The 89,999-nt window shown below is 35.6% G+C and carries 87 protein-coding genes and 3 pseudogenes; 22 read left to right on the forward strand and 68 right to left on the reverse strand.

The genetic code is table 11. The features are described 5' to 3' along the window. Nucleotides 1-150 precede the first annotated feature (150 nt). Nucleotides 151-1,179: a lactonase family protein gene (locus tag HNQ37_RS02045; protein WP_183538845.1), complete on the reverse strand. Its 1,029-nt coding sequence runs from the start codon at nt 1,177-1,179 to the stop codon at nt 151-153. Between the two features lie 143 nt (nt 1,180-1,322). Between HNQ37_RS02045 and tpiA the strand changes: the two genes are divergently transcribed. Next, nucleotides 1,323-2,075, forward strand: coding sequence for a triose-phosphate isomerase (gene tpiA, locus HNQ37_RS02050; RefSeq protein WP_183538847.1), 753 nt, complete (start codon nt 1,323-1,325; stop codon nt 2,073-2,075). A 393-nt stretch (nt 2,076-2,468) separates the two neighbouring features. Here the strand turns inward: tpiA and HNQ37_RS02055 are convergent, their stop codons facing one another. The 3 genes from HNQ37_RS02055 to HNQ37_RS02065 all read right to left on the reverse strand — a co-directional run bounded on the left by HNQ37_RS02055 (nt 2,469) and on the right by HNQ37_RS02065 (nt 6,351). Further along, entirely contained in the window at nt 2,469-3,752 is a 1,284-nt protein-coding gene (locus HNQ37_RS02055) for an Nramp family divalent metal transporter (protein WP_183538850.1), read from the reverse strand. A gap of 217 nt (nt 3,753-3,969) precedes the next feature. Beyond that, nucleotides 3,970-4,254: a hypothetical protein gene (locus tag HNQ37_RS02060; RefSeq protein ID WP_183538852.1), complete on the reverse strand. Its 285-nt coding sequence runs from the start codon at nt 4,252-4,254 to the stop codon at nt 3,970-3,972. 507 nt (nt 4,255-4,761) lie between these two features. Continuing rightward, nucleotides 4,762-6,351, reverse strand: coding sequence for a bifunctional aspartate transaminase/aspartate 4-decarboxylase (locus HNQ37_RS02065; RefSeq protein WP_183538854.1), 1,590 nt, complete (start codon nt 6,349-6,351; stop codon nt 4,762-4,764). A gap of 102 nt (nt 6,352-6,453) precedes the next feature. On the opposite strand from HNQ37_RS02065, the gene HNQ37_RS02070 reads away from it, so the two are divergent. From HNQ37_RS02070 to HNQ37_RS02140, 15 genes are all read left to right on the forward strand, one after another. After that, nucleotides 6,454-7,020 (forward strand): hypothetical protein, encoded by a 567-nt coding sequence (locus HNQ37_RS02070; RefSeq protein WP_183538856.1) that lies wholly within the window; start codon nt 6,454-6,456, stop codon nt 7,018-7,020. 22 nt (nt 7,021-7,042) lie between these two features. Beyond that, the gene (gene hemW, locus HNQ37_RS02075) at nt 7,043-8,170 is read left to right on the forward strand and encodes a radical SAM family heme chaperone HemW (protein WP_183538858.1); all 1,128 of its coding nucleotides are present in this window, start codon (nt 7,043-7,045) and stop codon (nt 8,168-8,170) included. A 17-nt stretch (nt 8,171-8,187) separates the two neighbouring features. Further along, entirely contained in the window at nt 8,188-8,991 is an 804-nt protein-coding gene (locus tag HNQ37_RS02080) for a GH25 family lysozyme (protein ID WP_183538860.1), read from the forward strand. Nucleotides 8,992-9,059: 68 nt separating this feature from the next. Then, nucleotides 9,060-9,779 (forward strand): acyl-ACP thioesterase domain-containing protein, encoded by a 720-nt coding sequence (locus tag HNQ37_RS02085; protein ID WP_183538863.1) that lies wholly within the window; start codon nt 9,060-9,062, stop codon nt 9,777-9,779. Further along, a complete protein-coding gene (locus HNQ37_RS02090) occupies nt 9,779-10,552 on the forward strand; it encodes a TIGR01457 family HAD-type hydrolase (RefSeq protein ID WP_183539007.1) in 774 nt (257 codons plus the stop codon). The genes HNQ37_RS02085 and HNQ37_RS02090 overlap by 1 nt, the downstream gene beginning before the upstream one ends. Nucleotides 10,553-10,555: 3 nt before the next feature. Further along, nucleotides 10,556-11,158 carry a TIGR01906 family membrane protein gene (locus HNQ37_RS02095; RefSeq protein WP_183538865.1) on the forward strand — a complete coding sequence of 201 codons (603 nt, stop codon included), beginning with the start codon at nt 10,556-10,558 and terminating at the stop codon, nt 11,156-11,158. 33 nt (nt 11,159-11,191) lie between these two features. Beyond that, nucleotides 11,192-12,298, forward strand: coding sequence for a polysaccharide deacetylase family protein (locus tag HNQ37_RS08600; RefSeq protein WP_183538867.1), 1,107 nt, complete (start codon nt 11,192-11,194; stop codon nt 12,296-12,298). 255 nt (nt 12,299-12,553) lie between these two features. Continuing rightward, entirely contained in the window at nt 12,554-13,072 is a 519-nt protein-coding gene (locus HNQ37_RS02105) for a tRNA (cytidine(34)-2'-O)-methyltransferase (protein WP_183538869.1), read from the forward strand. Next, the gene (locus HNQ37_RS02110; RefSeq protein WP_183538871.1) at nt 13,069-13,626 is read left to right on the forward strand and encodes a YiiX/YebB-like N1pC/P60 family cysteine hydrolase; all 558 of its coding nucleotides are present in this window, start codon (nt 13,069-13,071) and stop codon (nt 13,624-13,626) included. The genes HNQ37_RS02105 and HNQ37_RS02110 overlap by 4 nt, the downstream gene beginning before the upstream one ends. Nucleotides 13,627-13,630: 4 nt before the next feature. Next, nucleotides 13,631-16,090 carry an SF1B family DNA helicase RecD2 gene (gene recD2, locus HNQ37_RS02115; protein WP_183538873.1) on the forward strand — a complete coding sequence of 820 codons (2,460 nt, stop codon included), beginning with the start codon at nt 13,631-13,633 and terminating at the stop codon, nt 16,088-16,090. Nucleotides 16,091-16,186: 96 nt separating this feature from the next. After that, nucleotides 16,187-17,251: a PhnD/SsuA/transferrin family substrate-binding protein gene (locus HNQ37_RS02120; protein ID WP_183538876.1), complete on the forward strand. Its 1,065-nt coding sequence runs from the start codon at nt 16,187-16,189 to the stop codon at nt 17,249-17,251. Between the two features lie 193 nt (nt 17,252-17,444). Further along, nucleotides 17,445-18,215, forward strand: coding sequence for a phosphonate ABC transporter ATP-binding protein (gene phnC / locus HNQ37_RS02125; RefSeq protein ID WP_183538878.1), 771 nt, complete (start codon nt 17,445-17,447; stop codon nt 18,213-18,215). Continuing rightward, nucleotides 18,215-19,015, forward strand: coding sequence for a phosphonate ABC transporter, permease protein PhnE (phnE, locus tag HNQ37_RS02130; protein WP_183538880.1), 801 nt, complete (start codon nt 18,215-18,217; stop codon nt 19,013-19,015). The genes phnC and phnE (HNQ37_RS02130) overlap by 1 nt, the downstream gene beginning before the upstream one ends. A gap of 34 nt (nt 19,016-19,049) precedes the next feature. Continuing rightward, nucleotides 19,050-19,859, forward strand: coding sequence for a phosphonate ABC transporter, permease protein PhnE (gene phnE / locus HNQ37_RS02135; RefSeq protein WP_414672546.1), 810 nt, complete (start codon nt 19,050-19,052; stop codon nt 19,857-19,859). Between the two features lie 718 nt (nt 19,860-20,577). Next, nucleotides 20,578-22,137: a bifunctional metallophosphatase/5'-nucleotidase gene (locus tag HNQ37_RS02140; RefSeq protein WP_183538882.1), complete on the forward strand. Its 1,560-nt coding sequence runs from the start codon at nt 20,578-20,580 to the stop codon at nt 22,135-22,137. Between the two features lie 542 nt (nt 22,138-22,679). Here HNQ37_RS02140 and HNQ37_RS02145 read toward each other — a convergent pair. Then, entirely contained in the window at nt 22,680-23,615 is a 936-nt protein-coding gene (locus HNQ37_RS02145; protein ID WP_183538884.1) for an IS30 family transposase, read from the reverse strand. Between the two features lie 197 nt (nt 23,616-23,812). On the opposite strand from HNQ37_RS02145, the gene recQ reads away from it, so the two are divergent. Then, on the forward strand, nt 23,813-25,606 hold the full coding sequence (gene recQ, locus HNQ37_RS02150; RefSeq protein WP_183538886.1) for a DNA helicase RecQ: 1,794 nt from the start codon (nt 23,813-23,815) through the stop codon (nt 25,604-25,606). A gap of 487 nt (nt 25,607-26,093) precedes the next feature. On the opposite strand, the gene HNQ37_RS02155 is transcribed toward recQ, so the two are convergent. From HNQ37_RS02155 to HNQ37_RS02195, 9 genes are all read right to left on the reverse strand, one after another. Next, entirely contained in the window at nt 26,094-26,807 is a 714-nt protein-coding gene (locus HNQ37_RS02155; RefSeq protein WP_183538888.1) for a class I SAM-dependent methyltransferase, read from the reverse strand. Nucleotides 26,808-27,064: 257 nt separating this feature from the next. Next, nucleotides 27,065-28,120 carry a tyrosine recombinase XerS gene (xerS, locus tag HNQ37_RS02160; RefSeq protein WP_183538890.1) on the reverse strand — a complete coding sequence of 352 codons (1,056 nt, stop codon included), beginning with the start codon at nt 28,118-28,120 and terminating at the stop codon, nt 27,065-27,067. Between the two features lie 397 nt (nt 28,121-28,517). After that, nucleotides 28,518-28,883, reverse strand: coding sequence for a hypothetical protein (locus HNQ37_RS02165; RefSeq protein WP_246415564.1), 366 nt, complete (start codon nt 28,881-28,883; stop codon nt 28,518-28,520). Nucleotides 28,884-28,938: 55 nt separating this feature from the next. Next, nucleotides 28,939-29,997 (reverse strand): tyrosine recombinase XerS, encoded by a 1,059-nt coding sequence (xerS, locus tag HNQ37_RS02170; protein ID WP_183538892.1) that lies wholly within the window; start codon nt 29,995-29,997, stop codon nt 28,939-28,941. A 400-nt stretch (nt 29,998-30,397) separates the two neighbouring features. Further along, nucleotides 30,398-30,736, reverse strand: coding sequence for a hypothetical protein (locus HNQ37_RS02175; protein ID WP_183538894.1), 339 nt, complete (start codon nt 30,734-30,736; stop codon nt 30,398-30,400). A 491-nt stretch (nt 30,737-31,227) separates the two neighbouring features. Then, a complete protein-coding gene (arsB, locus tag HNQ37_RS02180) occupies nt 31,228-32,307 on the reverse strand; it encodes an ACR3 family arsenite efflux transporter (RefSeq protein WP_183538896.1) in 1,080 nt (359 codons plus the stop codon). Further along, a complete protein-coding gene (locus HNQ37_RS02185; protein WP_183538898.1) occupies nt 32,300-33,655 on the reverse strand; it encodes an FAD-dependent oxidoreductase in 1,356 nt (451 codons plus the stop codon). Before HNQ37_RS02185 ends, arsB begins: the two co-directional genes overlap by 8 nt. 196 nt (nt 33,656-33,851) lie before the next feature. Beyond that, a complete protein-coding gene (locus HNQ37_RS02190; protein ID WP_183538900.1) occupies nt 33,852-34,157 on the reverse strand; it encodes an ArsR/SmtB family transcription factor in 306 nt (101 codons plus the stop codon). 401 nt (nt 34,158-34,558) lie between these two features. Continuing rightward, a complete protein-coding gene (locus HNQ37_RS02195; RefSeq protein WP_183538902.1) occupies nt 34,559-34,780 on the reverse strand; it encodes a hypothetical protein in 222 nt (73 codons plus the stop codon). 3 nt (nt 34,781-34,783) lie between these two features. Between HNQ37_RS02195 and HNQ37_RS08475 the strand changes: the two are divergent. Then, nucleotides 34,784-35,029, forward strand: a pseudogene (locus HNQ37_RS08475) (recombinase family protein); the annotation flags it as partial. Between the two features lie 30 nt (nt 35,030-35,059). Here the strand turns inward: HNQ37_RS08475 and HNQ37_RS02200 are convergent. Further along, entirely contained in the window at nt 35,060-35,653 is a 594-nt protein-coding gene (locus HNQ37_RS02200) for a UPF0236 family transposase-like protein (protein ID WP_183538904.1), read from the reverse strand. Nucleotides 35,654-36,017: 364 nt separating this feature from the next. Here HNQ37_RS02200 and HNQ37_RS02205 point away from each other — a divergent pair. Beyond that, nucleotides 36,018-36,309: pseudogene (locus HNQ37_RS02205) on the forward strand (IS30 family transposase); the annotation flags it as partial. A gap of 1 nt (nt 36,310) precedes the next feature. On the opposite strand, the gene HNQ37_RS02210 reads toward HNQ37_RS02205, so the two are convergent. The 41 genes from HNQ37_RS02210 to HNQ37_RS02410 form a co-directional block, all read right to left on the reverse strand. Then, nucleotides 36,311-37,438 (reverse strand): DUF4238 domain-containing protein, encoded by a 1,128-nt coding sequence (locus HNQ37_RS02210; RefSeq protein WP_183538909.1) that lies wholly within the window; start codon nt 37,436-37,438, stop codon nt 36,311-36,313. A gap of 295 nt (nt 37,439-37,733) precedes the next feature. Further along, on the reverse strand, nt 37,734-38,942 hold the full coding sequence (locus tag HNQ37_RS02215) for a hypothetical protein (protein WP_183538911.1): 1,209 nt from the start codon (nt 38,940-38,942) through the stop codon (nt 37,734-37,736). 63 nt (nt 38,943-39,005) lie between these two features. Further along, the gene (locus HNQ37_RS02220; protein ID WP_183538914.1) at nt 39,006-39,251 is read right to left on the reverse strand and encodes a hypothetical protein; all 246 of its coding nucleotides are present in this window, start codon (nt 39,249-39,251) and stop codon (nt 39,006-39,008) included. Between the two features lie 267 nt (nt 39,252-39,518). Then, nucleotides 39,519-41,249: a relaxase/mobilization nuclease domain-containing protein gene (locus HNQ37_RS02225; RefSeq protein ID WP_183538915.1), complete on the reverse strand. Its 1,731-nt coding sequence runs from the start codon at nt 41,247-41,249 to the stop codon at nt 39,519-39,521. Beyond that, nucleotides 41,250-41,591 (reverse strand): plasmid mobilization protein, encoded by a 342-nt coding sequence (locus HNQ37_RS02230; protein ID WP_183538917.1) that lies wholly within the window; start codon nt 41,589-41,591, stop codon nt 41,250-41,252. It lies immediately after the preceding gene. 298 nt (nt 41,592-41,889) lie between these two features. Beyond that, on the reverse strand, nt 41,890-43,158 hold the full coding sequence (locus tag HNQ37_RS02235) for a hypothetical protein (RefSeq protein ID WP_183538919.1): 1,269 nt from the start codon (nt 43,156-43,158) through the stop codon (nt 41,890-41,892). Nucleotides 43,159-43,187: 29 nt separating this feature from the next. Next, nucleotides 43,188-43,460, reverse strand: a complete 273-nt coding sequence (locus tag HNQ37_RS02240) for a hypothetical protein (protein WP_183538921.1) — start codon at nt 43,458-43,460, stop codon at nt 43,188-43,190. 64 nt (nt 43,461-43,524) lie between these two features. Continuing rightward, complete coding sequence (locus HNQ37_RS02245; protein ID WP_183538923.1) at nt 43,525-45,708, reverse strand: ArdC-like ssDNA-binding domain-containing protein; 2,184 nt, start codon at nt 45,706-45,708, stop codon at nt 43,525-43,527. Nucleotides 45,709-45,813: 105 nt separating this feature from the next. Then, nucleotides 45,814-47,025 carry a DUF3991 domain-containing protein gene (locus tag HNQ37_RS02250; RefSeq protein WP_183538925.1) on the reverse strand — a complete coding sequence of 404 codons (1,212 nt, stop codon included), beginning with the start codon at nt 47,023-47,025 and terminating at the stop codon, nt 45,814-45,816. A gap of 65 nt (nt 47,026-47,090) precedes the next feature. Then, on the reverse strand, nt 47,091-48,905 hold the full coding sequence (locus HNQ37_RS02255; RefSeq protein WP_183538927.1) for a VirD4-like conjugal transfer protein, CD1115 family: 1,815 nt from the start codon (nt 48,903-48,905) through the stop codon (nt 47,091-47,093). 3 nt (nt 48,906-48,908) lie between these two features. After that, nucleotides 48,909-49,412 carry a DUF3801 domain-containing protein gene (locus HNQ37_RS02260; protein ID WP_183538929.1) on the reverse strand — a complete coding sequence of 168 codons (504 nt, stop codon included), beginning with the start codon at nt 49,410-49,412 and terminating at the stop codon, nt 48,909-48,911. 18 nt (nt 49,413-49,430) lie between these two features. Continuing rightward, nucleotides 49,431-50,708: a zinc ribbon domain-containing protein gene (locus HNQ37_RS02265; protein ID WP_183538931.1), complete on the reverse strand. Its 1,278-nt coding sequence runs from the start codon at nt 50,706-50,708 to the stop codon at nt 49,431-49,433. Further along, a complete protein-coding gene (locus HNQ37_RS02270; protein WP_183538933.1) occupies nt 50,692-50,952 on the reverse strand; it encodes a hypothetical protein in 261 nt (86 codons plus the stop codon). Before HNQ37_RS02270 ends, HNQ37_RS02265 begins: the two co-directional genes overlap by 17 nt. Before the next feature lie 44 nt (nt 50,953-50,996). Next, nucleotides 50,997-51,590, reverse strand: coding sequence for a hypothetical protein (locus HNQ37_RS02275; protein WP_183538935.1), 594 nt, complete (start codon nt 51,588-51,590; stop codon nt 50,997-50,999). Between the two features lie 55 nt (nt 51,591-51,645). Then, a complete protein-coding gene (locus HNQ37_RS02280; RefSeq protein ID WP_183538936.1) occupies nt 51,646-54,105 on the reverse strand; it encodes a phage tail tip lysozyme in 2,460 nt (819 codons plus the stop codon). Further along, the gene (locus tag HNQ37_RS02285) at nt 54,102-56,492 is read right to left on the reverse strand and encodes a VirB4-like conjugal transfer ATPase, CD1110 family (protein ID WP_425486319.1); all 2,391 of its coding nucleotides are present in this window, start codon (nt 56,490-56,492) and stop codon (nt 54,102-54,104) included. Before HNQ37_RS02285 ends, HNQ37_RS02280 begins: the two co-directional genes overlap by 4 nt. After that, the gene (locus tag HNQ37_RS02290; RefSeq protein ID WP_246415565.1) at nt 56,434-56,712 is read right to left on the reverse strand and encodes a PrgI family protein; all 279 of its coding nucleotides are present in this window, start codon (nt 56,710-56,712) and stop codon (nt 56,434-56,436) included. The genes HNQ37_RS02285 and HNQ37_RS02290 overlap by 59 nt, the downstream gene beginning before the upstream one ends. A 77-nt stretch (nt 56,713-56,789) precedes the next feature. Beyond that, nucleotides 56,790-57,575 carry a hypothetical protein gene (locus tag HNQ37_RS02295; protein ID WP_183538942.1) on the reverse strand — a complete coding sequence of 262 codons (786 nt, stop codon included), beginning with the start codon at nt 57,573-57,575 and terminating at the stop codon, nt 56,790-56,792. A 12-nt stretch (nt 57,576-57,587) separates the two neighbouring features. Next, nucleotides 57,588-57,815: a hypothetical protein gene (locus tag HNQ37_RS02300; protein WP_183538944.1), complete on the reverse strand. Its 228-nt coding sequence runs from the start codon at nt 57,813-57,815 to the stop codon at nt 57,588-57,590. A gap of 30 nt (nt 57,816-57,845) precedes the next feature. Then, nucleotides 57,846-58,277 (reverse strand): type III secretion system protein PrgE, encoded by a 432-nt coding sequence (locus HNQ37_RS02305; RefSeq protein ID WP_183538946.1) that lies wholly within the window; start codon nt 58,275-58,277, stop codon nt 57,846-57,848. A gap of 75 nt (nt 58,278-58,352) precedes the next feature. Further along, complete coding sequence (locus HNQ37_RS02310) at nt 58,353-58,505, reverse strand: hypothetical protein (protein WP_183538948.1); 153 nt, start codon at nt 58,503-58,505, stop codon at nt 58,353-58,355. Between the two features lie 2 nt (nt 58,506-58,507). After that, nucleotides 58,508-59,275 carry a hypothetical protein gene (locus tag HNQ37_RS02315; protein ID WP_183538950.1) on the reverse strand — a complete coding sequence of 256 codons (768 nt, stop codon included), beginning with the start codon at nt 59,273-59,275 and terminating at the stop codon, nt 58,508-58,510. Between the two features lie 22 nt (nt 59,276-59,297). Beyond that, nucleotides 59,298-64,166 carry a beta strand repeat-containing protein gene (locus tag HNQ37_RS02320; protein WP_183538952.1) on the reverse strand — a complete coding sequence of 1,623 codons (4,869 nt, stop codon included), beginning with the start codon at nt 64,164-64,166 and terminating at the stop codon, nt 59,298-59,300. A gap of 96 nt (nt 64,167-64,262) precedes the next feature. After that, entirely contained in the window at nt 64,263-64,850 is a 588-nt protein-coding gene (locus HNQ37_RS02325; protein WP_183538954.1) for a hypothetical protein, read from the reverse strand. Next, a complete protein-coding gene (locus tag HNQ37_RS02330; protein ID WP_246415575.1) occupies nt 64,847-65,479 on the reverse strand; it encodes a J domain-containing protein in 633 nt (210 codons plus the stop codon). The genes HNQ37_RS02325 and HNQ37_RS02330 overlap by 4 nt, the downstream gene beginning before the upstream one ends. Nucleotides 65,480-65,547: 68 nt before the next feature. After that, nucleotides 65,548-65,721, reverse strand: a complete 174-nt coding sequence (locus tag HNQ37_RS02335; protein WP_183538959.1) for a type II toxin-antitoxin system RelB/DinJ family antitoxin — start codon at nt 65,719-65,721, stop codon at nt 65,548-65,550. Nucleotides 65,722-65,861: 140 nt separating this feature from the next. After that, nucleotides 65,862-66,596, reverse strand: a complete 735-nt coding sequence (locus HNQ37_RS02340; RefSeq protein WP_183538961.1) for a hypothetical protein — start codon at nt 66,594-66,596, stop codon at nt 65,862-65,864. Nucleotides 66,597-66,609: 13 nt separating this feature from the next. Next, nucleotides 66,610-67,797, reverse strand: coding sequence for a DUF5011/hyalin repeat domain-containing protein (locus HNQ37_RS02345; protein WP_183538963.1), 1,188 nt, complete (start codon nt 67,795-67,797; stop codon nt 66,610-66,612). Between the two features lie 54 nt (nt 67,798-67,851). Then, entirely contained in the window at nt 67,852-69,282 is a 1,431-nt protein-coding gene (locus HNQ37_RS02350; RefSeq protein WP_183538965.1) for a BspA family leucine-rich repeat surface protein, read from the reverse strand. Between the two features lie 12 nt (nt 69,283-69,294). Further along, nucleotides 69,295-70,251, reverse strand: coding sequence for a hypothetical protein (locus HNQ37_RS02355; RefSeq protein WP_183538966.1), 957 nt, complete (start codon nt 70,249-70,251; stop codon nt 69,295-69,297). A gap of 11 nt (nt 70,252-70,262) precedes the next feature. Continuing rightward, a complete protein-coding gene (locus tag HNQ37_RS02360) occupies nt 70,263-71,102 on the reverse strand; it encodes a hypothetical protein (protein WP_183538967.1) in 840 nt (279 codons plus the stop codon). 44 nt (nt 71,103-71,146) lie between these two features. After that, nucleotides 71,147-72,673, reverse strand: a complete 1,527-nt coding sequence (locus HNQ37_RS02365; RefSeq protein WP_183538968.1) for an ATPase, T2SS/T4P/T4SS family — start codon at nt 72,671-72,673, stop codon at nt 71,147-71,149. Nucleotides 72,674-72,802: 129 nt separating this feature from the next. After that, nucleotides 72,803-73,165, reverse strand: a complete 363-nt coding sequence (locus tag HNQ37_RS02370; RefSeq protein ID WP_183538969.1) for a hypothetical protein — start codon at nt 73,163-73,165, stop codon at nt 72,803-72,805. 92 nt (nt 73,166-73,257) lie between these two features. Further along, nucleotides 73,258-73,398, reverse strand: coding sequence for a hypothetical protein (locus tag HNQ37_RS02375; protein ID WP_183538970.1), 141 nt, complete (start codon nt 73,396-73,398; stop codon nt 73,258-73,260). A gap of 61 nt (nt 73,399-73,459) precedes the next feature. Next, complete coding sequence (locus HNQ37_RS02380) at nt 73,460-73,603, reverse strand: hypothetical protein (protein ID WP_183538971.1); 144 nt, start codon at nt 73,601-73,603, stop codon at nt 73,460-73,462. Continuing rightward, on the reverse strand, nt 73,600-74,268 hold the full coding sequence (locus HNQ37_RS02385; protein WP_183538973.1) for a hypothetical protein: 669 nt from the start codon (nt 74,266-74,268) through the stop codon (nt 73,600-73,602). The genes HNQ37_RS02380 and HNQ37_RS02385 overlap by 4 nt, the downstream gene beginning before the upstream one ends. Before the next feature lie 70 nt (nt 74,269-74,338). After that, on the reverse strand, nt 74,339-74,677 hold the full coding sequence (locus tag HNQ37_RS02390) for a hypothetical protein (protein ID WP_183538975.1): 339 nt from the start codon (nt 74,675-74,677) through the stop codon (nt 74,339-74,341). 692 nt (nt 74,678-75,369) lie between these two features. Beyond that, nucleotides 75,370-75,723, reverse strand: coding sequence for a hypothetical protein (locus HNQ37_RS02395; protein WP_183538977.1), 354 nt, complete (start codon nt 75,721-75,723; stop codon nt 75,370-75,372). Continuing rightward, entirely contained in the window at nt 75,713-76,474 is a 762-nt protein-coding gene (locus tag HNQ37_RS02400) for a ParA family protein (protein WP_183538979.1), read from the reverse strand. The genes HNQ37_RS02395 and HNQ37_RS02400 overlap by 11 nt, the downstream gene beginning before the upstream one ends. 3 nt (nt 76,475-76,477) lie before the next feature. Next, nucleotides 76,478-76,777, reverse strand: coding sequence for a hypothetical protein (locus tag HNQ37_RS02405; RefSeq protein WP_183538981.1), 300 nt, complete (start codon nt 76,775-76,777; stop codon nt 76,478-76,480). 475 nt (nt 76,778-77,252) lie between these two features. Then, nucleotides 77,253-77,438 (reverse strand): helix-turn-helix transcriptional regulator, encoded by a 186-nt coding sequence (locus tag HNQ37_RS02410; RefSeq protein WP_221289015.1) that lies wholly within the window; start codon nt 77,436-77,438, stop codon nt 77,253-77,255. 93 nt (nt 77,439-77,531) lie between these two features. Here HNQ37_RS02410 and HNQ37_RS02415 point away from each other — a divergent pair, with 93 nt between their 5' ends. Next, nucleotides 77,532-77,741, forward strand: coding sequence for a helix-turn-helix domain-containing protein (locus HNQ37_RS02415; protein WP_183538983.1), 210 nt, complete (start codon nt 77,532-77,534; stop codon nt 77,739-77,741). Nucleotide 77,742: 1 nt separating this feature from the next. On the opposite strand, the gene HNQ37_RS02420 is transcribed toward HNQ37_RS02415, so the two are convergent. Continuing rightward, complete coding sequence (locus HNQ37_RS02420; protein WP_183538985.1) at nt 77,743-78,765, reverse strand: replication initiator protein A; 1,023 nt, start codon at nt 78,763-78,765, stop codon at nt 77,743-77,745. A gap of 418 nt (nt 78,766-79,183) precedes the next feature. Continuing rightward, complete coding sequence (locus tag HNQ37_RS02425) at nt 79,184-79,495, reverse strand: hypothetical protein (RefSeq protein WP_183538987.1); 312 nt, start codon at nt 79,493-79,495, stop codon at nt 79,184-79,186. A gap of 349 nt (nt 79,496-79,844) precedes the next feature. Here HNQ37_RS02425 and HNQ37_RS02430 point away from each other — a divergent pair, with 349 nt between their 5' ends. Then, entirely contained in the window at nt 79,845-80,222 is a 378-nt protein-coding gene (locus HNQ37_RS02430) for a hypothetical protein (RefSeq protein ID WP_183538990.1), read from the forward strand. Between the two features lie 150 nt (nt 80,223-80,372). Here the strand turns inward: HNQ37_RS02430 and HNQ37_RS02435 are convergent, their stop codons facing one another. From HNQ37_RS02435 to HNQ37_RS02455, 6 genes are all read right to left on the reverse strand, one after another. Continuing rightward, nucleotides 80,373-81,374, reverse strand: coding sequence for a hypothetical protein (locus HNQ37_RS02435; protein WP_183538992.1), 1,002 nt, complete (start codon nt 81,372-81,374; stop codon nt 80,373-80,375). An 87-nt stretch (nt 81,375-81,461) separates the two neighbouring features. Next, nucleotides 81,462-82,034: a hypothetical protein gene (locus HNQ37_RS02440; protein ID WP_183538994.1), complete on the reverse strand. Its 573-nt coding sequence runs from the start codon at nt 82,032-82,034 to the stop codon at nt 81,462-81,464. A 60-nt stretch (nt 82,035-82,094) separates the two neighbouring features. Beyond that, nucleotides 82,095-82,484 (reverse strand): type ISP restriction/modification enzyme, encoded by a 390-nt coding sequence (locus HNQ37_RS08480; protein WP_246415566.1) that lies wholly within the window; start codon nt 82,482-82,484, stop codon nt 82,095-82,097. Between the two features lie 86 nt (nt 82,485-82,570). After that, nucleotides 82,571-82,921, reverse strand: a complete 351-nt coding sequence (locus HNQ37_RS08485; protein ID WP_343066564.1) for a type ISP restriction/modification enzyme — start codon at nt 82,919-82,921, stop codon at nt 82,571-82,573. Between the two features lie 494 nt (nt 82,922-83,415). Further along, nucleotides 83,416-83,562, reverse strand: a complete 147-nt coding sequence (locus tag HNQ37_RS02450; protein WP_183538996.1) for a hypothetical protein — start codon at nt 83,560-83,562, stop codon at nt 83,416-83,418. Nucleotides 83,563-83,879: 317 nt separating this feature from the next. Continuing rightward, complete coding sequence (locus tag HNQ37_RS02455; protein ID WP_183538998.1) at nt 83,880-84,719, reverse strand: HipA domain-containing protein; 840 nt, start codon at nt 84,717-84,719, stop codon at nt 83,880-83,882. A gap of 502 nt (nt 84,720-85,221) precedes the next feature. Here HNQ37_RS02455 and HNQ37_RS08660 point away from each other — a divergent pair. Continuing rightward, nucleotides 85,222-85,284 (forward strand): annotated as a pseudogene (locus tag HNQ37_RS08660) (hypothetical protein); the annotation flags it as partial. Nucleotides 85,285-86,110: 826 nt separating this feature from the next. On the opposite strand, the gene HNQ37_RS02460 reads toward HNQ37_RS08660, so the two are convergent. The 4 genes from HNQ37_RS02460 to HNQ37_RS02475 form a co-directional block, all read right to left on the reverse strand. Then, nucleotides 86,111-86,902 (reverse strand): SDR family NAD(P)-dependent oxidoreductase, encoded by a 792-nt coding sequence (locus HNQ37_RS02460; RefSeq protein WP_183539000.1) that lies wholly within the window; start codon nt 86,900-86,902, stop codon nt 86,111-86,113. A 1-nt stretch (nt 86,903) separates the two neighbouring features. After that, nucleotides 86,904-87,833 (reverse strand): UDP-N-acetylmuramate dehydrogenase, encoded by a 930-nt coding sequence (gene murB, locus HNQ37_RS02465; RefSeq protein ID WP_183539002.1) that lies wholly within the window; start codon nt 87,831-87,833, stop codon nt 86,904-86,906. A gap of 413 nt (nt 87,834-88,246) precedes the next feature. Then, nucleotides 88,247-89,164 (reverse strand): TMEM175 family protein, encoded by a 918-nt coding sequence (locus HNQ37_RS02470; protein ID WP_183539004.1) that lies wholly within the window; start codon nt 89,162-89,164, stop codon nt 88,247-88,249. A gap of 366 nt (nt 89,165-89,530) precedes the next feature. Further along, nucleotides 89,531-89,689: a hypothetical protein gene (locus HNQ37_RS02475; RefSeq protein ID WP_183539005.1), complete on the reverse strand. Its 159-nt coding sequence runs from the start codon at nt 89,687-89,689 to the stop codon at nt 89,531-89,533. Nucleotides 89,690-89,999: the final 310 nt, after the last annotated feature.

Raw genomic sequence — 89,999 nt, forward strand, 5'->3', positions numbered from 1 at the left:
GAAGGTTGGATTAATTCTTACCCAAGAAAAATGTTCAATTATAAAAATTCAAAACAGATGCTAAAACTGGCTAACTTATAATTGCAATTTTCCAATGACTTTAAAACAAAAGGAGTTCACATTTATTATTTGTGAACTTCTTTTATAATCTTATTTAATTGGTAGGACACAGGTTATTTCGGGAGCGTAGAAGTTTTTTTGTAATAATTTCAATTTTCCAGTTTCAAAGTCACGTTTAAACAGAGTCAAATTATCAGAATCTTGATGGCCTACTAAGATAAAATTTTCATCTCCTACGAGATTAAAATCACGTGGGATTTGTCCTTCCGTTTTAATAATATCTAGTAAGTTAAGCTTTTTCCCCTCTTCAGTAATTGAATAGATAGCAATAGAATCGTGTCCACGGTTTGAGACATACAAGAACTTATTGTCTGAAGTTAAACGAATAGCAGCTACACCGTTATAACTTGTGAATTCTTCGGGGATTGTTGATATCTTTTGAACAAGTTCAAATTGGCCATCATAATAATTCAAAACTTCAACGCTTGAGTCAAGTTCACAAGCTAGGTAAGCTGTCTTGCCATCTGAAGAAAATTCTAAATGACGATTGCCTGAGCCAGGAGCTGATTTGTATTGAGCAACGAAAGTTAATTTTCCTTTTTCAGAAACTTTATAAGTAAAGACTGAATCATTACCAAGGTCACATACAGCTAAGTAATCATCTGGTGTAATTAGAGCGTAATGACAAAGAGGCCCTTTTTGCTCTGGTTTTGGTCCGTGATGATTCTCATGTTTAACAGTATCAGCTAACTCAAGTGATCCATCCGCTAATTGTTTGTAGACTCGAACTTCACCTTCGTGATAATTGGCACTGTAGACGAGTCCGCGCTTAGAATCAAACGAGACATAACAATTTGAGGCGCCAGGTGCAAAGACATTATTTAATAAAGTTGCTTTTGAACCATCAAAAGTAAAAGCTGAAGTACCACCATTACCTTGACCATCTGCTGAGACTGTGTAAAGATGTCCGTTTCCATCCACGGTGAGATACGTTGGGCCGTTCACAAAAGCAACTTCCTCTAAGTTTGAAATCATTTCTTTATCAGTGTCAAGAACGACACTATATACACCCTTCGATGCACGTTTAGTATAACCCGAAAGTAAGATTTTTTCTATCATTTTTTCCTCATTTTCTATCTTGTTACAATGCTTAAATGTAAGCGCTATGCCTACTGACACAACAATTTTACCATAAAAAATGATAAAATAAATGCGTCACAAACTATTGATCGTCAGATTCGATCGTTTAATAAGGAGAAAAAATGTCACGTAAACCATTTATCGCCGGTAACTGGAAAATGAATCATAACCTCAAAGATACTTTTGCCTTCATCGCTGGAATCGACGGCAAATTGCCAGATCCTGAAAAAATTGAAGTTGCAATTGCAGCACCTGCTTTGTACCTAGTACCATTGGTACATCATCGTGGAAAGAACACTTATAAAGTTTCTGCTGAAAATGTCTATTTTGAAAAATCAGGCGCTTTTACTGGTGAAATTTCACCAGAAATGTTAGCTGCTGAAGGAATCGAATACTCAATTATCGGTCACTCAGAGCGTCGTGAGTACTTCCATGAAACCGATGAAGATATCAATAAAAAAGCTCATGCTTTGTTTGCTGCTGGTGTGACACCAATTCTTTGTTGTGGTGAAACTTTAGAAACATTTGAAAGTGGTAAAACTGCTGAATGGGTTACTTCTCAAATTGAAGCTGGGCTTAAAGATTTGACTGCTGAGCAAGTTTCTAAGCTTGTTATTGCTTATGAACCAATTTGGGCAATCGGGACTGGTAAGACAGCAACTCCTGAAATAGCTGATGAAACTTGTGGTGTTGTTCGCTCAATTGTTGAAAAACTATACGGAAAAGAAGTATCAGAAGCAGTTCGTATTCAATACGGCGGATCAGTTAAACCTGATACAATTGCTGAACTTATGGCTAAACCAAACATTGATGGTGCCTTAGTCGGTGGCGCTTCACTTCAACCCGATAGTTTCCTTGGCTTGCTGAGTTTTTAATCAATAAGAATTTACTAAAAGTCACTAAAATAAACGGAAAAGTAATCTGACTATTTTGATGTTAGCTTTTACTATATAAAAATCAGAGTATCAGAGTAATACTGATTGCCAGTTATTGCTTTTCTCAGGTAGTTAAACTAGTTTTATAAATTTCCAAAATTATCTTTAATATGACTTCAATATAAAAGCATGCAGTGTATAAATGTTACATTGCATGCTTTTATATTTTAATTGTACATGATTATTAATTAAATGTAGATTATCTGTTGAGCAAGCTTAATAGCATTTTTATCTTCCAAAAAATGTATCTTACTTTAATTATATGATTAACAGTACTGAATAAATTATTTTTATAAACATTAGTTAAAAATAACTATAAGGGATATAGAAGTTTTAAAAGAAGAGGCTTAGTAATAGTCCAATAGAAGCAATTGCCATAATACCTGTTATTATCCATCCCATAATGTTAGAAAAAGTATTATTTGAGTACTTACCCATAATTTTTTTGTTGTTTGATATTAACATAATTAAAACCATTAGCGGTGGCGCAGCAATGCCATTAATAATTGCAGTATAATACAACATCCTAAAGGGTTTGATTGGAAGAAAGTTTAGGACAACCCCAATTATTACAGCTACTATAATTACCCCGTAAAACTCAGGTGCTCTTTTAATCTTTTTATTTAGGCCCTCTTTCCAATAAAAAACTTCGGATATAGCATATGCCGCAGAACCAGCCAAAACAGGTACTGCAAGTAATCCAGTCCCTAAGATACCCATAGCAAATAACAAAGATGCAAAACTTCCAGCAAATGGTTTTAATGCTTGAGCTGCTTGGGTGGCAGTATCTATATGGGTTATTCCGTGTGTTTTCAAAGTAGATGCAGTAGTTACAATAATAAAGAACATAATAATATTAGAAAATAGCATACCTACGTTTGTGTCAATTTTCATATCCCGTACATCCACATTTTTTATATCTGGTATATCTTTTGCAGTGCCTACAGCTTTTAATCCTAATTTATTTTTTTTATGTCCCTCTTCAACCTCCTGATTAGTCTGCCAAAAGAATAAATAGGGCGATATAGTTGTTCCGAGTATAGCCACAATATTTAGAAGATAGTCTTTACTTGTAGAAAAACTCGGTAAAAGTGTTGAATAAAGAACTTTCGGCCAATTTACTTTGATGATGAGAGCAGTTATAATATAAGCAAATAATGTTAATGACATATATTTTAAAAATTTGGCATATATTTTATATGTAACAGTTATTTCTAGTATAACTATTAATATGGCTATACCTACCAGCCAAAATATAAATGGAATTCCAATAAGAAGTTGACCAGTGGAAGCCATAGCTCCTAAATCAGCTCCAATATTAATTACATTAGCAATTGTTAGTAATGTCACAGCAAAGTATAATATCTTTTTTGAGTAATGTTGTTTTATTACACCGGATAGTCCTTCCGCGCTTATCATACCAATTCGACCGCACATCTCCTGAATAACCACCATGAAGGGAAATGAAAACAGAGCAACCCATAATTGGACGAAACCAAACTGTGCTCCAGTCTGAGAGTATGTTGCAATACCAGAAGGGTCGTCATCTGATGCTCCTGATATAAAACCTGGGCCTAAAATTCTAAGCAGCTTCTTTAACTTTTCTTTTATTTTCATTTTATACGACCTTTACGTTATTATATACACATTTAATGTTTTTAAAATGTTACACCAAACTAAACGATATACTCAATCCTAATTGAATATGTGTATAAATGAATTATTTTTAATCTTACTACCTAATTCTAAGTTTTTTTTGTATTACAAGTATAGCAATTATGCCACCAATTTTTTTTCAAATTCAGTTGATATCTGTTAATTTTGACTTGTGTGGTCATTTTGTATTGTAGTAAGCCCTTGTCAATTTAAAAAAATTTGTCTGGCTTTTTGAAAGGTCTGATAGAAGCTTTCCATCCCTGGCATTGCCATAAGTTTTTTCCTTATGGCTCATGCTTGAGTGAAAATCAGATTTTCTGAGGGAGAGTTTGGTCGCTTGAGCCAGTGTATTGGCTCCTTGATCTGTATGAATGACAAATTCTTTTGCATGGTGTTCTTTATTGATGACTTGATTAAAGCAATCAATCACAGTGTTTCTTTCATCCGAGTTGACATTGACCACACCACAATTTTATAGGTATAAACATCGAAATTATCTACTAAATAAAGCATGCTATTCTCAATAGAAGTGCAAGTCATATCTGCGAGTTAATCTTATTTAACTCATTGGATTGGCGAGGTAACTTTACTTAAAAAAATTAGGACAAAACAGAGACACTATTTTTTCGGTTATAGCAATTGCGCTGATAAGTACTTCCTTTCGCATATAATACCACTAAATACATCAATTTCCCAACACGATTCTATTTCAAATATTTTTTTGAATCGAATGCCTCGGCAATTATTGATGAGCTATAAAGGGTTTTATGTTCTCCAAAGATTTGTTTGATCTTTTCTGAGAGGATGTCGCGTTCTCGCTGAGAAATGACAATGTCGGGAGTTGTAGAAGCCTGAATATGAAACGTTAAGTATTTTACAACGTGACGATCACTAGGACTTATTTATGTTTCATGAGAAACTTGAACCTTATTTCTTTTTTAGCCATTCTTACTAATATTAAAAAATGACGTCATTTAGACGCCATTTTTTCTTGATATTCTTCATAGTAATCCTTCATCAGACCAATAATCTGTTTACCAATTAAATAATAATCCTCAGTTGGAAGATTGGCTTGTGAGATTCTGAGGTTTCCTTCGCGAGACCCAAATCCTGAACCATCCATCAAGACAACTCCGTTTTTTTCGGCTAGATTTTTTAAAAAGTCATTATGAGGAAAACTTGTAGAAAAGTACCTGCGAAAATCTTTGCCAAATTTTTTTTCAGCTAATTCATAGATGTTAATTAGTGAATAGTACTTTGCGTTCTCTCTTGAGTCATCACCAGGAAATTTTAAAGCCTTGTGCAGATCTTGATAACGTTGATCAATTAATTCAACAGTCGCCAAAAAATATGGGTCAATGTCATAACGATGAACTAAGTGTGACAGAGAAAAGAGGGCCTCCATGATTTGTTGAGGAGTTGAAAGACCAGCTGTATGATAGAGACCAACTGAACGTGAGTCTGCCACTAATCGCTCAATGAATGGAAGGTCACTTGGATCACCTGTTACGATCTTATAGCGATTACGCAATCGTTGAAGCATATCTTGAGGTAGTTCGGAAATACGTTTATCAAATACGTTGATATCGTTGACAGCAATCAAACCAAGGCGCCAACCTGTTGCGCCAAATAGCTTAGAATAAGAGTATACCAATAGGGTGTTATAAGGCAAAACTGCATAAATAGACCTAAAGTCCTCCACGAAGGTGCCATAGACATCATCTGTGATAATCATTAAATCAGGATTGGATTCGACGGCTTTTTTTACCGCAGCCAAGGCCTCATCACTGAAGGCTGTTGATGCAGGATTTGAAGGATTAACTATAAAGAAGGCTTTAATATCAGGATCTGCTAGTTTATCTAATTGATCTACACGAATATTCCATTTATCACTTGGATCAGAATCAATATAAACTTCAACTAAATCAAACTCACTTAATTCAGGAATTTGAAGATAGGGAGTAAAAATTGGTGTGTTAATAGCGATCTTATCTCCAGGTTGGATAAGATGGTTCCTTTTTAATGAATTAAAGATATATACAATAGCAGCGGTTCCTCCTTCAGTTGGGAAGACCTTAGTTTTTTCTGATAGCTTTTCACCATCATAAAGTGTTGATTCTAGGTATTTATTTATTATTAGTTCGGTATATGGAAGAACTCGGCTAGGCTCTGGATAGTTATTGCCAATTGCACCATCAACCAACTCTTTAATAACGTCATCGGCGGCATACTCAAGGTCAAACCGAAGATAGTCCAACATAAGCATCAGAAAATTATCTGTTTCATCTTCGTCGGGCTCTAAAAATGCTTCGAAACGTTGAGCAATTCCTTTTTTGGTCGTATAACCTGCCATTTCTGCCATATCAATGGTACGTTTTGAATCCTTGATACCGAACTCAATCAATCGGTTAAAGGCGAGACGTGCCTGAGTGTTTATCCAGTTTGGGTTCCCCCGACCAGCATTTAAGAAGATATTTTCTTTCTCATTGTTTTCTGCTAGTTTTATCATTGAAAAGCTTGTTTCAAATGCACCGAGTCCGTTAAAAAATGTTTTATCCATATGTTTTTCTTAAATAACCTTAGTTTCTAATTACTTATAAGATTATAGCATAGCAAAGCAATGACTGTCTCCTTTAAATATATTTTAGTGTACAATTGTTCTATGTATCATATGGTTTTTCTAGGCGCACTGATTTCAATTTTCTTTAATGTTCCCTATGCAATTGGAACTTTAAAGGGGAAAGTGCATCCAAATAGGGTTTCTTGGTTCTTATGGACTGTTGTACCTTTGATTGCCTTTTCGGCTTCGATTTCTCAGACAGGCTGGAATTGGGGAGAATTCCCTGTACTAACTACATTAATACTAACGGGATTAATTTTTTTAAGTTCCATTATTTCGAAGAAGTCATATTGGTCGGTTTCAAGAATTGATATTTATTGTGGTTTTTTTTCAGTTCTTGCAATAGTGTTATGGATTTTTACTCACGATGCAAATCTTGCTTTGATATTGAGTCTTTTAGCCGATTTCTTTGCATTTATTCCAACTATTATCAAAGCTTGGAATCATCCTGAAACTGAAGGTCTTGGTCCATATTTAGGTGGCGTGCTAAATGCATTAACTTCTTTTTTTGCGTTTAGCGTTTGGAATTTTGCGAGCCTTGCTTTTCCTATTTATTTACTGGTTGTAAATTCTATCTTGACTGTGGTAATCTTAAAAAAACTAAATTGAAAGCAAATAAAGGAGTTATCAAATGAAAAGTATTTCATCAGCTTATATTCATGTCCCATTTTGTTCACAAATTTGTTATTATTGTGATTTTGCCAAAGTTCTAATTGAAGGACAGCCCGTTGATGATTATGTTGATGAATTGATTAAAGAATTTAATTTTTACAATATTAAAAACTTAAGAACGATCTATATTGGCGGAGGAACACCGACTACCCTTTCTCCTGAACAAATGTTCCGTCTTATATCAGGTATAAGTGAAAACCTTGATTTGTCTGTTTTAGAAGAGTTTACAGTTGAAGCAAACCCCGGTGATCTTTCAGATGAGATGATAAGTGTTTTAGCATCTTCACCAGTAAATCGTATTTCACTTGGTGTCCAGAGCTTTGATGATCATTTGCTCAAAAAGATTGGAAGAAAACACAGAGCAATTGATGTTTATAAGTCACTTGAAAAGCTTCATAGAGCCGGATTTGTTAATGTAACAATTGATTTAATTTATGGACTTCCAAATCAAACTATGGAGATGGTTAAGGCAGATGTTGCGAAATTTTTAGAGCTAGATCTGCCTCATATTGCACTCTATAGTCTTATCCTAGAAGACCATACAAGATTCATGAACATGCAAAGAAGTGGGCTTTTACATCTTCCTTCAGATGATAAAAATGCCGATATGTATGAGTATATCATGCAAACACTTTCGGAAAAAGGCTATGTACACTATGAGATATCAAATTTTTCAAGGCCAGGGTATGAAAGCAAACATAATCTTACTTATTGGGATAATTCTGAATATTTTGGATTTGGTGCAGGAGCTAGTGGTTATATAAATGGTGTGCGTTATAAAAATCATGGCCCTGTCCACCATTATTTGGAAGCAGCAATAGATAAAAAAGCTATATATGAAGAAGTTTTGGGAAAAAAAGAAAAAATGGAAGAGGAGATGTTCCTTGGTCTAAGAAAAGCAGAAGGTGTTTTGCTTAAAAATTTTTCTAAAAAATTTGCTATAGACTTCAATGAAATTTACGGAGAAGTCTTAGAAAAACTGCTAAAAACTGATCTAGTAATTTTTGATGGTGAACGGCTCTCACTTAGCGAACGAGGGTTTGAACTTGGTAATGAAGTTTTTGAAATGTTCTTGCTTGATCGGTAAATGTGGTAAAATTAATCATGCAAAAAAAATTGAATCTAAAAACTTTAGTTATTCTATTTGTATCGTTGATTGTGGTTTTTCTCTTTTTGGCTTGGGTTAGAATAACAACCATTCATAAGCTTGGACAAGCATATTCAAACCTTCCTGCTCTTCAAAGTGATTTAAAAAATACATCTGTTAATTTTGAAAAAAAGCCTGCAATTGATTTGTCTGCATATCAACCTTATAAAAGTGTTAACTATGCCAAATTGGCTAAAAATATTTCTGCAGCCATCGTTCGTGTGCAGGATGGAATTAAAGCAACACCTTCAATCTATATTAATAAAGATGGTTCGGATCCTGCTTTTAAGTACCATATTACTGGTTTGCAAGAACAAGGTGTTCCAGTTGCTGTTTATGCATATGCAAATGCTACGACTAAAAACCAAATGGTAGAAGAAGCCAAGAGTTTTTATGAGCGAGCCAAAGCTTACCAGCCTACTTCTTGGTGGGTAGATGTTGAGTCACCAACAATGAAAGACCTTAATGGTGGCGTTGAAGCCTTTCGTTCTGAACTTGAAAAGCTTGGTGCCAAGAATATAGGTATTTATTCAAGGGATGATTTTTTAACTGAAAATAATATTGATACATCAAAATTTGATGGAACCTGGCTTGCATATTATGGTCAATTAAACGATGGCTCGTTTACAGCACTTAATATAAAGCGTAGTTACCAGATTCAGCAATACACTGATCAATTAAAAATTGATGGCTATGCAGGCCCTATTGACCATGATCGAATCTTATCAACCGCTGCATATAAAAAATTTTTTTTAATATGAAAATTAATTAGGTCTTAATCAGTATAAACATAAATTAATTTATGTAAATTAGAAAAGTTGTAATACACATGGGAAATATCTACTCAACAAATTATTTTGTACCTTTTTATCATTCTGATTTAAAAGGAGATATGGCAGCATCAGCCATTTTGAATGTTGCTTTACAGGTTTCTGGAGAACAATCAGCACATTTAGGTAGGTCAGAAGAATGGGTAATGGAAAATTACCACTATTCTTGGATCGTTACAGAGTATGAGATTGATATCAAACGCCTCCCAAAATTTTTGGAAGAAATTGTCATTGAAACCGAAGCTATAAACTATAATAAATTTTTTTGTTATAGAGACTTTAGATATAAAAGTAAGGAAGGAGAACTTCTAGTCAATATTCACTCAACTTGGGTCTTAATGGATTCTGTAAGTCGAAAGGCAGGACGAGTTGAAGAAGAAATTGTTAAGCCTTACGAATCAGAAAAAATCAATAAGATCAAGCGTGGCCATGTATTTAGCAAGCTTGAAAATGCTAAAGTAAAAAAATATCAAATTCGCTATTCAGATATTGACTTAAATATGCATGTTAATAATAGTAAATACTATGAATGGGCAATTAATCCTCTTGGTTTTGATTTTCTTACGCATCATCGGCCCAAAAAAATTTATATTAAATACAATCATGAAATTTTGCCAGGAGAGCAAATATCCAGTTCAGTAATGTTAAGAGATAAGATAAGTCATCATTTAATTAATGATAATGATGCACAAATTGAAATAGAATGGGAAAAAATTTAATGGAGCATAAAGACTACAAAGCATATGTTATTGATCTTGACGGAACAATTTATCTTGGAGAAGGCAGAATTCCAGAAGCTGAAGATTTTATTCATCGTCTTCAAGAGAAAAAAATTCCATACTTATTTGTTACAAATAACACAACACGTCGTCCCGAAGTTGTCCAGAAGCGTCTTAGTATGAAATTCAATATTGAGACCCCACTTGAAACAGTTTATACAGTTTCCCATGCTACCGCTGATTATATGAAGGCTGATGGTAAGGGAAATAGGGTTTATATTGTTGGTGAAGAAGGACTTAAATCTGAACTACATGAGGCTGGTTTTATTGATGATGAAATCGATCCTGACTATGTGGTCGTAGCAGTTGATTTTTCATTTAATTATGACAAATTAAAGGTAGCAACATTTGCCATTCAAAAGGGCGCAACCTTTATTGGAACCAATCCTGATTTGAATTTACCTACTTCAGAAGGTTTACTGCCAGGCTCTGGGACAATTGTACGGTCGGTACAGGCGGCAACTCAGGTAGAACCGATTATCATTGGTAAACCTACTGCAATTATTGCTGATATTATTTTGAAAAAACTTGGTTTACCAAAAGAAGATTTAATTATGGTGGGTGATAACTATTTGACTGATATATGCACAGGAATTGATAATGGGATTGATTCACTTCTTGTCACGACTGGCTTTACCAAACCTGAGGAAGTTCCTAACCTACCTACTGCACCAACTTATGTAGTTTCTAGCCTTGCTGAATGGAAAATTTAAACCATGCGTGATAAGCTGTACTTTACATTAACTTTATTTTGGATTGTCGCATTTTCAGTATTTGTGACTATTTTATTATCGATTCCACTATTTTCCTTAGATATTATTTGGGAAAACCTTAGCAAGATTTCTGGTTTCTCATTTAACATTTTGATGAAGAACTATGGATATTTGATGCGATATCTTCTCAATCCCTTTGCTGGAAAATTAAAAATGCCAAATTTTCCAGATTCGTATTCTGCATTGATCCATTTTTCCGAAGTAAAAAATCTTTTTTTATTGGTTTTGACAATATGTATCGTATTTGCGTATTTTTATTGGAAATTTCAAAAGGATAGAATTTCCTTTCTCTTCAAAAATGGGATTAAATTTGCTATGTTTCTTCCCGTACTTCTTACTCTAGTGGTACTATTAATAGGTTTTGATAATTTTTTTATTGCTTTTCACAGAATACTTTTTAGAGATAACACATGGCTGTTTAATCCAGAAACGGATCCTATAATAAATGTTTTAACTGATAATTTTTTCATGTATTGTTTTATTATATTTGGTATTATATATGAAGTACTGCTAGGAACTTTGTACTTTAGAAAAAGTAAAAAATAAAAATTTGTATATTGACACGGGCCGAGGGAAGACGTGAAAAGAAAGAACAAAAAGAGTCAAAGTAAATTTTATCATAAGAAATTTCATAAGTCCTCTACTACTTTGCATGGGGGATCTGAACATTCTTTGAATGCTATGGATGAAAAAGAAAGCAAAATGTATCTTGTGTCCAGTGGTCCTGAAAGGAATAGGAAAACCTTGATTGGATGCATTCTTTTTATTTTAATTCTATTGATTATTGCGAGTTCAATAGGTTTTGTTATATTCTCTAAATTTCTTGATCAAAGAGTGATAACTCTAAAAAGTTCAAAGTCAACCTCCAGTAGCCATTCTAATTCAGTTGGCTCAAGCATCACAAATTTGACAATATCCTCATCAACTGCTGAGTCCCCTTGGTTGATAACAAAGGCTGAAAATTACCTTCCAATACTGATGTATCATAATGTACAACCTAATACACCTGATGGGAATTTTGTTTCTCCCGAAAATTTTGAATCTGTTCTACAGGCTCTTCAATCAAGTGAAATTTATACTGTTTCAAGTGATGAAGCTTCAAAAGTTCTATCAACAAATACAAAACCAGCTCAAAAATTAATATGGTTAACTTTTGACGACGGAACTCAAAATTTTTATGACTATGTTTTTCCTTTGCTTAAAAAGTATAATATGCATGCAACCAGCTTTATTATTACAAATAATGTTGTTAATAATGTGCCTGGTTTTATGACCGCTGCTGAAATTAAAGAAATTGCTTCAACGGGGCTCGTTGACTTTCAAAGTCACACAGTTAATCATGCAGACTTAAGCGTGGCAAGCGATAACCGTCAAACTGCTGAACTTCGGGATTCGAAAGCATATCTTGACAGTCTACTTAATCAGAAAACCCATGTGATATGCTACCCTTCTGGGAGCCACAACCCGAATACTTCAGTAATTGCAAGTGGGTTAGGTTACGATTTAGGTTTGCTAGATCCGGGGAGAACTTATGATGGTTTAACTGCTAAAAATGTGGCAGCTAAAACTTCAGATGGTCTCTTCACCCTTAACCGTTATCGTACATTCACCAATACCACAGGAAAGGTTGTTATAGATATGATTTCAGCTGATGAAGCGTATAATGTATTGAATACGCTTAACTAAAATTTTTTTCTTAAAATAACTTTAAAATAAATTAGACATTTTCCCTGGAAATGTTAAAATATTGGCTGAAATTGGCTTTCTGCTTGACAAGTTTGTGGCATTGTTGTAGTATAGCTTTATAGTTAATTGGTTTTATTCAATCCTGTTCTGAATAAAGCAAATTAAGTCCCAACTGGATGCTTCGCTGAGCTTGACTCCGAGGTTTCCAGTTTTTTTATTTTTTCAATGTTATAAAATTGTATTATAATATAGTTTATGACTAATCATATTGTACTTTTTGAACCACGCATTCATTTTAATACTGGAAACATCGCTAGGACGGCTGCGGCAACCAATTCAGTTTTACATTTAATTAAGCCACTTGGATTTGAAGTGGATGATAAACACTTAAAACGAGCTGGGCTTGATTATTGGGAAAAGGTTGATATTCGTTATCATGAAAGTTTAACTGATTTTATGGCAGCTTTAGAAAAAAATAAGCTTTATTTGATTACTAAGTTTGCGGAATATGTTTATAGCGAAGTAGATTATGCGCAACCCTTATTAGATGGGATTGACCAGTACTTTTTATTTGGTCGAGAAGACACAGGACTTCCCGAAGAATTTATGCGTAAAAATGCTGAGAAATGTATTCGGATTCCTATGAATGATGAGCATGTTCGTTCGCTCAACCTTTCTAACTGCGCAGCACTTGTTATTTATGAAGCGTTACGGCAACAATCTTTCATAGGTTTAGAGAGTGTTCACAAATATGAAAAGGATAAATTGAAATGAAAACTGATCAACTACTCACTGGCGACTTAATAGGCGTGGCTGGTGTTGAATCAGACTGGGGCACAGCCATTATGGTAAGCTCCAAACGTCAAGTTTATACCATTTATGATCATGTTGGTATGCTTGAAAATCGAAAAGGCGAAGTTTTCGTTTGGAATTCTAATCCTCATGATGGTGTTATCGCTGAGCCACTTCAAGTATTCATCAACCGAGAAGAAGTTCAAATTGAAAAAAATTTTGATCTTTTTCGATTAAATGTTCCGATTAATTTTAATGGAGTGTTAGAAAAAATGACCAAATTACAGGGTCTTCCTTACAACTTTTCATTTTTACAATCTGATAAGAAGTACTATTGCTCAGATTTCGTTTCTAGGACCTTTCCTGAAGGAATTTTTCCTTTGGAAGGAATGCATTTTGCAGGAGATTTTTGGGAAGAATACTATGCTAAGCAAGGTATTGAAAAAATTCCTGAAGGTCAGCCAGGTATAAACCCAAATGACATGTTTGCACAGTCAAATGTGGATTTTATTAATGATTTAAGAAGTATAATTTGATTTAATGGAAGAGAAACTATTCTTTACAGGAAAAATAGAATCTATTTTTTTTAATAACCCTTCAAACCTTTATAAGGTTTTATTAGTTGAAATAGATGATACCAATTCGGAAAGTTTTGATGATAGTGAAATCGTGGTGACAGGAACAATAGGAGATGTTGTTGAGTCTGAGACGTATACATTTTACGGTCACATTACGAATCACCCACGCTATGGTGAGCAACTTCAAGTTGATACATATGAAAAGCTGGCCCCTACAACTGTTAATGGTTTAGTCAAGTACCTTTCCTCTGATACTTTTCCAGGTATTGGTAAGGAGACTGCTAAGAAAATTGTCAAACTCTATCCTAAAAATACAGTGGACGATATTTTAGAAAATCCTGAAAAGTTAACGAGAATTTTAAAGGAGAATAAAAAAGCAGCCTTTATTAAAAACTTATCAACTAATCATGGGATGGAAAATATTTTATCCAAGCTTTATGGCTATGGTTTGACAGGTCGACTGGCAGCTCAGATCTATAAAACTTATCAGGCAGAAAGTCTTAATATTATAAAACACAATCCTTATCAATTAGTGGAAGATATTGAGGGGGTTGGATTTTTAACTACGGATAAAATTGCTTCAGAGCTTGGGATAGAACCAAGCTCACCACATCGGTTGAAGGCCGCACTATTTCATATTGTGAAAGATCAGCCTAATAGTACAGGTGATACCTATATAGAGGAGACGCGACTACTTTTTTTAGCCAAAGAGATGCTTGAAGCTGCTCGTCACGTATTGATTCCTTTAGATGACTTAAAGGCACAACTAGAAGACTTGATCCAGGAGGAGAGACTTCTCAAAAGTGAGGATAAAATTTTTGATAAGCTGTTGGCTCAAGCAGAAGAAAGAATTGCGTCAAATATTACTCGACTTTTAAGACACACGGATAACATTTTAGTTGAGGATGATTTTGATTCAGCAATTAGTGAAGTTGAAAAAAAACTGGGGATCATTTATGATGACCTACAAAAGCAAGCCATTCATGATGCTTTAAAATATCCAATCTTTATTTTGACTGGTGGACCCGGTACAGGAAAGACTACTATTATTAATGGTTTTCTCCAAGTGTATGCTCAGCTTAATAACTTGTCCTTGCGACAAGAAGACTACTCAACCGACCTTTTTCCATTTATCTTAGCTGCTCCAACGGGACGTGCCAGTCGTCGTTTAAGTGACCTTAGTGGTCTTCCCGCATCAACTTTGCATCGTACTTTAGGAATTAACAGTGATGATGAAAATGAGGATTTGGCAAATGACCTCTCAGGAGAAGTATTGATTGTGGATGAGTTTTCTATGGTTGATACTTGGCTCGCAAATAAGCTCTTTAGTGCTATTCCGGGTCGAATGAAAGTGATGATTGTAGGAGATTCAGATCAATTAGCCTCGGTAGGTCCAGGACAAGTGTTGGGAGACTTGCTTGCTTTTCATGAGATTCCCTCTCTGAAGCTCAACCACATATATCGTCAGTCTGAGGATTCAACTATAACAGATTTAGCACATTCAATTAAAGAAGGAAAAATTCCTTCAGATTTTACAGAGAGAAAAGCTGATAGAAACTTTTTCCAAGCGAACTCCTTTCAACTTCCTTCACTCATTGGGCAAATTGCAACTTCATGGAAGAGAAAAGGGAATAGTGCATTTGACTTTCAGGTTCTTATTCCAATGTATAAGGGACCCGCTGGTATTACAGCTATTAATAAAGAACTTCAGGATATATTTAATCCAAAGGGAGAAGGACTGGAATTTAATTTTATGGAAGGCCTTTTTCGTAAAGAAGATAAAGTGTTGCAACTTGTTAATGATGCAGAAAACAATGTTTTTAATGGGGATATTGGAAAAATCATCGAGTTGATTCCAGCTAAGTACAGTGAAAGTAAACAAGATGAGTTGAACATTGATTTTGATGGACAAAAATTAAATTACATTCGTTCTGATTGGGTAAATATTCGTCTGGCTTATGCCATATCAATTCATAAATCACAGGGATCTGAATTTGAAATGGTGATTGTTCCAATGGTTTCAGGATACGCTCGAATGTTACAAAGAAATCTGGTTTATACTGCCATCACTCGTGCGAGGAAATCACTTATTATGTTGGGAGAAATTGGAGCTTTTCTGACTGCTGTTAGGAAAGAGGGAAAAAATCGAAGAACTTCATTGTTTGATCGACTTGTCCAATTGAGTGAAAAAACTTTTTCTCCTAAAACGCACCTAACAAGCACAACTTTGGATGAAAGTACTATAGTAAATGATTATGAGCTCTCAAATAATGTTGAAAATAAATTGAATGACATAACATCTAATAGCAAAATTTTAATTCAAGAAATGATTAATTTTGAATGTATAGATCCTCTCATAGGATTGAAGGACTTAGACTTTGAGCCATTTAGAAAAGGTGAACGTTTCTTAAATTTACATTAAATTTACATCAATTTTAGTGAAAGTCTATATCTATTTTGATACACTTATCATGCAAGAGGAGTTTTTGCGAAAAAATAGGGGAGCTCATTTACTAAAATGAAAAAAAGTCTCAAAAGCATCATTGGTCTCACGGCTGTAGCTACAGTTGGAGCAGTTGTTTTGTCAGCTAACACGTCAGTTTCAGCAGCCAAAACTACCAACATCAAAGAACTAAAGATCTCATTTATTCCATCAAAGAATCCAAGTGATATCACAACCGCTACACAGGGTCTTGACACATTGCTTAAAAGTGAATTAAAAAAACAAGGATTCAAAGTTGGCAAGATCACAATGACAACAGGTACTGATTACAACGCCGTAGGTAAAGCACTTACATCCGGTACGGCTGATGTCGGCTATGGTGTATCTGGTGGTACATATGCAGCTTACGCTTCAGGTACGAAAGTTATTTTAACAGCAACTCGTAAAGGTTTAAGTAATGATGATTTGAAGAACACTAAGAATGCGACCAACCCACAATATTGGAATAACCACAAACCAACAACAAATACAACTACCGACGTTAAATCTTACCGTGGTTTGATCATTGCAGGCAACACTGAACTCGGCAAAGAGATGGCAGCTGATGTTAAATCTGGTAAAAAGATTCCTGTTGATCTGCTTAAAAAAGCTAAGTGGGGACTTTCTTCAACAACTTCAGCATCTGGCTATCTTTATCCATCAAAATGGTTGACGGATAACTATAAGATCTCTGTACATGATCTTCCAAATGTAGTTTCTAATCTTGACTACGGCACAGCTACAGCTGACTTAGCTTCAGGGCAAGTAGATATTATCGCTGGTTATGCAGATCTTCGTATGGACTTCGCAACAGCATGGACTACAATCGATAAAGCAACTGATACTATCTGGAACCAAACTAACGTTATCGGCGTTACAGGTGAAATCTTCAACGACGGTATCCTTGTTTCTACTAAATCAGATACTATGAAGAAAAATCCTAAACTTGCGTCAGCTCTTCAAAAAGCTATTATCGCTATGTCTAAGACTGACCAAGGTGCTAAGATTATCAAAGTATACTCACATGATGGCTATCAAGTTTCATCAGCGAAAGATTATAAACCATTCTTCAAGATCTTGAAGGACGTTGCTGGTAACTAGTATTTATAAAATATAATAGCCAAGATTGTTTTCAATTTCGGCTTTTTTACTACATTCGCTTTCGTCGGCGAATGCAGTTTTACAAAATTTAATCCTATGGAACTTTTCATTTTCTATTTAAATTACACTTACATTTTGATAAAGTGTAATTTTTGAAAAACCAATGAAAAAATCTTCTATACGTGGAGGTCAAATGATAAGATTTGAAGGGGTAGGTAAGATCTATCCAAATGGCTATCAAGGATTGATAGATATTAATCTCGAAATTCAAGATGGTGAATTTGTTGGAATCATCGGTACTTCAGGTGCTGGTAAGTCAACACTGGTGCGGACAATCAATGGACTGAATGACGTGACAAGCGGAAATTTAGTCGTGAATGGTACTGATGTTGCTAAATTAAAAGGTAAGGAATTACGTAAATTTCGTCGTAAAGTTGGAATGATTTTCCAATCTTATAATCTTGTTCCACGTATTACAGTTTTGAAAAATGTTTTGACGGCAGTTGTTCCAGAGATGTCTTTCTTTAAAGTTTTATTTGGTATTTTCTCAAAAGAGGATAAAATTAAGGCGCTTGAAGCACTTGATCGTATGGGGATCTTAGATAAGGCTTACGTTCGTGCCGACCAACTTTCTGGCGGTCAACAGCAACGTGTGTCTTTGGCGCGCACTCTTGCTCAAGATTCAGACATTATTCTGGCTGATGAGCCCGTTTCTGCGCTGGATCCTGTAACCGCAAAAGAAGTTATGGATGATTTAAAGCGAATTAATGAAGAGCTTGGCAGGACAATTTTAATTAACATTCACCATGTGGAGTTAGCGTTGGCCTACGCAAGTCGGATTATTGCTATTAAAAAGGGCAAAATTGTCTATGACGGACCTTCAAGCGAAGTAACTCAAAAAGTCCTTGATGAAGTATATCGCAAGGAAGAAGACTCAGATCCGAGTACAAGTGAGGAAAATTAATGGAAGTCAAAACTTTTACTCTGTCAAATGGTAAAAAGGTGGAAGAGAAGCGCTCAAAAGTTTGGCTTTATTGGATCATTGTGCTTATTTTGATTGGTTCCTCAATCTACATAACACAATTTGACTTTAAAGGACTATTCACCCATGGATTCAGCCTTTTCTTTATGATCGCCGATATGTTTCCACCTCATTGGTCTTACTTTTCAAAAGTTATGACCCCATTGCTTGATACAATTAAAATGAGTTTTTTAGGTTCAATAGCAGGTTCAATCCTAGCTATTCCTTTTGCAGTTTTAGCTGCAAATAATATTGTGAGAAACCGCTTCGTGAATCAACTTGTACGTTTTATATTGACGGTTACTCGCACCTTCCCAACTCTAGTTGTAGCTTTGGTTGCAACTCATGTCTTCGGATTGGGTACTTTTGCTGGTTTTATCGCCATCTTTATCTTTACTTTCTCATTTGTGGGTAAGCAAATGTTTGAAAATATCGAAACGGTGGACATGGGAGCTTTCGAAGCGACAGAAGCACTTGGTGTTGGACGCTTTAAATCGTTCATAGTCTCTGTTATTCCTCAAGTTGCACCCTCTTACCTTTCTACCTCTCTCTATGCCTTTGAAGGTAACGTACGTTACTCAACCATTCTCGGTTATGTTGGTGCGGGTGGTATCGGTACGATTTTGAATGACCGCATGGGATTTTTATTGTATCAAGACGTTGGTACAATTTTGTTAGCCATATTTGTGACAGTTATTATTATTGAATTGACCTCAACTTTGATTCGTATGAAGTTAGCATAATAAGTAAGGTGAAAATATGAATACAAATATGAGTATAAATAAAAAGATTCTTGACTACTATGAGAATCGTCCTCGTCGTTGGCAATATATTACAATTATCCTTATTTTGGTACTCGGAATTTCTTGGTGGTCAAGCTCATCGCTTAATAGTTTGACTATGACTAAGCAAGGTTCGGCTATAGCTTTAGAGATGCTTAAGGGAATTGTAAATCCTGATACTAAGATTTTGTTTGCTTTGGGAACCTCCGGTGTACTTTACTTATTGTTGCAGACTATTGCGATTGCGATTTTAGGTACAATTGTTGGTGCTATTATTGCAGTTCCCCTATCATTTTTGTCTGCGACTAATATGATGCCAAAACCGATTGCTTATGTTGTTCGCCTTCTAATTATGGCAATTCGTACAGTTCCTTCTTTTGTTTATGCGCTATTCTTTGTCGGCATCGTTGGCATGTCCCCTTCTGCAGGGGTTATGGCTTTAGGCCTTGAGTCAGTTGGCATGATTGCCAAGCTTTTTATTGAATCAATTGAAGACCTTGACACAGGAATTATTGAATCGATGGATGCAGCTGGAGCCAGCTGGTTCCAAAAGATTCGTTTTGGTGTATTACCACAACTTTTGCCAGAATTGTTATCTAATCTGCTATACCGTTTAGACATGAATCTTCGCGACGCTTCTATCCTTGGTTTGGTTGGAGCCGGAGGTATAGGTGCCCCTTTAATCTTTGCCATGAATGGACAAATGTGGTCTAAAGCTGGATCAATTTTGATCGCTTTGTTCATCTTGATTGTCATTGTTGAATTGATTTCATCGCAAATTCGTAAAGTTTTAATGAAAGGTTAATACTCCCTTTTTTAAAAAAGTAAATTACAAATTTAATTTAGCCACCTAAAGAAAGCAAAAGCGGTTCTACAATAAATTGTTTTGGTTTTAAAATCATTACAAATATCGAGTTTTCTAATGATGGTGCTTCTTATTACATTACCTCAATTGTGTCAAAGAAGGCTACTTACGTATCACTTGATTATGATAAATATAAATTGGACCTTTCGCCAATCAAAAGTTGTCTTCTATATTAACTCAAATTCTGGAAGAATCTTCATTTTTTTAAATTCAAAATTTGACTATGAAGCGCCACCCTCTTCAACTTTTGTTTTATCACAAGAAACAACAGCCACATGTTATCAATCTCAACTTAAAATCAAAAACTTCAACTTACCTTTTATGATAAGCTGAACAAGTTGAATAGGAAAATGAAATGAGCTTGTTTACTCACCAGTAATAACAGCTGGTACTAAGAACAAAACTTATACTTTATAACAATTTCAAAAACGAGAGCTATTGTTGCCAAAACAACTAAGTACCTCTTTAGTGTTGCAGTATTGACAGACTCTGATGTAGTATGCACTTATTTAAATACGATAGTAACTAAAATCTTGGAAAATTCAAGTGGAAATGTTTAATACTTGGTAAAATGATGTTAAAATTTGAGACAACAATAGACTGTCCATTTTTATTCAGTTTATTTTTCAATTAATAGAAAAGTAAGGTAAGTTTTTTAATGAAAATTAGAATTTTTGAGACATCAGACATGCATGGTTTTATTTTACCCACGAACTACACAGAGAGTGTGATGAATCTTCCCTTTGGTATGGCCAAGGCACGTACAATGATGGATTATTTATCAGCTGAAGCAGAAGTGGCTGGAGAGGTTGTTCTGAAGATCGAGAATGGCGATATTCTCCAGGGGTCTGCCCTTGCCTATTATTTGGCAAAGCAGGTCAAAAATGGTCTTTCTCACTTGACAGAAGTGACAAATTCCTTTGGCTATGATCTTGGTTTACTTGGTAACCATGAATTTAACTATGGCCGTTCGTATATTAATTCTTATGTCTCTCAGACTAATTATCCCATCCTTTGTGCTAATGTTCTAAATGAGGAAGGTCAACCAGCTTTTGGGGACGCCTATAAGATCTTCGAAAAAAAAGGAATAAAGATTGCAGTTCTTGGACTTTTAACTCAATATGTCCCTCATTGGGAGCACCCTACAACAATTAAAGGATTGACTTTTAAGTCGATTGTTGAGACAGCCAAAGAATATTTACCGAAGCTCCATGAATTAGCAGACATTGTAGTTGTAGCTTATCATGGTGGTTTTGAGAGTTCACTTGAAACAGGGAAACCAGAAGAAGCTTTAACAGGTGAGAATGAAGGTTATCAACTGTTAACTGAGTGTTCAAGTCTAATTGATGCATTTGTGACCGGACATCAACACCGCGAGCTCGCCCAATCTGTGCTTGGTGTTCCAATCGTTCAGCCAGGCTATCGTGGAGCCAACGTGTCTGATATTTGCTTAGAATTGGACGAAAATTTAAAAGTCATTTCCAGCACTGCTGAAATACACTCAGTTGCAGATGTGAAAGCCTCAGAAGAAGTGGTTTCAATCATTAGTCCAATCAATAATGAAGCTGAAGCCTGGCTTGATACACCAATGGGTAAAGTGACTGGTGACATGACAATCAAAGATCCAGATTTGGCTCGTTTGATTGAACATCCTTATATTGAATTTATCAACAAGGTTCAGATTGAAGCCTCAGGTGCTAAGGTATCAGGTACTGCTTTATTCAACAATGAATCTCTTGGTTTTGGTGAAACCATAACTATGCGTGACATTTTGACCAACTATATATATCCTAATACATTAGCCGTATTACGCATCACTGGTGCTGATATGAAGGGAGCACTTGAGATCACTGCGAACCACTTGTCCCTTGATGCTCAAGGTAAAATCATCTTTAATCCAGACTTTGTCAACCCAAAGCCTCAGTTCTATAACTACGATATGTATGAAGGGATTGATTACACGTTTGATCTAACGAAGAAATTTGGGTATAAGGTTACAAGGCTCGAGTTTGAAGGAAAAGAAGTTCTTCCAGATGATAGCCTTGATATTGTTGTCAATCAATACCGTGCTGTCGGCGGTGGAAATTATCCGATGTTTAAAGCTTCAAAGATCATTTCTGAAATCACTGTTGACATGACAGAGCTAATAGGCAATTATCTAAAGAAGCATCCAGTCATTGAAGCTACAAGCAATCATAACTTCCATATTGTAAAATAATTTTTCTGATTTAATGAATATGTCTCTTCTTGAAGGACTTTTATAATTGTCTGAATTACATTCAAACTAAATTTATGCTCTTAGTGAAAGCTCCCAACTTTCGGAGGTTGATATTTATAGGAGTTGGAATAGGCTTATTAAATATTATTCAGATCCTTCCCTATATTTTTATGCTATAAATATTGCTGTAAAAGAAAGAGATACGGATGATAAGAGGCAAATTGCAATTATAAGTTAGCCAGTTTTAACACATGGTTTAGTTATTGGAACATAGCGGTAAGGAAAATTGCCTTTTTAATCAGAAAATTGCTGAGGAAATACTTTCCTTCGCTAGCTGCAAGCTATATATAATCATAATAATACTATAAGTTCTGACTTATTTACTTGCAGTTACCTCATTGATTACCGATGAAGAGCAAATTTTCTTAGCTCTCCTTCTTGATTTCATTACTATTTTCTCTCCTTTGTCTTCCAGATATCAAAAGTCTTTAAAGTATAATAAGAATTTATAAATAATAATTTTGGCAAATTGCAAATTTAATTTAGCCACCCCGATACATCTGAAATGGTGTCTGATACTTGAACATTTTTCTTGGATAATGAGCCATCCAAGTCTCAATTTTAGCAACAGCCTGAACTGTTGTTTGTTTTGTTCCTTTGGGTAAGAAGCGTCGGATCATGCGGTTATGATTCTCATTGCTTCCACGCTCAAAGCTGGCATAGGCATGACAGTAGTACACCGGACAAGTCACCGCCTCATGTAAACGGGCGAATTCACGGCCATTATCCGACGTGAGGGATTTGAACTGAGTTTCCTTTTGAAGTGCTAAAAGCGCCGTATTGACAGATTGGGCAGACTTATTTGGAATCAGACGAATGATTTCAAAGCGTGTTTGGCGCTCTGTGAGTGTCAAAAGGCAGTCATTTTTTTCTTTGGTCAACAGCACCGTATCGATTTCCCAATGGCCGAATGCTTCACGATGGTTAATTTCCTCTGGACGTTGGTCAATGGACAAGCCATACGGACGCTTGGGGTGAGTTTTTCGGAGCTTCTTAGCCTTCTTATAATGCGGATAAAGCAAGTGATGGGTTTTTACATCAAGCCAGCCTTTGTCCACCCAGTGGTAGAGGGTGCGAAGACAAACCCCTGTCAGCTCTTGGAGAATGACTTCTAATGATTTCTTATCTCTGACACCCGCACTTATGGTTTCATTGAGGTCCGATGTGAGCTTCGAAGGACGGCCACAGTGACTCTTATTGACGCTGTGGTGTTCTTGTGCATGAAGTGCAGAATACTTTGTCTTTATTTTTAAGTGCACTTCCCCTTGACGAAGTTCATTGTTTATTGTTTGGGGCGCTTTATTCAAGAGCTGAGCGATCCGACGGTTACTTAGCTTCTCCTTGTTGTGCCAACGTTCAATCAACTGACGTTCTGTATAAGTAATTTCTTTGCCTTTTGTGTTAGAATAACCTTGCATCTGAATTCCTTTTCTACTTTTTGTTCTTGCAAACTCAAGTATAAGAGATTCAGGTGTTTTTTTCTTGCTTCAGGTGGCTAAACTAATTTTACAATTTGCCAAATAATAATTTTGAATATAAAGTCAATTTTTATAGTTGGCTGTCTTTTTATAATTGAATCGAAACATTTTCCTTATTTTCACGTATAATGATAAGGATGGAAAATTTAAGTTTAGTAAATCTTGAACAAACACTAAAAGAAAACTTTGGTTTTGATCATTTTCGGGCAGGCCAAAGGCAGATCATTGAGCAAGTCCTTGAAGGAAAAGATACATTAGGGATTCTTCCAACTGGTGCAGGAAAATCTATTTGTTATCAACTTCCAGCCTTATTGTTTGATGGAATTACTTTAGTAGTTTCTCCATTAATATCATTAATGAAAGATCAGGTTGATCAGCTTGAAGCTGCAGGTATTCCTGCGACATTTCTAAATAGTACAGTTGATGAGGCCGAGTCACATTTTAGGATGTCACAGATTGAAGAAGGACTAATAAAAATTCTATTTGTCGCACCTGAACGTTTTGGGCTTGAATCATTTAATTATTTTATCTCACGTTTATTAGTCAATCTTGTTGCAATTGACGAAGCACATTGTATCTCCCAATGGGGACACGATTTTCGCCCAAGTTATTTAGCCTTTGCAAAACGAATTGAAAATTTAAATCCTAAACCAACAGTTTTGGCTTTGACAGCAACTGCAACTGAGCGTGTTACAGCAGATATTCAGCACCTACTAAATATTAGCACTTCAACTACTATCAAAACTGGATTTCTAAGAGAAAATCTTCGTTTTGAAGTTGTTAAAAATGTTGAAAAAAGGGCATGGCTACGTAAATATTTAGATAGTCGTGATAAGTTGGATACTGGCATAATTTATTGTTCAACTCGAAAAGATGTAGAAGAGGTGTCTGATTGGCTCAAACATCATGGCTATAATGCGAGGCGATATCATGCGGGATTAACTGAATCAGAGCGTGCTACGAATCAAGAAGATTTTCTCTATGATAACTGTCAAATCATAGTAGCCACAAATGCTTTTGGAATGGGAATTAATAAGTCGAATGTGCGTTATGTGATTCATTATTCAACCCCGTCAAATATTGAATCATATTATCAAGAAGCAGGACGCGCTGGTCGAGATGGTCTTGAGTCAGATGCTATTTTACTCTGGGCTTTAAATGATCTTAGAATCCGTAATTTTTTAATTGAGCAAGGAGAAGGTGATGAAGCTCACAAAGAATTAGAATATGATAAACTACGTCAAATGCAGGCATACGCAAACACAGAGTCTTGCTTACAACGTTTTATCTTACGTTACTTTGGGGATGAAGGTGAAGATTGTGGAAAATGTAGTAATTGCCTTGACCAACGTGTGTTGGCTGACATTACAATAGATTCACAGAAGGTTATGTCCTGTGTTATCCGAATGGGGGAGCATTTTGGTAAAGCAGCTGTTGCAAGTGTTCTTGCGGGCTCAAAAAACAAGAAACTTATTCAATGGAATTTTGAAAAGCTTTCAACTTATGGAATAATGAAGGGAGTAAATCAAAAGGCAATTTCTAACCTTATTGACTTTCTCACAAGTGAAGGTTATCTTGAGGTTAGCTCAGGAAAATTCCCTTTACTTTCTGTATCAACAGCTGGAAGAATGGTTCTGAAGGGAAAAATAAAAATAGAACGTCGTGAAGCAATGGTCATTTCTAAGCCAAAACTTAACGTATCTGACAATTTCAATATTGAACTTTTTGACGCTTTAAAATCTTTACGTTTAGAAATTGCAAGATTGTTAAAGCTCCCACCCTTTATGATCTTTTCGGATGCGTCTCTCCAAGATATGACTTATCTGAAGCCACAAACGGATGAGGAATTTCTCAAGGTTTCAGGGGTTGGGCCACAAAAATTGGAAAAGTATGGCTCAAATTTCCTAAAGCTAATCAGAGAATCTAAGTGATTATATTGAATTCTATGAGACTGTTAATCTTACAGTAGTGAGCTAAATATTTTATAATAAATATAATTGGTAAATTGAAAATTAAAATTAAATTTTGGCATCTAAGCATCTGAATCTATTGTTTCCATGGTATAAGAGATATTTATTATCTTGATAATTTGGTAATGGAAAGCCTCTTTTAGTTACTAAAAGCAGTTTGTTTATTGAGAATTGACACAGATAGATTCAGTATTACAATACAATACCAAATGGATTAAAAAGAAATTAGATTGGCTTTTACCAAAAGAATTTCGATTAGAAATCGTAGACTAACAAACAAGCTCAGGCAAAAATTTTGCTTGAGCTTGTTTGTTAAGTCTTATGAGTGAACTACATAAAAGTTTATATTTTAGGATTCATATCAATTATTACTTGAGCTATTATCCAATTTAGTTGCTACACAATATTTTTATCCTTATTTTTGTTGAAATATCTAAACGAGTTTTTATTATAGTTTTTCTAATAAAATATGATTGAAGAAAGAAATACTTTTGAAGTCCTCTTTATCACTAACATTCCACTCGAGGACAAACATTTTATCAGCCCATCTTTTCTCTACTTTATACTCATTTGGTTGTAAGGCCCAAAACGTTCTCAATCCTAAAGTCTTAGTAATCTCAATTGAAAGATCTTTAATTAACTCTGGCAAATTATAATAATTTATTTTTCCAAAGGCTTCATTAATTTTGTTATTATTAATCAACATATCCAATGCCTGCTCCAAATTGTTCTCAAACACAACTTTTTGCATAATTGCTCCCGCATGATTATGCTTCACAATTGAAATTAGCCCTTCATTCTTTAACAAGCGATCGAATTCCTGTAAAATATCGAGGCGCTCTTCCGGACAATACTCAAAAACATTGTGGCAAAGAATGATATCAAAACTTTTGTCTTCAAACAATTTGAGACTTTTGAGATTACCGTTAATTTGATTGTAAATATTACTCACTTGACGGTGCTTAATCATGTCAGTATTTGGCTCAATTGCAAAAACATCATTATATTTAGCAAAATGGTTGGCATTCCATCCAAAACCAGAACCAAAATCTAAGATTTTCCTGCCTCTTAAATCTCCTAATTGTGCCCAAACCATACGATAGTAAAGTTTCAACCATGGTGTGTCCCACTGGTCATAATATTTTTGCAATCCTTGTTCCATATATTCTCCTTATTATGGGGTACCTTAATTTTAGTTTATCACTTTAGGTGTTAAAGATAAATATAAAATAACTCTCAAGCGCTGATGAGTTAAGGTTCCATATTCAAACTATTTAATTACAAGCTAGATGTAGTAGCAGTATTATAAATAAAATAAGTAAAATTGAATTTTTTTATTTTACACATAACCTTATTGTAAACAAGGTTTAAATTATTGGAGAAATATTTCAAAATAAACTTTATCTGGGAATAACGCATTTATAAATTATCCAATGCGTTTTTTTGTTCTTCATTAACAATATGCGTGTAAAGATCCGTTACCTGGGTACTAGAATGTCCCAACTGATGTGATACAAGCACTTCGGAGTTAGTTTGTGCATACAAACGAGTTCCCAAAGTGTGACGTAGACTATGTGGAGTAACTCTTACTTTAAATTTTTGTGAATATTTAGCCACTATTTTTTCAACAGAAGAGTTATCAATACGAGAAGCAGTACCTCGATAAATTGTTAGGAAAAGTGATGTTTCTTTCTTTTCAGGCCTGTATCGTCTTTCTCGAATAGCCAGATAGTCTTCTAAATAAGGTTTAGCAAATTTGGCAAATGGTACGGCATCACGTTTTCCACCTTTCCGAGTTACTTCAATCACCATTGTATTAAGATTAAGATCCCTTATATTAACTCCAACCACTTCGGATAAACGGACTCCTGAGGCTAACATCAAAGCTATCAGAGCTAAATCCCGCTCTTTATTTTTTTCAAAACTTGATTTTGCACGATTTGATAAATCTTTCACATATTCATTAGAGATATAATCTAAGAAGCCTTGAGTTTCATCACCTAAAAAGAGTTTATTTTTAATATTCTCAGCTCTTGCAGCTAAAGTTTCATGTTTTTTTGAAGTTTTTATTTTTTTCATTACATTGCGATAAAAATACGGTTCTCCGTTCAAGCCTTCAGCCTCCTCGGTAAGATACTTATAAAGGCTTGAAAGAGCGGAAATTGTCCGATTGATCGTAGTTTGTGAGACACCAAAACTGTTAGAATCTGTATTAAGTAGAGGTCTTTCACGCAAGTAGATAATAAATGCCTCTATATTTTTTAAAGAAAGTTTTTCCAAAACTTTGAGATTTATTTCATTTGCGACACCAGAAACTATGATCCAAGAAAAAAAGCGATCATATTCCTTCAAATATTCGTATAAAGTATTAAGTGAGTAGGGAATGGATAGCTTGGATTGGTAATATTCCAAAACAAAGTCAGGCATTTTATCCTTGAGCATCTCAATTTTTGATATTAATAGTTCACGTTTCATATAAAAGAAGTCTACCATTTGTATAGACTTCTGTCAAGAAAATCTTAGTTTTTCGGAGAGATATGAGTCATTTATCTCAAAAACATCGATTTTAAGTTTAAATTATTAAATTTTCAAAGTCTGTAAACATTGCTGTAATGCGGCTTGTAGAGTTTTTTTACTTTAAAGACAGCTTACCACAAAAGTTAAATAAAAAGCTCCATTTTTTTAGGAACCTACTTGATTGACTTTTGTGGATTTTATTGTATAATTATTCCAACAATGAGTCTCAGAAAGAAGGTTTCTGAACCGAACGTCATTAGTTTTCTCAAAAAAACTAATGGCCTTTTTATTTGCTTTTAGTGTATCATTTTGAGATAACGATTGCAAGAAGTAATTTGCAATTTTCTAAAAATAATTACACGTCTTTCGCTTTTTCTTCTGCTTCCTGCTTTTGAAGTGCTTTTCGGGCTTCAATTCTTGCTTTAAGCACTTCATCGACAGTCATTTTAGGCTTCCCTGTTTTTTTATCAAAGAACATGATGACCTCTTGCGTAACTGTCAGACGTCCCTTGCGCCCTTTGTGCTTATTGTTCCATACAAACCATCCTTCATCTGAAATAATCGTTCCGCCAACGATTTTTACCCTCATCGGGCCGTTTTGGGTTTCAACTGCTGCCTGGTCTCCGTTTGAAATACGCACAAATTCCAAGTGAGGGGGGACTTTCCAGTAACGTTTCTTCTTGTCATTGCCGTTTAAATGGACGGCTTTTATAATTTTCATTTTAAAATTCCTCGTTCACCACATAATATTACCATTTGAATTTTTTCTCAATCCATTATAACCTATCTAAAGCGTTGTGAAGCTCAGATTGAGCAATATGTGTGTACAATTGCGTGGCAGACGTGGAAGAATGCCCGAGTTGTGTGGCGACCAGGACCTGATCATGGGTGTTCATGTATAAGCGTGTCGCTAAGGTATGCCTTAACATGTGAGGGGTTACCCTTACTTTGTAAGCTTGAGAGTATTTTTCTACAAGTTTATTGATTGCAGCACTTGAAATACGGCTGGGTTGCCCGTTATGAAGGGTTAAAAAAAGAGCTTCTGTGTTTTCATCTGCAAAATATTTTAAAGTTCTCACATCAAGGTAATTTTTTAAAAATTTTGAAGCAAAAGGTGCAAAAGGGACTGTATCTCTATTTCCTTCTTTTCGCATCACGGACACTAATCTTTTACTCAGTTCAAAGTCCTTAAAATCTGTATTCACAAGTTCCGCATTTCTTATTCCTGAGGCAAGAAAGAGGCTTAAAATAGCAAGGTCACGTTCTTTGTTTTTTTTAAAACTTGTTAATGCTCGAGGACTTATTAAGTTTTCATAATCATGTTCCACAAAATTTAAGAAACTATTAGTCTCAAGTCCTAAAAATAATTTTCCATCTAGTTTTGAGGCACGATAATTTAAAGTATCTGACTCTTTTTTGATGCTCACCCGTAACATGATATTTTTAAGAATATAAGGATCTCCAAGCTCATTCTCAGCCTCGAAGGATAAGTAATTGTAAAGTGTTTTTAAAGAGGCTAACAGTCGATGCAATGCTTTTAAATGGTTTCCTTCTCGAATATTTTCTAATCTCGTTCGTTCATCAATAATAAATCTTTCAATGTCATTACGGTGTAAGTCTTCAAGCTGTTTTAAAGTAATCTCTTTTATAGACGAAACATTTAAAATTTTTTTCTTAATCAGCCAATGAAAAAATTTTTTATACTCAAGCATGTAATCATACAAGGTCGCATAACTATAATTATTTGAAACCTTTGAAAAATAAAAGTCCTTTACAAATTCAGGGTAGGATTCTAACATTTTTTGAATTCCAATCACATAGCCGTCTTTATTCATAAAATTTATTGTAATCTTAAATTTATGAAAATACTAGCGATGATATTGGCTTTGTTAACCTTACTATTAATATGTATTAAGGCTGCTTTTCATATTGCTATAATATTCTCCCTTTAGAATTTTGTTCATTAAATTTCCTCATCCTCCAAATGAAGCTCTTTGTTGATCGTCTATTGTGAAAGAATAATCTTGCATCTGAATCCTTTTTTACTATTTCACCGAGATAGAACAAGCTCGTAAGACAAGGGGAACTTCATTGATGAACAGTTGATAAAGCAAAAACCCCATAGGGATAAAAAGGTAAATGATATGTAAAAAATAGAAACAAATATTACTGATAGAGAAAGCTGTTTTAAATAATAATTCCAGTTATTATTTTAATAATAGTAAGTGGTCAAATTTATTTAATGTAATTAAAAATAAGACTTGTTATTATCGCCACAGCAGTTGGAATTATTATAGACCAAACGATTTTTTCTTTGAGAACTTCTTTTTGATCTTTTAAATATAAAGATCCTTTAGGAGTAATTCTGTAATGGTTCGAATTCTTTCGGAATTCATCTTTTACTATTAAACCTAATTGCAGTAAACTTTCTACAATTTCTATTGCCTCAGATAAATCTATTTTATTATTTGCGGCAATTAATTCTGGCGAATAATTCACTTTTGGAAGATCAATATGAGGATATAAGAAATTTTTCAATGCTTTATATTCAGTCTTTGTTAATTCATTTTTCATAAAACCTTCACTTTATTTTAGTCTATCCGTTTTAATTATAGAACGGAGTTATGGTAAGTTATTGTAAAACTTGGTTTATTTGTAAGATGGTAAAGAGATCCAGTTTATTAACTTCCCTAGCCGTTGATTGAAAGTAATTTCACATACCTCAAATTATTGGCTGGATTCTTTCACTGAGTTACCTTCTTCTATGATAAATATGACGGGTATCAGTCTTAAAATATCTCTAGCACTTAAATAAACCTTTTCTTTTTTTAATATTAATATACAGTACAGTTTATCCTAACATCTCCATATGAAATGAATGGTTTTAAAAATTTTTTAGTTAGTTTTTTGTAGGTTCAACTTCTCTTTCGTTTAGTTATGCACAATTAAAACTTTTTGAAAATAAAACATTTTTCAAGCCGCACATTCATGTAATTGGACTTAAGTCACAGTTTTATCTTGAGATTACACAACTTCTGCTTATAATTTTCTAAACTTTATTTGCTTTATTTATTAGGTAACTTAAAATATTTTTTTCTCAATTTCAATGCAATATTTACCAGTCCAATCATCACAGGCACTTCAACAAGTGGTCCAATGACTGCGGCGAATGCCTCCCCTGAGTTTATTCCAAATACTGCTACCGCTACGGCAATTGCTAGTTCAAAATTATTGCTTGCTGCTGTGAAGGACAAGCTGACAGCTATCGGATAGGATGTTCCTGCCCGATATGAAATCCAGAAACTGACAAAAAACATGATTACAAAATATAGCAACAGTGGAATGGCAATACGTAACACATCAAGTGGTAATGCAACAACTTTCTCACCTTTCACCGAAAACATAACTACAATAGTGAATAATAGCGCAATCAAAGTAATACGATTGATTTTTGGCACAAATTGTTGCTCAAACCAATCTTTTCCCTTAATTTTAATCAGTCCAAAGTGAGAACTCACCCCCGCAATAAAAGGAATACCTAAATAGATAAAGACAGTAGCTGCAAGTTGTCCAATAGTGATATGTACAGCAAAATTTCCCAGCCCCAGCAACTTAGGAAGTAGTGTCACAAATGCATACGCCCAAACAGAGTAGAAAAGCACTTGAAAAAGAGAGTTGAAAGCAACCAGTCCCGCTGTATATTCGCTATCACCCTGCGCTAGTTCATTCCAGACGATAACCATAGCAATGCAGCGTGCTATGCCAATCATAATCAAGCCAATCATATAACTGGGCATATCATGAAGAAATGAGACTGCCAACACAAACATTACGATTGGTCCAACAATCCAATTTTGCACCAAAGACAAGGCCAGAACTTTCCAATCACTGAAAACCTTTCCCATGTCTTCGTACTTGACCTTGGTCAGCGGTGGGTACATCATCAATATCAAACCAATCGCAATTGGAAAAGAAGTTGTTCCGACTGACATCTGATTAATTAGATTATCAACTTTAGGAAAAAAGTAACCCAGAGCGATTCCAGCTGCCATTGCGAGAAAAATCCAGAGGGTCAGAAAACGGTCAAGGAAAGATAGCTTTTTTGATTTGATTTTGCCAACTTTGTCAGTTAATATTTTAGTCATTATTGCTATAAATCCCTTTTTCACTTCTAATTAATAGTTTTTCTTCCAGCACTTGTGCAGCTTGCTGCACGGCATCCCACGGTGCACCAACGACTGGCGAATAAGCAAGATCCAAATTGCTGAATTGCTCTACTGTCATATGGTTATAAATCGCTGAAGCGTAGATATCTACACGTTTAGCAACTTCTGTACCGTATGCACCTATGATTTGAGCGCCTAAAATTTGGTGACTTTTTTCATCCGCGGTCAATCGGATAGTCATCTTTTTTGAATTTGGCATGTAGGCTTTGTGGTCGTCAACTTCAATCGTGATGCTGACTGGTTTGAAATCCGTATGTGCTAATTCTGCTTTGTTCAGACCAGTGCGTGCGATAATCTTATCAAATGCACGTAACACTTGTGTCCCTATAATACCTTCAAATTTGACAGTCTGCTCTAGCATGTTAGCACCTGCTACTCTTCCCTGCTTATGTGAAGTCGTTCCTAATGGCTGATAAACTTTCCCTAGAAGACGATGGTCGGTCTCCACCAAATCGCCTGCTGCATAAACATCGGTCAAAGTTGTCTGCATCTGGTCATTTACTTTAACAGTATATCCTAAACCAGCTTCAGCACCTGCCCTAAGCAAGAGTTCTGAATTTGGAATGACACCGATGGCAACTAATACAAAGTCAAACGTTTCTGCTAAGTCCTTTGCAAAAAATTCTTCACCCAAATGTACTTGCACACCGTTCGATTCGTAGATTTTTTGAATTGGCTCTGCTAAATCGGCATCTATGGTCTTTAAAATGCATTCACCGCGTTGATAAATATGCGTTGTAATCTTCCTTTTGGAAAGTGCTTCTGCTACCTCGAGTCCAACATATCCAGCTCCAACAACAGCTATTTTTTTAAGTTTTCCTTGAATAATTTGTTGTTCTAAAGAAAAATAATCTGCCATAGTGTGAAGGTAATGAAGATTCTTAAAGCCTTCATCGGATGGTAACTTTTTCGGGCGAGCACCTGTGCCAACCATCAATTTCTGGTAGTGAAAATGATAAGTTAGCCCATCTTTTTTGACTATAAGTTCATGTGCATCTGGCTTTATTTCTGTAGCTAAAGTGTTCATCCAAAAATCAATGTCATAAGCTTCAAGGTCTGCCATCGTCCGATGTGACAAATTATGCCAATCCGGAACTTCACCACTTAAAGCGTATGGGAGTCCGCAAATAGAAAAATTAGGGTAAGCGTCCGCCAAAATCATCGTAATTTTGATATTTTTATTCAACTCACGTGCACGCAGAGCAGCAGAAATTCCTGCATCGCTCCCACCAATAATTAAAAGTTCTGTATTAATTGCCTGTAACATTTTTTCCTCTTAAATTTATATAATTGTTTATTGCAGCAGCTTTTAACGTGGATCACACCTTGCACGTCTCATAATTTATAAAATTTTTAAAAAAAGTCATTATCTAATTTTAATTTCATATATTTTAAACGTTAGTTTATGATTTACTTTAAATTAACAAACTTATTTCTTCAAAATATTATTCTACTGTAAAATTTTAATTTTTAGTGTTACAAGTACAGGTTGATTTGTCTGATGAAAAAAGCTCTTTGCAAACGGTTTGAAAATTGATAATAAAAGTTTTGTTGAGTTTATAATGATTCCAAGTTCCTTTTTTCTCAACAATAACGATATCTGCTTCTTCCAAAACTTTCATATGATGCGAAAGCGCAGGTTGTGTGAAATCAAAATGTGACAGAATATCGCAGGCACATAATGTACCACAGGATAGGAGGTTAACAATTTTTAGGCGATTAGGCTCTGCTAAGGCTTTAAGTACTGTTGATGTTTTATTGTAATTCAATTTTCTTCTTTCTTGTTATATAAATGATGGTTTATATATAAATATAAACCATCATTTATATAATGTCAAGAAAATATGAAATATAAAAAGGCTTGTTATAAAATTCAAGAAATAATCCTTTTAAAATTCTCTTGATATACCGCTGTATCTCTCAACTTTATATTTTGATATTAAAAATAGAAATTTTGACCTCGAATACACCAATTTTGAAACAAAGTTAAATACCAATTAATTTATGTTTTAACCTATTTGACAAAATGAAATTTAATTTATTTTAAGCTATCTCAGTAGAGTCCTTTTATTGATATTCAACTGAAGCCAGTTCATGATGAATGGCAAGTTTGATATTTTCAAAACTTATTATTAATAAGTTAAATTAGTCAAAACTTTTGAAACCCCTTTTATTTTGTTATTGAGTTGGTTTTCGGTTGACGTTCTGAAACATAACGAATTCCATAGAACTTGTTCAAATCATCAACGGTTGAATTGAATTTATCACGCAAAAGCTGACGTGAAGCTCTGGATGATGCCAATTCTTGCTGAAGCTCCACGAAGGACATTGTGGCGTATTGAGACTTGGTTTCGTTCTTCTCTTTTTCCTCTTCAGCTTTTTCAAATATCAAATCCTCGCCGTCATCATCTTCTCAGCCTTTGTCCAATTTGAACATGACATGATACTGACCGGAACCCCGGAGGGAAAGAACTTTGCACGAAAAAACGACCCTCACTTTAAGGAGGGACGTCCATTAAAATATACGAAAGAATAAATTGAATTTGCGAAAGAGCTACGTCAGCAAGGGAGGACTTATAGAATGATTGAGCGTAAGACAGGGATTAGTGGTGCAGCGTTAAAGAGAAGGTTTAAAGAGTAAACTCCTTCGGTAACACTAAAAAAGATTATATCAAATAAAATAAATATGAATTACAAAATGAGCTAAATCTGTTCTCTTATTATCTCCAATAGTCGTTTTCACCATAACACCATCTCCTTCAATATATAAGAATGGGGCTTTAATTTTTTTTTGTTCCGCATGGTCTTGATAATAACGGTATTCGTCAAATTCTACTTGAAGCTTATGAGCTTGTTGCACAGCTTTTCTCACTGTTTCGTGGTTAATAACAAGATTATACATCATTTGTACAATCTCAACTACTTGACAGTAAGTAACAATCGTTGAAAGTTTTGCAATTTGAAACATTAATCCTTTTGAGTGCCTCTCATAATGGCTGAGTCCCAATTTATTATCTACAGGATAACACCAGACGCCATCTTTCTTATACCCCCGTCTGCTGAATGAAGTATCTCCAAAAGTGAACATAACAGTTCTTACGCCAAAAAGGATGGGTTTCCACCCATTAGCTTTCATGATTGGATATATATATTCGTCGTATTGCTGTACAATTTTATAAAAACCTTGTAAATTATCATCCTTAAATTGTGAAGCCAAGTTACTTTCATTTATTACCTTTTGGTCCATCATTTTTCTGATATTCATTATAATAATAAAATTAGTTTAACAATTTAAAATAATGATTTCAAACTTTTAAAGCAAATTACTCTGTAATTAGTGTTTTAAGGATGTTTTTTCCGAAAAACCTTGATTTTTCCGAAAATTCAACAATTTAAGAACCCCTTGGTTGAGGCTTTTGGCAATCAACACTCAAAGTTTTATGCATAAATCTGGTAATATTAGAAGTTTTTATCAAAAATGAGAATATTATTAAAACAATTTTAGAAAAAATTATTGATCAACTTAGTGTAATAAATGCAACTTCTTTGTTTAATGGCAAATTGTAAAATTAGTTTAGCCACCTGAAGAAAGAAAAAAACACCTGAATCTCTTATGCTTGAGTTTGAAAGAACAAAAAGTAGAAAAGGTTCAGTTCAAATCACTCACTTCGGATAATGGTCGTGAATTTTCCAGTTTACATGAAGCGGTGTCTTGTCCGGTTTACTATTGTCCTACTTATTTACGCAAGCTTTGAGCGTGGAAGTAATGAGAATCATAACCGCATGATTCGACGCTTCTTACCCAAAGGAACAAAGCAAACAACAGCTGAAGCTGTTTTGAAAATTGAGACCTGGATGAATCGTTATCCAAGAAAAATGTTCAAGTATCAGACACCATTTCAGATGTTTAAGGGTGGCTAAATTAAATTTGCAATTTGCCAAACTGATTTGAAAATAACCTCACGAGTTTTATATCATCTCTTTCATAAAACCCAGCAGTAGTATTTGGCGGAACATGTAAAGCATACTTTGTTAATTTAATAAATGGTAAATTGAGTTTTTCTTTTAATATATCAAATTGGAATTCATATAACGAATCTTCTCCTTTAGAATTTACAAACTGCTTAAATGAATTGTCTAACAGTTCTCTTTTACTAATTTTATTACGCCTAACAACATTTTTTCTCAAATAGCTTTCAGTAACTTTTTTACTGAAATAAATATTTGAACTCGAATTTAGATAAAAATATTTATTCATTTTATCTATGATCTTATCATTTTTAATATAATATTCTTTGTTCTTACTGCCTATATCGTACACTCTTGAATCATATAAAAATAAACATAACCTTGGAGAAAGAGGGAAATATATTTCTAATCCTAAACAACCAAATCCGAGTCCACTAGACTTTCCATTTAGTCCTTTAGCTAATATATTATCTTTAATAATAGGACTATCTGTTGTAATAAACTCTCTATTCCTTGAATTATTATTAATAAGACAAAGTTCTAAATCAAATAGGCATTTTTGAAGGGTTGAAGCTGTTGATAGAAGAATAAGACTATTTTCTTTTTCATCATAGTCTATAATCTTTTTGACTTCATCAGAAATTTTAGTTAAATCCCCCTTAACCCCATCTATTACTGCATTTTTAAAGCGTCTTTGTTGTTCAGTTGCTATCTCATTCATTTTTAACGTTCTTAAATCACTAATAACGATAAAATAAATTAACTGAAGATACTCCTTACTCCCTTTTAACGGAAGTTTCTTTGAACGGATTATTTCTTTTATTATCTCACCTGATTTTGTCTCAATTTTTCCAAGCTCTTCTTCCACTTCATTAGTTTTTCCATATAGATTTTGTGCTTGACCCATTGTCCGTATTGAAGCATCTTCAATATATACATCTTCTTCAACAGCGAAAGTACCAATACTTTTACTACTGCTTGAAAAGTTTCTTAAATAGAATTTAGGAACATAATGATGTCTATTTCTTTTTATCTCACTCATTTTCCATCCACAATCCGAATTTATTCTTCCGTCAGTCATACAACTCATAAAATAGTGCATCTATCTGCTTGTCAGTTGCATTTTTTACTAATCAAAGTAGGACTCCCATTCATCTTGCTGTTTGAGCACAACAAGTCTAATTCCGTTATTTTCTTGTCCACTACTATCCTTGCAGTTGAGCCATTCTTAATTTTTTGAGATTGATAAGTATGGATGAAAATCGATAGTTTTGAATCAAGTTTACACTAGATAACATAGTAGAAAATGAATACACTGAATCATCATGAATTTGCTATTTTTTCTTTGGGGCTGTTACAACAGTAAAACGCTTTTCTTATTCCAAATCATCAATATCTTCATCATCTGAGTAATCAAAATTATTTGTCCCAATTTGGGAAATCTTATTTAAGCTCTCTAAAAATACTGGATTGAACATTCCAGTTAGAGTATTAGCACGTGAGATCACTATATTTCCTACATTTGCTGAGACAATACTCAATGCATTTTGTACAGCTTGAGCATAAGTTTGAGCAAAAGCTTGAGCAAAAGTTTGCAGTAATGCAAATGAGTTTCCGAATGATGGTAATTCCGTCTTATGAATCATCGAAGTGCTTAAGCTTTTAATTTCTTCCGTAAAATGTACTAAAAACGTCTTGATAAATTGAAAGTCTTCATTTCTAACCTTTTTATTATGAGCTACTTTGTTACGTATTTTTTTTACTTTTTTATATTTTTCGATAAACACTTTTCCTTGAAATTCAGATTTCATATATTTTGAAAAGTATTCATCCCAAGCAGAAAACCTCCGCACCCTCCCGTCAAAATCTGTAAAGAAATCTAATAAATCGTTTAAAGCATCTGGAGTATCATCCACTCTGATCAATTTTGTTTGAAGCCCATCACCTTCGCCTTTTTGCGCAAATATTTTTTTAAATAAAAGTGTTTCTAGTCCAGTCAGGTTAAGTTCTTCAAGTATTGGTTTTCGGTTTGTCTCCCTTAGTTGTTTTGGTAAAAAAGCGCGTTCTTCCCATTCTCTTCCTAACTCTTTAAAAAAAACTACTTGAATTAATCGTCTCAATTCATTTTCGAAATCATTGAATAAAGGATACATTTTTTCGGAATAGTATTTTGAAAGTTTTCTATCCAAGAAAAGGCACTTTCCTCGATTTTTTTGGACTATTATCTCAAATTCTTTAATGAAATCATCATAAAAACTCATGTTTTTCCAATGAATGTCTTCTTGAATAGAAAATTCAAATATATGAGCCACATCAAAATCTATAGATTTAAAATCTGTTAATCGTAGGCTAAATTCAATATTTTTATTTTCACGTGCCTTATAAAAAACTGTTTGAACCTGTCGACTATTATTGATAGGTTGAATTTTAGAATTTTGAAACCAAAGTGCTACACTACTCCGAGAGTTCCTAGTTGGAGAAGGATCTTCCTCAGCCGTATTATTTTTTGTAGGTGGAATAACCATAATTTCAAAAGAAAGTCTATTCATTTTTCTCTCCATAATCCGAATCTCATCTTCCGTCAATCCATAAATCTCATAAACCAACTGGTCAATCTGCTTATCAGTAGCTATGAGTTTACTGCATCTTTAAATGGTTTTCAATTGAGATGACAAAATTCCTGAAATACAGTCTATCATCTGCTGAAACCAGAGAATAATTGCAAATCCAGACAATCCATTTATCTGAAATCCTTTTGCCTTAAAATCAAGTAATAACGGTCGTAAAAACTGTGAGAGAACGCCTACTAAAATTGCAAGTTTTACAACACCTAGCAAACCTAAAGCAATCCGTTTTTTTATTGACTTATTATCAATCTTAACGTAGTATTCCATTATTGGTACTCCTAAAGAGAAAATTGTGTAAAAAACACCCACCCAGATAAACCCAGAATTACTCACACCTATACCTCATTCTTAAAAAATCAGTTAAATCTTTTGAGTTTTCTCTTGGTTACTTTATTTTATCCTCAAAAAATTTTTCCAAATTAATTATACACCTAACCACATTTTTTATCTTTTCTCATTTGACTACAAAAAAACCCTAACTTTCGCTAGGGCTAATAATAGAAAACGAGAGTTTCATCTTCTTTTTTTTATATTTTAAAGTCCCTGTGCAACGTTTTTCTGTTTTGTTTCAGAAGCAGACTTAATTTCATAAAACTTGTTCAACTCGTCAACGGTTGAATTGAATTTGTCACGCAAAAGCTGACGTGAAGCTCTGGCTGATACCAGCTCTTGCTGAAGTTCCACGAAGGACATTGTGGCGTATTGAGACTTGGTTTCGTTTTTCTCTTTTTCCTCTTCAGCTTTTTCAAGTATCAAATCCTCGCCATCATCTTCTTGATAATCTTCTGTCACAAAATGCTTTGCGGCTTCATTGAGTTCAATAATTTTTTCGTCCAATTCGCTTAATTTATCACGAGCTGCCTCAAGTGCAGCATTCAATTGTTGCTCCAGGTTCACCATCTGATTTCCTGTGGTTACATCATGTTCGGCCAAGAAATTAATGGCATCTACCAGTTGATTAATTGTTGAAATAATAGGTTCTTTCTTAATAGGAATCGTTCCATAATACTTATTCAACTGCTTGATAAGCGTTTCACCTGTGAGATAACGACCCTGGTTCTTTTCATTCTTACTAATGAAGTAAAAGTACTCCTTCTTTTTGAGATATAAAGTGTAGTTTCCATTCTCTAACTTATCAACTTTATAGCTGCCAACAAAAACCTGACCTCGATTTTCTACCCCAAAATCAAGATTGATATAGTAGCCTTTTTCATTAACTTGATTAATTTGCCAGGGCTCTAAAGTAATTTGATAATCAAAATCGTTTCGAACAAAATCTTCAGTCTCTTCATACTGTTTGACAACATCTTCAACAGAAAATTGGCCCACATTTTCTTCAAACTGTTTTAGAAGACTTTTTAAATTATAAGCTTCAGGATCTTTCTTATTTAGAACACGGCCTCTTGTATTTCTCAATTGAGGTTCATCAAGCAGCTTGAAGGTTGACCACTTACCTGAAAAATCAACTTCCAAGTTTAAAGCACTGGCTTTTAATGTAAAATCTTCTAAATTAGAAGAATGAGTCATCAGAAAATCCAACCGTTGCTTTATTTTGTTTTTGTAAATCTGATCTGCCTGCCATTGAGTGTATCTAAGATGTGAATTTTTAGGAGATTTTTCAATTATCTTTGCGCCTGCTTCAGATGCAATTTTATCTGATATTTTCTCAAAAAGTTCTTTTGATTGATCTTTACTCTTTCCAGATTTTGATTTTGTAATCTTCCACGGCATTGACTTTCCCGTCACAAGATTCGTAGTGTTAATAATGATGTGATTGTGTATGTGATGTTTATCAGTGTGAGTCGCAATGATAAATTCATACTCACCACCTGTGAATTCTAAAACAGTTTTACGACCAAGTTCGTGAATTTCTTCAGGAGTTAAATGATCTTCTGGGGAGAAAGATTGGATTAAGTGACGGGCTAAGACGGCATTGTTTCTTTCCAAGCTGCTCATTTTAAACTCAAGCTTTTTGGTTTTTGGGTTAAAATCTAAATCCGTTCCTTTTGAAATGGCTGCGAGACGTTTAGTTGCCAAAAATTCAGTAGCGGCATCGTACACGTCTTCGATGTGATAACCTGAAACGAGTTGTTTGCTCATGGTTTTATCATCATTCGTTACATAAGGAAATAGATTTTCGAAATGGCTCTTCTCCTCTCCTTTTTTCTTTTTTGAAACGGTCACCTTATCCGCATTCTCAACATAATTTTTTGCTTGGATTAATTTGTTAACATTATGAATCTGAAATTGTTTTGTATAAACCATTTACTCTGCTTCCTCCTTTAATTTTTCCGTGACCAGGTTTTTAACTTCCTCTAAAAGATGGATAACTTCCTCTATGTCATCGTCACTGATTTCGTCAAATTGATGTGCAAGCTTTACAATCTGGTTGATGTTATTTCCTATTCTTTTTACCTGACCATTCAACCTTTCAAGCTCCGTAAAATCTTTGACAGTGACCTCTCTTTGTATTAAAAGATTCCGTGCAAAATTTTGAAAATTAGCAAAAGGGCTCTCATCAACTTTACTTTTAATATATTCACTTTCTTCAGCACTCAACCTTATTTTTTTTTGAATTGGACGTTTTCGATTTTCGTTATTCGCCATAGAACAAACCTTCCTATTTCTCCGAAAAAGGAAGGCAGGGACAACTCGTTGTTTTCCCTGCACCCTTTCAAGATATGTGCCCAAGTCCACCAAATTCTAAATTGAATTTTTCCTACCTGCAAGCATAGTCACTGGGTACCCAGTGACGTTTTTTATAAAATGGCCTCCGTATAAACGGAAGCCATTATCTAAATTTTTGGGGGTTCCCCAATCCCCTTTTCACTTCGTTTAACCTTTCTTGATTTTTTAATTTTGATGCTCAAAATTTTTAAAAATAAAGAAGGAAAAAGATTCATTCTTACACATGGAAACCAGTTTTTAAAGAGAAATTTTGCTTTGAATTCTCTTTACTTTTTGAATTTTCTGCTTGTGCAAGTCGTTCTTCAAACTTATTCAAAGGTTGAATTTTTGGGGGAGCAACATTGTTGATAAAAACATTATTTTCTTGCAATAATCTTTCAAGATTCTCGTCAAGGACTTTATAGTTATTTACCTCTGTGAGAATATCTTTAGCGTAATCACTAATTTGTTCAATGCTTCCGTTCGCTTCAGTTGCCTCATAAATTGCTTGTTGCAATCCTTCTTGAGAGCCTAATATTTGTTTCCTCGTTTCTTCTTTTAGAGATTCATACTGACTGGCTGAAAAAATATCTGGCCATTCTTTAAATTCATGCAAAAATTGTGTATTCAAATCTTGATAGAAAGCTGTTTCTTCAAGAAGGGCATCAAAATGTTTTTCATCTAGGCCAACACTTTTCAAATCATAATTACTAGAAACTTCTTGTGCCAAATTACCTCGGCCTAATGTTTCAAGTTCCCCAGGAGAGAGCAGTACTTGTTTAGCTCTTTCAATGTTATCAATTTCTTTCTGGTCTAAACCAAGCTGGATTAATGAGTTGTAACCTTTAATATTCTCAAAAGTAAATCCATCTAAATCATTCTCTACTAGGTCTTTTAAACTCCCCAACTTAGGAATGTACTCCATGAATCCAGAAGACAAGCCAGCGTCACTACAGTAATCAAGCAAAGCTTGGGAAAGAATGCTATAAGTGCCAGGAGTGCCGTCTGCATAGGAAAAAAATAATTCTCCAGGCTCAATATTCTCAAAACCATGCCACTCTTCAGTGTTTTCTTTTTGACGCTGAGTAAGCTCTTCAAAACTCTTAATTCTTATACCAGCATCTTCAATAATTTGTGAGAGGTTGGGGTATTGTGCATCCAGGGCTTTTGGATTATCTTTCAAAAGCCCAGCAAGATCATCAACATTAACATCAATTTTTCTTTCAGGGATTATCTCTTCGAGACCAAACTCTAATCTCTTTTCGTTTAGCATTTGAGTAAATTCCTTTTGAAGTTTATTAATGTCAAAGCCTTCTCCATAAATTGCTTCAAGGGTGTCGTATTCATAATTTACAGTACCTCCCCCATTTATAAGATAAGAAAGGTCATACTTTCCAGTTCCAATATTACTCCAAAATTCTTGGTCTTGATCTGTGTCAAGATACTCATGGAAAAATTCACTGTAAACTTCCATACCAACTTGAGATTCAATTAATATTTTATCCATTTCTATTCTCCTGGTGTATTTAAAGTCTGTTATTCATAAGCTGTCACAATGTCATGTAACAAACTTTCATAATCTGTGGGGTCCTTGATTCCTCTTAAATATTTTATGGTTTCAAGATAAGGGGTAAGGTCAATGTCCACTTCTGTATCTTTATATAGATTAATCAAAGCATTGATTCTTGTGATAATCTGGGTTTTGGTGAAATGCTTCCTCTTTTCATGAACGTGTGGCTTTTCACTGGTAGGGTCTGCAAGTAAAATCTGTGCGACAACAAATTGAAGTTCCTCTTGTTTTAATTCCATTATTCTTCATCCTTTTCTTCTTGTTTTGTATTAAATGTTCGGTCTACCCTCCCCATTCGTCGGCTTAATGACTCAGAAGGGGAGGGGTCATTTTTGACCTGGACGGTTGGGGTTGTGTCTTTTTTACATTAGGTTTTGACGTTTCTAGAGACTTTTTATTTGCTTCTACAAGTCGCTCTTCAAATTTGTTTTTTGGATTTTCAAGACCGTAAACTTTATTCAAAGAAGCCTCTAATTTATCAATCGTTATCTGAGCTTGTGTTGTAATAGTTTCCAGTGACTTCTCAAAATTATCAAGTGACTGGCCATCTAAAACTGTCCAAGAAGAAAGATATGCAAAGGAATAAGAGCTGGTATCAATGCCTAAGTAGTTACTGACCACATAAGCAACCGACTCCGCTTCAAATTCTTGGCGTGCATAAATAGCATCTCCAAACGTTGCATCTGACCCTTCATGAATAGAGGCATGAGTGATCTCATGAATCAAGGTCTTTAACGTCATTTCCTCACCCATGCCTTGCTGAAGAACAATTCGCTTGTCTTTCAAGTCATAATAGCCGTTGGCCCCACCTGGAAAATCTTCGAGAGATACTTTAACGGGTGATACCTCACAAAGCCCCTTGTAGAGTTTTAGAAACCTTTGAGGGTCTTCTAAATTTTTTGTAAGTTCATAAATCTGTTTTGGAAGTTCTTCACCGTTCGTCTGACTTACATCAAAGACGGGAGTTAAAAAGAAGTAAGTTTCTTTTTTGGGTTTTCCTTCAGCATCGAGGACAGGCTTCCCGTCCTTATCTTTTTTGATCACTTGAGTTGGGGCATAGACATAAAGTGCTTTTGAGCCTTTGTTTACCTTACGGCCTAAGCCATTCCATTTTTTCATCCCAGCCACATGACTGACTTCAGGATTTTGTATCAAAAGAAGGCGATTATTCTTTGAAGAATACTTATGAAATTTTGAAATAAACTTCAAATAGTCCTTAAAGTTATCACTCTTCAGATAATCTTGAATACCTGTCTTCAGGTGTTGAGACAAGCCTTTGTAATCCTTGTTTTTAATGAGTTCATTGACAGAAATATTAAGATTTTCCATGTTTACTGCACCTTTACTAATGGCCCAGTCTTTAAATTCTCCTACAAAACCTGTATCCTTTTGATAAGCTTCATAAACAAATTGATCCAGGGACTTTCCTTGACGTGTTGTTTCGTCTAGTGCTTCCCATTCATCAATGAGTTGGTCATATTCACTTCTTTGTGCCATTGTATTTCCTTTCGTTAGTGGCTTTAAAAATTCAGGGATAGAAATATCACTCTGGTGCATCGTTTCTATTTCCTTTTGTTCAAATTCTTCAGAACGCCACATCTTATTAATGTTTTCAGGATTATGCCAATCTCGAAATTTAAACTTGTAATTTGCATTTATCCCTAAGTCTAAGGTTGCTTCTAAGGAAGGGCTTAAGCCTTTGTGGGTTTCCGCAGTGAGTAAAACAATATCTTGAGCCTCTAAAATTTTCTTAGCTTCTACGGACCGTATTTCGGCTGAATAAACGAAGTTCCCATACTCCATAGCAATTAGAGGAGATTGAGTCCAATACATGCCTTTTCCGAAAGCCGTCGCCTGTATTGTCTTTATTGACTTAATCCACTTGTCAGCCGTTTTTTGATCATCGGCTATCACCCCTCGATAAATTTTCATCGTATCTTTGTTTACCTCTTGTCTTTCGTTGTGATTTAAAAAGCCAACATTTTCCTGTAGAATGTTGGCTCTGTTATCTAATATTGGGTGTTGTTCGTTCGATTTTCCCTTAATTTTCTGTATCCCTTCAGGGAATAAGGGAACTGTTGACCAAAGAAAGTCTTTTGAATCATTGGGAAATTGTTCTACCCTTAAGACGTAATTTTCAAACTCCTTTTTAATTTGATTTTGCATTGAAAAAATTAGATTAGACTGTTTCTTTGGCAAAGTATTGTTTATTTCAATGACTGAGGCTACAGGAACATAGATTGCTTTCTGAAAATCTAGCCCAGGGTGTTTAAAATGTGGATTCTTTGTTTCAAAGGGCGTATCAAAATAGGCACCTCGTGGTTTTTTCCTTAAATTGGCACGTAAAGGAATGTACCAATTTTCGTCTGCATCGTAGAGTCCAACATAGCCTCTTGTTGCTTTTTCCATTAATTCGTCACTTCCAGTGCGTGCGACAGTTTCAGCTATAAATTTTTGGTCTATTGTGACTAGCTTGTAATTTGACAACGACATCTCCTTGAGCTATAATTTATTTAAGAGAGAAGTACACGCAAGCTAGGCGGTTAACGTAGCTCATTAGGGAAGGCTTCTTTCTTTTTTTTGTACAAAAAATCAACCAAGTTTGATGTTTGATTTATTTTTGAGGGTCTGATTCACGTTTTGAGACGCTTTTAATGAAGAGGTAGGTAATTTATCCAATCTCTTCTCAAAAGCGTTTTTTGGTGCTTTTTTTGGCGACTTTACCACCTTTAATGTTTCATTCCAATCTGCTTTGACTTGACCCTCCAAAAGTTTTGGAATATGCGAAACCACGGGGATTTTTGTAATATTAAAGTCATCCACAAAATCCTTACCAGCTTGTGTGATCACTCCTGTTTTAGCATCTGTCTTTATTTCGTCATTGTCGACGGCCAGAATGATTTTTATGGATTGAGTCGGCTGAATAGATTCTTCAATCGTATCCAGGACTTTATCTTTCATATTTTCAGGAGACTTTGTCTGAAGCTCATTTGCTAAGAGCGTTGAAATGTTACCTTTTCTTAAGCCATTCATCGAAGTCAAAACAGCATCACCTATCTTTTCTTTAAACAGCTCATAATAGCTCATGAGGTCAATAGGAGATTCTGCTCCAGCAATGACTAAAGGCCTTTCAGAGGATATTTCAGAAGGCTTAGGAGGATTTCCTACTCTCACTGTCATACCATAGAAGCCATTTCCAAGCGTCCGCTTCAGATGTTCTCGTTTGCCATGAGTTTCATTTCGCCAGATTCCTTGTACTGTAATTCCCTGAAGCTTTCCTTTGTTATCAAAAGCTTTAAACACAACCACAGGCTCCGTCTTTCCTGTAGCTGTATCTTTAAAGCTTGATTGTGTTATCAAACCCTGAGAGTGGAAAAAGTCAATCGTTTCATCAGAAAGCCCTCGTTCCTGCTTCAGATAATTCCTGGCCAGATCAAAAGTTTTATGGTCCGTCAAGAAATAATGGAAGTCTTTTCTTTCAGTCTGTGAGCGCCCAGTATAGCGGCTCACATCAATACCTGTCAGAAATTTAAGAGCTTCTTTGCGCTCACACTCTTTGATGAGTTCAACAAGCTGAATTGGTCCGCCACCAATTCTTCGAGAGTTCCAATAAAAATAATTTTTCTCAACATTGAACTTTAAACTGTCGTGTTCTGACCAATAATAAGTTCCTGATTTATGAACAACATCCATTCCGAGCTTTTCAGCAACCTCAAGAATGTTTTTACTTATTGCTTCATCAAGCAGCTTTTGGCGATCCGCATGAGACCTCAACGAGCGTTGAGGAGGACGTGTATATTGCATATTCCTTTCCTTTCAATTAAAAAAGTAGAAAAGTGGTAATTTCTACTTTTCTACTTTTTTTATATTTACGCTACCTCTTGCGAAATAGCTCCGTGGTCAATCAAATTTTCAGGCTTGACCTTACTCAATATCTCTTCTTCTTCGGTCATAAAGTATCTGTACTGGTACCATTTAGGGTCTGATACATCACTGGCTAATAAGGCACCATTGGGATGTTCAAAGACATTGTATTTTTTATCCCTGAAGACATTCTCGCCGGCAATAAATAAAAGGGCATCTCCACCCCCTAGACGGCCAATTTCATCTTGAGTAAACAAATCACGAGGTTGTTTTTGCCTGCTTTCAGAGCTTCCGCCACGTCCACCTTTAGTCAGACTTTGATTCTTTATCGAAATTGTTTGTTTACCTGCACGTTGTGAGAGCCACTTCGTGGTTTCCTGTTCATCTCCACCTAAGAAGAGAACCGTATCACAACTATTGGCTAACGTCGCCCAGCCATGCGGATACATGGTTTTTAATTGATCCAGGGCTTGTAACAAGATGACAATTGACATATCACGGCTTCGGAAGACAGCTAACATTTTATCGATGTTTGGCAACTTTCCAATGTTCGCAAATTCATCAAGCAAGAAACGAACGTGAAGTAATTTTTTACCTTCAGGAAGCTTAATTTCCCCAGACTTGATCTTATCTGCTTTGTTTTTTAGCACTTCTGTAATTGTGGAGACAAAGATTGCTGCTATGAAGTTATAGTCATCTGAGGTATCAGGTATCTCTATAAACACGGCCGTCTTATCTTCGTTCCAGGTCTCAATATTCATGTTATCTTCACGAATCATATTTACGACTTGTTCATGGTCAAAGACAGAGAAACGAGCCGCCACAATAGCCAATACACTCATTCTGGTTTCAGCTTCAAAAAGGCTATTAAAGAGTGACCATTGTCGGTAAGCATAGTTATTAGGAAGGATAAGATTTTGTTCTTCAAACCATTCTTCTACTGGCGATGCCGACTTTGGATTGTCTCGCTTGATGTGACGTAACATATCACCAATCATGCCAATATGAGGAAGATAATTATTTTGTTTACCGTCAAACCAAAGATAAGCAATTAGGGCACGACTTAAGAGTGCTTCTGCCATTGCCCAAAAATCTTCTCCTTTTTGGCCGCCTTTTTTTGTGGATTCGGTGATAGCAGAAAGCACTCGATCAAGGTCCAATTCTGTATAAATGTACTTGAAAACGTTAAACTGGTTGCTATTCCACAAGTTCACCAGGTCAAATACTTTAAGTTGGAACCCGTCATCTTCAAGCATCTTTCCAAGTTCGTGTACCAACAATGACTTGGATTCTGTCACCACATAAGTCGCATTTCTCTGCATGATATTAGGCTTTACAAAAGTGTGCGTCTTCCCAGAACCTGGCCCGCCTATGACCAAGGTATTTTTATTTTTCACATAATCATTAAGAATGGCTTTACATTTAAATAATCCCATCCTTGAATGCTGCGTAAACAAGATGTTATTCAAAAAATCTGGATCTGCATAACGTTCTATTTCTTTTTCTGTAGCTAACCTTGCCGAGCCATGTTCCTCATCATTCCGATAAATTCCATGATCATTGTTATAGAAGTAGGCCAGAAAGCCACAGGCACCAGCCACAAGAGCAAGCATCAAAGCAATAAAATTAGGAAGAATGAAAAATTTAATAACATTCTGGCTAAAATAAAAAGAGACATCTCCACTGATTAGAAAGGTCTCCTTACTTGCAATATTGTATCCTGGTAAATTTGTTAGAAAATTACCTAACCAATAACTCAAAACAAATAAAATAGCGGCCAAAATGAAATAGGGCCGCATTTTCTTTTTTTTAACTTGCATAACTTAAGCCCTTTCTTTTTTGGACTTCGTCTGCATCTGTCTGTTCAAGTTCCCTTTATATTTCATTTTTTGTGCCTCTTCAAGGCGTTCTTCAAAGGTCACTTTTCCAGACTTTCTAAGAATCCGACGAGCAAATTGATTAGGATTCGTCGCAACATTTATGAAAAATTTATCAAGAGCCTCATTTGCGGACTTTTGCTCATTAAATCGGTAATAAAAATTATAACCGCCTTCAACCTTTGTAAAGGAAAAAGTAATACCACTTTCTTTCAGGTAATCTTTCATAAGTCCTAGGTCCACCTTTTGATTCAACCACGTTTTTGTCACATCATCGTGTCGGCCGAGCAATCGGAAAACGTGAACTTCGCCTTTTAAAGGGGACACTTTGTCAAAAAGGGGATTGAGTTTATCAAGCGACAACTGAGACAGAGAGTATAAGACCTGGCTCAGTTTTGGTATGCCGTAGATAAAGAATTTATCAATGATTGCTTTATCATCTAGTTCCATCAAATATCTCCTCTATTTCTATTGAATTTTCATATCCATCAGAGCCTTTTCACGGTAAGACTTCAGTTCTTGATCAAGCTGCTCCACCTGGTATTGTACCCTAGCCGCAACTTCATTTTGAATTTTTTGAGTATATTTTTTAACGATTTCTAATCTTTTATCTAAAGAAATGGCTTCAAATTTCTCATTTGTTTCAGCCTGCTTGCGTTTAAAGTCTTCACTTAAAGTGTTAAGTTCCTTCTGTTTATTTTGGGAAAGAAGCATTTCAACTTCCCCAAGTTCCCGCCTTTTTAAACTCTCAAGTTCTTCAGACACCTGAAGTTCAATATCACTTTTTGTCATGAAATTCTGGGATGTAGGTCCTTGACTTACAACAAGGCTTGTTTCTACTTTAGTTTCCTCAATCACCTGTTTTTCTTTGATCACGGGGCTTTCCTGAAGAGGCTGGGTCTTTTGATTGTTAACGAGACTCACTAAATTTCTCACGTCTCTTACGAGGCTATCAACTTCCGCAAACTTTTCAGGCATGGGTAAAGAAGAAATTTCTTGACTTACTGGCAGAGCTTCAGCTGATTTCACTTCATAAATAGGAGTTTCAACGGCCGTAGCTACTTCCTTATTCTTAATTACAAGTGACTCTTCAGGTGTGGGCTCAGGAACTTCAGTTGGCTCTTGAGGGGCTTCTTGCAGCTTCCCACAATGATTACAAAAGCGAGATTTGGGTTCAATCTGCTCACCGCAGAACAGACAGAAAGCTTGAGAAACGGAAGGAATAACTGGTGCTTCTTCTTTTTCAGGTGTCCATCTTCCAATGTTCGCAAATTCATCAAGCAAGAAACGAGCGTGTTCCTTCTCTTCAATCTTCTCTTCATCCTTCTCCCAAAAATTAGGAGCTGGTGGAAAATCATCATTGTATGTTGTTTTATGAGTCTGAACAGGTTCAACTGGGTCACTGTATGTTTCCAAAACTTCGTGTCTTGGAAACTGTTCCGTTTGGATTTCTTCAAGCAGTGACGGGTCAAAAGGAACCGCTGCCTTCGTGTAAAAATTTACAAGTAAATTTTCAAAATAGGCTTCATTCTGAAGAATTGGTAGCTTTATATTTTGAGCATAAATGGCTTTATCATTTAGATATTTTACCAGGGTTGCTGAGCCTTCTTCATGTTGCGCCTGAAGTCCTTTATTTTCACCAATAATAAAATTAATTAGGTCATCCGCATTTTTAATGGCATCCACGTTCATATTCTGAACGTTGAGCATTTCATAGCGATATCTTTTTTTACTTAACAGGCTCATTTGCTACTCCTTCAGCTTCCGTGTTTATAGGCACAGAAAACACATTGCCTAATAGCTTCTCTAGGTCTGTAATCGTCATTCCCTTATCGACGAGCATGGCCGTAATAATTTCTGAGTTAACGGCCTGAAGTGCTTGTTGCTTCTTTTTAAGCAAAAGCTGTGAATTTTGAATGGCCGCTTCAGTTTTCTCAATCTCTTGATTGAGCCGATCTCGACGTTTCGTTAAATCATCAAATTTTGTCATTGTTATTCTCCTGAAAATTGTGCCTGGCACAATTTTACTGTATTTTAATTGCTGGAAGAGCTAGGATAGCTATTCTGACTGGTTGAGTTTGGAAGTGTCAACGTCACGTTTTCTAGGTTATTCACCAGGTACTTATTCCCTTCCTTCTGGAAAGTTAGACGAATCGTTTGGCTACTGGTCTGGTCATATCCCGTGCTCAAATCACCTTTATTAACTAATTGCGTGTTTTTATAATTTACCACGCAAATGGCCGTCAAGTCTTTCGCATCAATGTAGTTAACCGAGCTATTAAAGACCTGGTTAACAATGTAGCCCTTGTAAGCCTGATTAACAGGCTGGTTTTCGGATTTCGTAGCTTGTGTAAACATAGTATCTGTCATGAGGGGTTTATAACGGTTGCTGTTCTCGCCAATGTCCTTCTTAGTGTAATAGGCGATTAAAAATTGATTGACCGTAGCTTCATTTAGGGCTTGTGTAGAAGGAGACGTCACAAGTTTTGTACTGGCTTTTTTTGTCACGGCTTTTTGGCCGAGATGACCCATGCTATAGCCAAAGCCTAAGCCAAGTAACAAGATAAGAATTGCACCAGATACCAGGGCAAAAGTTTTATATTTTTGAATTTTTTCGTTGTTATACATAGATAAATAGAAAAAGTAGAAAAGTATACTTTTCTACTTTTTGAATCCTTTCGTTTTATTTTGAAACATGAATAAAGGTAACTTCCTGAGCCGTCGATGCTGGAAGAACACGCCATTCATAAGAATTAGAGGTACCAGCACTTTCTTCACTCACGACGTATGAACCGTCTGGATTGACAAATTCTACAATCGCCACATGACCATACTGATCTCCTGAAGCAAAGGGATTACTGTAACTTGAAGCAATATCTCCTGCTTGAGGCGTATGAGAAACGGTTGCACCAGGGATGGCCATATAATGTCCTGCCCATTGGCCGCCATTTCCCATGGCTGAAGTTGATGGAACAGGAATGCCCAACTGGCGTGCACGGTTAAAGGCATAAAAGACACATTGCCAGGTTGGGGATGTATTTCCAGGATAAGGATTTCCAGAGATCACTTCGTCACTTGGTAAGGAACCTAAAGTGGCTTGAACCCGATCTTTATATTCTTGGAAGACAGCATCTCCTGAAGTTACTTGACCTGCTTCTTTAGAAGTGAAATAGTTGTACCAATTTTGTGCATCGGTGACACGTAACTGAACTTTATTTCCAGGGTTTCCTTCCCAGTTGTTCAAGAAGTAAACTGTCAGGCCTGCTACCGTTGAATCTACCTGAGCACTTGCTGTGTTTCTAACTACAACTTGTGCACCTGGTACATCTCCATTGAGCATGAAGTCCATCTGAAGCTCTGCATCATACCATTTTTTACCTTTCGCAGACGCATAGTTAAGTAACATGGTGTGTCGGGTTCCCCCGTCAGAGGTATCCGTCCATTGGCCATAACCTAAACCTCGATGCACAATATTAGGATAATCCCCATTGTATATATCAGGTCCGCCCATGGCCAGCCAAGCTGGATCGTCCCATGAACTGTCTGTCGCACCTACTGGAGGCGCTAAATAATCCCCTTCAGCTCTTTTAGAGTCTATCGAGCTCTCAACTTGGAGATTGCCTAAGATGGCGCAAATTCCAGCTTTGGTATAACCTAGCTTAGAAAAATAATCATAGAAGGCTTGTGCACGGCTGGCCATGGCTGCATCAGGATTAAATTTATCTGAAGCCAACGTCGTAAATTGTGTATAAGTTACAGCTGGAAAGTAAAAGCCAGGATTCACTGTCTTGTAAGTTTTTGAAGAACTGTCATAGACTTCATAACGGATGGATAAGTTATTCCCTGTCGCTTGACCTAACAAACTACCTTCTGGCACGACCTCGCCACCCCAAAAGCGTGAAGTCGTCACACCTGACAGTGTGAGGCGTGCTTGCTTATCATTTAAAAGAGTTAAAGAACTGTCTGAATTGATTGATTCAATCGTGCCAGTCATGGGAGCGACAATCGTTTGGCCTAGCATGACGGGAGTCTCAATGCTGTTATTCAATTGGATTTTACCATCCACATTTTCATCCCCATAACGTCTTGTAATAATAAGATTTGTCGTCCCGTAAGGAAAGGAGAGCTGATGGTCAAGTTCCTGGTAACCAATCTGATTAATTCGGTCATTCAAGTCACTTAAATCATCTGAATCGATATAATAATCAGAGCTTTTATCCTTTTCAAGGCTGGATAAATTCGTGATTTTATAATCAGGTGAAGCACCATTAATGGCTCCCCAAAGAGTCGTAACATAATCCTGATAAGTCTTATTAGAGTTACTGGAACTTGCTGGAAGGTTATCTGTGATAGTGTAATCGTCAAACTGATTATTCATGAAGTACATGATATTATCTATTGGAGTAAAAAAACTGTTACCTGAATCGGAATGTTCGGCATCAAGCTTTGTCATCTCGGTCCAAGAATCCGACAATTGAAAATCATCTTGTTTGATAGGCGCCTGTGACATCAAACTAATTGTACTGAACATCATAAACATTAAGATAGCAACAAAAAACAAGTAGGTAAAAGGGTTCGTTAAAATAACTTTTAAAAGCAGTCCCTTTTTTTCGTTTCCCATTAAAAGAGCTCGAAAATAAGATAATCCTTCTTCAGCTTTTTTGGATTCTCTTGCAGCCTTGAAGCGCATCTGAGCGTTTCTAAGATTTTTGGCCAATTGTTTTCGGCCATTTCCCTTGAATTCTTCAGGAGTACGTACAAATCCTCGACCTCTTATGTAGTTGTAACTTCGATTGACAGCCCCATATGAATGTCGGCCGCCACTTGACACAAATTTTACGGAGTGTTTCGTAAAGCTTTTTGCAATACGATAGTGCATTTTAGCTTGACGGTAATTTCCATGTTGACGCATCCCTTCCTGAAGAATGTCCTCACCACCAAAGGTTTTGTTCATGATGGCACTTTTAGCACGCCACCGAAGTTGTTGTTTACCAAGCATGGCAAGGCGTGAGGCACCTTGAAATGATTTTTGACTGATATCAGCCTGTCCTTCTATTGAAGGAGTTTCTTCAGTTTTCGCTTCTGGGGTTTCCTCAGCTCCCTCTAAGGGTCCTTTCTTAAAGTTTGGTTTCTTTTCACTCATACAACGCTCTGTGCGTCCGTATTCATCAGCTCAAACAATTCTGTATGAATTGGAATCGGATTTTCGAATGGCACAATCACCCCTCCTGCTGAGATAAGTCCCGTGCCTTGTGGAACTTTTTCATCAACAAACTTAATCAAGCTTGGTGTGAGCTTAATTACTTCGCTTAAACGATTGATGTCAACAATCTTTTGCCGCAAAAGAATAAGAAACTCACTATTTGAAATCATTTTTTTACCTGACTCATTATTGAGCAAAGTAGAGACGTTTTGGGTAATACCCGTTGGAATGGCACCATATTTACGGACACGGGACCAAAGTTGTGTGAACCACTGGGCATTTTCTTCTGTGTCGAAATTGAGTTGTAATTCATCAAAATAGAGATAAGTCAACAGCTTGTTTTGATAGGTCACAACTTGTTTCCATATCTGGTCAAGAATCACTTTCATTGCAAATTGTTTCAGTTTAGGGTCCAATTTCTTAATATTGAAGACAATAAAACGGGCATTTAAATCAACATTGGTTGCGTGCGCAAATATATCTTGACTACCTACAGCATAAGGCTCAACCTTCAGCGCTAAATCTTTTGCGGTCTGTTCGGGTTGTTCTTTCAAGAGCTTGAACCAATCCACCAAAGTTGGACCCTTCTCCTGTCCTTCAAAATCTGTATAAACTTGACGGGTAATACGGTCTACTATAGCAGCTTCAGAGTCTGAGAAACTTTTTAACAAAGACTCAAAGAGACTTGAAAGTAAGTTGGCTTTTTCCTTGACCAAATCCACATTGCGGTCTTCATCATCTAAGAGATTTTCGTCGGGCAAATCTAAGAGATTGAGGTGGTGTGAGGTACCCGTTGAAATATCTAAAACTTGGCCACCAAAGCGTTTCGCAATTGGCGTATATTCGCCTTCAGGGTCTACAATGACGATACGACGACCAGGATATTTAAGTAAATTCATAATAATTTCCCACTTAACGGTCATACCTTTACCTGATCCTGATGAACCAACGACAATTCCTGAAGGTGTAATTAAGTCCCTTACTCGATCAATGGTAATCAGACTGTGTGTCAGCTGATTTTTCCCATAAACTTGGCCAGTTGGACTTTGTAGTTCGACGTTACTGTAAGGAATTTGACTTGCAATATTTGTCGTGGTCATATCCCGCATGTAATTCATTTCCACATCTAAATAGGGCTTCCCAATAGGCAAAATGGTATTAAGGGCCTCTTCATGATATTGTTCTACCTCGTCAAAGTCCACCTGCCAAGTATTACCTGCATCTTTAATCAGCTTTGTGTATTCTGTAAGCTTTTCAAGGCTTTCAGCAGTGAAATAAACAGCAAATATGCCTGAAAAAAGCTTTTGACCCTCTTCTCGAAACTCATCTAGATAACCTTTAGTAGATGCCGCTATTTCAGCTGCTTCTCCTGAGATCATATCTTCCCCAATCCCATCTTTAAAGTTACGCTTTTGTTGTTTCTGAATTTCCGACTTATTTAAGGTTTGAATCGTCTGGATAGTCTTCCTGGCATCAATCATGTTATAAGGTTTAGCGTGTATCGAAATAGCACATTCAACACCTGTGTTACAGACTTCCTTGATAAGCTTATCCTCAAGAAACTTAGGATACTGGCGGATGTAGAGTACCTTAGAAAAAAGCTCCCCCACTTTAAAATAATCCTTACTTCGAGGAAATTTAAAGTGATTGGGAACAATGAACTCTTTACTGGTTAAACCTGTAACGGCCAAGTCTTGGTAAGTGGTAATGAAATAACGATTCGGCCGTAGAAGCTTTGCAAAAACGCTTAGACGCTCAATCCCATCTAGTGTTTTCAACTTTAAAGGCACGTTGTTTTTTTCGTGACGATTTTCGAAGTTTTTCCCGATCACGTTCAGATCATGATTTGCTTGGTCCCTGGTATGTGATTGGGTGGTAAAAATTGCATATTTACGTACTTCAAAGTTCTTGTCGTCCTTCTCAAAGTCCTTTTCGGCTTTTTGATTCATTTCCTCTCGAAAATTATCAAAACCGTCACCTTGGTAGGGCAAGCGTACGTCTTTCAAAATGTGACTCTTAACCCGTTGGTTAAGGACCAACAATTGATAACGAGATTTTATATCCAATGCATTAAGTGCTTCAGCATAGCCAATTCCTACATTTTCCTGTTCTTCTTGCGTAGAAATTTCGTAGTCGATGTCGCTCAATTGATACATTTTAGAATACTCATTATCAACAATGTGCATGAGTCCATTTTCAAATTGACTGGTATATTTAATGTTTTTAGAAGCTGAAGGGTTGGCTTGTTGTTTCACCCTTTGACTAGTTTTAATTGATGTTGTCTGTTTCTTTGACAGACGCTTGTTGCGTAAATTCAAAAGACTCATACCTCCTTATTTGTCCTGTTTGATAGTAACTGTCTTCTTCCATGAAATAAAGCTCGATACGTCGCCTAGTCGTCTTCCATTTGTTGGTTAACAACAAGAAAGGATAACCACCCAAAACGATTCCTGTTGGAAAAACAACCACATAGAAAAGCCAGGTTGGTAAAAAAAACACCTCTAAGCTTAGAGGTATTAGTGCAAGACCTAAGAGCGTATAGGCCATTAATTTTCTCTTGGAAATTCTTAGAATCTTGTTTTCGACCTTGGAAAGGTCTCGATGAAACTGTGAACTTATTGCCATTACATTGCCCCCAAAATTCGCTTCGCTAGATTCTGACTCCCTAATAAGACAATAATCAGAATAACCATTTTCACAATGACCTGGACAAGCACAGAAATGTCTTGGAAAAACTGAGAAAGTCCACTGACGTTCATTGAAAGAAGGTCAGAGGTCATGAAGGAAGGAAAAATTGCTAATACCAGTAACATCACTCCAGCTTGAAGCACAATGGCGCCAAATTGTTTTAAAAAGCCAATAGCTGTGCTTCTCATTTCATCATTCATGAAGAACACAATGATGATTGGTGCTATGGCTTTATACAGATATAGTTGAACGGAACGCATGAACACAAGAATTTGAGCAATCCATTGTGCCAACCAACTCACCATTTGTGCCACTAGTTCAACAATGGCAAAAAGTCCCTTTTCAATAAAATTCATTCCTGTGGTTGTGCCATTAAAGGTATCTAATGCATAATTAATGGTGGTGTGCCCTGCTATTAATCTCACCACTTGAGCGCCTAGCCAGGCAATTCCATCAATCAGTTGGTCTGAGAACATGACCAAAATCCAAGCAAAGAGATATTTCAGCGCAATTTCTGCCAACACCTCAATCGTAAGCCCTCCACCGTCTTGATCCAACTTCTTATATGTCCCAGAAAGTTCAATCAGGAAAAGGATTGTCAAGCCAGCCAGTGCCAGCACTCGTAATGCACTGGCAACCGCTGTGACCATTTGGTTTACCGTTGGATTGTAATCATTCAGACCTTTAGTCAACTGTGAAATTAAGGTTTGTGATATATCCATTGGACCTCACGCTTACCCTGTAATTGCGGATAGTTGTGAGACGGCATAGGCCACGGCACCAGCAATAATGACTACAAAAACACCATTGATAATCATACCTTGCACAGCTTTATCCACCGTTCTTGCATCATCTTCGGCCATGCCTGCTCGAAGTCGATTAAAGTTCATGATAAACATGAAAATTGCCGCAACACCCATTGCTGAGCCGATAACTGTTAAAATTTTTGTTAATTGATCCATTATTTACACCCTTTTTCTTTCTGCTTTTGCTTATTCTTCGTCAAAATCGTCTTCTTGGTCGAAACCTTCAAATTCATCCTGGTTCAAGAAGAAGGCAATTTTATTTTCCGTTTTTCCTTTATAGCGTCTTTCTTTGATCTCAATATAGACCTCTTTCCCTTTCAAAAAGTTTGCGGTTTCTTCATTGTAGTCAAAATCTATTTGAGGAATTTCAACCCCGTTATCTTCTATACTTGCCAATAGATAGTTAAGCAAACTTGCTGTATGTTCTTGGCCAAAGGTTAAATTGTAGAAGCCACTGGCATCGCCATCACCGACAACTCGTAAGACAAACATTGGAAAGCCTTTTGAACTTTCATCGAGCGTAACATTTTTAATTTCAGCTTTATGAACGCCAACTTCAAAGGGGAAAAACTCTTTAGCTGCCCGAACTTCTTTAGGGCGTTGATATTCGTAACTCATTTTTATTCTCTCTTTCTTATTCTAAAAGTAGTAATTTCTACTTTTCTTCTTTTCTACTTTTTAACAAGAACAACTTCAGCCTTTTTCAATTATTAACTGAAATCGTTCTATTAATTTGTTTATCACTTCACGCCATCTGAGATTTTTAGCTCGTTCTTGCTGTAGTAACTTTTCTGTTTTACGAAGTTTGCTTTGTAATTGTGCAATCTGCACATCTCTTTTACTCATTTTTAATTCTCCTTACTCCAAAAATATTTGGTAGGATCTGTTGAAGCTGTTTGTAAAGCGTCTGTATAAGTTCCAACATAAGTTGGCCAGTCTGTAGATTGAGCTTCTGAGGCGGATGGCATCCAGGGAGTTACAACTGAATTTAATTCTACTTTCCAATCTTTGGTCCAAAACTCTCCACCAACTGTATTAGCAGAATAAAATACAAATGCACCATTATAGCTTTGCAAAGTAGTCGTATAACTATATGTTACATAATCACCTGTTAAGGTTATATTTTGTATTTTGCTCGTTTCAAGACCCCAATTAAAATTTCCTGTTCCTTTAGCTTTCATTGATACAGTGATTACAGTCCCAATATTAATAGTGTTACTTGTTATATTATGGTTACTCAAGGCTAGGTACTTACCACTAGCTGCATAACCTGTTGTCTTCACATGTATTACATTATTTTGAGTTACTGGATCAGATAACATTTCGTCGAGTGAAAAACCAGTGCCTTGATTTGGTTGAATATTTGAGAAATTTTTGGTTCCAGTCAAAAGATTCAAATTAGGATATGTCGTTGAAAACCTGTCTGTTCCATCGGCACTAAAAGCGTAAGCAGTATGTTCAATGGGTGGACTACTCGTATTTGTTATCGTTTGACTTACTTTGTTAACAACACTTGTTCCAATATTTGGAAGTGCAGTGATAAAAATTATAAATACAGTAGATATGAGTGTAACCGCTGAAGCAATCATAGCTAAGCTAGTTGTTGGTTGATCCATTTACTTCTCCTTTTCTCCTTTTCTACTTTTTCCACCATGGATTAGATGAATCTAAGTTGTTTTCTTTTAACCAAGTTATATCCTGTTCCAGAATTCCATTTGGTAGTTTACCTGTCTTCGAATAGTCGAAGGGATCCGTCGTGATCACACCTTGCCACCATAAAGCATCATACTTAGAAGTTTTTGAGTCCAGGCTGGCAAACATCTGACCATAAATATTAATGGGTTCATTCATAGCCACGGTAAAGTGATTGACCCCAAAACTATTACTTGTAAGCTTCAGACTATAGCTTTTTGGTAAGGAAGAAATAAAGGTTGGCAAATACATCATGTGACCTTGATTAGTATAAGCGTCTGCTGGCGTGTCTGCATCTTTCCAAGCAGAACTTCCTGTTTGATAAGAATAAACCTTGCCATTGTATTTATTGACGGCCACGGCTGGTAATTCTGCATTTGAATAAGCAAAATTAAAGCCATTTGTAATCTGACTGGTTCCTGCCGTCGTCGTGAGATTTTGGTTAGTGAGTTGGCTGTTGGATAAAGTAACACTTTGATTGTCAGATGTAGGAACTTTCAAGAGTGTTTGGTCATCATTGAGTCCCGTTGGATAAGCTAAGTTGAATTGAATGGCGTTGGCTTTCGTCCAACTTGTGCTATTTTGTGCACCCGTATCATAACCATAATAATAAGGATACGACCCGTTTATACCATAACCAGAGAGAGTGTTAATTTTCTCTGTCGGAAAGTTCATTCCAAAGTATTCATGATATTCTTGAACGTTACTTGGGGTAGCGACGGTTTCAACGACCGATAAGTTAGTAGGTAATGGTTTATTGTTGGTAATCACAAGGTGAGAAGCTGTGAAACCGTGTGTCTTAAACATGTCTTTCACAGTATCAGTTGTCACGGTTTGAGGCACAGATTCAGAGTCCGTGGATAGCGGCGCAAAGTAATCAATGTTGGGTAACGACCCATTTGGTAAAGGTGTAATCACAACGTTATAATTGATTTTCGCACCATTTCCAGTCCCACTACCAAAGGTCTTTAAATTTCCAGCCAAGGTTTGAGTGAAGTTTCCTGAGCTGTCCATAGCGCTATTTGGTGTCATGACCTTAGAATAGGCAACGTTGAAATCCTGGTCGAGTATATCAATCCTGTAATTATAATTATCAAGACTGAAACCTGGTGTCTTACTTCGTATCAGATTAAGTAACATTTCATTGGCTTTACCTGTCAAATTAAGTTTGAAAGGCAAGCCAGATGATGCATCGGCCGTATCGATGGTGATTTGGTCCGCATTGATTGTTACTGCTGCTTTATCCAAAGCGGCAGCTGCGGTTTGATACTGAAGGGTTAAAACATTAGTAGTGTAGTTGCCAGTGACCACTTTAGGGCTACTTCCTGAATTAAAACCGAAGTTAGTCGTTTGATTTAAAGCAGGTACTAACTTCCACAAATTTGCACTGCCAACGGAAGGTGTTTGATAGATAGATGCAACTGAAGGCGTGTAACCCAAGCCTGAGTTGTCAGAATTTGCGAAGTCTTGCCCCTCATAAAGAAGATAAGCTTCTTGCTTAGGAGCTTTGCCTGTATAAATGTTACTAATGCTATCACGAGTGGCCAAAGTACCTGGAACTTCATTGTTGTCAAAACTCTTATTCCAAAGTGAAGCATCCGCATTAGTGCTGTCTGTATAATGGTTCACATTAACAAGCTCAGCCTTCTGGCCATAGTACATAGAAATCACTCCATCAAAATCAGGCATTGTATATGAGTAGGTGCCATTCGTGATTGTAATAGGTTCATCCTTACCTGTCTGAAGATTCGTGAGATGGTCAAAGGACTGCGTATTTCCTGCAATGTCTTTCACGTTGTGATACCAGGTTGAAGTATACATGGAGCTATTAAGAATTACATTTGGACTTAAGATTTTATCTGTTGTTGATTGAGTGTTAGGAATTTCAACACTTTGGCCAGGTGTCGTAACAACTGTTCCACCTGTCCAGGTATCACTTCCATCTTGGTAGGTGTAAGAACCTGAAGTCGTGTAAGTGGACTGCGCATAACCACCCGTATTAACAGCAGAAAGCGCAATCGCTGGAAGACCTGGAACAGTTACCCCTACTTGAGTCCAGAAGTTGTGATACATGGTGTAACTTAAGCTAGATGTTTGCACCGCTTGATTAGGGCCAAGATAGTTCGTGCCACCAATCAGTTGAGTAACATGAGAATAGCCACCAAATGTGAGAAGGGGCGCATTCGGATCAGCTCCACTTCCAAGATTTAAGAGACCATTTGTTCCAATAGTTAGTCGGACAGGCGAAGCATTTTCGTAATACCCTGGCGCAATTGTAATTGGGTTACCTGCCCAGCTCACTGAATAATCAGTGTTGCTGCCCCAAACCAATCCATTGTTTGTGACGGCATAATTATACAGAACCCAAGTCCCACTGAAATTGGGATATACCCAGCCAGAATAATTACCAGCATTCGAGTCCAAATGTCCGCCACCACCTGCGCCGACAGATGGAGATGAGCCTGCTGCCCAGCCACCATTTACTGTAATGGTTTCAACAGAATTTGAATTTGTTGCCGTGCCATGTGCCACGCTCCATCCTATTGTGTAGTTTGAACCAAAGGCACTTCCTGAAAGTGTGCCACCTGGGAAGTTATCTTTCCAGGTTGTGGTATTGATTGGATCTTGTCCAACCGTCCATTTTAAACTTACACCAAATAGGCTAATGGCGGTTGATCCAGTAGGAATCGCAGAGCTAAGGCTCAATTGACCTGTTGTAGTGAGTGTAAAAGTCACACTCACAGGGTCTCCCAGAAAGCCATCTGCATCATAATATCCAGCAGTTCCAGCAATCGTTATTGTTTGATTACTTCTCGGTGAATAAGGCGCTCCCCCCCAATTAACGAGTGTCTTACCACCTGACACAGCACTAATTGGAATTTTTCTCGATGCAGCTGCATCAAAATTTGCATACACAGCCGTTGTATTTGAATTATATCCCCAATTTCCAAGAGTTAGTCCTGCACCTGTCATAGTGTAGGTAGTGGCACCTGAATCTGTCAAAGGCTTTGCTGGATTCCATTCTATATCTTGGACTTTTTGACCAGGAGTATAAATATAAGTCGGGTCTGTGACTGTTTCCTGTCCGCCTGAAACCACAGTATTACTTGAATTACTGTAGCTCAAGGAGGCTCCATTTGTCGTTTGCACAACACCTGGAATATTTAAATCATAAGTCGGTGAAACCGTATTGGTGACCTGTTGACTGCTAGGGACAGAAAAATTAACTGTCAGTCCTGGATAAATCCAATGAGATGCAAAAGCACTGGCCAGAGTTCCATCAGATTGTGCAATGGTGCCCAACGGATTACCTGTTGGGCTGTAGCTCAAACTATTATTTGCATAATTGACAGTATCTTTGAAATAGTTTCCATAAACACGATGTGCTTGAATATCAAGTTTTACAGTGTTTGAAGTGGCTGTTGTCGTTGTGCCATTTGGATTTCCCCAGGGTACGCTTGAGGTGTTAAGTAAGGCTTGCGAGGTTGTATTGCTGGTGGAGGCACTCCGATCAAACTCTTGGACTACTTCACTTGAGCTGGCACTGTTAGAAATTGAACCAACTCCTGAAGTAAGATCAAAATTTGCATTGGGTTTACTTGGGTCGGAACTTGGTAATAGACTTGGGTCAAGTTTTCCGTGAATTACAGCCGTCCCAATATTTAAAGTTGAAGGAGATTGGCTATTGCTTGGATGGTCTCCTGAGACGTAAGTTATTGTAATGGTTTGGCCATTCACTTTGTAGTATGCATAATCGTTCGAGGCATTATAAGTCATGTTGGTTGTAATGCTTGGAATGGAATTGCTCGTGAGGTTGACCTTATTTCCATCTGTTGTGGTAATGGTAATTGGATTGCTTGCATTGATGACAAATCCTGCTGGCAAATTGTCTGTTATCGTAGTGACAGATTGAAAGGCTTGTTCGGTTGTTGTAATATCGTATGCGGTATTTGAACTGTCATGATATTTTGCTGTGCTGTTATAAGCATGTGATAAAGCATTCGCAAAGCCAAACTTAATAGAATAGTCAATAGTATCATTCGCTGATTTTGTGGTCTCTTCAGTGGCTGTTGTTTGACCATTGGTAGCGTCCGTCGCCGTTTTTTGAAGAGAGATCCCTGTTGGCTTTGCAGAAGCGGTTCCTTGAACAGGAGCATCCAAAGAAGCATTGGCGATCAGGTTTTGTATAATTTGATTGCCTTGCCAAAGAATACTTCCACCGAAAAGGTTTTGCCCTGCTGTTGGACCTGCATAGAGACTGTAATAGCCTGAAAAATTTAAAGCGCCATTGATAGGCGCCCCGTAGTAACTATTATTTGGTCCTGAAGCTAAGCCATAGCCGCTGCCGTTGAAAGTGTTGATTTCATCTTGAGCACCAGAAAGACTTTTCATTTTGGCCCAAGTAAATCCACTTGAACTATTTACTGTTGCTTGCGTTGTATGAAATTCTGTTGAAATTCCACTTGATCCTGTAACTACAGAAAGATATTTAATTGGAAAGTTGCCAACTCCTGCAACTGAATACCATTGTAGAACAACGAATTTTCCATAGTCTGGAGCCGAAACGCCTGCCTGAGCCAACCAAGTATTCTCATTGGCAATATCTTGAGCAGAATCATTTATGTGATGATAATAAAAAGCAGCTTGTTTAATCGTTAGTTGTGAGATGCTAAAAGAGGATCCTCCCCCACCAGAACTCGCAGTTGGGAAGGCAGTAGCACTTGAAAAGTCTGCCTTAACCAGTGTTGGGGCATGAATAAGCAAGCACATTGCTAAGAAAGCTAGCAATGAGTGAACGACTTTTTTATATTTCATATTTGGTCTTTTCTCCTTCATTTCATGAATGTACAAAAAAATCTCCAACTTCTTGTTAGAGATTTCAAAGTATATAGGGATATTTTTATAAAAAGGCTACTTGGCAACAAGTGAACCAGGGTTACTTAAATCAAGCGGAGATTGAGGTGTATAATCTGAACCTGTCGAAACTGGCGGATTGTAAGAGGTTGATCCAGATGAACTATTTCCTGAAGAATAAGAACTGCTGTTTCCACCAACATACGTCGAGCTTGTCGAAACTTTGTTTGCTTGCTGCTGAGCGGCCTGTTGTGCTGCAAGTGTTGCCGCTGCAGCATCAGCTGCCGCTTTGGCATCGGCCGCAGCTTTGTCCGCAATAGCCTTATTCACGGCATCTAGGCGAACTTGCAAACTCTTAACATTTGCATTTTTTAATTGTTTAACCAATGTTTCTGAGGCGTTCACATCAGTTTGTGCGTGTGAAGCTTCAGCTTTAGCAACCGAGTTACTTGCAGCTTCTAACTGAAGCTTGTAAGCCGCCTGAGCGGCTTCTTCAAGCAATCTCTTGTGGGTTGCTGCTTTCTGCTTGGCGACAATTTTTGCGTGAGCCTGTGCTTGATTTTGCACGACCGCATTGACTGTTAAGCTCGCACCAAGAACGAGGGCAGCTACTACAGCAGAAATAATAATTGTTTTCTTTTTCATTTTTTATTTCCCTCTATATTTGGGCTGTTTTCAATTATGAATGTTTCTCTGATAGCTAAGTAGATAAAATAAATACCCAAAATAGCTGCTACCACTACGTAAATTACGTTAGCTACATTAGAAACAAAAGATCCTTTTGGCAAATCTAACAACGAAAAATTTCGATAATAAACAATCGAAGATAATCCCATCACAATAAAGGACCATACTAAAAAGAAAACAATCCACAACAACAAATACTTAATTAATTTTACCACTAAACGCATGAGATAGATTGGAGTATTTACAATTGTTACAATAATAAACCATAAAACACTAAGAAAAACTCGCCAGGGGCTTTTCTTTACTTTTACCTCTTGAGAGTAAAAAAGTGGGCCATCCGATTTTGCGAACTCTCCATTTTCAAATTTATGCTTCATCAAATAAGAATCATAATCATGACGTCTTTTTGAATCACTCAAACAATCAAAAGCATCTGTTAACTTTTTAAATGTTTCAGACGCATCAGCAGATGAATTGACATCAGGATGATATTTTTTAGCCAAGGCCCGATAAGAAGCCTTTATCACTTCTTCAGGTGCATTTTCTGAAATTCCCAATCTCTTGTAGTAATCTGGCTCAAAATTCATAGCTTTCACAACTTCCCTTATAACACTTTTAAATAAACTCCCTAATTAATTGTTTTAGCTTTAACTCTTTATTCGTTTTTTTTACGATTTTCTAGCAAAAATGGAATCGCTTGATCGTCTACACAACGCCTCATATACATAGTTAACATAGAGGTAGTTGTTAAACCCATTGACTCTGCCAATTTTTGAAATTCTACTTTCAAGTCTTTTTCTATCTTAAAATTTAATGATACAGAAACCATTTTGAACCCCCTATTTATACTTAAATTATACCAACTTATATACACATAGTCAATATATTTTATATACGTATAGTCAATATATTCATATAAAATCATATTTTTAATAATAAATTGTCACTTTTAAGTATATAAGGACTCTTTTAGTTAGTTTGAACGAGGGAAATTTGATATTTGACTAAATAATCGTTCACTGTGTTGAAATATTTAACTAATGTAAGATAATCAGTTGAATTAAGTGTTGAATTGAGCTTTAATAAAGCCCAATCTGAAGGACTGGAAAGAGGGGTGAAAGTCTTGGTGCCATCTTTAGTGGTAGTGATTAAGACTTGGTTGTTTGAAACCATATAGCTGTAATCTTCTAATTTTAAAGGCTGCACCTCAACATTTCGTGGATCACTTGACAACTTCTTCAAGTAAGTTGGGTTTGAATCTACTTGCTTTTCAATAGCCGTGACTGTCTTATCAGAAAAAGAATTAGTTTGATTCTGACTTGGTGAATCAGGTAATTGTGTTTGTACTTGATTTGTTTTTCCTGTCATTATCGTTTTGGTATCTTTAGGCGAGATGGACACATAGTTATTCGTGTTGGCATTGTTTTTACTATTCTTTTCCTTTTTTGACTGAGATGTGTTACCTATTCCTGAAAGGCCCCCAGATTTAAGGGTGGAAGAATTTTGAGTTCCATAACTTGTGTTTGAAGGCACGTTAGGGTTTGAGCCTGTAATTGTTTGCCCTGGTGCTAAAGATTGTTCCGCTTCTTTGGTGGCTTGTTTATTTGAGTTTGGAGGAATCACTAAGATACCTACAAGAACTAAACATGCAAGCACTACAGCCGTAATAGCAACGACCCATTTATTTATTTTGTTTTTTTTCATCTTACTTCTCCTTTCATTGGTAAGTAATCGTCCGTGTAGTCGTTGCCACAAAGGCTGAACTTACAGGGCTTATGACTTGATAGGTAAGGGTATAGGTACCTGGCACGTTAGGGTTCACATTTGAAGTAGAAACAGTAATAAGATAGTTTGCATTACCTTCTAGGGGCAGCGTTGCTTTCACCCCTGAAAGTAGTGTACTGATTGAAGGAACACCAGAGCCTAATGCAAAGGTCCCGACAGAAGCGTTTTTAACTGTAATTACGGCTAAGTCAGGTAGAATAACCAGTTGTCGAACAAAATTTGTTGTTGCTCCTGTCACGGTGTTTGTGGCCGTTAAGCTCTGTAAGACCGTACCAGCAATTGAGTTATTGATAGCATTAGAAACTACCGTTAAATTGGTTGTGCCATTCGGACCAAGTTGTTTTGCACTTGCTTGAGTGAGAATATCCTGTCCTGCAATGATCGTCACTTGTTTAGGACTTGTGATGACAGGCTCATAAGCTTCAACTGGGATGATTTGATTTAAGTTGCTACTCCCACCATTAGCATTGGTGATTTTAGTAGTTACAGTGTCCGAAGATTGGCTTTCTTTGATGCTTGAACTTGAACTTAAACTTAAATTGCCTGCATCATAGAAAAGGTTGCCATATTGAGGTTCTAAACTCGCAAGCGAAGTACCTAAGGTTCCAAGAGGGACTGGAAAGTTAGGGGTGTTTAAACCGAAAGGAGTGTTTATTTTTGTGATGCTTGCGCCTGTTAAGGCACTTGTTGCCACATAATTTATTCCTTTACTGTCCACATAATGTATTTTAACTGCTTTGACCGCAATTGGAACCGTCAGATCAGATGAAACTGGATTTGCAACACCATCAATCACTTTAACCTCATCTTCAGAGGTTAATAGGAAGTCAAAAGAAGTGTTGTCTCTATTCTGTTGTTTGTCTGGCCTACTGTTTACATTCACACTGTCAAAATAGCTGGCCATATAAGCATTTAAACTTTTAAACATGGCCGTTTTTTGAGTCAAGGTTTCACTTTTTGAAGTTGTATTTCTTGATGCAATACTTGCGGCTTGAATAGCTGTGTTCATGGCTTGAGTCGTAACATTTGAGTTGTTATTGTCTACTTGCATGAAGAAGAACCAAAGTCCAAGCATCATAATGGCCAAGAAGCCACCAATCATGCCTAGTATTCCTCGCATATTTTTTCCTTTCTTTTTGATATAAAAAGTAGAAAAGTAGAAAATTCTACTTTTCTACTTAACGCCCGTGATTGGCAAAAGCTGTGTTGCAGCTAAAGATGAAATATTTGTTGAGAAGCCACTGCTTTGATTGCTGGGTAAGGGAGCAGCTGGAAATGTAGCACCAGTTAAATCCACATTATTCAAACTTGAATCATAAGCAAAGCTATCAATTAAATTATTGACCTTTGAAAAGTCCCAATCCTCAAGTGATAAAGAAACTAAAGCTGAAGTGTTGCTAAAGCAACCTTCAAAATTAATAAGTGATGATGTGTCCAAGCTTGATAAATCAAGATTGACGAGGGAAGTTAATCCTGCAAACATATAGCTCATATCTGTCACATTTAAAGTATTAAAGTGTGACAGGTCCAATTCATTTAAAGTAGTGTCTGAAGCAAACATACTTGACATGTTTGTTACGTTTGAAGTGTCAAAGTTGTTAATTTCAATCTTTTCAAGACTACTCATGCCAGCAAACATGCTTGACATATTTGATACCTTCGAGGTATCAAAATGTGACACATCTAAACTCTGTAAGCCACTCACTTGGTAAAACATAAATGCCATATTCGTGACCATTGAGGTGTCAAATTCACTTAAATCAAGACTGGTCAGTGCTGAATCTCCATCAAACATATAAGACATATCCGTCACGCCACTGCTATCGACGTTAGAAAAATCAACAGTGGTAAGTGCTTTGTCATTAAAAAAGAGTTTTGAAAAATTAGTGCCAATCACAGGTGTATCAAAAGTGATTGTTTTGATCAGCAAGTTGTTTGCTAAGTCCAAAGTGCCATCTTTAAAATTGATTGGAGATGTTCCATTGGTTGACCAGACGTGAGTATTTCCGTTTTCATCAATCGCCCAAGAAAAATTATCATTTTTATTTGTTTTAATAGATTGAGCCCAAACAGTCGAATTATCTTCAAAAACGAGAAAGTAAGGATCAAGAGAATGAATGTCATGAAAATTACTTTTTATTACTACATTATTTTTCAGTGGCAAGACTAGAGATGAAATTTTTCCTCCCAAAGACTGAAGAATAGAAAAGAAACCACCCGTACTTTCAAAGTTTAACGTATAACCAACTTCAGTTCCATATGCAGCTAAACCGTATCCGCTTGGCAAATCAGGTGTTATTAACGCATTTACAGGTTGACCTTCGTTGATATATTTTGTCTGAAAAACATTAGGAAAATAAATTGTATTATCATAAGTTTTTAAACGATAAGTAACGCTTGATGAATTTTGTGACTGAAGATAATTTTCAATGTCTATCAAAGATTTTCCATTCACACCTCCTTCATTTTGAATGATTTCACTCACTCTTGCATTGACCGTTGAGGTGTCTGAAATTTGAAAGCCTAGGAGAACTAAGAAAATGACTAGTAAAGCAGTCATAGTCATTAAGAGCCATTTGAAGGGTATATCTACGATATTGTTCATAACATCTCCTTCTTAATGCAATAATTGTTTAAGAAAGGTCATGAACATATGTACGACATAGGACCCCATAATACCAAGGAGTGGAATGGCCACAAACGCACTCATTGTTTTAGGTATCCATGAGATTGACTTAACTTTTTGTCTAACCACTTCATCTACAACTAGAAAGAGTTGTTTGTTTGACATCGAGGATAACTCTTTAATGACAGATGCATCATTGCTCGCTTGTGAGTAATAAAAAAGGCTCTCCATGAAGGTACGAGCCTCTTGAGACCCCGAAGTCAGATTAGCAAATTCAATATAGGGTTGAATATCGTTTGAGTTGTCTCTTATTTTAAGCATGAGCTGTTTAAGATAAAGGCTCAAAAGTGTCATCACTTTATATTCTTTTTTACCTACTTCAAATTGAACGGTAATCCGACGCATCCATTCTTGACGGGTGTATTTCAATGTGTGCTTTTGATTTTTACCCGTTTTTGGATTTTTACTTCCTCGTTGGGATGCATTCAACGTTGGTTTAGACATCAATCCTAAACGAATATCTACCTTCTGTAGACATGCATAGAGTGATTGATTATTTTCGTTGAGCAAATATGGAATTAAAATTCTCGTAAACTTAGAAAATTCAACTTGCTGTAAAAATCGGTACTGTTTGAATTGAGACACAATCGAGCGGCTCTGAATAAAGTAATAAAGCAAACTAAAGAGTAGTAAGCCGAGGCCCATGATAAAGCCAAACTTTCCAAATAACTTAGTGATCACTAAAATTATTCCCACAACCGCAAAAACCATACAAGAAAGCAACCGTTTTTTGGACCATCGAATAATTGTTTCTTCTGTCTCGTTCATATTTAAGGCCATTTTTCGGGACTTGGACGAAATGAAATAAAGCCAAAAGTCACTTTCTTGCTTCCGTCTTTTAACCTTTTGATTGATGTTTTTTTGTTTTTTCCTTACAAATATTTTCAAATTATTCTCCTCTATTTCTGCATTTGCAATAGATTATCATCGAAGAAACCTATTGAAAGTTTGTTAAAGAACCAAAGCATAATCACATAAAATAGACTAAAATCTATCCAACCTAAAATGCTGTGGCTAAATACTGGCGCATAAACCGATGCTATAGGTGGTAGGAAATGAAAGACCATCACAAAGCCTAAGAGAGAAAAATAAACTTTAAAGGCCATGCTAAGCACTGCCTTTTTTCGTGTGTAAAAGGCTTCTTGTTTTAACTTTATATCATTGTAGGAATCTTTCAGCTCTTGAAGTGTTTTGAAATTTCCACGGCCTTCTAAAAAAGAGGAAGAGAGTTCATCAACGTACTGAACAAAAAAAATATCGTCTTTATAACGGGCTGAAAATTCTGAAAAACTTGCTCTTGTTTCTGCTTCATCAGGATTTTTCAGACGGGCCACAAGTATTTCTAAATCTGTTTTAAATTGTCCGTCAACACGTTCTGAAACACTTTTTAAACACAACCACACAGAGCGTTGTTCATCTACCATGAGCTGCGTCAGCGTGTTCACAAATCGATGTTTCTCATTGAATTGCTTACGTTGATAGTCACGTTCGACAATTTGAGGTAATAATTGTCGCCATCCAAATAGCGCACCTAATCCACCAAACAAGAGTCCAAAGATAACTAAAACGAAGTCAATCGGACTTTTAAAGGGGATGAGAGGCGTTAGGAATATGTAAAAGGTTCCCATTGAAATGCCAAATGGTAAGAAAATAAACGTATTGAATTTCGTTTGACTTTCTTTCTCTCCAAAGGCAGAACTTAAGGCCCTTAATTCTTCTAAATTATAATTTCTAGCCATTAGTTATTCCTTCCAAAACAAAAAAAGTAGAAAATTCTACTTTTCTACTTTTCATAATTGCTAATTAATTGATCATATTTTGATAAATTGAAACCCGACGAAGCTAGCCTTTTGTATAAATCTTTTGAAATAGGCTGCATTTTTGAAGTCGTTTTTCCTTTAGCATCCATGTCTTGTTCAAAAATGACAATAGAATCACCTTCTGCTTTACTGCGAAACTCAACAATATCAGCAATCCACCGACGCTTATGGCCTTCGATCCATCTAAACTTGATATGTATTCCAATATTCAGTAAACTCTTAATTTCATCTTCAGTTCGTTCTTCCTGTATATTTCTCACTTCACCAATCATTCCCATTACCCTATTGGGGATCATAAGTGCGCTTGCGGCGTGTAAAGATGTAATTGAGCTATGATCTGAGCGAAGCGCTTGGTGCCATTGATTGGCTTCCTTGCCTTTACGTAGTTCTGTCACCGCCACCCATGTTGGATCATGACGCATGGCCGTGGAAAGTAATTCCGACGCATCTGCATTTTCTGTCACTACCCACGACTCCACATCCGCATCAGGGAAAATTTCCTTGGCGTGCATTTCAAAAACGTCTTCAATCAAACATATTTTTTCGTTAAAGGGAATGTAAGAAAGGAGACGCTTTGTCATTTCAGTCTTTCCTGAACCAGTTTCGCCACAAACGACTATATTACATTTTGCTAAGACTAAGCCAGCCATTAAATTAGCAATGACCGAATTACTCATTTGCTCGATGATGGCTTCTGTCACCATAATTCCTGGTTGCGAAACACGAATTGAAATGGTTGGTGTCCCATTTGCTACAATCTTATGAACGCCACTAACACGGAAGTTTTTAAAAACTAAATCTATGATAGGGTGAGACTCATTAAAATCTTTTCCAATCGTACTTGCAAAGCCAATTATTAATCGTTGAATATAATCACCATCAACATAACCACCCGTCTGATTCACTTCTTTTTGATCATTGGATTCAACAATCAGCTCAGTACCGTTATAATTAATTTCAGAGATTGTCTTGTTGCGGGCAATTCGCTCAATAACTCCAAGCCCTACAGATTCTTCAAGAATTTCATCAAGCACTGCATTTGGAAAAGCCGTTAAACGAGGCGCATCACTCTTTAAAATATCACGTAGTTCTAAACGTTTTTCCATGTTATCAAAAGCTTCTAACTTCAAAGAAGCATATTTATTAACGATAAAGTCATCCACGTATTTAACGATACGACGTTTCTCTTGCATGTCATCAAACAAAGAGGTATCCGTCGCTATATCTGCTTCAAAGGCCATATTTTTACGTTTCCGAAGCGCTTCTGCTTCCTCGTTACTCATTGTCAGCAATTTAGACTTCCAGGTATATTTGGAAGAAGCAAAAAGCGTTTCTGATTTTAAAGTGTCAATAAAATCAGCAGCCTCTTGTGTTTCTTCACTTTCAAGTATTTCCGTTTTGGGTGCTTCAGTTTTTACAAAGTTCTCTTTGTCGTTCCATTGCTCTATGGAAGGCGATTTTTGATTTTTAAATTTTAAAAAATTTCTCATTAAGATTTTTCTCTTCCTTTCAAGAAAGTGGTAAATTCTACTTTTCTACTTTTCTACTTTTCTACTTTTCTACTTTTGGGCAAGATGTTTAAACAATTACAGCAAGCATAACTCCTTACTAAAAGCAACCTAATAGCGAGATAAAACTTGTGTCGTTTCTTCAGTAGTTGTTGTAAACAATGATTTTTTTGGTGTACTTCCAGAAAAGGTTGGCAACCATAAGGTTTGAGTTATCGTATACGTAAGGTCATCTCCAAGAGATTTTCCTTCCAGATATCTTAAATTCGAAACAGTGAAGCTGCCGCTGTACTCCTGTTGAGATGTTTCATTAATTTCATCCAGAGTAGCACCTCGTTGTAAAGCACCATTGGCATACTGCACAAAGTTGTTTGTCTTTTCATAGTTGATTGCAAAGGCAAAAAGTAATATAAGTGAGATGCCAAATAAGCCTGCCATAAGGGCTTTAATAAAGGTTGAAGGAGTTGTGTCCATAAATAATCCTTTCGTTTTATTTTTTTACAATAATTTTATGAAATTAAAAGAAGAGACCGTCGTCTCTTCTTTTAACAGGATGTAATGTGTTTTTAGACAGGCAATTGGCTTTTTAGATAAGTTACAATTGAAGTAGCTATTTGTGGGAAGGCAAGAATAAGAACGGCTCCTACCGCAAAGACAGCCGTGAGGCTAATTAAGATCAACCCAAGGTTACTTGAACTTTCATCCATGTTTTATTTTTCCTTTCGTTTTTTGAGTACTAAAAAAGAGACCGTCGTCTCTTCCTTAAAGTTAAAAGTTTGGCCGTGAACTTTGAATAAATGAGTTCCAAAGTGTTTGAAGCTGAGGGCCAAAATAGATGAGAACAAAAATAACACTGGAAACTATTGTAGCTCCAATCAGTAATCCAGCTAACTCATCAGTTGTTTCATTCATAATTCTCCTCCTTCAACCTTTATTAAAGCCCTTATGGCGGGCTGCGAAGCTGTTTGGTTTGCTTTGTTTTCCAAGGCAAGCTTAATCTGAGTTAATTCAACAATAGTTGAATCTATTTTATCCTCAAGATTATTCTTATTTTGTTCTGTTTCTAAAAGGGTCTGATTCAAGTGAGAAAGTCTTACTGAGGCTTTCTCTTGTTTTCGATTGTAAAAGTCAATCAAGTTGCCTAGCGAGTTGAGAAATTGCTCGTAAAGTAATTCGTCTTGATATTGAGAGTTACTTGTCTCTGTTGATAACTCATTTTCTTCAGTACTTACTTTTGGATTTCTCACAAAAGAATTGACTAAGCCTGAAAAAGTGAACACCGCTTTTGTTTTTTTGCTCTTATGAATTTTATCCGTCAAAGCAATAAAGTTGCCAGCTGAATCAAATAACTCATTTCCTATTCCAACTTCATATCCATTTTTAAGAATAATACGATCATCAGATTCGTTATAATCCCAAGCTTGAATCAAATTTTCATTCATTAGAAAATAGAGTTTCACCCTGTGCATTTCTTTTGAGTAGGAAATTCCATTTTTCGGAAGCGAAAATTCAATCTCACCATGTGAGTCCATCAGCAGGCCGTTTGTTGTGAATTGAAATTGAATTTTATTGGCCATGTTTTTTCTATTCCTTTCTATTTCTTTCTAGGTTCATTTTTTGCTATAATTTCATCTATTTTTATCCTGGTTACTCCATAAAAGAGGAGAAAAAAACTGTAATGATTAATAAAGATAAGAGTCCAAGTTCCAACTCCAATAAATTAAATACATTTGCTTTGTGAGCAAGAAAAATAAACACAACAAGCACAAGCCCAATAAGCAAAACAGTAAGTTCAACCGTATATACAATTATTTCCTTTTTTGAACATTTCTGATTTTCTGATTCGATCTCAATTTGGCTTAGCAAGCTTTTCCCACCATTTCTTGAATCTTCTAAGAGTTTTCTTTGAATTTTTAAATCTTTTTGTCTACTTTCAAAAAGTTTATCTTGAAGTCTTTTCGTTCTCCGTGAAGTATATTCTTTCATGTTATCGAGCCCCTTCTAATTTTTATCCTTCATTCTTGAACCTGTATGTATACTGGTCAATAGTTAAAAAAAGCTGAAAATATATATATATGAAACATATCCAAGATAGTTACAACCATTGCAAAAGCTAAATAGGCATATAATCCGCCAACCAAAACTATTACTGATAGCGGAAGCTGGCACTTATCAAAATAATTATTAATTTTCTTTGTCATTCTATTCATTATGCTTCAATTTCCTCTTTTTCCATATACATACCCCTACCTATTATTATGGATGTAAAGCACAAGTGTTATTAGACCAAGCCAAAGAGAGATAAAGCCGATCCTGATGATCAGTTTTATCAAAGTATCCAAAAAGTCTAGTTTCATCACAATGCAGAGAAAGAACGTCTCTCCTAAAACTAATCCTAAACCAAGTAAAAAAATGACAATATAATATAAGATTTTCCAAGTACTAATGTATTTATAGCTCCACCTTTCTTTCCAATAACTGATTCTATATTTTATTTCTTTTATCATTTCACCACCTCAACTAAATACTTATTTTTATAAAAAATAAAAAGGAAATATAATCACTATATATTTCCTTTTCATCATAAAATACTGTGCTATAATAATTGTGCCAAACCTTTAGGCAAGGCTATCTGTAATTGTTCAGGTAGTCTTTTTTTCTAAATTATTTGACTCGTTTTATAGAAAATCATCTATACTTGTTTGCCTATTATCAACAGTTTTTTCATCTTGATAAATCACTTGAAGAGCACGAACTTTTTGGTTTTCAAGTGATAACTCAGCAAAAAGATTATTGATGGCTTCTTCTAGTAAATCTATTTGTTTTCTTCCAGTGGCGTGTTTTAAAATAACCAACTTCTCAAAGGCTTCAGCTGAAATCTTTTGTGACTTCAGTGTAGAATTTTCTACTTTTCTACTTTTCTTCTTTTCTACTTTTGAAGTTTCTAAAGGTTTAGAGGTGAATTGAGGAGTTTTTAAAATCTTCTCTTTTGATGTGTTACTTTCTAAAAAGTCACTAAATCTATTCGCCATCTTCGCCTGCCTTATCTAGCTCTTGTTTGATCGTTTCAAAGAGCCCAATCACAATAGCATACGTCTCATCATCCACTTTATTAAAAGGTTGATTGACGAGCGCCACATCATTTGCAAGAACGGTGCGTCGAGGCAAGTAACCTAAATACTCAGGATAACTTTCCAAAGCATCTAAAAGGTCCTTAGAAGCTGTCTCTGCAAAATTGATTTTATTCGCAACAAACTTAAGCGTGATGTTTCGTTCAAAATCTTGATTGATTTCTGAAACAAATTTTTTGAGCCGTCCCAGGGCGGTTACTGAATCTTTTGAAGCTTCAGCAATGCCTAAAACCATGTCGGTAGCAATTAAAGCATTCACGGTGAGAATACCTTCATCATTTTCTGTATCTATAACAAGATAATCATATTCACTTTCTAAACGATCATAATTTTCGCCGAGCCATTTTCCAAAAAGATATTCACGTCGTCTGCGAGAATTTAGTTGTTCCTTTAGTTGCTCTACTTGCGAACTTCCAGCATAAAGCGATAAGTTCGCACTTAGCTTAATAGGTTCATCCACCCCACCATCAAAGAGCTTGATTACGGTATTTTTTATACCATCAAACTCTTCATAGCGGTGTGTCAAGTTAGCTGAATCATCAAAATCGAACAGTAAAACTTTAGAATCAAGTGCAAAATATTCTGCTAAGTTATGTGCCAGCGTTGTTTTACCAGCGCCGCCTTTGTTGACATTAATTGTTAATATTTTCATGACTTAGTCCATTTCTCCGATCATCTGCTCATACTTCCAAGTTCCGATAAGTTTTCCAGCTCTTCGTTCTGCAAGAAGCACACGACCTTGTTTAATCGTATCAATGTGTTTATAGATTTCATAAAAAGGAACTTGAGTTTTTAATTCTGTGCGTCGTCCGTCAATAAAAATAGTTCCACCAGAAACATAGATTCCATCTTTCTTGATTTTAGCTATTTCATAATGATAATAGCTATCGAGTTTGACCGTTGAATTGCCAGCTTTGGCAAAGGAGCGTAAGTCATTAATCTTAATTTCGTGCATAAAGCCTCCTCCTTAGGAATTCCGAAATACCTGAATTTACAGGTTTGCTAGAAGGACACGTAGTCCCTCGTGGTGTTTTTTACACAAGGTTTATAGTCTTTGTTTACCTCGAACTCGTTGTATCGTTTGTTTGATCTTGTCGCACAGGGACGTACTGGTTAGCATCAGGGGGTGGGTTTGTTCTCTCCAACATACACAGCTCCCTTGTCTATTTCTTTTCCCCATAGATGCGCTAATCAGGGGGCTGGTGTTTATTCAGTTGTCAACGGACAATTAGCTCACAAATTGAGCTAAGCGAGTATCAGGAGTCGAACCTGGTTAAACCACTACTCGTAAGAAATATACTTTACTTGGGTCTCTAATTGCTTTAAGCTTCATACTCTCCCATCTATCAAAAATGATAATCATGTAGGGTATGGGACGTCTTAATCCCCAACTTATAAAAGTTGTCTTATGCTATAATTGTCAATGATATTTAAAAAAGATTATTCACGGTTCTACCTAAAATTTCACTGATTTTTAATGAGGTCTCAAGTTTTGGATTTTGAGTTCCATATTCAATTCGTTGGTAAGAAATTTCAGTTATATTTAGCTTCTCTGACATTTCCTTCTGCGTTATTTTTTTTAAATTTCTTGCTTGAATCAATTTAATTCGTTTCAAAATATTTTCCTTTACACATTCCACTACGTATTAAGTAGTCTATGTTATTATTATACACTACTTATTATGTAGTGTCAATTAGAAAGATGCAAAATGACTAAGATCCCTGAAAGATTAAAAGAACTGAGACTAGACAAGGGTTTAAAACAAACTGAACTCGCTAATTTATTAGGCATCAAAGAAGTTTCTTATCAACGGTTTGAATATGGATCTAGTGGTATTAAGCTGGATAAACTGATTCAACTGGCGGATTTTTACAATGTTTCGCTTGATTATCTTGTCGGCCGTACGGATAAAAAATAACTTACTTGCCGATTACTTCGAGTCGTCTTTTAAATACCTTCACCTCTTCATCCGTCAATACATTTGTATTTTTTTCTTCAGTTCGTTTGGCTGCTGATTTTGTATCTGTTTTAGACCATGGACCCGTTACAGGAATTTGAGGTAAATTTTTCAAGTTGTCTTTCTCAATTTGATTTTTTTTGTTTTCCAAAAGATTTAGCTGATTTTTATTTTTCATATTTTCGACAAGATATTTTCCAAAATATTTTAAATCATGTAAATGATCTGTCGTATATTTAAAGGCCTCGTCAAAGAATATGTTAATAAGTAAAGGATCCTGACCCTCTTCAAATTCATTTAGGATTTCATTACAAATTAATATTTTTGAATTATTGCCAGGCAAGTTCATTTTTTGAATTTTGGTAATTATAATTTTAATTTTTTGATCTTGAATTTTTTGGATTTTTTCTTGAAGCGCCTTATTATTTATTTCATCCTCATCCTCATGACTAGATTCAATATAACTTGGTTGACTTTTTTGCATCTCTTGAGGTGCAGCATTTGTACCCTCTGGAGGTGCAAATTTTGCACCTCCGCTCACATCCTTTATTTTAGGGGTTGTTGGGGTTTTCTTCTTTTCAATAATTGTCTTCTCCAACTGAGTACCATCAAGGTTTCCAACATAAATTCGATTGGGTTTGTTCAATCCTTGCTTTACTTCTTCAATCAACCCAAAATCTTTAAGCTCGTTTTTTAAGGTAATTACTGTTCTTTTTGAACAGCTCAAAACATCACTTAATTCCTCAACCGTTGCAATAACATAAACAAATTCATTTTCATCAACAAAATTATTTATAATCGAAAGCTCGAAACGATTTTTTAAAAAGGTATACAAAATTTTAGCTTCATTTTTCATGCGTATATATTTTGATGCAATTCTTACTACTTCTCCCTCAGAATTTTTTTCACGATAGGGTGTAAATAATTTAGGATATTGATAAAAATTTTGGCTTGTAACAACCTGATTGAGAGTAATTTTTTCCAAGATGTTCCTCTTCCTAATTTTTATAATTAATAATTCTGTATATTTATGCATGATATTGTAAATTATGCATAAAACAAAAACCATAAAAGCTTCTACCTTTTATGGTTTTATAACTATTATTTAAGAAAAAAAATTAGCTAGAGTCTTATATAGCAATGCTAATCAAGAATGAAACATATAATAATTTTAACTTCTCCTTCAAGTACTTACAGGATTAAATAAGCTTAGTTTTTCGGAAAGAGAGCTACAGTTTTTCGGAAAGAGAGTCTTAGTTTTTCGGAAAGATAGTACTAATTACTTTACTATTTTACAAATTAAATAGATTTTAAACTAGGTCCTAATGCGGTTTTGTAGCGATTACTTATTTGAAAAGATTTTCCACAAATGGTAAATAAAAAGTTTCTTTAAAATTGGTAAACTACGATGGTTTTTGCAATTTTTTAATCATCAAATTTAGCTGATTCCTCTTGTGATTATTATTCAACCTATCTAACTCTAATCCCAAAGTTTTTTCAAGAAATTCAACTATGTTACTTGATGAAGTAAGAAAGCCCGAATCCATAAACTTTTCTCTTTCTTTGAGCCTAATAAAATTCTGATATGATATAACTTTATTGGCCTCAGTAAAGTTTAGCACCTTACAAAATGTTTTTGATAGTTCTTCTAAGCTAAATGTCAATTTGTCGTATGTCAAAATTTTGTCATTTTCAAAAAAGTTAGTTTTATTCATGTTCACCCCCTAAACCTCATTAAACTAAGGTTTCACATTACAAGCAACGCCTCACTCAAGGAAGTTAGTTTTTCGCCTCTAAAATTGAGATAATTATATTATGCAAGATAACTTGCAAATACAATTTGTCCTGATGGCGCCATCAAAACGGACGGACTGAAGTACAGTGGAAGAATTGACTTAGGTCACTTCTCAGCTCTGTGATTCACCGTTGTTTTGATATGCTTTTTATCAAACTTACGAGATCAACTTCTTTCCGTTCATTGGGCGGAAGGAAAGTAAATGTCGAAAATTGAAAACGCCATGATGACGAATGACGAACTTAGAGCTATAGCTGGAAGCTAGCTCTTTGCAAAAGTTAGAAGAAACTTATTCAAATTTGCCAAAAGAAACCCCGTCTGAGAATCCAGAAAAATTAGACGAACTCGACCTAAAAATCGAAGAGGCAGCAAAACTCACTCTCAATGCCTTGGAAACTTTTGAGCTGAAAATTGATAAAAACTACGATCGTAAATTACGTTACCATCACGGTGGCAGTATCAACTATAAAGTTGGGAAAACAAAGTCTCAGGAATTTAGCGACTTTATCCCTAACTTGTGTAGTCCCCCTGAAGAAACTTTGTTGAAGTATGAAGTGCGGGAAGAAATTGATAAAGCGCTAAACTCGCTAAAATATGAAATTCGCGAAGCATCCACTGTATATCAGGAGCTCGGCTACTATCCTTGAGCACGAAAATTTTACAAACCTAGTAAAGGTCTTAAAAGAGCGAGGAATTAAAGTATCTGACAAGACCGCGAAAAAATACGTCAATTCTGCTCGAGAATACCTCAAGAATCTATACCAACACTCAGACTTCTAGTATATTCTACGACACAGTCAAAATGTTTGTGGCTTTTCTTTTCCCATATTTTTCCGATATTTCTTAACTCGACTTATTCCAATCGGTACTTTATCTCTTCCTTTTTGACTCTCAATAGATAGCTTCTCAAAAAATGCCCATGCTAAAATAGCTTTAATAACTAAACATTCATCGACTTTTTCTTCTTCTATCCAGCCATGGAAGAATAGATTTCGATTCAATGGCAGAACTTCAGAATCTTCCTCAAGAAATTTGAAAAATGGCTTAAACATTCTTATTGAGTCTTCATCAACCTCTAGCATTTTAAAAACTTCCGAGATATAACCTTTATCAGCAGATTTTTCTTTAACAATTCTCTTGAATTCCAAAAGTCCCTTGCTATTGATTTTTATATTTTTGTACTCATTAACACTTTGGGCAGTAGTAATCACGCGCTCAATTCGCTCCATACAGAAAATAACCGCTTGTTTATACAGATTCTCATGGAGCAAAATTTCCAGTGTATTCTTATCCTTATAAGTTCTCAGGCTTTTGGGAACAAAATCTAAAACATCCACATCGTGTTCTTGCTTCAATTCGCTAAAGACTGACAAAACAAACTCATCTATTTCTGATTGAGCTCCAGAAGGAAGCAGAATCGGAAAATCTTGCAAAATATCTAAAGGAATATACCAATCATTAGCCAGATAGTCAACAAATTTGGATTTTTGTTTTTTGCTCAGACTTTCAGCAAATCTTTTGAATTCTTCGGCTTCAAAAAATCTATTGATTTTAGGAATACTTGCCACAATCCCCTGTATCGCCTTGTTTACCTGACTCGCTATCTCTAGCTGCATGTTATTGACTGCTCTCGCAGTATTTCTCGTCAGTTCTGCGATTTTCGGAAGATAGTTTTTTGCAAGAATAGACGACATATCTAGCACATTGATAGCAACCGCCTTTTTGTATCCCTCAGCAAACTCTCGAACTCCTTGAATTTCATTTACAATTTTTTTAATACCGTCAAATTCATTTTTCATATAGTATCTCTCAACAACTAATTTATGGCTCAGTTTTTAAAATGTTTATTTTTCTTTTCCACCCTTCTCAAGGCACCGATAATATAATCAGGAGCTTTTACCCAGCGATTTTATTAGTTCCTTTTGTTGGTCAACCATTTTTTCCAAAATCTTATTTTGCTGTTCCAATCGAAGCTCAACTTGGAAATTACCGTCCTCTAAAATTGTGGGAAGTCCTTTTTCATTGACGGTATATTCAGTAACATAAGACTTTCTTTTTCGAAAATCTGGGGAATAAACAATCTTAAATTTTCGGTTATCAACAGCTATCAGCTTTGAATTTATTCCACCAGAAATAAGAGTTGTGAATTCTTGATTAGGCGCTAACGGAAATTTTTTGAAATCGCTGAATGTATTTGGCATTAAGTCATCCCCATCATTTTCGATAAGAGGTTCAATCTCAACTTTCTTTATCCAACCTGTTGTCTGTCCATAATTTTTTATGGTAAGATACTGGGAAAATAGGCCATTTTTATGCCCCTTACTATATGAAATAAAAATAATCGGGCGGCTCCTTGCTTGTTCTAAGTAGGAATCCCAAACCATCTTGATAAGCGCTCCAATCGCTGTTGCAATAATCGGAACACTAATCGTCCAAAACTCAACTGAAAGTTTACTCATCCATTACCTCCATCTTCGGCAATTGCGCCACAAGTTCCACAGTCTTCATTGAAACAGTAATCACATAAAGCAGCAAATCCAAGATACAGCGTGGATTTTCAGATGCAAAATCATTCGGGTCATCGGTAATGCTTGATTTTTATCTGTCTTAACCTGATACTGGTCAATAATCCACTCAATCGCAGGGCGGCCGTTGACGACGTACTCATAAGCTTGTTCGGGAATATTAGAAATCGTAATACTTTCATTAAATATAAGCCTCATCAAGTCGTTGACCGATTTTCTTTCACTATTTCTAACTTTTGGATGCTTCATCTTTTTCACTCGGAGATTTCCTGATTCTTCGCCAGTAACTGTCTCCCCTTCCCAACTCGGTTGGTGTTCATAATTCAAATGTAAATCATCCAAGTTTTGACTTATCTCAGCATACTTTTCTTTGTCTTTGAGCAAAGATATTCGAGGTAAGAGAATGAAGTAAAGCCATACACATAATAAAATGTGTTCTCCTCAACTAGGCCAAAATCTAGAGCTGAAAACTATCTTTTAACTCCTGGACCACTCACATATATAACTTTATTTTCATTTCTAAAGAAGTCTTTAAAACGTCCTGGCATTTCTACAATTTCCGTATCATAATAAAGATACTTGTATATAAACGGTCTATATGAGCTTTTAGTTCTATACTTCTTTTCAAAACGGATTTTTTTATTAGCGAGAATCTTGTTTTTGGTTTTCCTACTCCAACTCATGAAAGTGGCATCTGGATTTAGGCTATTCAACTTCTCTTTATTGCCAACTACCTTGGATAATCTCTCTAATTCATAGTTATAGTTTCTAACTAGTCCGCCAGCATTGTCTTCAACTTTATCCTTCCCGAATCCGTAAATAAAGTATTCCTTTCATTTGTGCTTCATGACCTGCATTGCCCGATTTTCTACTTCATTCGTTTCTGTCAAAATTTTCATAATTGCCTCGTTTCTATTAGAATTATAATAACATTTTAAAATAAAAAAATCTACTGTATTTAGTAGATTTTTGTTTTATTTACATAATTAATAACTATATGTAGTGCTATAAATGATTAAGAACAGTTTCATATCAGACTGTCTCAATTCTTATTCTTCAGATGCAGAGAGGCCCAATTATTGAAACGGAAGCCTTAGATGATGCGCGGTTCTGATTAACATTTTGAACGATATAAAGATTCCCAAACTCATTCTCAGCCTCAAGTGATAAGTAATTATAAAGTGTTTTTAAAGAAGCTAAAAGTCGATGTAATGCCTTTAAATGGTTTCCTTCTCGGACTGCTTCTAATCTCAGCTGTGTAAAAGTAATCTCTCTTGTGGATAAAACCTCTACAATTTTTTCCTTAATCAGCCAATTAAAATTTTTTTATATTCAAGCATATAATCGTACAGGTTGCATAAGTATAGTTGTTTGAGATTTTTGAAATATAAAAATCTTTTACAAATTCAGGGTAGGATTCTAACATTTTTTGAATTCCAGCCACATAGCCGTCTTTATTCATAAAATTCATTGTAGCCCTATATTTGTTAAAATACTAGCGAGGATATTAGAGTATATTTGCTTTTATTAATATTAATATTAGATAGAAGAAACATTATTTATATTCATAACAAAGGCCCTATTTAAAGGGCTTTGTGACAGTATTTTAAGGCATTATTTATTTGAATTTAATATTAACCTTTTAATGAATTTGTTTGATTATTATTTTTTGAGTAAATTCTCTATTCTTTGAAAGTCTCTGCACTGTTGGTAAAATAATACCCTTTATTCTTATTTCAATAAGTTTAAGATAAAAGTCTTTTTGTTTTTGTGGAAAAATTAATATTTCATTTTCAGCAATAGGAATTTCATCAAATATTTTCTTAACTTTTGCCATTCGAAAATTTGAAACAAATCGCTTGACAGCTTCATTACAACCCTTATAAGCCATTGAAGGAATGATTTCAGAAGGATTATATGATTACCAGAATCATCAACATAAGCACTCACAAGAGTCTCATATGCATCTTCTTTTAAAAGTAACTCATCAGGAAGACGTGTTTCAAATTGGTCAATGTTTCGCTTGTCAAAAAATGAATTTCCATTGTCATAAACGGGTGAAAGACCAAGAATTTGCTTATCTGTGGCTATAATTCCCCAGTTTGTATTGTTTCGGTCATTGTTCCCAAGAACGTAATCTACCACAAACATATCCCAAAAACGTGTTCTGACATCTTCCCTAAAACCAATAAAATCCAATGAACGTTCAATTGTTTCAAGAACTTCATCAAGTCTTGTTCCTGCGCCTGATGTTCCTGCATTTCCCCCTTCGAAGAACTGGGCATTTTTAGTATTCTTAAATTCAATAAGCCGTTGTTCTGAATCAAGAAAATCTTTACAGGCTACAACGAGTTTATTTCTAGTTCCTGGTCCAGGCTTTCTGAAACCTAGTTTAACTTCATGAACGGGAATCCCGAAACTTTCGTAGATTTTAGACCCAAGATATTCACTTAAAGGACTTGTTGCATAAGAAGCTTTTGGGTTGTTTAAGTCTTGAGTACTTTTTGGAAATTTTAAGATCCAATTTTCATCATTGAAATTTACGCCATATTTATTTCCGCCATTACCACTGTAACGCCTCGTATTAATTGTTGCTGAATTAAAATCTATGAGTGACATTTGAACTCCTTTGATCTTTTGTATTCTAACTATATTTATTATATATTTAAGCGTTGTACTTCTCGGCACCTAAACAAATTACATTTTTATATGTTAGACACCCTAATCCGAATACTTCTTTTTGTCAATAATTTTTGTTTTTCATCATTTAGTGTAAATTGAGTCTTACCACATTGTAATATCTTTCTTATCATATTTATTTTTTAAACTACAGTTTATTCAAATAATTATTGACAACTCCCTTGTAATTCCGAAACTAATATTAATTATTAAGGATGATTAAGACTTTTACAATTTTTTATTATTCTGTTTTAAACAACTTTGGTATCTACTTTAACTATGTTACACTCAAATTAATCTTATATACCTGGAGTTTGGAAAAAACAAAGTAGAAAAGGATTCAGATGCAAGATTATTCTAACATAAAAGGTAATCATTTATAACACGGATTAAACGAGGTCAAACTGAACATTGGCACGATAGGGGGGCCTGAAGTGGTAATCAGATTGCACGCTTTTTAGACAAGCCACCACAAACAATTTATCATGAACTTAAGCGGAGATAGGTTCAACTGAAGACCAAAACAATATATTATTCAGAGGTGACTCAAACTTCCAATGACACGTTGAAGGCCCAGTGGATGTCCTCAAAATCTACTATTCTCACTGCAAAAGGGTGAAGACTACGCTCAACAAATTTGAGCTTTTAACCGATAGATAATAAGGCTTGACCTTGTTAACCCCTTGCCAACTAATTATAAACTTGCTTGTTTATGTATATGTAATAGCCAACAACCTTTAGATAAGCTAGGTAAAGCTTTTAGGAGTTTAATATAAGATTCTTAAAAAATTGCCAATTTTACTATTAGGTAATTTAATAATTTATTCTGTCAAAATAACAGACCTTGTTCCTTATAGTAAAGTATTTAATTATATTTAGGTTTAATTTACTTGACATTTATGATTTCTTATGATATTTTTGGTGCTATAGGAACGTACAGGCAGGACAAGCCTAGATTGTCCCATTAGAGGAGGCGCTCCTTTTTTATTGCCAAAATGGTAAATTGTAAAAATAAGAATTTATTTGAATTACTTGAATAAGAAATTTATTGGGTCATGTTTTAAATCCTTTTGTGCTACTCCAAGATATGATGGTCACATAGATTCACTATTACAACACGAAGCGAGTAAAAAAAACAATTGCATAAGTCTAATTTAATATTTTCTTTCATTTTCAAAATAATAAAAATCGAAGCGCATAACACTTCGATTTTTATTTATATTTTAAATTTCACATCAAAATACTTGAATTCAAAAGCTTAACTCTTGGGGTAAACCAGAATTTTTTGTAAAAATTGAGATATATTCGTTTATTAATATTAATAAATTTAATTAGAAAATTGTAGGTACTAAACCGCCATCCATACGTAGAGCTTCCCCTTGAAAAGCACCTGCTAAAGGGCTGGCAACAAAGCAGACAAAATTTCCAATTTCCTCAGGCCGGATTAACCTTTGAATGATCGAGCCAGAACGATTTTTAGCCATAAATTCCTTTTCCGCACGTTCTTGTGAATATTCAGGATATAATCTCTTAAGCATCCCCACCACACCTTCAGTTAACGTTGAACCAGGCATCACTGTATTCACTGTCACAGAAGTTGCTCTTGCTTCCCAGCTTAAAGTTTTTGACAAACTAAGATTCATCGTCTTAGTCATCGAATAATGTGGCATTTCTGGACTTGGCATTATTGCCGCTTCACTTGCTATAAAGATAATCCTACCATTTTGATCTTTTTTTAACATTTTTGGGAGGTAATGATTTGATAGAGCAAGACCAGAAAGGCTATTAACTTCAAAATAATAACGCCAATCATCAAGTTCTAATTCAGAAAAGGTAGCTGGTTCAAAAATTCCCATATTGTTCACAAGAATGTCAATTTCAGGAAAAGCTTCAAAAAGTTGTTGACGTTGTTTCTCAACAGAAAGATCATAAGGAGCAAGCCCAACTTTTACTGTTGGAAACTTATCTCTGATTTCGGTAACAACTTGTTCAACAGCTTCCAAAGTACGTCCGTTAATAATAATATTCACACCTTCGGCCGCCAAAGACTCTGCAATCGCTCGTCCAATTCCTTTGGTAGAACCTGTAACGAGAGCTGTTTTGTTAAAAAGTTTTAAATCCATGTTATATCCTTTCTCCAATAATTCGGACTTCAGGTTCAAGAATAACATCAGAAGTTTCTTGAACTTTTTTTATAACATACATAATTAAATTTTCGTAATCGGCTGCGGTTCCATTACCAACATTTACCATAAATCCGGCATGTTTTTTAGAAACCTCCACCCCACCAATCCGAAAGCCTTGAAGATGTGCATCCTGAATTAATCGTCCAGCAAAATGGTTTTCTGGCCGCTTAAACACTGATCCACAGCTAGGATATTCTAAAGGTTGCTTCGATTCCCGTTTCGCAGTCAATTCATCCATTTGCGTTCTGATAACACTTCTATCGCCTAATTCAAGTCTAAAGCTTGCTGATACAACAATTAAACCTTCTTCTTTAACTCGAGAAGTGCGATAGCCAAAATTTAGATCTGAATTCTGAATTACTGATACTTGATTATTTAGTGGATTAACAACTTTAACGGAAGATAAAACATCCTTAATCTCGCCTCCATAGGCACCAGCATTCATAAAGATAGCACCACCAATACTACCCGGAATACCACAAGCAAACTCAAAACCAGTTAGACTTTGCGTCAAAGCAAACTGTGTCACATCCTTTAGTTTTGCACCTGCTTCTGCTTCAATTTCAAAGTTAGTTCCATTTTGAGATGAACCAATTGTTAAACCAGAAACCTTAATATTATCCAAGTGATCTAATAGAATAACCAGTCCTCGAATTCCACCATCCCGAACAATTAGATTACTTGCATTTCCAAGTACTGTAACTGGTGTTCCAGTCTCGGAAGCCATTTTTACCAAGTTTGAAAGTTCAGAAACTGTCCTAGGAAAAACTAAATAATCAGCCGGGCCACCCACTTTAGTAAAAGTATATTTTGAAAGAGCTTCATCAATTTTGACGTCAAATTGTTCTAAATCGGATTTTTTCAACATATCTTATTTTACCATTTTATTAAATTTTGAACTTCCTATAAGAGAAACAAAATGACATCATAACAGTTAATATTAGAAATTAGCAAGATCCAACAATCATCCAAATAACTCCATAAGACTTGCTGCGACGAAAAATCACATGTATGGTTCCAAGTGTTCGTGCAAGAAAACAACAGCCAGTACAATAAACACAATTGGCATAATAAAATTCGCAATTAAAGACTGAAGGGACTGATGAAATGTTCGAGTATCAGACACTACTTCAGATGTTTAGGGAGATAAATTAAATTTGCAATTTGCAGTTAAATAAAAAAACAGCTAGTCAGACTGGCTGCTTATTTCCATATAGGAGTGAACTATTTTTTGTCGCTTGCTTGAATATTCTTGGCTAATCCATTTATTTTGTAAAAACTCTAATTATTTGGCTGGGAAGAAGGTTTTGGTTTATTCACAAAATTAGAACGTTTTTGTAACCGACCTCTTTGATGATATAACTGTTTTAACTCTAGCTCCATTTGAGAACGATTACTCACTTTGTTGGACTTCAATTGATCCTCTATTCTCTTTATTTCTTCATTAATGTTTTTCTCCCAATCTTTCATAATGTCTTCCCAGTAGTCTGATTTTTTCTTGTCATCACCACCATCTTTCAATGAATTTCGAAGTAAATGTGAGTACCTATTAAATTGTCCACCCCAAACATTACTACGGTTTTCTAGATACGCCTCTTGCTGATCTTGATGCAAGCTTTCTATTAGTTGCTCTTCTTCTCGGTCTACTATATTTTGTAAGAATGAGAATATAGGTAAAATTAGATAAAGAATAAGTGCGGGATAGATAAAAAAATAGGAGAATAAAACTAACAATACACGATAAAAAAAAGTAAACATATCTCGGCGATTTGCGGTTTTTATTATAATTTTTTTATCATCTATTTTAATTGTTGCTTGATTTGTTAAGGCTAAAATTAACCTACGCATAATTAAAATAACAATTAATGATAAAACTCCATAAATTACTATTGTCTGTCTAGTTGTGTCTTCAATCAACAGACGAGTCGCTGCTGGTATTAAAGAAAGCAAAAACAGTAACATTAAATAAACTACAAGTATGTTATTTTTAATTTTCTCTACACGATTAAAAGCATATGCCGTTTGAAACCATAAATTAGCTACAAAACAAAAACTAATAAAATAAATACCGATGCTTCTCAATAAGTCTGGAAACTTGATTGTCCCATCAGATAAATAATCGATGGGAAGTTCTAAAACAATTATCGTCAAAATGATAGCAATAATTGCATCACTGAATAGTAATACACGTTCTTTCATAATTTAAATCTTTCGTAATATATATTTTAGTTGGTTTTACATTTTACTTTGACGTCTGATATTTTTGAAACCTATTGATAAAATTGTTCAGCACTTGAAAATTGTGATCCTCCTTGAACGTTTGCATTAAGCTCTGCTCATGTCTTAAATTTTTTTTGAACCAAAAAATGACATTATTGGCATTGGTATTCAAAACTTTTGTCGGCAGGGTTGGTTCCCGCATAAGCAATAATATAGTATGAGTAATATCAACTGTTTTAAAAACGACATATTTTTGGTCACCTGCAGTTAACACAACCCTTTTTCTCAAGATTACTAAATATCACTTGTATATCTTCTTTGGTTTTTCTCTCTTGATTAAAAACATCACCCATCATTTGTATCATAATTTGCTGAATCTTCAAAAGATAAAGTCACGTGAAATATATTTCTGTCTTCTTGAACAATATCAACTCCAAACCATTTTACACCTGGGATAGCTTCAAAACTTTTACTAATTTTTAACTCCTTAATTTCTTTAAGCATTTAAGCATTTCTTTTGCCTGCAAAGCAAATTGCTTTCCCAGAATTATTTCTTTATTTTTAACTTGAGTACACATATATTAACTCCTACTAAACCAATCATTAAAGCGATAACGACTGGAGACATAATGACCCATTTCTCTTTTTTTCATAGCTTTTCCTTTACGTTTTGATAACTTATTGTACAATATTTTTACGTTTCATAAAACGATAATAAAGGCAAATTGTAAAATTAAGTTAGCCACCTGAAGCAAGAAAAAAACACCTGAAACCTTTATACTTGAATTTGGAAAAATAAAGTAGAAAAGGATTC

The organism is Lactovum miscens, from assembly GCF_014202895.1.
Classification (GTDB): Bacteria; Bacillota; Bacilli; order Lactobacillales; family Streptococcaceae; genus Lactovum; species Lactovum miscens.

What these genes read in the sequence shown, in the direction of transcription:
- HNQ37_RS02255 (WP_183538927.1), bottom strand. Translation starts at nt 48,905, where the DNA reads ATGCAAGTTAAAAAAAAGAAAATGCGGCCCTATTTCATTTTGGCCGCT.
- HNQ37_RS02120 (WP_183538876.1), top strand. Translation starts at nt 16,187, where the DNA reads ATGAAAAAAAGTCTCAAAAGCATCATTGGTCTCACGGCTGTAGCTACA.
- HNQ37_RS02300 (WP_183538944.1), bottom strand. Translation starts at nt 57,815, where the DNA reads ATGGATCAATTAACAAAAATTTTAACAGTTATCGGCTCAGCAATGGGT.
- HNQ37_RS02140 (WP_183538882.1), top strand. Translation starts at nt 20,578, where the DNA reads ATGAAAATTAGAATTTTTGAGACATCAGACATGCATGGTTTTATTTTA.
- HNQ37_RS02295 (WP_183538942.1), bottom strand. Translation starts at nt 57,575, where the DNA reads ATGGATATATCACAAACCTTAATTTCACAGTTGACTAAAGGTCTGAAT.
- xerS (WP_183538892.1), bottom strand. Translation starts at nt 29,997, where the DNA reads ATGAATAAAGACGGCTATGTGATTGGAATTCAAAAAATGTTAGAATCC.
- phnE (WP_183538880.1), top strand. Translation starts at nt 18,215, where the DNA reads ATGGAAGTCAAAACTTTTACTCTGTCAAATGGTAAAAAGGTGGAAGAG.
- HNQ37_RS02265 (WP_183538931.1), bottom strand. Translation starts at nt 50,708, where the DNA reads ATGAGCCTGTTAAGTAAAAAAAGATATCGCTATGAAATGCTCAACGTT.
- murB (WP_183539002.1), bottom strand. Translation starts at nt 87,833, where the DNA reads ATGTTGAAAAAATCCGATTTAGAACAATTTGACGTCAAAATTGATGAA.
- HNQ37_RS02095 (WP_183538865.1), top strand. Translation starts at nt 10,556, where the DNA reads ATGCGTGATAAGCTGTACTTTACATTAACTTTATTTTGGATTGTCGCA.
- HNQ37_RS02400 (WP_183538979.1), bottom strand. Translation starts at nt 76,474, where the DNA reads ATGAAAATATTAACAATTAATGTCAACAAAGGCGGCGCTGGTAAAACA.
- HNQ37_RS02105 (WP_183538869.1), top strand. Translation starts at nt 12,554, where the DNA reads ATGACTAATCATATTGTACTTTTTGAACCACGCATTCATTTTAATACT.
- HNQ37_RS02310 (WP_183538948.1), bottom strand. Translation starts at nt 58,505, where the DNA reads ATGAGTAAAAGAGATGTGCAGATTGCACAATTACAAAGCAAACTTCGT.
- HNQ37_RS02175 (WP_183538894.1), bottom strand. Translation starts at nt 30,736, where the DNA reads ATGAAAAATGAATTAACAAAGACTGAATATAAAGCATTGAAAAATTTC.
- tpiA (WP_183538847.1), top strand. Translation starts at nt 1,323, where the DNA reads ATGTCACGTAAACCATTTATCGCCGGTAACTGGAAAATGAATCATAAC.
- HNQ37_RS02065 (WP_183538854.1), bottom strand. Translation starts at nt 6,351, where the DNA reads ATGGATAAAACATTTTTTAACGGACTCGGTGCATTTGAAACAAGCTTT.
- HNQ37_RS02225 (WP_183538915.1), bottom strand. Translation starts at nt 41,249, where the DNA reads ATGGTTTATACAAAACAATTTCAGATTCATAATGTTAACAAATTAATC.
- HNQ37_RS02315 (WP_183538950.1), bottom strand. Translation starts at nt 59,275, where the DNA reads ATGGATCAACCAACAACTAGCTTAGCTATGATTGCTTCAGCGGTTACA.
- HNQ37_RS02365 (WP_183538968.1), bottom strand. Translation starts at nt 72,673, where the DNA reads ATGAGAAATTTTTTAAAATTTAAAAATCAAAAATCGCCTTCCATAGAG.
- HNQ37_RS02385 (WP_183538973.1), bottom strand. Translation starts at nt 74,268, where the DNA reads ATGGCCAATAAAATTCAATTTCAATTCACAACAAACGGCCTGCTGATG.
- HNQ37_RS02340 (WP_183538961.1), bottom strand. Translation starts at nt 66,596, where the DNA reads ATGAAAAAAAACAAAATAAATAAATGGGTCGTTGCTATTACGGCTGTA.
- HNQ37_RS02405 (WP_183538981.1), bottom strand. Translation starts at nt 76,777, where the DNA reads ATGCACGAAATTAAGATTAATGACTTACGCTCCTTTGCCAAAGCTGGC.
- HNQ37_RS02470 (WP_183539004.1), bottom strand. Translation starts at nt 89,164, where the DNA reads ATGAAAGAACGTGTATTACTATTCAGTGATGCAATTATTGCTATCATT.
- HNQ37_RS02455 (WP_183538998.1), bottom strand. Translation starts at nt 84,719, where the DNA reads ATGTCACTCATAGATTTTAATTCAGCAACAATTAATACGAGGCGTTAC.
- HNQ37_RS02380 (WP_183538971.1), bottom strand. Translation starts at nt 73,603, where the DNA reads ATGAATGAAACAACTGATGAGTTAGCTGGATTACTGATTGGAGCTACA.
- HNQ37_RS02325 (WP_183538954.1), bottom strand. Translation starts at nt 64,850, where the DNA reads ATGAAAAAGAAAACAATTATTATTTCTGCTGTAGTAGCTGCCCTCGTT.
- HNQ37_RS02085 (WP_183538863.1), top strand. Translation starts at nt 9,060, where the DNA reads ATGGGAAATATCTACTCAACAAATTATTTTGTACCTTTTTATCATTCT.
- HNQ37_RS02260 (WP_183538929.1), bottom strand. Translation starts at nt 49,412, where the DNA reads ATGGAACTAGATGATAAAGCAATCATTGATAAATTCTTTATCTACGGC.
- HNQ37_RS02240 (WP_183538921.1), bottom strand. Translation starts at nt 43,460, where the DNA reads ATGGAATTAAAACAAGAGGAACTTCAATTTGTTGTCGCACAGATTTTA.
- HNQ37_RS02360 (WP_183538967.1), bottom strand. Translation starts at nt 71,102, where the DNA reads ATGGCTAGAAATTATAATTTAGAAGAATTAAGGGCCTTAAGTTCTGCC.
- HNQ37_RS02330 (WP_246415575.1), bottom strand. Translation starts at nt 65,479, where the DNA reads ATGAATTTTGAGCCAGATTACTACAAGAGATTGGGAATTTCAGAAAAT.
- recD2 (WP_183538873.1), top strand. Translation starts at nt 13,631, where the DNA reads ATGGAAGAGAAACTATTCTTTACAGGAAAAATAGAATCTATTTTTTTT.
- HNQ37_RS02375 (WP_183538970.1), bottom strand. Translation starts at nt 73,398, where the DNA reads ATGGATGAAAGTTCAAGTAACCTTGGGTTGATCTTAATTAGCCTCACG.
- recQ (WP_183538886.1), top strand. Translation starts at nt 23,813, where the DNA reads ATGGAAAATTTAAGTTTAGTAAATCTTGAACAAACACTAAAAGAAAAC.
- HNQ37_RS02270 (WP_183538933.1), bottom strand. Translation starts at nt 50,952, where the DNA reads ATGACAAAATTTGATGATTTAACGAAACGTCGAGATCGGCTCAATCAA.
- HNQ37_RS02055 (WP_183538850.1), bottom strand. Translation starts at nt 3,752, where the DNA reads ATGAAAATAAAAGAAAAGTTAAAGAAGCTGCTTAGAATTTTAGGCCCA.
- phnC (WP_183538878.1), top strand. Translation starts at nt 17,445, where the DNA reads ATGATAAGATTTGAAGGGGTAGGTAAGATCTATCCAAATGGCTATCAA.
- hemW (WP_183538858.1), top strand. Translation starts at nt 7,043, where the DNA reads ATGAAAAGTATTTCATCAGCTTATATTCATGTCCCATTTTGTTCACAA.
- HNQ37_RS02435 (WP_183538992.1), bottom strand. Translation starts at nt 81,374, where the DNA reads ATGAAAAATGAATTTGACGGTATTAAAAAAATTGTAAATGAAATTCAA.
- HNQ37_RS02450 (WP_183538996.1), bottom strand. Translation starts at nt 83,562, where the DNA reads ATGAATAAAGACGGCTATGTGGCTGGAATTCAAAAAATGTTAGAATCC.
- HNQ37_RS02305 (WP_183538946.1), bottom strand. Translation starts at nt 58,277, where the DNA reads ATGAGTTACGAATATCAACGCCCTAAAGAAGTTCGGGCAGCTAAAGAG.
- HNQ37_RS02210 (WP_183538909.1), bottom strand. Translation starts at nt 37,438, where the DNA reads ATGACTGACGGAAGAATAAATTCGGATTGTGGATGGAAAATGAGTGAG.
- HNQ37_RS02460 (WP_183539000.1), bottom strand. Translation starts at nt 86,902, where the DNA reads ATGGATTTAAAACTTTTTAACAAAACAGCTCTCGTTACAGGTTCTACC.
- HNQ37_RS02390 (WP_183538975.1), bottom strand. Translation starts at nt 74,677, where the DNA reads ATGAAAGAATATACTTCACGGAGAACGAAAAGACTTCAAGATAAACTT.
- HNQ37_RS02425 (WP_183538987.1), bottom strand. Translation starts at nt 79,495, where the DNA reads ATGAATAAAACTAACTTTTTTGAAAATGACAAAATTTTGACATACGAC.
- HNQ37_RS02110 (WP_183538871.1), top strand. Translation starts at nt 13,069, where the DNA reads ATGAAAACTGATCAACTACTCACTGGCGACTTAATAGGCGTGGCTGGT.
- HNQ37_RS02290 (WP_246415565.1), bottom strand. Translation starts at nt 56,712, where the DNA reads ATGGCCTATACGCTCTTAGGTCTTGCACTAATACCTCTAAGCTTAGAG.
- HNQ37_RS02230 (WP_183538917.1), bottom strand. Translation starts at nt 41,591, where the DNA reads ATGGCGAATAACGAAAATCGAAAACGTCCAATTCAAAAAAAAATAAGG.
- arsB (WP_183538896.1), bottom strand. Translation starts at nt 32,307, where the DNA reads ATGACTAAAATATTAACTGACAAAGTTGGCAAAATCAAATCAAAAAAG.
- HNQ37_RS02090 (WP_183539007.1), top strand. Translation starts at nt 9,779, where the DNA reads ATGGAGCATAAAGACTACAAAGCATATGTTATTGATCTTGACGGAACA.
- HNQ37_RS02320 (WP_183538952.1), bottom strand. Translation starts at nt 64,166, where the DNA reads ATGAAATATAAAAAAGTCGTTCACTCATTGCTAGCTTTCTTAGCAATG.
- HNQ37_RS02220 (WP_183538914.1), bottom strand. Translation starts at nt 39,251, where the DNA reads ATGGAATACTACGTTAAGATTGATAATAAGTCAATAAAAAAACGGATT.
- HNQ37_RS02370 (WP_183538969.1), bottom strand. Translation starts at nt 73,165, where the DNA reads ATGGACACAACTCCTTCAACCTTTATTAAAGCCCTTATGGCAGGCTTA.
- HNQ37_RS02350 (WP_183538965.1), bottom strand. Translation starts at nt 69,282, where the DNA reads ATGAACAATATCGTAGATATACCCTTCAAATGGCTCTTAATGACTATG.
- HNQ37_RS02250 (WP_183538925.1), bottom strand. Translation starts at nt 47,025, where the DNA reads ATGCAATATACACGTCCTCCTCAACGCTCGTTGAGGTCTCATGCGGAT.
- HNQ37_RS02185 (WP_183538898.1), bottom strand. Translation starts at nt 33,655, where the DNA reads ATGTTACAGGCAATTAATACAGAACTTTTAATTATTGGTGGGAGCGAT.
- HNQ37_RS02395 (WP_183538977.1), bottom strand. Translation starts at nt 75,723, where the DNA reads ATGGCGAATAGATTTAGTGACTTTTTAGAAAGTAACACATCAAAAGAG.
- HNQ37_RS02145 (WP_183538884.1), bottom strand. Translation starts at nt 23,615, where the DNA reads ATGCAAGGTTATTCTAACACAAAAGGCAAAGAAATTACTTATACAGAA.
- HNQ37_RS02070 (WP_183538856.1), top strand. Translation starts at nt 6,454, where the DNA reads ATGTATCATATGGTTTTTCTAGGCGCACTGATTTCAATTTTCTTTAAT.
- xerS (WP_183538890.1), bottom strand. Translation starts at nt 28,120, where the DNA reads ATGAAACGTGAACTATTAATATCAAAAATTGAGATGCTCAAGGATAAA.
- HNQ37_RS02200 (WP_183538904.1), bottom strand. Translation starts at nt 35,653, where the DNA reads ATGAATATCAGAAAAATGATGGACCAAAAGGTAATAAATGAAAGTAAC.
- HNQ37_RS02155 (WP_183538888.1), bottom strand. Translation starts at nt 26,807, where the DNA reads ATGGAACAAGGATTGCAAAAATATTATGACCAGTGGGACACACCATGG.
- HNQ37_RS02280 (WP_183538936.1), bottom strand. Translation starts at nt 54,105, where the DNA reads ATGAGTGAAAAGAAACCAAACTTTAAGAAAGGACCCTTAGAGGGAGCT.
- HNQ37_RS02080 (WP_183538860.1), top strand. Translation starts at nt 8,188, where the DNA reads ATGCAAAAAAAATTGAATCTAAAAACTTTAGTTATTCTATTTGTATCG.
- HNQ37_RS02165 (WP_246415564.1), bottom strand. Translation starts at nt 28,883, where the DNA reads ATGAAAATTATAAAAGCCGTCCATTTAAACGGCAATGACAAGAAGAAA.
- HNQ37_RS02335 (WP_183538959.1), bottom strand. Translation starts at nt 65,721, where the DNA reads ATGGTTTCTGTATCATTAAATTTTAAGATAGAAAAAGACTTGAAAGTA.
- HNQ37_RS02345 (WP_183538963.1), bottom strand. Translation starts at nt 67,797, where the DNA reads ATGCGAGGAATACTAGGCATGATTGGTGGCTTCTTGGCCATTATGATG.
- HNQ37_RS02235 (WP_183538919.1), bottom strand. Translation starts at nt 43,158, where the DNA reads ATGGATAAAATATTAATTGAATCTCAAGTTGGTATGGAAGTTTACAGT.
- HNQ37_RS02440 (WP_183538994.1), bottom strand. Translation starts at nt 82,034, where the DNA reads ATGAGTAAACTTTCAGTTGAGTTTTGGACGATTAGTGTTCCGATTATT.
- HNQ37_RS02045 (WP_183538845.1), bottom strand. Translation starts at nt 1,179, where the DNA reads ATGATAGAAAAAATCTTACTTTCGGGTTATACTAAACGTGCATCGAAG.
- HNQ37_RS02415 (WP_183538983.1), top strand. Translation starts at nt 77,532, where the DNA reads ATGACTAAGATCCCTGAAAGATTAAAAGAACTGAGACTAGACAAGGGT.
- HNQ37_RS02285 (WP_425486319.1), bottom strand. Translation starts at nt 56,492, where the DNA reads ATGAGTCTTTTGAATTTACGCAACAAGCGTCTGTCAAAGAAACAGACA.
- HNQ37_RS02275 (WP_183538935.1), bottom strand. Translation starts at nt 51,590, where the DNA reads ATGTATAACAACGAAAAAATTCAAAAATATAAAACTTTTGCCCTGGTA.
- HNQ37_RS02475 (WP_183539005.1), bottom strand. Translation starts at nt 89,689, where the DNA reads ATGCTTAAAGAAATTAAGGAGTTAAAAATTAGTAAAAGTTTTGAAGCT.